General features: G+C 71.6%; 105 protein-coding genes and 3 tRNA genes. 46 read left to right on the forward strand and 62 right to left on the reverse strand.

What is annotated here, in order from left to right; all coding sequences use genetic code 11:
• Positions 1–655: 655 nt before the first annotated feature.
• The 4 genes from ACIQVZ_RS23535 to snpA (ACIQVZ_RS23550) all read right to left on the reverse strand — a co-directional run bounded on the left by ACIQVZ_RS23535 (position 656) and on the right by snpA (ACIQVZ_RS23550) (position 5,388).
• The gene (locus ACIQVZ_RS23535) at positions 656–2,731 is read right to left on the reverse strand and encodes a phosphocholine-specific phospholipase C (RefSeq protein ID WP_402452609.1); all 2,076 of its coding nucleotides are present in this window, start codon (positions 2,729–2,731) and stop codon (positions 656–658) included.
• A 223-nt stretch (positions 2,732–2,954) separates the two neighbouring features.
• Positions 2,955–3,614: a pentapeptide repeat-containing protein gene (locus tag ACIQVZ_RS23540; protein WP_402452610.1), complete on the reverse strand. Its 660-nt coding sequence runs from the start codon at positions 3,612–3,614 to the stop codon at positions 2,955–2,957.
• A gap of 167 nt (positions 3,615–3,781) precedes the next feature.
• Positions 3,782–4,405, reverse strand: coding sequence for a snapalysin (snpA, locus tag ACIQVZ_RS23545; protein WP_350882593.1), 624 nt, complete (start codon positions 4,403–4,405; stop codon positions 3,782–3,784).
• A gap of 341 nt (positions 4,406–4,746) precedes the next feature.
• Positions 4,747–5,388 (reverse strand): snapalysin, encoded by a 642-nt coding sequence (snpA, locus tag ACIQVZ_RS23550; RefSeq protein ID WP_402452611.1) that lies wholly within the window; start codon positions 5,386–5,388, stop codon positions 4,747–4,749.
• A 261-nt stretch (positions 5,389–5,649) separates the two neighbouring features.
• Here snpA (ACIQVZ_RS23550) and ACIQVZ_RS23555 point away from each other — a divergent pair, with 261 nt between their 5' ends.
• The gene (locus ACIQVZ_RS23555; protein ID WP_350882597.1) at positions 5,650–6,624 is read left to right on the forward strand and encodes a LysR family transcriptional regulator; all 975 of its coding nucleotides are present in this window, start codon (positions 5,650–5,652) and stop codon (positions 6,622–6,624) included.
• Between the two features lie 13 nt (positions 6,625–6,637).
• Here ACIQVZ_RS23555 and ACIQVZ_RS23560 read toward each other — a convergent pair whose 3' ends face one another.
• Positions 6,638–7,822: a low temperature requirement protein A gene (locus ACIQVZ_RS23560; RefSeq protein ID WP_402452612.1), complete on the reverse strand. Its 1,185-nt coding sequence runs from the start codon at positions 7,820–7,822 to the stop codon at positions 6,638–6,640.
• On the opposite strand from ACIQVZ_RS23560, the gene ACIQVZ_RS23565 reads away from it, so the two are divergent.
• From ACIQVZ_RS23565 to ACIQVZ_RS23590, 6 genes are all read left to right on the forward strand, one after another.
• Positions 7,725–9,413 (forward strand): recombinase family protein, encoded by a 1,689-nt coding sequence (locus ACIQVZ_RS23565; protein WP_402452614.1) that lies wholly within the window; start codon positions 7,725–7,727, stop codon positions 9,411–9,413. The two genes, ACIQVZ_RS23560 and ACIQVZ_RS23565, sit on opposite strands and share 98 nt — an antisense overlap.
• A 145-nt stretch (positions 9,414–9,558) precedes the next feature.
• Positions 9,559–9,741, forward strand: coding sequence for a hypothetical protein (locus tag ACIQVZ_RS23570; protein ID WP_402452615.1), 183 nt, complete (start codon positions 9,559–9,561; stop codon positions 9,739–9,741).
• 1,286 nt (positions 9,742–11,027) lie between these two features.
• Positions 11,028–11,183 carry a hypothetical protein gene (locus ACIQVZ_RS23575; protein ID WP_402452616.1) on the forward strand — a complete coding sequence of 52 codons (156 nt, stop codon included), beginning with the start codon at positions 11,028–11,030 and terminating at the stop codon, positions 11,181–11,183.
• Complete coding sequence (locus ACIQVZ_RS23580) at positions 11,183–11,716, forward strand: hypothetical protein (protein WP_402452617.1); 534 nt, start codon at positions 11,183–11,185, stop codon at positions 11,714–11,716. Before ACIQVZ_RS23575 ends, ACIQVZ_RS23580 begins: the two co-directional genes overlap by 1 nt.
• A 12-nt stretch (positions 11,717–11,728) precedes the next feature.
• On the forward strand, positions 11,729–12,664 hold the full coding sequence (locus tag ACIQVZ_RS23585; protein ID WP_402452619.1) for a hypothetical protein: 936 nt from the start codon (positions 11,729–11,731) through the stop codon (positions 12,662–12,664).
• A gap of 575 nt (positions 12,665–13,239) precedes the next feature.
• Entirely contained in the window at positions 13,240–13,683 is a 444-nt protein-coding gene (locus ACIQVZ_RS23590) for a hypothetical protein (protein WP_402452620.1), read from the forward strand.
• Positions 13,684–13,930: 247 nt separating this feature from the next.
• Here ACIQVZ_RS23590 and ACIQVZ_RS23595 read toward each other — a convergent pair whose 3' ends face one another.
• The gene (locus tag ACIQVZ_RS23595; RefSeq protein WP_402452621.1) at positions 13,931–14,218 is read right to left on the reverse strand and encodes a hypothetical protein; all 288 of its coding nucleotides are present in this window, start codon (positions 14,216–14,218) and stop codon (positions 13,931–13,933) included.
• Positions 14,219–14,612: 394 nt separating this feature from the next.
• Between ACIQVZ_RS23595 and ACIQVZ_RS23600 the strand changes: the two genes are divergently transcribed.
• The 5 genes from ACIQVZ_RS23600 (at position 14,613) to hemC (ending at position 17,906) form a co-directional block, all read left to right on the forward strand.
• Complete coding sequence (locus ACIQVZ_RS23600) at positions 14,613–15,839, forward strand: helix-turn-helix domain-containing protein (protein ID WP_402452623.1); 1,227 nt, start codon at positions 14,613–14,615, stop codon at positions 15,837–15,839.
• 101 nt (positions 15,840–15,940) lie between these two features.
• Positions 15,941–16,171 carry a hypothetical protein gene (locus tag ACIQVZ_RS23605; RefSeq protein ID WP_402452625.1) on the forward strand — a complete coding sequence of 77 codons (231 nt, stop codon included), beginning with the start codon at positions 15,941–15,943 and terminating at the stop codon, positions 16,169–16,171.
• A complete protein-coding gene (locus ACIQVZ_RS23610; protein WP_402452627.1) occupies positions 16,161–16,388 on the forward strand; it encodes a hypothetical protein in 228 nt (75 codons plus the stop codon). Before ACIQVZ_RS23605 ends, ACIQVZ_RS23610 begins: the two co-directional genes overlap by 11 nt.
• Positions 16,389–16,491: 103 nt before the next feature.
• Positions 16,492–16,932 carry an NUDIX domain-containing protein gene (locus ACIQVZ_RS23615; protein ID WP_402452628.1) on the forward strand — a complete coding sequence of 147 codons (441 nt, stop codon included), beginning with the start codon at positions 16,492–16,494 and terminating at the stop codon, positions 16,930–16,932.
• On the forward strand, positions 16,932–17,906 hold the full coding sequence (gene hemC / locus ACIQVZ_RS23620) for a hydroxymethylbilane synthase (RefSeq protein WP_402452629.1): 975 nt from the start codon (positions 16,932–16,934) through the stop codon (positions 17,904–17,906). The genes ACIQVZ_RS23615 and hemC overlap by 1 nt, the downstream gene beginning before the upstream one ends.
• Positions 17,907–18,016: 110 nt before the next feature.
• On the opposite strand, the gene ACIQVZ_RS23625 is transcribed toward hemC, so the two are convergent.
• Both ACIQVZ_RS23625 and ACIQVZ_RS23630 read right to left on the reverse strand, forming a co-directional pair.
• A complete protein-coding gene (locus ACIQVZ_RS23625) occupies positions 18,017–18,265 on the reverse strand; it encodes a low temperature requirement protein A (RefSeq protein WP_402452630.1) in 249 nt (82 codons plus the stop codon).
• A gap of 452 nt (positions 18,266–18,717) precedes the next feature.
• On the reverse strand, positions 18,718–20,421 hold the full coding sequence (locus tag ACIQVZ_RS23630; RefSeq protein ID WP_402452631.1) for an ABC transporter family substrate-binding protein: 1,704 nt from the start codon (positions 20,419–20,421) through the stop codon (positions 18,718–18,720).
• A gap of 345 nt (positions 20,422–20,766) precedes the next feature.
• Here ACIQVZ_RS23630 and ACIQVZ_RS23635 point away from each other — a divergent pair, with 345 nt between their 5' ends.
• The 4 genes from ACIQVZ_RS23635 to ACIQVZ_RS23650 all read left to right on the forward strand — a co-directional run bounded on the left by ACIQVZ_RS23635 (position 20,767) and on the right by ACIQVZ_RS23650 (position 24,971).
• On the forward strand, positions 20,767–21,747 hold the full coding sequence (locus tag ACIQVZ_RS23635; protein ID WP_350882603.1) for an ABC transporter permease: 981 nt from the start codon (positions 20,767–20,769) through the stop codon (positions 21,745–21,747).
• A 16-nt stretch (positions 21,748–21,763) separates the two neighbouring features.
• Positions 21,764–22,693: an ABC transporter permease gene (locus ACIQVZ_RS23640; RefSeq protein ID WP_350882605.1), complete on the forward strand. Its 930-nt coding sequence runs from the start codon at positions 21,764–21,766 to the stop codon at positions 22,691–22,693.
• The gene (locus tag ACIQVZ_RS23645; protein ID WP_402452633.1) at positions 22,690–24,771 is read left to right on the forward strand and encodes a dipeptide ABC transporter ATP-binding protein; all 2,082 of its coding nucleotides are present in this window, start codon (positions 22,690–22,692) and stop codon (positions 24,769–24,771) included. The genes ACIQVZ_RS23640 and ACIQVZ_RS23645 overlap by 4 nt, the downstream gene beginning before the upstream one ends.
• A gap of 126 nt (positions 24,772–24,897) precedes the next feature.
• Positions 24,898–24,971: transfer RNA gene (locus ACIQVZ_RS23650), tRNA-Lys, on the forward strand.
• Between the two features lie 123 nt (positions 24,972–25,094).
• Here ACIQVZ_RS23650 and ACIQVZ_RS23655 read toward each other — a convergent pair.
• A complete protein-coding gene (locus tag ACIQVZ_RS23655) occupies positions 25,095–25,976 on the reverse strand; it encodes an alpha/beta fold hydrolase (RefSeq protein WP_402452635.1) in 882 nt (293 codons plus the stop codon).
• A complete protein-coding gene (locus ACIQVZ_RS23660; RefSeq protein WP_402452701.1) occupies positions 25,973–26,710 on the reverse strand; it encodes a DUF998 domain-containing protein in 738 nt (245 codons plus the stop codon). The genes ACIQVZ_RS23655 and ACIQVZ_RS23660 overlap by 4 nt, the downstream gene beginning before the upstream one ends.
• Positions 26,711–26,912: 202 nt before the next feature.
• Here ACIQVZ_RS23660 and ACIQVZ_RS23665 point away from each other — a divergent pair.
• The 3 genes from ACIQVZ_RS23665 to ACIQVZ_RS23675 all read left to right on the forward strand — a co-directional run bounded on the left by ACIQVZ_RS23665 (position 26,913) and on the right by ACIQVZ_RS23675 (position 30,872).
• Positions 26,913–26,986, forward strand: a tRNA-Lys gene (locus ACIQVZ_RS23665).
• 223 nt (positions 26,987–27,209) lie between these two features.
• On the forward strand, positions 27,210–29,639 hold the full coding sequence (locus tag ACIQVZ_RS23670) for a transglycosylase domain-containing protein (protein ID WP_402452636.1): 2,430 nt from the start codon (positions 27,210–27,212) through the stop codon (positions 29,637–29,639).
• 156 nt (positions 29,640–29,795) lie between these two features.
• Complete coding sequence (locus tag ACIQVZ_RS23675) at positions 29,796–30,872, forward strand: EamA family transporter (RefSeq protein ID WP_402452637.1); 1,077 nt, start codon at positions 29,796–29,798, stop codon at positions 30,870–30,872.
• Here the strand turns inward: ACIQVZ_RS23675 and lepB are convergent.
• Entirely contained in the window at positions 30,835–31,644 is an 810-nt protein-coding gene (lepB, locus tag ACIQVZ_RS23680) for a signal peptidase I (protein WP_350882615.1), read from the reverse strand. The genes ACIQVZ_RS23675 and lepB overlap by 38 nt on opposite strands.
• Positions 31,645–31,799: 155 nt before the next feature.
• Entirely contained in the window at positions 31,800–32,135 is a 336-nt protein-coding gene (locus ACIQVZ_RS23685; RefSeq protein ID WP_350882617.1) for a chorismate mutase, read from the reverse strand.
• A gap of 273 nt (positions 32,136–32,408) precedes the next feature.
• Here ACIQVZ_RS23685 and ACIQVZ_RS23690 point away from each other — a divergent pair, with 273 nt between their 5' ends.
• Both ACIQVZ_RS23690 and ACIQVZ_RS23695 read left to right on the forward strand, forming a co-directional pair.
• Entirely contained in the window at positions 32,409–32,834 is a 426-nt protein-coding gene (locus ACIQVZ_RS23690) for an OsmC family protein (RefSeq protein ID WP_063351385.1), read from the forward strand.
• A 646-nt stretch (positions 32,835–33,480) separates the two neighbouring features.
• Positions 33,481–35,439: a putative bifunctional diguanylate cyclase/phosphodiesterase gene (locus tag ACIQVZ_RS23695; protein ID WP_402452703.1), complete on the forward strand. Its 1,959-nt coding sequence runs from the start codon at positions 33,481–33,483 to the stop codon at positions 35,437–35,439.
• A gap of 55 nt (positions 35,440–35,494) precedes the next feature.
• Here ACIQVZ_RS23695 and ACIQVZ_RS23700 read toward each other — a convergent pair whose 3' ends face one another.
• Complete coding sequence (locus ACIQVZ_RS23700) at positions 35,495–36,586, reverse strand: LLM class flavin-dependent oxidoreductase (protein WP_350882621.1); 1,092 nt, start codon at positions 36,584–36,586, stop codon at positions 35,495–35,497.
• A 579-nt stretch (positions 36,587–37,165) separates the two neighbouring features.
• Between ACIQVZ_RS23700 and ACIQVZ_RS23705 the strand changes: the two genes are divergently transcribed.
• Both ACIQVZ_RS23705 and ACIQVZ_RS23710 read left to right on the forward strand, forming a co-directional pair.
• A complete protein-coding gene (locus ACIQVZ_RS23705) occupies positions 37,166–37,753 on the forward strand; it encodes a VTT domain-containing protein (protein ID WP_350882667.1) in 588 nt (195 codons plus the stop codon).
• Positions 37,754–38,130: 377 nt separating this feature from the next.
• The gene (locus ACIQVZ_RS23710) at positions 38,131–39,411 is read left to right on the forward strand and encodes a hypothetical protein (RefSeq protein WP_402452640.1); all 1,281 of its coding nucleotides are present in this window, start codon (positions 38,131–38,133) and stop codon (positions 39,409–39,411) included.
• A 104-nt stretch (positions 39,412–39,515) separates the two neighbouring features.
• Here the strand turns inward: ACIQVZ_RS23710 and ACIQVZ_RS23715 are convergent, their stop codons facing one another.
• The 6 genes from ACIQVZ_RS23715 to ACIQVZ_RS23740 all read right to left on the reverse strand — a co-directional run bounded on the left by ACIQVZ_RS23715 (position 39,516) and on the right by ACIQVZ_RS23740 (position 45,567).
• On the reverse strand, positions 39,516–40,421 hold the full coding sequence (locus tag ACIQVZ_RS23715; protein ID WP_402452641.1) for an alpha/beta fold hydrolase: 906 nt from the start codon (positions 40,419–40,421) through the stop codon (positions 39,516–39,518).
• Positions 40,418–41,503, reverse strand: coding sequence for a branched-chain amino acid ABC transporter permease (locus ACIQVZ_RS23720; protein ID WP_350882627.1), 1,086 nt, complete (start codon positions 41,501–41,503; stop codon positions 40,418–40,420). Before ACIQVZ_RS23720 ends, ACIQVZ_RS23715 begins: the two co-directional genes overlap by 4 nt.
• Before the next feature lie 251 nt (positions 41,504–41,754).
• Positions 41,755–42,621 carry a branched-chain amino acid ABC transporter permease gene (locus ACIQVZ_RS23725; protein WP_402452643.1) on the reverse strand — a complete coding sequence of 289 codons (867 nt, stop codon included), beginning with the start codon at positions 42,619–42,621 and terminating at the stop codon, positions 41,755–41,757.
• The gene (locus ACIQVZ_RS23730) at positions 42,621–43,427 is read right to left on the reverse strand and encodes an ABC transporter ATP-binding protein (RefSeq protein ID WP_402452645.1); all 807 of its coding nucleotides are present in this window, start codon (positions 43,425–43,427) and stop codon (positions 42,621–42,623) included. The genes ACIQVZ_RS23725 and ACIQVZ_RS23730 overlap by 1 nt, the downstream gene beginning before the upstream one ends.
• A 47-nt stretch (positions 43,428–43,474) precedes the next feature.
• Positions 43,475–44,287: an ABC transporter ATP-binding protein gene (locus tag ACIQVZ_RS23735; RefSeq protein ID WP_402452647.1), complete on the reverse strand. Its 813-nt coding sequence runs from the start codon at positions 44,285–44,287 to the stop codon at positions 43,475–43,477.
• A 5-nt stretch (positions 44,288–44,292) separates the two neighbouring features.
• Positions 44,293–45,567 carry a substrate-binding domain-containing protein gene (locus ACIQVZ_RS23740; RefSeq protein WP_402452648.1) on the reverse strand — a complete coding sequence of 425 codons (1,275 nt, stop codon included), beginning with the start codon at positions 45,565–45,567 and terminating at the stop codon, positions 44,293–44,295.
• Between the two features lie 358 nt (positions 45,568–45,925).
• On the opposite strand from ACIQVZ_RS23740, the gene ACIQVZ_RS23745 reads away from it, so the two are divergent.
• The 4 genes from ACIQVZ_RS23745 (at position 45,926) to ACIQVZ_RS23760 (ending at position 52,114) form a co-directional block, all read left to right on the forward strand.
• The gene (locus tag ACIQVZ_RS23745; protein WP_350882637.1) at positions 45,926–46,687 is read left to right on the forward strand and encodes a CoA transferase subunit A; all 762 of its coding nucleotides are present in this window, start codon (positions 45,926–45,928) and stop codon (positions 46,685–46,687) included.
• Positions 46,688–46,691: 4 nt separating this feature from the next.
• Positions 46,692–47,375, forward strand: a complete 684-nt coding sequence (locus ACIQVZ_RS23750; RefSeq protein WP_402452650.1) for a 3-oxoacid CoA-transferase subunit B — start codon at positions 46,692–46,694, stop codon at positions 47,373–47,375.
• Between the two features lie 645 nt (positions 47,376–48,020).
• Positions 48,021–50,102 carry a cellulose synthase catalytic subunit gene (locus tag ACIQVZ_RS23755; protein WP_350882641.1) on the forward strand — a complete coding sequence of 694 codons (2,082 nt, stop codon included), beginning with the start codon at positions 48,021–48,023 and terminating at the stop codon, positions 50,100–50,102.
• 80 nt (positions 50,103–50,182) lie between these two features.
• Positions 50,183–52,114 (forward strand): galactose oxidase-like domain-containing protein, encoded by a 1,932-nt coding sequence (locus tag ACIQVZ_RS23760; RefSeq protein ID WP_402452652.1) that lies wholly within the window; start codon positions 50,183–50,185, stop codon positions 52,112–52,114.
• Positions 52,115–52,203: 89 nt separating this feature from the next.
• Here ACIQVZ_RS23760 and ACIQVZ_RS23765 read toward each other — a convergent pair whose 3' ends face one another.
• The 3 genes from ACIQVZ_RS23765 to ACIQVZ_RS23775 all read right to left on the reverse strand — a co-directional run bounded on the left by ACIQVZ_RS23765 (position 52,204) and on the right by ACIQVZ_RS23775 (position 55,198).
• On the reverse strand, positions 52,204–53,271 hold the full coding sequence (locus ACIQVZ_RS23765; protein ID WP_402452653.1) for a glycoside hydrolase family 6 protein: 1,068 nt from the start codon (positions 53,269–53,271) through the stop codon (positions 52,204–52,206).
• Between the two features lie 195 nt (positions 53,272–53,466).
• The gene (locus ACIQVZ_RS23770; RefSeq protein WP_350882645.1) at positions 53,467–54,195 is read right to left on the reverse strand and encodes a uracil-DNA glycosylase; all 729 of its coding nucleotides are present in this window, start codon (positions 54,193–54,195) and stop codon (positions 53,467–53,469) included.
• Positions 54,196–54,418: 223 nt separating this feature from the next.
• Complete coding sequence (locus tag ACIQVZ_RS23775) at positions 54,419–55,198, reverse strand: HAD-IIA family hydrolase (RefSeq protein ID WP_063349252.1); 780 nt, start codon at positions 55,196–55,198, stop codon at positions 54,419–54,421.
• Positions 55,199–55,392: 194 nt separating this feature from the next.
• Here ACIQVZ_RS23775 and ACIQVZ_RS23780 point away from each other — a divergent pair, with 194 nt between their 5' ends.
• Positions 55,393–56,481, forward strand: a complete 1,089-nt coding sequence (locus tag ACIQVZ_RS23780) for a Gfo/Idh/MocA family oxidoreductase (RefSeq protein WP_402452654.1) — start codon at positions 55,393–55,395, stop codon at positions 56,479–56,481.
• A gap of 117 nt (positions 56,482–56,598) precedes the next feature.
• On the opposite strand, the gene ACIQVZ_RS23785 is transcribed toward ACIQVZ_RS23780, so the two are convergent.
• Both ACIQVZ_RS23785 and ACIQVZ_RS23790 read right to left on the reverse strand, forming a co-directional pair.
• The gene (locus tag ACIQVZ_RS23785; RefSeq protein ID WP_350882649.1) at positions 56,599–57,021 is read right to left on the reverse strand and encodes a type II toxin-antitoxin system VapC family toxin; all 423 of its coding nucleotides are present in this window, start codon (positions 57,019–57,021) and stop codon (positions 56,599–56,601) included.
• Positions 57,014–57,298 carry a type II toxin-antitoxin system Phd/YefM family antitoxin gene (locus ACIQVZ_RS23790; RefSeq protein WP_063349249.1) on the reverse strand — a complete coding sequence of 95 codons (285 nt, stop codon included), beginning with the start codon at positions 57,296–57,298 and terminating at the stop codon, positions 57,014–57,016. Before ACIQVZ_RS23790 ends, ACIQVZ_RS23785 begins: the two co-directional genes overlap by 8 nt.
• 287 nt (positions 57,299–57,585) lie before the next feature.
• Here ACIQVZ_RS23790 and ACIQVZ_RS23795 point away from each other — a divergent pair, with 287 nt between their 5' ends.
• Both ACIQVZ_RS23795 and ACIQVZ_RS23800 read left to right on the forward strand, forming a co-directional pair.
• The gene (locus tag ACIQVZ_RS23795) at positions 57,586–57,879 is read left to right on the forward strand and encodes a DUF6412 domain-containing protein (RefSeq protein ID WP_063349248.1); all 294 of its coding nucleotides are present in this window, start codon (positions 57,586–57,588) and stop codon (positions 57,877–57,879) included.
• An 81-nt stretch (positions 57,880–57,960) separates the two neighbouring features.
• Positions 57,961–58,653: a YidC/Oxa1 family membrane protein insertase gene (locus tag ACIQVZ_RS23800; protein WP_350882653.1), complete on the forward strand. Its 693-nt coding sequence runs from the start codon at positions 57,961–57,963 to the stop codon at positions 58,651–58,653.
• A 42-nt stretch (positions 58,654–58,695) separates the two neighbouring features.
• Here the strand turns inward: ACIQVZ_RS23800 and ACIQVZ_RS23805 are convergent, their stop codons facing one another.
• Both ACIQVZ_RS23805 and ACIQVZ_RS23810 read right to left on the reverse strand, forming a co-directional pair.
• Positions 58,696–59,382: an HAD family hydrolase gene (locus tag ACIQVZ_RS23805; RefSeq protein WP_350882655.1), complete on the reverse strand. Its 687-nt coding sequence runs from the start codon at positions 59,380–59,382 to the stop codon at positions 58,696–58,698.
• Positions 59,383–59,411: 29 nt separating this feature from the next.
• Positions 59,412–59,987 (reverse strand): NUDIX hydrolase, encoded by a 576-nt coding sequence (locus tag ACIQVZ_RS23810; protein ID WP_402452655.1) that lies wholly within the window; start codon positions 59,985–59,987, stop codon positions 59,412–59,414.
• A gap of 254 nt (positions 59,988–60,241) precedes the next feature.
• Between ACIQVZ_RS23810 and ACIQVZ_RS23815 the strand changes: the two genes are divergently transcribed.
• Positions 60,242–61,009: a CDP-alcohol phosphatidyltransferase family protein gene (locus ACIQVZ_RS23815; RefSeq protein WP_350882659.1), complete on the forward strand. Its 768-nt coding sequence runs from the start codon at positions 60,242–60,244 to the stop codon at positions 61,007–61,009.
• Positions 61,010–61,389: 380 nt separating this feature from the next.
• Here ACIQVZ_RS23815 and ACIQVZ_RS23820 read toward each other — a convergent pair whose 3' ends face one another.
• From ACIQVZ_RS23820 to ACIQVZ_RS23845, 6 genes are all read right to left on the reverse strand, one after another.
• Positions 61,390–62,217 carry a putative adhesin gene (locus tag ACIQVZ_RS23820; RefSeq protein ID WP_402452656.1) on the reverse strand — a complete coding sequence of 276 codons (828 nt, stop codon included), beginning with the start codon at positions 62,215–62,217 and terminating at the stop codon, positions 61,390–61,392.
• Between the two features lie 144 nt (positions 62,218–62,361).
• Complete coding sequence (locus tag ACIQVZ_RS23825) at positions 62,362–63,513, reverse strand: PQQ-binding-like beta-propeller repeat protein (protein WP_402452657.1); 1,152 nt, start codon at positions 63,511–63,513, stop codon at positions 62,362–62,364.
• Between the two features lie 235 nt (positions 63,514–63,748).
• Positions 63,749–64,879 (reverse strand): methyltransferase domain-containing protein, encoded by a 1,131-nt coding sequence (locus tag ACIQVZ_RS23830; RefSeq protein ID WP_402452658.1) that lies wholly within the window; start codon positions 64,877–64,879, stop codon positions 63,749–63,751.
• Positions 64,880–65,133: 254 nt separating this feature from the next.
• Entirely contained in the window at positions 65,134–65,976 is an 843-nt protein-coding gene (locus tag ACIQVZ_RS23835) for a helix-turn-helix domain-containing protein (RefSeq protein ID WP_402452659.1), read from the reverse strand.
• 178 nt (positions 65,977–66,154) lie between these two features.
• Positions 66,155–66,412 (reverse strand): hypothetical protein, encoded by a 258-nt coding sequence (locus tag ACIQVZ_RS23840; protein WP_402452660.1) that lies wholly within the window; start codon positions 66,410–66,412, stop codon positions 66,155–66,157.
• A complete protein-coding gene (locus ACIQVZ_RS23845; protein WP_402452661.1) occupies positions 66,409–66,771 on the reverse strand; it encodes an ATP-binding protein in 363 nt (120 codons plus the stop codon). The genes ACIQVZ_RS23840 and ACIQVZ_RS23845 overlap by 4 nt, the downstream gene beginning before the upstream one ends.
• Before the next feature lie 167 nt (positions 66,772–66,938).
• Between ACIQVZ_RS23845 and ACIQVZ_RS23850 the strand changes: the two genes are divergently transcribed.
• The 3 genes from ACIQVZ_RS23850 to ACIQVZ_RS23860 all read left to right on the forward strand — a co-directional run bounded on the left by ACIQVZ_RS23850 (position 66,939) and on the right by ACIQVZ_RS23860 (position 68,640).
• Entirely contained in the window at positions 66,939–67,799 is an 861-nt protein-coding gene (locus ACIQVZ_RS23850) for a helix-turn-helix domain-containing protein (protein WP_402452662.1), read from the forward strand.
• An 8-nt stretch (positions 67,800–67,807) separates the two neighbouring features.
• Positions 67,808–67,984, forward strand: coding sequence for a DUF397 domain-containing protein (locus tag ACIQVZ_RS23855; protein WP_402452663.1), 177 nt, complete (start codon positions 67,808–67,810; stop codon positions 67,982–67,984).
• A gap of 251 nt (positions 67,985–68,235) precedes the next feature.
• On the forward strand, positions 68,236–68,640 hold the full coding sequence (locus tag ACIQVZ_RS23860; protein WP_402452664.1) for a hypothetical protein: 405 nt from the start codon (positions 68,236–68,238) through the stop codon (positions 68,638–68,640).
• Between the two features lie 43 nt (positions 68,641–68,683).
• Here the strand turns inward: ACIQVZ_RS23860 and ACIQVZ_RS23865 are convergent, their stop codons facing one another.
• From ACIQVZ_RS23865 to ACIQVZ_RS23920, 12 genes are all read right to left on the reverse strand, one after another.
• Entirely contained in the window at positions 68,684–69,283 is a 600-nt protein-coding gene (locus ACIQVZ_RS23865) for a hypothetical protein (RefSeq protein WP_402452666.1), read from the reverse strand.
• Between the two features lie 157 nt (positions 69,284–69,440).
• On the reverse strand, positions 69,441–70,211 hold the full coding sequence (locus ACIQVZ_RS23870; protein ID WP_402452668.1) for an ABC transporter permease: 771 nt from the start codon (positions 70,209–70,211) through the stop codon (positions 69,441–69,443).
• Positions 70,208–71,134: an ATP-binding cassette domain-containing protein gene (locus tag ACIQVZ_RS23875; protein WP_400331541.1), complete on the reverse strand. Its 927-nt coding sequence runs from the start codon at positions 71,132–71,134 to the stop codon at positions 70,208–70,210. Before ACIQVZ_RS23875 ends, ACIQVZ_RS23870 begins: the two co-directional genes overlap by 4 nt.
• Positions 71,134–71,970, reverse strand: a complete 837-nt coding sequence (locus ACIQVZ_RS23880) for a DUF4097 family beta strand repeat-containing protein (RefSeq protein ID WP_402452670.1) — start codon at positions 71,968–71,970, stop codon at positions 71,134–71,136. The genes ACIQVZ_RS23875 and ACIQVZ_RS23880 overlap by 1 nt, the downstream gene beginning before the upstream one ends.
• Before the next feature lie 123 nt (positions 71,971–72,093).
• Positions 72,094–72,672 (reverse strand): YlcI/YnfO family protein, encoded by a 579-nt coding sequence (locus ACIQVZ_RS23885; protein ID WP_402452672.1) that lies wholly within the window; start codon positions 72,670–72,672, stop codon positions 72,094–72,096.
• Positions 72,673–72,830: 158 nt separating this feature from the next.
• Positions 72,831–73,898, reverse strand: a complete 1,068-nt coding sequence (locus ACIQVZ_RS23890; protein ID WP_402452674.1) for an adenosine deaminase — start codon at positions 73,896–73,898, stop codon at positions 72,831–72,833.
• Between the two features lie 64 nt (positions 73,899–73,962).
• Positions 73,963–75,258, reverse strand: coding sequence for a DUF445 domain-containing protein (locus tag ACIQVZ_RS23895; protein WP_350881227.1), 1,296 nt, complete (start codon positions 75,256–75,258; stop codon positions 73,963–73,965).
• A 212-nt stretch (positions 75,259–75,470) separates the two neighbouring features.
• Positions 75,471–76,766 carry a nucleotide sugar dehydrogenase gene (locus ACIQVZ_RS23900; protein WP_363583767.1) on the reverse strand — a complete coding sequence of 432 codons (1,296 nt, stop codon included), beginning with the start codon at positions 76,764–76,766 and terminating at the stop codon, positions 75,471–75,473.
• Positions 76,767–76,892: 126 nt separating this feature from the next.
• Positions 76,893–78,125, reverse strand: a complete 1,233-nt coding sequence (locus ACIQVZ_RS23905; protein WP_402452675.1) for a glycosyltransferase family 2 protein — start codon at positions 78,123–78,125, stop codon at positions 76,893–76,895.
• A 129-nt stretch (positions 78,126–78,254) separates the two neighbouring features.
• Entirely contained in the window at positions 78,255–79,214 is a 960-nt protein-coding gene (locus tag ACIQVZ_RS23910; protein ID WP_350881223.1) for an ATP-binding cassette domain-containing protein, read from the reverse strand.
• Positions 79,215–79,240: 26 nt separating this feature from the next.
• Positions 79,241–80,068, reverse strand: a complete 828-nt coding sequence (locus ACIQVZ_RS23915) for an ABC transporter permease (protein ID WP_402452677.1) — start codon at positions 80,066–80,068, stop codon at positions 79,241–79,243.
• On the reverse strand, positions 80,061–80,930 hold the full coding sequence (locus ACIQVZ_RS23920) for an ABC-2 family transporter protein (protein ID WP_350881219.1): 870 nt from the start codon (positions 80,928–80,930) through the stop codon (positions 80,061–80,063). The genes ACIQVZ_RS23915 and ACIQVZ_RS23920 overlap by 8 nt, the downstream gene beginning before the upstream one ends.
• Before the next feature lie 271 nt (positions 80,931–81,201).
• On the opposite strand from ACIQVZ_RS23920, the gene ACIQVZ_RS23925 reads away from it, so the two are divergent.
• Positions 81,202–83,568, forward strand: coding sequence for a transglycosylase domain-containing protein (locus ACIQVZ_RS23925; RefSeq protein WP_350881217.1), 2,367 nt, complete (start codon positions 81,202–81,204; stop codon positions 83,566–83,568).
• A gap of 60 nt (positions 83,569–83,628) precedes the next feature.
• On the opposite strand, the gene ACIQVZ_RS23930 is transcribed toward ACIQVZ_RS23925, so the two are convergent.
• From ACIQVZ_RS23930 to ACIQVZ_RS23940, 3 genes are all read right to left on the reverse strand, one after another.
• Entirely contained in the window at positions 83,629–84,807 is a 1,179-nt protein-coding gene (locus tag ACIQVZ_RS23930) for a winged helix DNA-binding domain-containing protein (protein ID WP_402452678.1), read from the reverse strand.
• Positions 84,808–84,903: 96 nt separating this feature from the next.
• Positions 84,904–85,206 carry a co-chaperone GroES gene (locus tag ACIQVZ_RS23935; RefSeq protein ID WP_079136310.1) on the reverse strand — a complete coding sequence of 101 codons (303 nt, stop codon included), beginning with the start codon at positions 85,204–85,206 and terminating at the stop codon, positions 84,904–84,906.
• Positions 85,207–85,506: 300 nt separating this feature from the next.
• On the reverse strand, positions 85,507–85,848 hold the full coding sequence (locus tag ACIQVZ_RS23940) for a DUF3618 domain-containing protein (protein ID WP_350881213.1): 342 nt from the start codon (positions 85,846–85,848) through the stop codon (positions 85,507–85,509).
• A 146-nt stretch (positions 85,849–85,994) separates the two neighbouring features.
• On the opposite strand from ACIQVZ_RS23940, the gene bcp reads away from it, so the two are divergent.
• Positions 85,995–86,471 carry a thioredoxin-dependent thiol peroxidase gene (gene bcp, locus ACIQVZ_RS23945; protein WP_063349225.1) on the forward strand — a complete coding sequence of 159 codons (477 nt, stop codon included), beginning with the start codon at positions 85,995–85,997 and terminating at the stop codon, positions 86,469–86,471.
• A 133-nt stretch (positions 86,472–86,604) separates the two neighbouring features.
• Here bcp and ACIQVZ_RS23950 read toward each other — a convergent pair whose 3' ends face one another.
• The gene (locus tag ACIQVZ_RS23950; RefSeq protein ID WP_402452679.1) at positions 86,605–89,184 is read right to left on the reverse strand and encodes a chitinase C-terminal domain-containing protein; all 2,580 of its coding nucleotides are present in this window, start codon (positions 89,182–89,184) and stop codon (positions 86,605–86,607) included.
• Positions 89,185–89,353: 169 nt separating this feature from the next.
• Here ACIQVZ_RS23950 and ACIQVZ_RS23955 point away from each other — a divergent pair, with 169 nt between their 5' ends.
• Together ACIQVZ_RS23955 and ACIQVZ_RS23960 are read left to right on the forward strand one after the other, a co-directional pair.
• Entirely contained in the window at positions 89,354–90,181 is an 828-nt protein-coding gene (locus ACIQVZ_RS23955; protein ID WP_402452681.1) for an HNH endonuclease, read from the forward strand.
• Positions 90,182–90,246: 65 nt separating this feature from the next.
• Positions 90,247–90,331: transfer RNA gene (locus tag ACIQVZ_RS23960), tRNA-Leu, on the forward strand.
• Between the two features lie 62 nt (positions 90,332–90,393).
• Here the strand turns inward: ACIQVZ_RS23960 and rdgB are convergent.
• From rdgB to ACIQVZ_RS23980, 4 genes are all read right to left on the reverse strand, one after another.
• Positions 90,394–90,999, reverse strand: a complete 606-nt coding sequence (gene rdgB / locus ACIQVZ_RS23965) for an RdgB/HAM1 family non-canonical purine NTP pyrophosphatase (RefSeq protein ID WP_350881208.1) — start codon at positions 90,997–90,999, stop codon at positions 90,394–90,396.
• A 31-nt stretch (positions 91,000–91,030) separates the two neighbouring features.
• Complete coding sequence (locus ACIQVZ_RS23970; RefSeq protein ID WP_063349222.1) at positions 91,031–91,420, reverse strand: hypothetical protein; 390 nt, start codon at positions 91,418–91,420, stop codon at positions 91,031–91,033.
• Between the two features lie 172 nt (positions 91,421–91,592).
• Positions 91,593–92,318: a ribonuclease PH gene (rph, locus tag ACIQVZ_RS23975; protein WP_350881205.1), complete on the reverse strand. Its 726-nt coding sequence runs from the start codon at positions 92,316–92,318 to the stop codon at positions 91,593–91,595.
• Between the two features lie 105 nt (positions 92,319–92,423).
• Positions 92,424–92,657, reverse strand: a complete 234-nt coding sequence (locus tag ACIQVZ_RS23980) for a glucose PTS transporter subunit EIIB (RefSeq protein ID WP_063349220.1) — start codon at positions 92,655–92,657, stop codon at positions 92,424–92,426.
• Positions 92,658–93,056: 399 nt separating this feature from the next.
• Here ACIQVZ_RS23980 and ACIQVZ_RS23985 point away from each other — a divergent pair, with 399 nt between their 5' ends.
• From ACIQVZ_RS23985 to ACIQVZ_RS24000, 4 genes are all read left to right on the forward strand, one after another.
• Positions 93,057–94,358, forward strand: coding sequence for a PTS transporter subunit EIIC (locus tag ACIQVZ_RS23985; protein WP_402452684.1), 1,302 nt, complete (start codon positions 93,057–93,059; stop codon positions 94,356–94,358).
• 817 nt (positions 94,359–95,175) lie between these two features.
• Entirely contained in the window at positions 95,176–96,447 is a 1,272-nt protein-coding gene (locus tag ACIQVZ_RS23990) for a PTS transporter subunit EIIC (protein ID WP_402452685.1), read from the forward strand.
• Positions 96,448–96,853: 406 nt separating this feature from the next.
• Entirely contained in the window at positions 96,854–97,924 is a 1,071-nt protein-coding gene (locus ACIQVZ_RS23995) for an LLM class flavin-dependent oxidoreductase (protein WP_402452687.1), read from the forward strand.
• A complete protein-coding gene (locus ACIQVZ_RS24000) occupies positions 97,921–99,207 on the forward strand; it encodes an LLM class flavin-dependent oxidoreductase (protein WP_402452688.1) in 1,287 nt (428 codons plus the stop codon). The genes ACIQVZ_RS23995 and ACIQVZ_RS24000 overlap by 4 nt, the downstream gene beginning before the upstream one ends.
• Before the next feature lie 33 nt (positions 99,208–99,240).
• On the opposite strand, the gene ACIQVZ_RS24005 is transcribed toward ACIQVZ_RS24000, so the two are convergent.
• Both ACIQVZ_RS24005 and ACIQVZ_RS24010 read right to left on the reverse strand, forming a co-directional pair.
• Positions 99,241–99,987 (reverse strand): MBL fold metallo-hydrolase, encoded by a 747-nt coding sequence (locus tag ACIQVZ_RS24005; protein WP_350881195.1) that lies wholly within the window; start codon positions 99,985–99,987, stop codon positions 99,241–99,243.
• 199 nt (positions 99,988–100,186) lie between these two features.
• On the reverse strand, positions 100,187–100,378 hold the full coding sequence (locus tag ACIQVZ_RS24010; protein ID WP_350881193.1) for a MarR family transcriptional regulator: 192 nt from the start codon (positions 100,376–100,378) through the stop codon (positions 100,187–100,189).
• Positions 100,379–100,564: 186 nt separating this feature from the next.
• Between ACIQVZ_RS24010 and ACIQVZ_RS24015 the strand changes: the two genes are divergently transcribed.
• Positions 100,565–101,035 (forward strand): type II toxin-antitoxin system PemK/MazF family toxin, encoded by a 471-nt coding sequence (locus tag ACIQVZ_RS24015; protein WP_350881191.1) that lies wholly within the window; start codon positions 100,565–100,567, stop codon positions 101,033–101,035.
• A gap of 43 nt (positions 101,036–101,078) precedes the next feature.
• Here ACIQVZ_RS24015 and ACIQVZ_RS24020 read toward each other — a convergent pair whose 3' ends face one another.
• From ACIQVZ_RS24020 to clpS, 7 genes are all read right to left on the reverse strand, one after another.
• Positions 101,079–102,047: a cysteine synthase gene (locus ACIQVZ_RS24020; RefSeq protein ID WP_350881189.1), complete on the reverse strand. Its 969-nt coding sequence runs from the start codon at positions 102,045–102,047 to the stop codon at positions 101,079–101,081.
• An 80-nt stretch (positions 102,048–102,127) separates the two neighbouring features.
• The gene (locus ACIQVZ_RS24025; protein ID WP_196952340.1) at positions 102,128–102,406 is read right to left on the reverse strand and encodes a MoaD/ThiS family protein; all 279 of its coding nucleotides are present in this window, start codon (positions 102,404–102,406) and stop codon (positions 102,128–102,130) included.
• A 115-nt stretch (positions 102,407–102,521) separates the two neighbouring features.
• Positions 102,522–102,641 (reverse strand): putative leader peptide, encoded by a 120-nt coding sequence (locus tag ACIQVZ_RS24030; RefSeq protein ID WP_347878546.1) that lies wholly within the window; start codon positions 102,639–102,641, stop codon positions 102,522–102,524.
• A 139-nt stretch (positions 102,642–102,780) separates the two neighbouring features.
• On the reverse strand, positions 102,781–103,212 hold the full coding sequence (locus ACIQVZ_RS24035; RefSeq protein WP_350881187.1) for a M67 family metallopeptidase: 432 nt from the start codon (positions 103,210–103,212) through the stop codon (positions 102,781–102,783).
• Positions 103,213–103,312: 100 nt separating this feature from the next.
• Positions 103,313–104,755, reverse strand: coding sequence for an amino acid permease (locus tag ACIQVZ_RS24040; RefSeq protein ID WP_402452690.1), 1,443 nt, complete (start codon positions 104,753–104,755; stop codon positions 103,313–103,315).
• Positions 104,756–104,942: 187 nt separating this feature from the next.
• Entirely contained in the window at positions 104,943–105,515 is a 573-nt protein-coding gene (locus ACIQVZ_RS24045) for a DUF2017 domain-containing protein (protein ID WP_350881183.1), read from the reverse strand.
• Between the two features lie 123 nt (positions 105,516–105,638).
• Positions 105,639–105,932, reverse strand: a complete 294-nt coding sequence (clpS, locus tag ACIQVZ_RS24050) for an ATP-dependent Clp protease adapter ClpS (RefSeq protein ID WP_063351371.1) — start codon at positions 105,930–105,932, stop codon at positions 105,639–105,641.
• 141 nt (positions 105,933–106,073) lie between these two features.
• On the opposite strand from clpS, the gene ACIQVZ_RS24055 reads away from it, so the two are divergent.
• Both ACIQVZ_RS24055 and ACIQVZ_RS24060 read left to right on the forward strand, forming a co-directional pair.
• Positions 106,074–107,390 (forward strand): nicotinate phosphoribosyltransferase, encoded by a 1,317-nt coding sequence (locus ACIQVZ_RS24055; protein WP_350881180.1) that lies wholly within the window; start codon positions 106,074–106,076, stop codon positions 107,388–107,390.
• Between the two features lie 297 nt (positions 107,391–107,687).
• Positions 107,688–108,278, forward strand: coding sequence for an isochorismatase family protein (locus ACIQVZ_RS24060; RefSeq protein WP_350881178.1), 591 nt, complete (start codon positions 107,688–107,690; stop codon positions 108,276–108,278).
• Positions 108,279–108,365: 87 nt separating this feature from the next.
• Here the strand turns inward: ACIQVZ_RS24060 and ACIQVZ_RS24065 are convergent, their stop codons facing one another.
• Positions 108,366–109,373, reverse strand: a complete 1,008-nt coding sequence (locus ACIQVZ_RS24065; protein ID WP_402452691.1) for a hypothetical protein — start codon at positions 109,371–109,373, stop codon at positions 108,366–108,368.
• 256 nt (positions 109,374–109,629) lie between these two features.
• On the opposite strand from ACIQVZ_RS24065, the gene ACIQVZ_RS24070 reads away from it, so the two are divergent.
• On the forward strand, positions 109,630–110,223 hold the full coding sequence (locus tag ACIQVZ_RS24070; RefSeq protein ID WP_402452692.1) for a hypothetical protein: 594 nt from the start codon (positions 109,630–109,632) through the stop codon (positions 110,221–110,223).
• The last annotated feature ends 269 nt before the right edge of the window (positions 110,224–110,492 follow it).

Raw genomic sequence — 110,492 nt, forward strand, 5'->3', positions numbered from 1 at the left:
GCGGATCCGGCGGCGGCGTCCAGGGCGTCCCGGGGTGCCCATCACCGCCGTCCCCGCCACCGCCACCGCCGTGCTCTCCACCGTCATGTGCAACCGACTCCATCACCGGCTCCTCTCCAAGGAATGGCTGCCGCGCCACGAGCACCAGGACCGGGGATGTTCCGGCCCCCCGTCCACGACTCGGCATCGACGACGTCATTTACCGTTCCGTCTGCCAGACGAGCCCGTCAAGGGCGTGCGGAAGCACATGCCCGCTCCCGGTGTCGGCCGTTGTTCCGGGATTCACCAATCGCCTTCCACCACCTGGTGGTTGGATGCACTCTTTCCACGGACGACGCTCACTTCTGCAGCCGTCTCCACCCCGTGACGGGCTTGCTGTGAGAGTACTTTCCTGTACGAGTACCTGGCCGGCTCACGTGGGTGACTCTCACCGAGATCCCCGGGTACGTGCCGTACGGGGCTCTTCGAGCCGGTACGGAAGTACCTGAACAACGCGCTCAAGGGTGGACGGACCTCAATGGAGTGGCGCTGCGGGCTGTTACCCACACAAGATGCACGAGGCGGATCGGAATACCATTCCCCACCGAGCCGGTGTTCGATCAGAAGCAGTTGGAGGCCCCGCCACCCAGGAGAGCGGGTAGCGGGGCCTGGAGCATCAGCCGGTGACGCTGGGGGTGCCCGTCTCCAGGTGGCCGGTGAAGCGCTGGGACCAGCCGGCGTCCGCGTCCACCGTCACCGTGAAGTCGTACCAGCCGTTGTTGTAGGCCACGGCGTTGAAGAAATCGGTGACGTTGCCGCCGGCGGGGACCTGGTAGGTCCAGGGGCCGTCCGTGCGGTAGTTGTTGGAGGCGATGGTGAAGGTCATCGGCGTCGCACCGGAGTTGGCGAGCTTGAAGTAGACCGCCGGCTTGCCCGTCCCCGGTTCGACCGCGTACGAGGCGGTGACGGCCGCGTTCTTGCCGGCCTTGGTGGCGTCGCCCTTGAAGCGGCGCAGGAAGCGGTTGGGGCCGACGACGGTGAGGTCGTAGGGGCCGCCGCCGAAGTTGGTGCCGCAGTTGAAGAAGTCGCTGGTGGTGCCGCCCGGGTCGACGGTGTACTGCCAGGGGCCGCCGCTGCGGTAGGCGTTGGCGTAGGCGGCGAAGTGGGCGGACTTCGCCGCTGCCGCGCCGCCGTTGTCCATCGCGATCCAGACCTTCATCACGCCGCCGGAGCCGAACTCCAGGTGGTCCAGGTTGGCGTTCGGCTGGTACGGCAGGGCGCGGGCCGGCCGGGTGCCGGTCTCCTGGATCGGGAGCTGGTTGTTGACCGGGGCCGGGTTGGGCAGCGGGCCGCACGCCGACAGGCCGATGGTCTGCGAGGTGTCGGGCAGCCCGGGCAGGCCGTAGACGGGGTTGGCGAAGTCGAACGCGCTGGTCAGGTCGCCGCAGACGCGGCGGCGCCAGTCGCTGATGTTCCGGCATTGCGCGGGCGTGCCGAGGGCGGCGGTCCAGGTCTCCAGGAAGCGCAGCACGGAGGTGTGGTCGAAGGTCTCGGAGTTGACCCAGCCGCCGCGGGTCCAGGGTGAGACGGCGATCATGGGGACGCGGAAGCCGAGGCCGATATTGGTGCCGTTGTAGAACTCGCCCGGGGTGCCGGCGGGGGCGGCCGGCGGCGGGACGTGGTCGAAGAAGCCGTCGTTCTCGTCGTAGTTGATGAACAGGACGGACGAGTTGAAGACGTTCGGGTCGGCGTTCAGCGCGTCGATCACCAGGTGGACGAAGTGCGCGCCGTCGGCCGGGGTGGCGTACGGGTGTTCGGAGGAGGCCTGGTCGGGGACGATCCAGGAGACCTGCGGGAGGGTGCCGTTCAGCACGTCGGCCTTGATCGCGGCGGCGATGTCGTCCGGGGTCCTGCCGGTGGCCTTGGGCACCGAGCCCATGCCCTTGACGGCCAGCGGGCTGCCGGCCGGGGCACCGGAGAACTGGGTGAAGTACGCGAGGGCGTTGTCGCCGTAGTTGTCGGCGGCGTTCTGGTAGACCTTCCAACTGACGCCGGCGCTCTCCAGCGCCTCCGCGTAGGTCTGCCAGCGCAGGCCCTTCTCGTCGCCGCCGTCGTACGCGGGGCCGCCGGCGCTGCCGGCCGGGTCGATCTGGCCGGACCAGTGGTAGGTGCGGTTGGGGCCGGTCGCGCTGAGCACGGAGCAGTGGTAGGCGTCGCAGATGGTCCAGTTCTCGGCCAGCGCGTAGTGGAACGGGATGTCCTGGCGGGTGAGGAAGCCGAGGGTGCGGACGTTGCCCTTGGCGGCGACCCAGGAGTCCATCTTGCCGCTGTTCCAGGCCTTGTGCTGATCGCTCCAACCGTGGCTGAGGTCGCCATTGCACTGGGCGAGGCGCTCGGGGTCGGCGCCGCCGGCCGGCTTGGTCTGGCTGAACTGCCACGGGTACTGGCGGCCGAGCAGGCCGTTGGGCTGGTTGAAGACGCTGTAGCCGCCGGCTATCTGGATGGCGCTGCGGTCGGCGAAGCCGCGCACGCCGCGCAGTGTGCCGAAGTAGTGGTCGAAGCTGCGGTTCTCCTGCATCAGGATCACCACGTGCTGCACGTCGTTGATGGTGCCGGTCTGCCGGAGCGTGGCGGTGGAGGCCACCGCGGGCGCGCCGGGGGCGGCCCCTGCGGCGCTGGTGCCGGCCACGGCGAGTCCCGCCGCGGCGGCACCGGACAGCGTGACGAACTTCCTACGACTCAGCTCGGCCATCAGCCCGGCCCGTCCCTTCGTTGGCGATCTGGCGATCTGGCGATCTTGCGATGTTGTGTACACAAGTCGGGGCTCATCGATCGCGCAGCATCTTCCACCCCGGCCGGAGGCGCCCACCAGATGCGCGCGGCAGGGTTGGCGGACTGTTCGTCCGGGTGTCACCGAGCGACGCCGGGCTGAACGGGCGGCGGAAACGCCGGGGAGGGACGGGGCGGGCGGCTGGTCAGCGGTCCTTGACCTCGATTCCCAGCGCGTGGGCGAACTGCGGTGCCAGTTCCAGCAGTTGGGTGGAGCTGATGACCGCGCCGCGCAGCCCCTGGTGGCCGTCCGCGAGTCCGAGCCGGGCGGCCCCGCGCAGATCGGTCTTCTTCAGGGTGGCACCGCGCAGCCGGACCTCCTCCAGCGTGGAGCCGGGGAAGGACACCTCGGTCAGCTTGGCCTCGCCGAAGTCCACGTCGCGCAGCAGGCAGTCCTCGAACACGACGTCCCGCAGCACGGCCGCCCGCAGGTTGACCGCCTCCAGCTTGCAGCCGCGGAACACCACCCGGCGCAGCGCCGAGCCGTACCCGGCGACCCCGGCCAGCACGCCGCCGACGAAGGCGCTGTCCTGCCACTCGGTGTCGCTCAGGTCGCAGGCCACCCAGCGGCCGGCCTGCACCCAGACCTCGTTGAACCGGGCCTGGCGCAGCTTGACCCCGCTGAGCGCGACCCCGGTGAAGGCGCACTCCAGGAACGCCGCCCCGGCCGCCGACTCGTCGGTGTGCTCGCCGCCGTCGAAGTGCGTGGTGTCGTACCGCTCGTCGCTGCGCAGCCGCCCGGCGTGGGGGCGGAGCAGGTCCGCGTACGGCAGGTCGGTGAGCTGGTCGGGGGCAGAACGCGGCATGGCGGCGGCACCTCACGGTCGGGGACGAACGGGTCTCGCCCGCATGCTCGCACGCGGCACCGACAACACCCGGGACGACCACCCGCCGAGGGGCGACGGCCACCAGACGACGGCGCCCCGGCCCGGCCGCTGCGGACTGCGGCCGGACCGGGACGCCTGCCGGACGATCAGCCGCGCGCCCAGAGGGAGTTGACGCGGCTGCGCTCGGTGCTGTTCGGGTACGGGTTGGTGCAGGAGGTGCCCGGGCCGCCGCCGGACATCAGCTCGCTGCACGGACCGGAGTAGTGGTCCGGCAGGCCGAGCACGTGCCCGGTCTCGTGCGCGGTCACCCGGACCGAGTTGTACTGCCGGTTCTGCTGGTAGTCGAGGAAGACGTAGCCGCGCCCGTGGCCGTCGGTGCTGGCGTAGGAGCCGCGGCTGTCGTTGCCCTCGTAGTACGAGAAGTCGCCGCCCGAGCCGGCCCGCAGCTGGACGTTGCTGACCGAGCTGTTCCAGATCTGCGCGGCGTTGGCTATCTGGGTGCGGAAGGTCGGTGCCGAGCTGGCGTCGTAGGTGACGACGACGGTCGCCAGGTTCGGGCTGGCGGCCTGCTTGGCCTTGGCGGAGGCCATCACGGCCTGGAAGAACGCCTGGTTGTTCGCGGCCTCGGCGGCCGAACCGGCGTACGTCGAGGCGGTGTAGCCCTGGACGGCCGGGCCGGGGGTGGCCGCGGACGCGGCGGTGGCGGGCAGCACGGCGAGACCGGCCGCGAGGGCCAGGCCGAGGGTCGCGGACAGCACGGATCGCTTCATGTGGGGGCTCCGATTCCGGTGGTGCCGTGGCCGGTTGGGGGCCGGCCCTGGGGGACACCTGGTCAGCGGGTGATGTCCCCAGAGCTTCGGGCAGCCCGGCGGGCGGGCGGATGATGTCAACCCGCGATAGCTTCGATCAATACCCCTTGCCGTAAAGGGATTTGAGATGTCTTTAACCGGCCTTGACTCATGCGTGCCCCTGGCATTCCGCTCCACCGGCGGTTAGGCTCCCGATCGGGGAAGCAACCGAGCGGCGGGCCACCCGATTCCGGCCGGGCGGCCCGCCGCACCCGAAGGGCACCGGCAACTTCCTTGGCGACGCGACGAGTTCGCGGGATTGCCTAGTTCACGGACTCGACGCCGTTCGACCAGAGGCTGTCGACCTGGCCGCGCTCGTTGCTGTCGGGGTAGGGGTTGGTGCAGGACGGGCCGGGGCCGCCGCCGGACATCAGCTCGCTGCACGGCCCGGAGTAGTTGTCGGGCAGGCCGAGCACGTGGCCGGTCTCGTGCGCGGTGACGCGCAGCGAGCTGTACTGCTGGTTCTGCTGGTAGTCGAGGAAGACGTAGCCGTGGCCGTGGCCGTCGGTGCTGGCGTAGGAGCCGCGGCTGTCGTTGCCCTCGTAGTACGAGAAGTCGCCGGTGCCGCTGCTCGCCTGGAGCCGGACGTTGCTGACCGAGCTGTTCCAGATCTGCGCGGCCTGGGATATCTGACTGGTGAAGGAGGGCGCACTGGCGGTGTCGTAGGTGACGGTGACGGTCTGCAGCCACGGGTCGGCGGCCTGCTTGGCCTTGGCGGAGGCCATCACGGCGTGGAAGAACGCCTGGTTGTTCGCGGCCTCGGCGGCCGAACCGGCGTACGTCGAGGCGGTGTAGCCCTGGACGGCCGGGCCGGGGGTGGCCGCGGACGCGGCGGTGGCGGGCAGCACGGCGAGACCGGCCGCGAGGGCCAGGCCGAGGGTCGCGGACAGCACGGATCGCTTCATGTGGGGGGCTCCGGATTCGCGGTACGCCGAATCGCCGGGGCCGGTGGGGGCCGGACACGGCTGCGGCGACGGTGGGGGCGCCCCGGTGGGGCCGGGGCGGATTCGCTGCCCCTGAGCTTCGACCCGACCGGGCCTGCGGCGGATGATGTCAACCGGCGATAGCACCGCCGCATAGCGGCGGGGCCCGCCACGTGCCCTCCTGCCGCGTTTTGTTCTGTCATGTCCTTGGCGATATAGCCGGGTGGCGTCTATGCTCCGGGCGTGGAGCTCGACGTGAGACACCTCCGGGTGGTGTGCGCTATCGCCGACACCGGCAGCCTCCGCAAGGCCGCGCTCCAGCTCGGCATGACCCAGCCCTCCCTCACCACCCAGCTGCACCGCATCGAACGGGCCATCGGCGGCACCCTGTTCACCCGCGAGCAGACCGGCAGCCGACCCACCGCGCTCGGCCACTCGGTGCTGTCCCGGGCCCGGCCGGTGATCACCGAGATGGCCGCGCTGGTGGCCGCCGCCCGCCAGGAGGCCCGCGACGCGGCCGGCCCCGGGCGGCAGCGCCGGCTGCGGATCGGCAGCGTCGGCAGCCGGGCCGTCGCCGCCTGGCTGCGCCGGGTGCACGAACGGCTCCCGGACACCGACACCACCATCCACGTCGACGTCTCGGCCAGCGCCCTGCTGCGGATGGTCGCCGCCGACCAGCTGGACGTGGCCTTCGTCTACGAGAGCGAGGGCTTCCCGCTACGGGTGCCGCCGGACGCCGAGCACCGGGTGCTGATGTCCCGTGAGCCGCAGTTCGTCGCGCTCGCCGCCGGACACCCGGCCGCCGCCCGCCCGGTCGTCCACCTGACCGACCTCGCCGAGGACACCTGGATGGTCGACCCGACCGCCGACCACGAGTACGCGGCGATGCGCCGGGTGTTCAGCGATGCCGGGCTCAACCCCCGGGTGGTCCAGGTGCGGGACAACGCCACCGCCGCCGAACTGGTCGCCTCCGGCGAGGCCGTCCGCCCCTGCCAGCCGACCTCCGCCCCCGGGCCCGGCACGGTGGTGCGCCCCGTGCACGGGGACCCGCTGGCCGTCCGACTGCTGCTCACCTGGCGCCCGCGCGCGCTCAGCCAGCCCGCACTGGACGCGCTGTACGGCGAACTGCGCGCCGCCTACCTGGACCTGGCCAAGGTCAACCCGGCCTACCTGGCCTGGCTGGCCCGGCACGAGCCGATCCTGCTGGACTGCGCCTGAGCATCGGCGCCCGTCAGCCCTCCCGGCTGTGCAGCAGCACGCCCACCGCCACGGTCAGCGCGCAGACCAGGCCCGCCGCCAACACACCGGAGCCGCCGAGCGCGGTGCAGGCCAGCACCAGCACCGCCGCCGTCGGGGCCAGCGCCTGCGCCAGGCCGGTCTTGGTGTGCCGGGAGTGCAGCAGCCAGACCGTGAGCAGGTAGAGCACGGTGGGCACGGTGACCGTCGCGGTGGCGGCCGTCGCGGAGATCTCCGCCTGGTGCACGGCCGACTCCACCGCCACCTCCAGCCCGGTGCCGACCGCGGCGGCCGCGCCGAACACCAGGTAGTGGCCGTACCCCCAGGCGAAGGCCTGCCGGTTGGAGCGCAGGTGCTCGTGGACCGGCCGGGCGAAGTAGATCCACCAGGCCGCGAAGCAGATCAGCAGGCCGCCGACCGCCACCGGCAGCAGCCGGCCCAGCTCCTCGTGCTCGTCCACCGCCGACTGCACCGCGACCGTCGCGGCCGCCACCGTCTCGCCGAGCACGATCAGAGTGAACAGCCCGTACCGTTCGGCGATGTGGTGCGGGTGCCAGGAGGTCTGCATCCGCAGTTCGGCGACCACCGGCACGGCCAGCTCGCACAGCACCCCGAGCGGGATTGCCACCGGCCGGACGGCGTCCGGCAGCAGCACCACCACCACCCAGCCCACCTGGCAGAGCGCGATCCCGACCGCGTACCGCACGGCGACCCGGCGCGCCTCGCCCTGCTCGCTGGCCGCCGCGCGCAGCCACTGGGTGACCATCGCCAGGCGCATCACCACGTACCCGGTGATCGCCAGCGTCAGGTCCTGGGTGGCGAACAGCCGTGGCACCCCGGCCGCGAGGACCAGCACCCCGGCGATCTGCACCAGCGTGGTGACCCGGTACGGCACGTCGTCGCAGTCGTAGGCGGAGGCGAACCAGGTGAAGTTCATCCAGGCCCACCCGTGAGCCAACGGAGCAACACCGCTCTGACCTGCGGTTCTTAACCCACGCGCTCGAAGACCCCGTAGGGGTCCCGGCGGGAGGGTGACAGCACCGCAAGCCGAGGGCGGTTCGACTTCGGCGAACGGATGACAGATGGAACGGGAAGACCTCCCCGCGCTGCGTGCCCTCGGGTTCAAGGACGACGAGCTCAAGGAACTCGGACTGTGGGAGCCGGTCACCGGTGACCCCACCTCGCTGGCAGAGATGTACCTCCGGCGGTCCAAGAAGAAGGACACGTTGGCCGCGCTGCGAGCCATGGTCCGACAGATGTGCGCGCAGGCGGAGCGCGACCGGATCAAGATCCGCCACGTCTGGTTTGAACAGAAGTCGGCAAGCAAGGCGTACGTCCGGCGCGAGGAGTTCGAGAAGTCCACAGCGGCAATCGCGGCCGGTCTCTCCAAGACCCTCTACGTGTTCAAGACCTCTCGCCTTTCCCGTCGGGGAATGGGTCAGGTTGGCCTCTTGCTCGACACCTTCGAGGAGCGACAGGCACGCATATTTGTCGTCGCCGAGCACCTGGACTCGCGCACCTCCCGAATGATCCTCGCGTTCCTCAGCGAGCAGGCCCGAGACCAGGCAAAGGACATTGCCGAGTTTACGAAGCTCGGCATCGACGCCCACAAAGCCGAGGGCCGTTGGCCGGGCGGAGTCACCCCGTACGGGCTCGAATGCCCGAAGGGAACGGGAAAGCTGCGACACCTTGCCAGCGAGTATCCGACAGCACGCCGGATCGCTGAATGCCTGCTTGCCGCCATGGTCCCGGCAAAGATCGCGGACATGCTGAACAAGGAAGGGAAGCGGACCCGCAAGGGTGCCATGTGGCGGGCGCAGACGATCATCCACCTGGCCAAGTCGGTCAGCTGGGCAGGTCTCATTCCAAACCGTGAGCGCGCCACGGACGAGAACGGAAACCCGATCGACAAGTACTTCCGCAGCATCGAGCCGCTAATGGACGCAAAGGGTGTCCCGATTTCCGGCGGCGAAGGTGTCGTCACTTATGACGAGTTCCTGAAGATCAACGCGCTGATCTCTGGCCGTTCGCGTGCTGCGTCGGGTTCTTCGATCGGAAACAAGCGGCGGGGAGTCCGCCAGCCGGTCACGATCATGACGGGACTGTTCAAGTGCCCTCACTGCGGTGGTCCCCTCGGAAACGGCGGGCGGAACTACAACTGCCGCAACCGGGCCGTCATGGGTGAGGCAGCTTGCACGGGAGCGGCGACGACACGGCCGCGCGTGGACGACGCAATGGCCCAACTCTGGACGGGGCACATTCTCCAGCTTGCCCCCGACTCGGAAACCATTCAGAACATCGCTCGCCGCTGGCTCAGCTACCAGGACCCCGGAAAGGAAGCACGCAAGCGCCAGGTGTCCGCTGTTCTGGAAAGCGCCGTCGGCCGGGAAATGAAGCTCCAAAAGGAGTTCTTTGTCCTCCAGAAGATGAGCGAAGAACAGTTCGAGAGTCTGCGGGAACAGGTCGCGGCGCAAATCGCCGAACTCAAGGCCGAGTTGGCGCAACTGAGCAAGGAAGCCGACCTGTCTCCTCTGATGGACCCCGAGGCCCTGACCGCGATTTGGAACAGCGAAGGAATGGAGGGGCGGCGCGCACTCCTGAAAGCGGCCGTCAAGTCGGTGACCATCACCCCCGCCAAGCACAAGGGCGACCGGACACCGATCCTTGACCGGCTAGTGGTCACGTGGCGGGACGAGAAGGACCCGGCCGCGCTGGCAGCGATCGACAAGGCCATGGACTTGGTTGAGCGGACACGCCAGACGGCCGCGTAAGGCGCCCTGAGAGGCCCGGTGAGGGGATTTCCCCGCCGGGCCTTTCTCATGCCCTCAGACGGCCTCGCAGGGCTTCGCTGCTCCCCGCACTTAACCAGCACACCTAGTGAAGGACGAACCACCGAGGAGAGAACGGAGAGACGCGATGCCAGTCACAAAAACTCTGGACTTTGAGACTTTCGCCAAGCGCATGGATGCGTGGGCCAGCGAGAGGGACACCAAGCGCGGTCGCCTGGTTCGCGCGTTCCGAAAGAACCTCGGTGATCGCCACGATTACCAGGCCGCCCGGCTCGCGCTGCTCATCAAGGAAGCCGAGACCGCTTGGTAGAAATCCCGAGATCAATCCCCCGCCTCTTGCTGGGCGGGGTTTTTTCTTGACTTACTTTCGCGGACATGTGCGGACTAAGTCGGCACTTCCGCGAACTCCACCCGAGAATCCGAAAGGAAAGCAAGATGACTGACCAGACTTTCGATGGAGTAGTGCGGACTAGCGCGGGAGATACGCGAACTAGCTCGGGGCTTTCGTGGAACCATCCGGCCAGGAAGTCGAGTTACGAGGACATATGCAGTGCGATTCGGCGGATCGAGGCCATTACCTGGGAGACACTAGGACCTGGCCACCCCAAGGCCGAGGAGATCCACACCGCAGCACGGGAAGCCCTGAAAGTCGCGGATGCCGCCCTGTTCCCGGCCAACCGTTGCGCCGCCGCTGAATGCCTAGAGACCGTGCCGCATAAGGAAATGGGCCGCCCGGCGCTCTACTGCTCCACCCGCTGCAAGGACCGCGCCGCCTACGCGAGGAAGCGACAGCGGAAGGGCTGAGCCGGCGCCTCTATTTCTTTGTTTTCTGAAAACATGACGGGCACCTCCCGCCTCGCCGACGACCACGAGGCCCGCACCCGATTTATGGCCGTTCCGCATTTCGAATCTTCCGCGCCGACACAGCGGAGAGGGGTTCGACACTCGCCTTACCCCCTCTGACCAGGGACTAGGTGTTGAGTGTTGATTCTGACATCAAAAGTAGAGAGTACATAGGGTTTCCTAGGGGCTGGCCAAAACAGAGTTCGGAATCGGCACTCGACACCAAGTCCCACCCCACCCCGCTGTACCGCCTGCGAGCGAATGGATGCGCCAGCGCACTGAGGGGCCCTCTGACGGCCGCTGAGCGGCGATCCGATATCAGGGCGCCACCGAGGCCGAGATAGGCGCTCACAGGGCCGCACGGAGCCTTGCCGCCGCCATCGAACCGAACAGCGCAACGAGCGCTGCGCTCTTAACCAACACACCTCGTAAGGGGTACAGGCGGTTTCCGCCTCAGTGGGATTCGGTTAGCTGAGTTCCCCGGCGGTTTCGCAAAGTCCGCTGGGGTCCTCGCTTCCTATCCCTCGCTCGCGCGGCACCGCGAGCCATCCTCGAATCTTTGGCGATTCCCGCGTGACGCGGAGCATTCGCCGAAGCCAGAAATGAACCGTTTTCGTCAGAACTCGTACGGTCGCATTGCTGGCTTGGCCCTACTGGCCACTTGATCTGTGCCGAAGATCAGGTGTCCGGTAGGGCCTTTTTTCGTATCTGGCCTAGGAAAATTCCTAGGCCCCGCCCCGCTGAGAGGAAACCATGCCTACCTTCGAGGACATCGCCCACGCTTCCGCCGTAACCGGCCTGCCCGCCAATCTGGTCGCCTTGCTGGCCGGTGAGACGCGAGACGCACTGACCGAGAGCGCCCGCGCGGTTGCCGCCGAACTGGGATTCACGCCGAAGGATGCGCGTTAATGTCGTCCCGCGAGAATGACAACGGACTGAGCCCAACGGTGGCCCTCGGGTTCGTGAAGGGCGCTCTTAACAACGGTCTGACCCCCGATCGTAGGCACCTGGAAATTGCGCTCGGTCCGGTCGCTGCTGCCGAGTTCGCGACGCTCATTAAGCGCAAGCAGGAGGCGGAAGCCAGGGAAATGGCTCGTCGCATCGCCCGCAGGAATGGCGAGACACAGAACCGCGTGCCCATCGCTGGCGCTGATATCGACCTAGAGAAGGCGATCAGCGAGGCAGTAGCCGAGCTAAAGGCGGATGCGCCTAAGCCGTCCAGCACCCCGACGCCGGCCGATCCCGCCCAGAATTCGGCAGAGCCTGAATCCGTCGACCCCCGGGCCATCCTCGCCGAGTGGGAGGCAAACCGCCGAAAGGGAAAGGGCGGTAAGCATCCCGGCTACGTGCTCGGCCCCATGAAGACCGACGGCTCGCAGCCGATTTACCGCCGTGACGAAGTTCCCTCCGCCGAACAGGCGTTTACCGAAGCTCACCGATAGGAGACCGCACCCATGAGCAATGAGCTACGCGAAATCGACAACTCGCTAAGCCTCTCCGTCGAGCGCGCGAGTATTGCAGAGCGCGAGGCCCAGACCAAGCAGCACGACCGCTTTGGTGTGCCGCTGGCGTTTATCTCCGTTCTGGAGAACACCAGGGGATATGCATTCACCGACCCGTACCCGGTCCACGAGCTACCGCTATCCCTTGCGCCTGCTGTCGTGAAGAAGGCTGCTGCCGCAGCCCGTAAGGCTCAGGACGACCTAGAGGCGGCGGACGATAAGGCGGAGCGGCTATTTGCCGAGTATCAGGCCGTCCCCGCTCAGGTCCAGCGAGAGATCACCGCCGCTGTCGAACGGGGCACCGAACCGCCGAGTCTTTCCGCGACCGTGGACGAGCGACAGGAGAAGCTAGCCGGTCCTCTCCGCGACGTTATTGCCCTGCGAAACGCCCTACACTCCAGGGCGATTAAGACTGCCAGCGCCGCCGAGAATGCACGCGCGAAGCACCGCGATGATTGGCGGGACCTTGTGGCCGCGCACGTGGCCGCTGAAATGCCAAAGGCCCGTAAGCGTCTAGAGGATGTAGTTACCAACCTTGCCGCTGCGCTGAATTCGGCAAATGACCTGTCCAGCAATGCCGAGGCGTGCCGCAAGGTGGACGCGCAGTGGCTCAAGGAACGGCTACTTGCCACTGAATGCGACATCAACGGTCGAAAGGTAGTGAGTTCCGATATCGCCACGCCGGACGTCTACGAGCGCGACCGCGAAACTGTGAAGCACCGCGCGTCTAACCAGTTCGCCAATACCACTGTTTCGGTCGATGTGGTCGCCGAGGCGGAGAAGCGAATTGGTTGGCTCGGTTCCTACAGCGACGGCGGGGAATTCCCTGATTCCCTCTTCGTTCCGCTGGCAAGCCATTCGCCGGTAGAGCGCCGGGACGACTACTAGGCACGGGGGCACTTTTCGAATACCCCCGCCTAATCAGCGGGCGCCGGGGCATAAACACGGGGCGGGTACCTCGTGGGGCTCCGGCATCCGCTCCCCCGCAGGAGTCTCCGTCATGAACACTGATGATCCGTGCCGTCGGCCCGATTGCCGCCGAGACCGCGCACCTCGATATCCCAACCGCGCAGGGGATAAGCAGCGCCACCCGCACTGTTCCCGAACGTGCCGCGCCTGGGATATCGCTGCTCGCGCCGTTTTGGGAACTCCTGCGCCCGCTGGACGAGACGCTAACACCGACGCTCGCGAACTGGTGCGGTTGTCGCTCGTGCTGAATGATTCAAAGCGCATGAATCGTGCTGACTTCAACTCGCTTAGCGAAATCCTGAATGCTTATCACGTGAATTTGCAGTGGAACTGTCAGCGTCGAAAAGGTTCAGTGGTCGCGCGGGGTGGCGTCGTCGCTACAGGGGGTGGGGATAGGCCCAAGGTCAAAATCTCCGGCCCCCGGGGGCCAATAGCAGCCTTGCCCGTGTGCAACCTTTCTCGCAACTCTCATTTTTCAGATTCGAGGTTTTTCTATGGCTGAGCGCATTGCTGTGCCTCTGCCGATTGTCGGAGGCGTCGGCCACCTATCTCCTGGCCACCGCTGGCTAGCTGAGATCACCCGCATTTGGCGCTTGGATGATGCGGAATGGCGTGTCGCCGAACACATCGCGCAAGCCGAGGACGAGCTAGCAGCGCTTCTAGAGGCCGCCGAGAATGCACCGCCTACTGTGCGCGGATCTATGGGTCAGCCGGTCGCTAACCCGCTGTACGCCGAGATTCGCGCGCATCGTAAGAGCATCGCTGACCTCAAAAAGCAGCTCGATTTGCCATCGGAATTGGATGAGGCCATGCGGATTGCGAAACTGGAAGCTGCCCAGAATCCTCGCCGGCCCGGTAGGCCGAGCCGTTCCGATGTTCGCTACACAGTCAACGACCAGATCCGTGCCGCACGTCTGGCGGACGGACAGCCCGTGTGATCCTGCCGCTATCTTGACCGCACTGGCTACAGCGCCAAGGCAGACGCATGACCTAGGACCGCCCCCGATGGCCTACCCGGCTATCGGGGGCTTTTGCGTACCTTCGAATGGAAGGCGTGAACCACCGCCGGCGGATGGGCCACGGGTGGCATCTGGCCAGTGATCCCAAGGGCTTTCGGCCCCCTTGGATTCCTAGGCCGAAGAGTCGAGAACGGCCCGCATCACCCGCACCCGTTCCGCTATTCGCTCACCACTCACCCCGGCCGTTAAACCAGCCGGTGAGATATGCGGCGGCCATTTCTAGCGAAGGGATCGGCCAACCCGGATCCTCCCCAGGGCCCGGCTGGACGAAGTAGGACGGTTCCTCGCCGCGCTTTGCCGGAATGGCAATAATCCACATCTTGTGGTCCCTATCCGGAAGGCCATCGGGATAGTCCGGGAAGAACCATCCGCAGAGTTCTCCGGTCTCCCTTTGGTCGGACCACTCGAACCGGAAACCCTGCGCGTATTCGGTGTCACCAAGCCTGCGTGCCACGCTGCCTCATTCTCTGATCATCAATCGTCACGTCGTGCGATCTAGGATCTTCCTAGATACTGACCCCGATAGCCGACCAATCATGGTCTGACCGTCTGGCTTTTCTTGCGTTTCGAGCCGCCTTGCTTTCCTACGCCGCAGAGCCGAGAACGGCCCGCACCTCGGGTACGCCAGCGTACTCAGCCGTCCTGCTGTCTGATCGTCATGGCGAGCAGCGAGGCCAACGGGCCGGGTGGGCCGCTTCCCCGCGCTAGGCAGGGCGGGGGCCTTTCGTCGTCTGGTGAGCCTGTCCGCGACGTTGCTGCCTTGCGCCGACAGGGAATTGAACTCCTGTCGAGAGTGCGCCGCTGGGCGTACGCTGGCCCGACAAGGCGCGTGTCTCGGGAGACCCCACATGACAGAGCTACCCGCAGAACTGACGACCGGCGAACGAATCCGCATCCTGCGGGAGCGCCGGGGAATGACCCGTCCCGTGGTCGCTGGTCTGGTCGGGCGGTCGTCCGACTGGCTCAAGAAGATCGAGAACAACGAACGCCCGATCCGTGGCGTCGGCATGCTGATCAAGCTTGCCCAGGTTCTTCACGTCGATGACGTGTCGATCCTCACCGGCACCGAGATCAGCATCCCGGCCACCGGCACGGGCAAGGTGAGCCACATCTCCGTGCCCAAGATCCGGGCCGTCATGCACTCCGTGAGCTTCCAGCCGGTTCCGGGTGTGGTGACGCCCCCGGATGTTCTCAAGGGCCTTGTGGAGCAAGCTTGGCGGCTGTGGCACACCTCTGCCCACCAGCGGACCGAAGTGGGCGCGATCCTGCCAGACCTGCTTCGGGACGCTCACGCATCGGTCCGTGTACACCAAGGCGCCGAGAAGCGGCGGGCCTACTCCGCGCTGGCAGACCTCTACCGACTCGTCCAACGGATGCTCGCGCACATTTCCGAACCGGAGCTGTACTGGCTTGCCCTGGACCGCGCGCGCGACGCATCGGAGAACGCCGACGATCCCGTGTCCCTGGCGCTCGGTGCCTGGACCGTCAGCATCGGGCAGCGCGCTGCCGGGTTCGTGGACGAGGCTGTTCGGACCGCCGAGCTAGGCATGGACGTGGTCCGTCCGATGCTGGACGCCGGCGGCCCCGAAGTGCTCGCCGCATACGGGCAGTTGAACCTGCAAGCTGCATGTACCCATGGGCTCGACGGCGTGTCCGGACCCGCTGAGCGTTTCCTCGCCGAGGCCGAGCACACCGCCCGGAAGCTCCCCACCGGCTACTGGCACCCTCAGAGCGCCTTCGCCATGTCGAACGTGGACGTTCACGCCGTGTCGATCGGCGTAGGGCTGCAACGGCCTGGAGAAGCACTCATCCGCGCCGAGACCATCGACCCGGCGTCCGTGCCGTCTCTCGAACGGCGCTCGCGCCTGCTGCTGGACATCGCGTATGGCTACCACCAGCGCAAGGAGATGGCAGCTGCCGTTCACTACCTGGGAGAGGCCGTGGCCGTCACACCGGAGGGGATCCGGTACGTGCCGGGAGCGCGGAGCCTGGCAGCGGCGATGGAGCGTACGGCAGTGGGCCCGCTCAAGGCTTCGGCGGTCGCGCTGGCCGAGTCAATCGGAGTCGCCGCGTAGATCGTTTAGGTAGGGGGACAGTTTGTCCCCGTTGCAACATGCGGGTGCCCGTACCGTCTCCCGGACGTGACGGGCATTCAGCATGTGGAGGGCCAGCAACTATGGCGGACGAGGGTGACCGGCAGGCGGTGACCAGGGGCAAGGCCCGCCAGTCCCAGCGCCCGCCCCGCAAGCGCGCCAGCAAGGCCCTGGTGGACGCCTGCCGTGCCGACTTCCAGCAGGCCAGGGCCGACGAAGCCAAGCGTCTCCCGGACCCCTTTAAGTACGCACCGCTGATGTGGGAGTACCACGAGCGCAACGACACGGACCCGGTGATTCGCAATGGCGGATGACCCCCGGGAAGACCTCCAGGCTGCCGTGGAAGGCCCCGCACCGGTGAACCTGTTCGAGTGGGCGAAGGCGCGTCGGCGGCCCCGTGAGCGCCCCGCCGGACCCCGGCCGGTCCTGACCCCCGAGGAGCACGCCGAAGTGCCCCTGACGCCCGAGGAGCGGCAGCGCCGGGCTGTGCTGCTGGCCCGGGTGCGCGAAGCCAACCACCCGAGGGGCTGACGCGCCCTACAGACCCCCGTCCCGGCCGCCTGGGGAAGGTTCGGCCGGGACGGGTCCATCCCAGAGGGGAACCGTTGTGCCGACACCCGCCCCGGGCCATCCGGTGACGACCTACGTCCTGTGCACCGACCCTGCGTCCCGGTTGCTGGTCGTCCAGGCCACCGGGCACGGAACTTGGCATCTTCCCGGGGGAGTTGTGGAAGCGGGCGAATCGCCGCTTGACGCTGCCCTGCGGGAGGTCCGCGAGGAACTGGGGCTTGCCATCGATCTCCGGGACGACGACCTGTTCGCCGTGGAGTGGGCGCAGGCTCGTCGCTCTGGCGCTCGTGATCGGCTGGTGTTCCTGTGGGCCGGGCCGATACTCAGCACGGCCGACACCGACCGGATCTCGTTGCAAGCACGGGAGTTGTGCGCCTGGCGGTGGGCGACCGCTGAGGAGGCGAAGGAACTGCTTCACCCCGCCGTCGCTGCACGAATCAGGGCGCCTCTCCAGCTACCCGGGCCCGTTACATATCGAGAGACCCGACATGAAAGGACCACCTGATGGTGAACGTCGACTTCCCGGACCGACTCCTCCGAATCGGCACACGTAGTTCCCCGCTGGCGCTTGCCCAGACGGACATGGTGATTGCCGCCCTGAAGGAGCACGAGCCGGCGCTTCAGACCGAAGTGGTACCGGTGACCACCGAAGCCGACCTGTGGCAGGGCGACTTGGCCCAGCTCGGCGGTAAGGGGCTTTACACGAAGCAGATCGACACCATGTTGCAGCGCGGGGACGTCGACATGGCCGTGCACTGCGTCAAGGACGTGCCGGGGGATGTGCCGCTCCCGGTCGGACTCGTCTTCGCCGCGTACATGGAGCGGCCGGACGTGCGGGACGTTCTACTGTTCCCGGAAGGCTCTGAGTACACGTCGCTGGCCGACCTGCCGTCCGGTGCGAACATCCTGTCGTCCGCTGTTCGCCGCAAGGCCCAGGTTCTCCGTGCCCGCCCGGATCTCAAGGTGGTACGGGTGCGCGGCGCGGTCGGCAGTCGGCTCGAAAAGCTGGACGGGAAGAGGAAGCTCGACGGCGTGAAGCCGGACGGAATGATCCTGGCCGTCGCTGGTCTGGCCCGTCTCGGGATCGACCGTCCCGGCTATGTGCTCGGCATGGACGAGATGCTTCCCGCCGTAGGCGCGGGTGTGCTCGGCCTGGAATGCCGACAGGACGATCACTCGGTGGCCGCGCTGCTGGAGAAGGTCAACCACCCGAAGACGCAGAAAGAGGTGACCGCTGAACGCGTGCTGCTGCACAACCTGCGCGGGCACTGCAACAGCCCGATCGCCGGGTACTGCACGACGGAGGCGGACGGGCAGCTCGTGCTGCGCGGCATGGTGTTCGACCGCGAGGGCAGCAAGTTCGCCAACGCGATGATGTGGGACGAACACCAGGGAGACCCGGCCGTCCTCGGCGCACGCGTCGCCGCCGAACTCCTCCGGCAGGGAGCCCGTTCGATCATCGCGGGCATCCCCCACTGAGGCACCCAGAACCGGCCCCGCTCGTCTGCCCCCCTCGCGGCAGATGGGCGGGGCCTTCTGCGTTCATCTGATCTGGTCAACGCCCCGCGATAAGGTGTTGTTGCGTTGGTTCACGCCCACCAGATCGCGAAGAAGGCGATCGAGTAGCCGCGCAGACCGTCGCCGTAGTGCCCGGCCGCCAGGGAGTGGGCGAGTTCGCGCCCGGCCTGGCCGACGGCGACCACGAAGCAGAGGTCGAAGAAGAGTTCCAGCGGGGTGGCGACCCGGTGCGGCTCGTCCCGCTCGCGCGGGACCATCCGGCGCACCGGGGGCGGGTCGACGGGGCGCGGGTGGGGGTCGGCGGCGGATTCGCTGGCCATCGGCGCTGCTCCGGGGTCGGGAGGGCTGGCTGTCCCGCGCATCCTGGCAGTGGTCCGGGCCCCGCGCACGCACCGCCGCGACGGGCGCAGCGGTTCGCGATCCCGGGATCGATTGCGCCTTTCGTCCCCTTTTTTCCTTGCCGTCAGCCGTAGTTGACGCCCCGGTGCGCGAACCGGGTGACAGCGCGGCGGGTTTCCGGGCGCGCCCCGCGCGCTGCGCCGCGGCCGGCCGGACGGCCCCGCTAGATTCGTCCCCGGTTGGAAGCGAGCGCGGGCCTTGCGGGGCCCCACGACACGGGCGGCCTGCGGGCAACGCGGAAGGTCAAGGCCGGTGGCAGGAGAGCGGGGGCGGCGGAGCCGACCTTCCCGTGTCCGTACCACCGGCCTCGTGATCACCGCGCTGCTCGCCAGCGCCTGCCGCCCGGTCGCTCTCGCCGCGTGCGCGGCGGGGGCTACTTCTCCCAGCCGACCTTGGCGTAGTCCTCCCCGGCCAGGCCGAAGGCGCCGTAGTTGGCGAGGCCCTTGCGCGTCGCCACCACGGTCGGCCGCTGGTAGAGCTCGACGGTGTGGCCGAGCTCCCAGATCTTCGCGTCGGCCTGGTTGTAGAGCTTCGCGGCCTCCACCGGGTCGACCGTCCCGGCCGCCTTCTTGAGCAGGTCGTCGACCTCCGGGCTGCCGATCCGCGAGGGGTTGTTGAAGGTGTTGTCCCCCACCGGCAGGCGGAAGTTGCCCAGGCTCTTGGAGAGCGGGAACGAGTCGGTGTTGCGCCAGCTCGCGATCTCGAACTTGCCCGGGTTCACGTACTTGGTGAAGAAGTCGTTGGCGGGCACCTTGTCCAGGCTCACCTTGACCCCGGCCTGCAGCCACATCGCGGCGGCGGCGGTGGCCAGGTCGATCTGGGCCTGCGGGGTGGACTCGTTGACCGTCCAGTGCAGTTGCAGCGACTGGCCGTCCTTGGTGCGCGGCTGGCCGGCGCCCGTCTCCTTCCAACCGGCGTCGTCCAGCAGCTTCTTGGCGGCGGGCACGTCGAACTTCGCCCACTCGCCCGAGTTGTCCTGGTAACCGGTCTGGTTGGGCATGAAGATGTGGTTGCCGAGCGGCTTGAACTCCACCGGCACGCCGTTGTTGGCGATCTTGATCAGCGCGGACCGGTCGAGCGCCTTGCCGAGCGCCTGGCGGACCTTCTGGTCGGCCAGCGCCCCGCCGGAGCCGAAGGAGATGTGCACCTCGTCCCACGGGCTGGCGGCCCGGATCGCGGTGTCCTTGGCATCCTTGAGCTGCCCGTACGCGGCGGCGGTGCCGGCCGTGGCGAGGTCGATCTCGTTGTTGAGGTACGACTGGGTGGTCGCGGACTGGGTCATCACCCGGAAGGTGATCTTGTCCGCCTTGGCCTTGGTGCCCCACCAGGCCGGGTCCGGGACGAGCGTGAGGGTCTGCGCGGTCTTGTCCGCCACGCCGATCTTCAGCGCGCCCGCGGTGATCGGGATCTTCTCCACCCAGCCCTTGTTGAAGTCGTCCGGGGTGGCGATGCCGGCCGCCGGGATCAGCGGGCGGAACAGGTTCTGCCAGTCCGCGTACGGCTCGGAGAAGGTGACCTTCACCTCGCTCGGGTCGGCCCCCTGCTCGACGGCGGAGATCTGCTCGTAGCCGGACGGGTCGGCGATGTTGTACGCCGGGTCCTTGCCGTTGCTGGCCTGCCAGTCGGCCTTGAAGTCCAGGTAGCTGAGCGGCTTGCCGTCCGACCACTTGGCCTTGGGGTTGAGCTTGTAGGTGATCACCTCGGGCGAGGTCGAGGTGACCTTGGCGTCCAGCAGGTAGTCGGTGTCGGGCTGGAAGGTGCCGGAGGCGTCCGTGTTGAAGAGCGACGGTTCCAGGGCGCGCATGATCGAGACCGCGTCGCCGTAGGTACCGTCCACCTGGAACGGGTTCCACTGGGTGATCCACTGGTACAGCGGGAACCGCACCTCGCCGCCGTCCTTGACCTGGTCCAGCGGTCTGGCGTTGATGTCCTGGGAGTCCTGCCGGGGCGGCTCGCTCTTCGCCACCTTGTCGGCCGAACCGCCCCCGCCCGAGGTGCACGCGGTGACCGCCAGCGCGACGGCGACGGCGAGGGCCGTCGCCCGGCCGAGGCGGCGGGCCGTGGTGGAAGCGTCCATGGAATCCCCCTGGTGTGGTCTTCGAAACGGGCGGTAACGGGCAGTTGTGCCGCGCGAGGTGTGGCGGGGCTTGAGCGTGGGCAGCCAAGTCGGCACCGGGCCAGCAGAACGTAACAGCCGATCAGTTCCGTCACCAGGGGGAGGACCGCACACCTGATCCAGAAGTCATCCGCGGCAACACTGCCGCAACACCCCGGCCGCGCACCGCTGCCAGACTCTGACCTGCGCTTTCCCCGTACCGCCTCGTCCTCCTGCCGTCCGAAGGCCTGAACGGGCCCCGACCGAAGGCCACCACCCGATGCCCACCAGACGCGTCGGCCCCTCCCCCACCCCGGGCGGCCGTTGATGCTCCGTTACCTGGCGAAGCGCCTGAGCTACTACGCGGTGCTGCTGATCGCCGCCGTCTTCCTGGCGTACGCGATCTCCGCGACCGCCCTCCAGCCGCGCACCTACTTCGACGCCAAGGTGCCCCGCCCGGCCGCCGAGTCGGTCGAGCGCCAGCTCACCGCGCTCAACCTGAACGACCGCACCCCGGTCGTCGAACGCTTCGGCCACTGGGCCGACGGGCTGCTCCACGGCGACCTCGGCCGGACCATCCACGACACCCCGGTCACCGACGACTTCGGCCGCCGGGTCTGGGTCTCGCTGCGGCTGCTGCTGCTCGGCAGCCTGCTCGGCATCGTCCTCGGCATCGCCGCCGGGGCCTGGAGCGCCGTCCGCCAGTACCGGATCTCCGACCGGCTGCTCACCGTGCTCTCCTTCGTCCTGCTCTCCACCCCGGTCTTCCTGGTCGCGCTGTTCCTCAAGAACGGCGCCATCGCCGCCAAGGACGCGGCCGGCCACGACGTCATCCCGTTCACCGGCTACGAGACCCCCGGACTGACCGGCGGCCTCGGCGCCCACCTCGCCGACTGGGCGCTGCACCTGCTGCTGCCCACCATCTCGCTCGCGCTCGGCGGCCTCGCCACCTACAGCCGCTACCAGCGCGGCACCATGCTCGACGTGCTCGGCTCCGACTACCTGCGCACCGCCGAGGCCAAGGGGCTCACCCGCCGCCGGGCGCTGGTCAAGCACGGGCTGCGGACCGCGGTGATCCCGATGTCGACCATGTTCGCCTACAGCTTCCTGGGCATCTTCACCGGCGCGATCTTCACCGAGACGATCTTCGGCTGGCACGGCATGGGCGAGTGGCTGATCCAGTCGATCAACGAACAGGACGTCAACTCGGTCGTCGCCGTCAACCTGTTCACCGCCGTCGTCGTCCTCGCCTCCGGCTTCCTCGCCGACACCCTGCACGCCGCCCTCGATCCGCGCGTGCGGTCCTGACCGGAGGTGAACTGACGTGACCACCGTCGCCGTGGAACCGGCCGCCCCGGCCGCCGCCCCCCGCACCACCGGCCGGGCCCGGCTCGTCCTCGCCCGGCTGCTGGCCGCCCGCGGGGCCGTCGCCGGAGCCGTGATCGTCCTGCTGCTGTTCGCGCTCGCCTTCGGCGGGCCGTACCTCACGCCCTGGGACTACGCCGCCCCCGACTTCGGCGCGCTGCACCAACCGCCGTCCGCCGAACACTGGTTCGGCACCAACGGGATCGGCCAGGACGTCTTCGCGCAGACCGTCCGCGGCCTGCAGAAGTCGCTGGTCATCGGCCTGCTGGTAGCCCTGTTCTCCACCGTGCTGGCCTCCCTGGTCGGCGCCTGCGCCGGCTACTTCGGCGGCTGGGCCGACCGCGCGCTGATGTTCGCGGTGGACCTGCTGCTGGTCTTCCCCAGCTTCCTGATCATCACCATCGTCTCGCCCCGGCTGAAGAGCGCCGGCTGGATCGCCTTCGTGCTGCTGCTCGCCCTGTTCAACTGGATGATCACCGCCCGGGTGGTCCGCTCGATGACCATCTCGCTGCGCGAGCGCGAATTCGTCCGCGCCGCACGGTTCATGGGAGTGCGGCCGCTGCGGATCATCACCCGCCACATCCTGCCGAACGTCGCCTCCTTCCTCATCATCGACGCCACCATCGCGGTCGGCGGCGCCGTGATGAGCGAGACCGCGCTCTCCTACTTCGGCTTCGGCGTCAAACCGCCGGACGTCTCGCTCGGCACCCTGCTCGCCGCCGGGACCAGCGAAGCCCCGGTGTTCCCCTGGCTGTTCTACTTCGCCGCCGGACTGCTGGTGCTCTTCGTCCTCGCCGTCAACCTGATCGGCGACGGGCTGCGCGACGCCCTCGACCCCACCGCCGGGGGCGCGCCCCGCCGCCGCTCCGCCCGGAGGAAGAAGCCGTGACCACCACCGTCGACACCCCGCTGCTCGCCGTCAGCGACCTGCGGGTGGACTTCGCCGGGCCGCACGGCCCCGTCCCCGCCGTCCGCGGGGTGGACCTCACCCTGCGGCGCGGCGAGACCCTCGGCATCGTCGGCGAGTCCGGCTCCGGCAAGTCCGTCACCGCGCTGTCCGTGCTCGGACTGCTGCCGAGGACGGCCGGCGTCCAGGGCTCGGTGCGACTGGACGGGCGGGAACTGGTCGGGCTGCCCGGCAAGGAACTCGCCGCGATCCGCGGCCGCCGGATCGCCATGGTCTTCCAGGACCCGCTGTCCGCCTTCACCCCGGTCTACCGGATCGGCGACCAGATCGCCGAGGCCGTCCGCATCCACCAGCGGGTCGACCGGGCCGCCGCCCGCCGCCGGGCCGCCGAACTCCTCGACCTGGTGGGCATCCCGGCCCCCGAACGGGCCCTGGACAGCTTCCCGCACGAGTTCTCCGGCGGCATGCGCCAGCGCGCGATGATCGCCATGGCGATCGCCAACGACCCTGACATCCTGCTCGCCGACGAACCGACCACCGCGCTGGACGTCACCATCCAGGCCCAGGTGCTGGACGTGCTGCGCACCGCGCAGCGGGAGACCGGCGCCGCCCTCGTCCTGGTCAGCCACGACCTCGGGGTGATCGCCGGGATGGCCGACCGGGTCGCGGTGATGTACGCGGGGCGGGTGGTCGAGACCGCCGGAGTGGACGAGCTGTTCGCGGCCCCGCGCCACCCGTACACGCTCGGCCTGATCGGCGCGGTGCCCCGGCTGGACGGGCTCGGCGGCCCGCTCGTCCCGATCCCCGGCGCACCCGCCCCGATGGCCGACCTGCCGCCGGGCTGCCCGTTCGCCGCCCGCTGCCCGCTGGCGGAGGAGCGCTGCTCGGCGGCGGAGCCGGAACTGGCCGGGGGCGACGGTCACCTGGCGGCCTGCGTCCGGTCGGCGGAGCTGGCCGAGCGGCGGCCCGCACCGGCCGACGTCTACCCGGTGCCGGCGCTTCCCGCCCCGTCGGCCGCTCCGGGGGCGCGGGGGGAGCTGGGGGACCGGAGCTCGCGGGCGCCGGTGCTGGCGGTGAGCGGCCTTGGCAAAACGTTTCCGCTCCTCAAGGGCACGGTGTTCAAGCGCCGGGTCGGCGAGGTCTACGCCGTGGACGGCGTCGACCTGGACCTCCGGGAGGGCGAAACCCTCGGCCTGGTCGGGGAGTCCGGCTCCGGCAAGTCCACCACGCTGTTCGAACTGCTGAACCTCACCGCCCCCGAGACCGGCCGGATCGAACTGCTCGGCCACGACACCGCCGAACTCTCCCGCGCCGAGGCCCACCGGCTGCGCTCCCGACTGCAGATCGTCTTCCAGGACCCGATGGCCAGCCTCGACCCGCGGATGCCGATCGGCGACATCATCGCCGAACCACTGCGCGCCCAGCACGCCGCCCGCGAGGAGATCGCCCGCCGGGTGCCCGAACTGCTGCACCAGGTCGGCCTCGACCCGGACCACGCCGCCCGCTACCCGCACCAGTTCTCCGGCGGGCAGCGCCAGCGCGTCTCCATCGCCCGGGCCCTGGCCGTCCGGCCGAAACTGCTGGTCCTGGACGAACCGGTCTCCGCCCTGGACGTCTCCATCCAGGCCGGGGTGCTCAACCTGCTGCAAACCCTCAAGGCCGAACTCGGCCTCTCCTACCTGTTCGTCTCGCACGACCTCTCGGTGATCCGGCACCTCGCCGACCGGGTCAGCGTCATGTACCTCGGGCGGACGGTCGAACAGGGCGAGGTCTCCGCCGTCTTCGACCGCCCCCGGCACCCGTACACCCGCGCCCTGCTCTCCGCCGTCCCGCTGCCCGACCCCGCCGCCGAGCGCGCCCGCGACCGCATCCTGCTCGCCGGCGACCCGCCCTCCCCCACCGAGCGCCGCACCGGCTGCTCCTTCCGCACCCGCTGCCCGGTGTACGCCCGCCTCGCCGACCCGGACGCCCGCACGCGGTGCGAACAGGAACGGCCGGCGCTCCTCGGCGACACCCCGGCACAGGACCACCAGGCGGCCTGCCACTACCCGGAGTCGTAGCCGGCCGCCCGCGATCGCCGTCTGCGATCACTACGGGCGGTCACCACGGGTGATCACTGCGGGTGACCACTCGAAAGCGATTCGGCGGATCGACCGGGTGCCGTGTAAAGTTCTCCGAGTCAGCAGGCGCCGCTAGCTCAGTTGGTTAGAGCAGCTGACTCTTAATCAGCGGGTCCGGGGTTCGAGTCCCTGGCGGCGCACATGGCAAGGTCTCAGGCCGCTCACTTCGGTGGGCGGCCTGAGGCGTTTCAGCGGGCGTTTCAGCGGGCTTCGCAGCGGGTGTCCGGCCTCAGGAGGTGCCCGGCCGGGGCGGGTGTCCGGCCTCAGCCGGTGTCCAGGACGGCGGAGGCCACCGCGTCCGGGCGGTCGAACATCACCAGGTGCCCGGCCGGGGCGGTGGTCCGGTAGTCGGCCCCGAGCAGCGCCGCGAGCTCCCGCTGGCCGGCCAGCCACTCCTCGGTACGGCGGCTGCGGCAGCCGTCGTCGGCGGCGAGCACGGTGACCGGCAGGCCCTCGGGCAGCGGCCGGGTGCGCCGCAGCCCGTCCACCTCGGCGGCCAGGTCGAGGTAGCGCGCGTTCTCCCGCAACAGGGCTCGCAGGGCCCGGCCGGTGCGGTAGCAGTGCCGCACCAACGGCGCCGGGGCGAGGTCCTCGCGGCAGACCGTGGACAGCCGGGCCGTCAGCCGGCGGGCGGCCGGACCGAGCAGGTACGGCACGGCGACGGCGGTGGCGGCGCCCGCGAGCGCCCGGGCCGCCAGGTCGCGCGCGCCGGGCGCCGGGTACGGCCGGGCCGCCGGTTCGACGCTGCCGTCCACCAGGACCAGCCCGGCGGCCCGGTCGGGGTGCAGCCGGGCGAAGGCCTCGACGTGGAAGCCGGCCAGCGAGTGGCCGACGACGGTGCAGGCCCCGCGCAGCCCGAGGCCGTCCAGCACCGCGCGGATCCGCTCGGCCTCGCCGGCGGCCGTCGGGGCGGGCCGCCCGGTGGCGGGCTCGGGGGCGCTGAGCCCGTAGCCGGGCCGGTCGAAGCGGACCACGGTGCGGTAGGGCGTGAGGAAGGGGACGACCAGGTCCCAGTCGAACCAGCTGCTGCCGAGGCCCCCGGTGAGCAGGCAGACCGGGCCGCTGCCCTCGGTGCGGACGTGCAGCGGGACGCCGTCCACGCGCAGGAAGCGCGCCCGGGTGCGGGGGTCGTCGGGTGCGGTCATGCCGGCTCCCGGCCCGGGGGCCGCCCGGCCGGCCGGGCCCCCCGGTGCGGCGGAGAAGCGTCGGACCAGGTGGATTCGTCGGACGGCACCCCCGCGGGGAGGGCCAGGCTCAGTGCCAGGACAGCCAGCCAGAGCGCCACCAGCAGCACCTGGAGCCGCTGGCCGGCCCCGAGCGCCCAGGTGCCGCGCCCGGCCTCGAAGGCGGCGATCGCGGCCAGGCTCCAGCCGGTGGCCAGCAGTTCGGCGCCGAGCAGCCAGGGCCCGATCCGGCGCACCGGCGGCCACCAGCCGTAGCGGCGGGCGGCGACGGTGAGCGCGGCCAGCCCGGTGAGCGCACCGAGCATGGCGAGGCTGCTGGTGACGGCGTGCGCGGTGTGGGTGGCGGGGACGAGCCCGGAGGTCTCACGGGCGGCGCACATCTCGTCGCTGGTGGGGGCGCAGCTGAGCGGCAGCCGGGAGTCGGCGGCGGTCGCCGCACCGAACAGGGCGAGGGCGGACCAGCCGACCACCGCCCACCCGCGCCGGGCACCGCGCGGCCCGGCCTGCCCGCCGGCGAGGGCGGTGACGGCGGCGGCGAGCACGCAGAGCCCGGCGACCAGGTCGGTGGCCCGGAACAGGCCGCCCAGCGGCTGGTCCTCGGCCGCGAGTTCGCTGATGTACGCCTGCACCGGGTCGAGTCCGGTGCTCAGCACGACCTCCAGCACCCACGCGGTGTACGCCGTGGCGCTCAGCATCAGCAGCGCGGCGACCGCCTTCCGCGCGTTCGGGTGTCCGGGCTTGGGGCTGGGCACCGTTCCACCCTAACCGGCGGCGAACTGCACCCCAACCGGGCGGAAACGGACACCTCGGCGGCGGGTCGGTTCCCGCGCGGCCGCGGGCGGTTCCGGGCGGTTCGAGGCACCCGCCGGGACCGTGTATTGTTTTCCAGGTCAGCAAGCGCCGCTAGCTCAGTTGGTTAGAGCAGCTGACTCTTAATCAGCGGGTCCGGGGTTCGAGTCCCTGGCGGCGCACAGACATTTGGGGAGCCTCTCGCAGCAGCGAGGGGCTCCTCAATTTTTTGGCCCTCGACGTCCGTTTTGCGTGTGATGTCGGTCTCGATTGCCGTTCCGGTGGAGCCAATCGGCCCGCCCCGCTCGTCCAGGGCAGTAAACCGGAATCGGGACAAAGGTCCCTAACCGCCGATGTCCCCGTCCGTGCAGGCTGACCCGGTCCGCCCGCAGGAAAGGCCGCGCCTTGTCCGAGAACGCCCAGAGCGGCCGTCGCACGCCGTCGACAGGCCTCCGACCGGTCAAACGCTTCAAGCGCGCCGCCCCCGTGACCGGCGGCAGGAAGCCCCGCCGCCCGAAGCGCACCGGCTGGCGCCGGCTGATCCCCACCTGGCGGATGAGCCTGCTCGGCCTCGCCGCGGCCCTGCTGCTCGGTGTCGGCCTGTTCGTGCTCGGGGTCACGCTGGTGAAGGTCCCCGACGCGCACGCCGCCGCGACCGCGCAGAGCAACACCTGGCTCTACGCCGACGGCTCCGTGATCACCCGCACCGGCCAGACCAACCGGCAGAACGTCAGCCTGGACAAGGTCTCCCCCGCCGCCCAGCACGCCGCACTGGCCGCCGAGGACCGCAACTTCTACCACGAGGGCGCCGTCAACGTGCAGGGCCTGCTCCGGGCCGCGGTCAACACCGCCAAGGGCGCGGGCACCCAGGGCGGCTCCACGATCACCCAGCAGTACGTGAAGAACACGTACCTGAACCAGAAGCAGTCGGTCACCCGCAAGGTGAAGGAACTCTTCATAGCCATCAAGGTGGACGCCACCGAGAGCAAGGACGACGTCCTCTCCGGCTACCTGAACACCTCCTACTACGGCCGCGGCGCCTACGGCATCCAGGCCGCCGCCCACGCGTACTTCGGCGTCGACGCCTCCGCGCTCACCCCCGCCCAGGGCGCCTACCTGGCCACCCTGCTGAACGCCCCGAGCGCCTACGACGTGGCCACCGCGACCCCGGCCGGCAAGCAGAACGCCGTCAACCGCTGGAACTACGTGCTGGACGGCATGGTCAAGGAGGGCTGGCTCTCCGCCGAGGAACGGTCCGCCACCACCTTCCCGGACGTCAAGGACCCGCAGCCCAACCCGGGCCTGTCCGGCCAGACCGGCTACCTGGTGAACGAGGCCACCCAGTACCTCACCTCGAACCAGGTCATCAGCGAGACCGAGCTGGCCAAGGGCGGCTACACGATCAAGCTGAGCATCGACCCGGCCCGCCAGCAGGCCCTCCAGGACTCCGTCCAGGCGCAGCTGCGCGACACCCTGAACCCGGAGAAGCGGAAGAAGGACGCGGCCGCCCAGGCCGGCGCCGTCTCCGTGGACCCGAAGACCGGCGCGGTCGTCGCCCTCTACGGCGGCGTCGACTACGTCAAGCACTACGTCGACAACGCGACCCGGCGGGACTACCAGGCCGGCTCGACCTTCAAGGCGATCGCCCTGGCGGCCGCGTTCGAGAACAACGCCAAGACCCAGGACGGCCGGACCGTCACCCCGCGCACCGTCTACGACGGCACCAGCGGCCGCAAGGTCCGCGGCGGCAAGGGCACTCCGTACGCGCCGCCGAACGAGGGCGACCGGAGCTACGGCCAGATCTCCCTCCAGCAGGCCACCGACTGGTCGGTCAACTCGGCGTTCGCCCAGCTGGCCCAGGACACCGGGCTCCAGAAGGTCAAGGACACCGGCATCGCGCTGGGCCTGCCCGGCAGCACCCCGGGCCTCGACCCGGTGCCGTCCATCCCGCTCGGCGCGGCCACCCCGAGCGTGCTCGACATGGCCGGCGTGTACGCGGCGCTGGACAACGGCGGCAAGCAGATCACCCCGTGGCTGGTGCAGTCCGTGGACCGCGAGGGCGAGGCCGTCCCGCTGCCCGCGCACAAGACCACGCAGGCGATCAGCACGGACACCGCGAACCAGGTCACCTCGATGCTCCAGGGTGTGGTGACCGACCCGGGCGGCACCGGCTGGCGGGCCAAGGCACTGGGCCGCCCGGTGGCCGGCAAGACCGGCACCACCGACGACCAGAAGTCGGTCTGGTTCGTCGGCTACACCCCCGAGCTGGTCACCTCGGTGGCCCTGTTCGGCCAGGACCCGGGCAGCGGGGCCCAGGTCAGCCTGAGCGGCGTCGGCGGGATCGACGGCGCGGCGGGCGGCCAGTTCCCGGCGCAGATCTGGACCAGCTACATGAAGGCGGCGCTCAAGGGCGTGCCGGTCAGCGACTTCCAGACCCCGGCCGACGGCGGCGACTCCTCCGGCGCCGCCGATCTGCCGACGGCCCCGTCCTCGCCGAGCAGCACCCCGTCGACCGGGACCGGCTCGAACGGCGCCTCGACCGCCCCCGCGGCGCCGACCACCCCGCCGAGCGACGGCGCCGGCCCCGGGGCCGGCTCGGGCCCGACCACGCCGACCGGCGGCTCGAACTCCGGCGGCGGCGGTGTGACCAGCCCGCCGACCGCGCCCCCGGCCACCCAGCAGCCGACCACCCCGCCGCCGACGCGGCCCACCGGGCGGCCCACCGGAAGGCCGACCTCCTCCACCGGCCCGACCACGGCGCCGACCACGCAGCCGACCACCCAGCCCACGGGCGGGTCGGACACGCTCACCGGGGCGGGGGCGAACGCCGGGTAGCGGCGGCGGGGGCGCCCGGGCGAAGCGAGGGGGCGCCCGGGCGGCGCGGGGTCGTGCGCGGCCCGGGTGAGTGCGCCGCTGCGCACAGTTCCGTGCAGGACCAAATGACGGAATGGCACCTTACTGAACGCCCGGTATGACTGTCACAATGCGTCGGTGCACAGATCAACGGCCTCGCCCACCCTCCCCACGGGCAGAACCCTCGGCCTCAGCCTCGCGCTGGTCTCCGCGTTCGCCTTCGGCGGCTCCGGCACCGCCGCGAAACCGCTGATCGAGGCCGGCCTCTCACCGCTGCACGTGGTGTGGCTCCGGGTCACCGGCGCCGCCGTGGCCCTGCTCCCCATCGCCTACCGCCACCGGGACGCCGTCCTGCGCCGCCCCGGCCTGCTGATCGGGTTCGGCCTGCTCGCCGTGGCCGGCGTCCAGGCCTGTTACTTCGCGGCGATCTCCCGCATCCCGGTCGGCGTCGCCCTGCTCATCGAGTACCTCGGACCGCCACTGCTCATCGGCTACGTCAAGCTCGTCCAGCGCAAGCCGATCAGCCGGGGCGCCGCGATCGGCGCCGGCGTCGCGGTCGCCGGGCTGGCCTGCGTGGTGGAGGTCTGGAACGGCCTGAGCTTCGACGCGCTGGGCGTGCTCTTCGCCCTCGGCGCGGCCTGCTGCCAGGTCGGCTACTTCGTGCTCGCCGACGCCGGACGCCGGGGCGAGCGCCCGGTCGACCCGCTGGCGGTCAGCGCGTTCGGACTGCTGATCGGCGCCGTCCTGCTCACCGTCTTCACCCGGCCCTGGCAGGCCGACTGGAGCACGCTCGGCGGATCCGTGGTGATGAACGGGCACACCCTGCCCGCGCTGCTCCCGGCCGCCTGGATGATCCTGATCGCGACCGTGCTCGCCTACCTGACCGGCGTGATCGCCGTCGGGCACCTCTCGCCCCCGGTCGCCGGGGTGGTGGCCAACCTGGAGGCGGTCGTCGCCACCGTGCTGGCCTGGGTGCTGCTCGGCGAGCACCTCGGTTTGCCGCAGATCGCGGGCGGCCTGCTCGTGCTGACCGGCGCCTTCGCGGCGCAGACCGGCAAGCCGGCGGCCGTGGAGGCCGCGGACGCCCGGGGTGCTCGGGATCCTCGGAACGCTCCGGACACCCGGGACGCCCCGGATGCTCCGGGCACTCCGGAGCGGGTCGCCGCCGAACGGCAGGTCAGCGGCCGACCCAGCCGAACCAGTCGAGGTGATTGAGCGGCCACACCACGGCCGATACCGGCCCGACCACGTTGTCCACCGGCACGGCCCCGCCCCCCGGACCGCGCTGGTGGTAGCGGGAGTCCGCCGAGTCGCTCCGGTGGTCGCCCTCGACCCAGACGTGGCCCGAGGGCACCGTCACCGGCCCGAAGTCCAGGCCCGCGCAGGAGTCGTCACCGGGGTGCAGGTACGGCTCGTCGACCTTCTTCCCGTCGACGGTCAGCGTGGTGCCCGTGCACTGCACGGTCTGGCCGCCGGTCGCGATGACCCGCTTGACCAGGTAGTTGTCGTCCTTCGGCGGCACCAGGCCGACGAAGCTCAGCACCGAGCTGACCGTGTTGGTGAACGGGTTCGAGTCGACGGGCTGCGGCGGGAGCCAGCCACCCGGATCCTTGAACACCACCGGCTGCCCGGGTTCCGGCTTCCAGCCGGTCAGCGGCGCCAGCTTGTTCACGCCCACCCGGTCACCGATCCGCAGCGTGTTCTCCATCGAGCCGGACGGGATGGTGAACACCTGGAACAGGCAGGTCTTGATCAGCAGCGCGACCACCAGGCCCACCGCCGCCATCGCCGGGATCTCGATCCACCAGGGCCGGGGCCTGCGCCCGGTCCGCCGGGCCTTGCGCCCGCGCGAACCGCGCGCACGGCGGCGGGCCTCGGCGCGGCCTCCGGGCGCGTCAGGGGCGTCGGAAGCACCGGGGCCGCGTCCGGCGGCGGGGGCCGGACCGGACCCGGCATCGCTCGGCGTTTCGGGCAGGTTCACCGCCATCGTCGCTGCTCCACCTCTCCGGCTGGGGGAACCTGCACGCTACGCCAACCCCGGAGCCTCACGAAATCCGGCGTTTAGCCGCCCCCGACAAGTCCGGACCGGGCGACGCCGGGGCCGTCCTCGACGGCTCACCACCGGCCCCCTCAGAGGTGCTCTCAAGCGCGGGCGATGGCCTCGTGGTGCCGGATGACCTCGGCGATGATGAAAGTCAGGAACTTCTCGGCGAAGACCGGGTCCAGCTTGGCCCCGGCGGCCAGCTCCCGCAGCCGCTTGATCTGGTCGCGCTCACGCGCCGGATCGGCCGGCGGCAGCTTGTGCTCGGCCTTGAGCCGGCCGACCCGCTGGGTCGCCTTGAAGCGCTCGGCCAGCATGTGGACCACCGCGGCATCGATGTTGTCGATGCTCTCGCGCAGGCTGGTCAGCTCCGCCCGCACGGCGGCGTCGACCCCGTCGGTCGGGCCTGCGTCGGGGGTCGTGGGGTGGTCCGTCATCGGGGCGGCTCCCGGTGTCTGAAATGGGCACCCGGCCGTACGGCGGCCGGGCTCGGGCCCGGGCAAATCTAACAGGGCCCCCGTGGTGGAGCCTCACCTTTTGGCGGATCCGTCCACAATCCGGACATTGCCCGCCCCGCCCCGCCCGGCGCCCCGCGCCTCGCCGATCCGGGCCCGTGCCGCCCCGGGCCGAACCAGGGCCGCCCCGTAGGCTGGTGCGCGCATGACCGGAAGTGACGACTCAGCAGTCCCTCAGTAATGGAGGTACCGATCGTGGCAACCACCCGCACCGCCCGCACCGCTTGGGAAGGCAACCTGCTCGACGGCAAGGGGCAGGTGACCTTCGCCTCGTCCGGGATCGGCGAGTACCCCGTCTCCTGGCCGGCCCGGGCCGAACAGCCCAACGGCAAGACCAGCCCGGAGGAGCTGATCGCCGCCGCTCACTCCGCGTGCTTCTCGATGGCCCTCTCGCACGGCCTGACCGGCGCCGGCACCCCGCCCGTCAAGCTGGACACCCAGGCCGACGTCACCTTCCAGCCCGGCACCGGCATCACCGGCATCCACCTGACCGTCACCGGCGAGGTGCCCGGACTGGACGAGGCCGACTTCACCAAGGCCGCCGAGGACGCCAAGGCCAACTGCCCGGTCAGCAAGGCGCTCACCGGCACCACCATCACCCTCACCGCCAAGCTGGCCTGACGCCCCGACGGGTCCCGACGGATCCCGGTGGATCCCAGCGCGCTCCGGCCGCTCCGGGCGCGCGGTCGGCGCCCGGGGGCGCGATCTCGGCGCACGCGCCCCTGGCGCACATCATGTGATGTGCACCGGGGGCGTCTGCACGTACCGCCGCACATGATCACAAAGCGGGCGAATCACCCTGGCGGCGGTCACCGCGCGTTGCCGCCGCGGCCTATGATCGGCCGCAGCGCCCTGTTCTTCACGCGGGTCTCCGCGCGACAGCGCCCCACGGCGGGCGCCCCGCACCGGACCGACTCCGAGGACCTCGACAGAGTGCGGAGCCGGCCGCCGGAGTCCCGATTGGCCGGCCGGACCAGCATCCAGCGTCAGCAGCGGACGGGAGCATGCCGTGCCGGGCCAGAACGAGGGGGCCGACGCACACCACCCGGGCGTGCGGCACGAGGAAACACCGCACCACCGACACCTCACAACACCCCTCCTGGGCCCGAACATCGGCACCGTCGGTCCGGCCAGTCCGGTTGGTTCGGCCAGTCCGGTCGGTCCGATCGGCGTCGCCGGTTCCGTCACGGCCGTCGGTGCTGCCGCGACCGGCGGCCGGGCCGTCGGCACGGCGGGTGCGACGAGAACCGTGCTGGACGACCCCGGGATGCTGCTCTGCCCCACCTGCTCGGCACCGCTGACCGACGGCCCCCACCGGAGCGCCGTCGACGGCCCCGGCCAGGAGAACGGCGGGAACGACCGGCTGCTGGCCGCGCTGCGGGCCAGCGAATCCCGATTCCGGGCCGCCTTCTGCGACGCGGTCATCGGGATGGCCCTGATCGACCCGGAGGACCGGATCATCGAGGTCAACCCCGCCTTCGCCGCCCTGATCGGACGCGGCGTCGGCGAACTGGTCCGCACCCACCTGCACGAGATCATCGATCCGGAGGGCATGCCACACCGGCTCTTCCCCGAACTCGTCCACGGCGGGCGGGAGCGGTTCCGCGTGGAGAAGCAGCTCAAGCACCGCGAGGGCCGCACCGTCTGGAGCAAGGTCACGGTCTCGCTGATCCGGGACGGCGCCGGCCAGCCGCTCTACACCCTCGCGCTGGTGGAGGACATCACCGAGCAGCGCCGCCTCGGTGACCGTCTGGAGTACCAGGCCCTGCACGACCCGCTCACCCGGCTGCCCAACCGGACGTCCTTCTTCGAACGGCTCGACGCCGCCTGCGTCACGGCCACCGGGGCCACCGGAACTGCCGAACCCGCCGAGGCTCCCGACACCGCCGGCACTACTGGCGCCACCGACACCACCGACACCAGCGACACCGTCCTCGCAGCGGCGGACGGGCGCCGGGTCGGCGTCTGCTACCTGGACCTCGACGGCTTCGCGGCGATCAACGAGACGCTCGGCCACCACATCGGCGACCAGTTGCTGATCGCCGTCGCCGCCCGGCTGCGCGGCGGGTTCTCCGGGCACGACGCCCACCTGGTGGCCCGGATGGGCGGTGACGAGTTCGCCGTCCTGGTCACCGACAGCCGGGGCAGCGACCAACTGACCGACCTGGCCGCCCGAATCCTCCAGGAACTGGAACACCCCTTCGACGTCGCCGGACACCGGCTGGTCATCACGGCCAGCGTCGGCGTCGTCGAACGGTCCGTGCACGAGACCACCCCCACCGACCTGGTCAAGGACGCCGACGCCACGCTCTACTGGTCCAAGGCCGACGGCCGCGCCCGCTGGACCCTCTACGACCCGGACCGCGGCGCCCACCAGCTGACCCGCCAGCTCCTCGCCACCGCACTGCGGCCCGCCCTGGAGCGCGGCGAGTTCACCATCGAGTACCAGCCGCTGGTCGGCCTGGCCGACGGAGCCGTCCACGGCGCGGAGGCCCTCGTCCGCTGGCGCCACCCCCGCTACGGGACGCTCTCGCCGGACCGCTTCATCCCGCTCGCCGAGGAGACCGGCGCGATCGTGCCCCTCGGCACCTGGGTACTGGAGGAGTCCTGCCGTCAGGCCCGGCAGTGGCTCACCGAGTTCCCCGAGACCGAGACCTTCGTGAGCGTCAATCTGGCCGCCCGCCAGATCTGGGACTCGGACGTGGTCGCCGACGTCGCCCGCGCCCTCGAACGCACCGGACTGCCGGCCCGGCTGCTCCAGCTGGAGATCACCGAGAGCGCCCTGCTCGGCCCCGGCGGACGGCCGTTGCAGGCGCTCCAGGCGCTCGCGGACATGGGCGTGCGGATCGCGATCGACGACTTCGGCACCGGCTACTCCAACCTGGCCTACCTCTCCCGGCTGCCGGTGCACGTCCTGAAGCTCGACGGCACCTTCATCGAGGGGTTCCGCGACCCGGCCCCGGCGACGAACCCTTCGGAGCTCCCCGAGCTCGGCTCCCGCCGCAGCGACGCCGACGAGCAGATCGTGGGCGCGATGGTGCAGCTGGCCCACACCCTCGGCCTGACCGTCACCGCCGAGGGCATCGAGAGCGCCGCGCAGGCCGAACGGCTACGACTGACCGGCTGCGACACCGCCCAGGGCTGGTACTTCGCCCGGCCGGGGGAGGCCGAGCTCGTCGCCGCCATACTCCGCGAGGGCCGCCCCGGCCCGGACACCAGCCGGTAACCCGGGACCGGTCCGGCCTCCCGCGTCCAGACCTCCCGTGCTCGGGCCTCGGCCGTCAGACTTCCGCCGTCAGGCCGTACGCCTCGGCGATCAGGCCGTAGGAGCGGAGCCGGGCCTCGTGGCCGTGGATGTGCGAGGTGACCATCAGCTCGTCCACGCCCGTCCGCTTGCGCAGGGCCTCCAGCCCGTCCGCGACCTCGCCCGGGGCGCCGAGCACCACGTTGTCGAGCCAGCTGTCGATGAACTCCGCCTCGGCCGGGCTGTACGGGTAGGCCTCGGCCTCCTCCGGGGTGGGGATCGGGCCGGGGTTGCCGCGCCGCAGCCGGAGCATGCCGAGGGCCGCGGAGCGGGCGAGGCGACGGGCCGCGCCCTCGTCCTCGGCGGCGACCGCGCTCACACCGATCAGCGCGTAGGGCTCGGCGAGCACCGCGGAGGGCCGGAAGGACTCCCGGTAGAGGTCGAGCGCCGGGATGGTGTTGACGCTGCTGAAGTGGTGGGCGAAGGCGAACGGCAGGCCGAGGCGGCCGGCCAGCTGGGCGCTGAAGCCGGAGGACCCGAGCAGCCAGACCGGCGGGCGCCCGTCGCCCTGGGGAACGGCGGTCAGCTGGGCGTAGGGGTGGCCGGAGGGGAAGTCGCCGTCGAGGAAGTGGGTCAGCTCGGCGAGCTGCTGCGGGAAGTCGTCGGCGCCCTCGGCACGACCGCGGCGCAGCGCCCGAGCGGTGGCCGGGTCGGTGCCGGGGGCGCGGCCGAGCCCCAGGTCGATCCGGCCCGGGTGCAGGGCCTCCAGCAGGCCGAACTGCTCGGCGATGGCCAGCGGGGCGTGGTTGGGGAGCATCACCCCGCCCGAGCCCAGCCGCAGGGTCGTGGTGTTGGCGCCGAGGTGGGCGAGCAGGACGGCCGGGGTGGAGCTGGCCACTCCCGGCATGCCGTGGTGCTCGGCCACCCAGAAGCGGTGGTAGCCCCACTGCTCGGCGTTGCGGGCCAGCGTGGTGGTCGCGGCCAGGGCCTCGGCGGGCGTGTAACCGACGCCCACGGTGGCCAGGTCGAGGATGGAGAGCGGGGCGGGCGCCGTGCCGCGGGCCGTGCCCCGGATCGCCGCGCCGGTCCGCGGTTCGGTCGGGTGCTCCTGCTGGTCCTCGGTGGTCATGCCGTCCGCCCTTCTGGCTTTCGTGAGCCGGCCCTGGTGGGCGACCGCGGGTCTCGGGTGGCCCGGCGGTCGCTGCTGCCGACCGGGGTCAACCACCGCGCCGGGCCGGCTGTTCCCGCATCCGGCCACGTTCCGGCCTGCACGCCGGCCTCGCTCGGGCTCTGCTCGGCGCCGGCGGGCACGGCCCGGTACGGTGCCGCCGACCGACCATTCGGATGACGGAGAGCCAGCACGCGGACACGCCTGGCGACTTCACGCCAGCGCCGGAAGTCGCCAGGCGGAGGGCTCGCGGCCGGCGGTCGGCGTCCGGCAGGCTGGTCGACAGGACCGGATCGCCCAAACAGGATCCGCGCTCCGCCAGCAAGATCGTCGGGCTGGACCAGCGCCGATCGATCCCCGCGCGCCCCCGGAGCGGCACCCCGCTCCGGGGGCGCGCGCCTTTGCGCAGGTCGGGGCCGGGGCCTGTGACCCATGGCATACCGGGGTGCTTCATGGCATGAAAAGTCGAGGCGCTAGCGTTGACCTCAGCAGCCACCTGCTCCCCCGGGCGGCGTGGAGGGAGTACAGGCCTTGAACTTCGTGGCGGCGATCGGATCCTCGTGGATCTGCGCCCTGGCGCTCTTCGCCGTGCTCGGAGACGCCCTCCTCCCCTTCATCCCCAGCGGGACACTGGTCATCCTGGCGGTGCTCAAGACGGCGCGGATCGACGGCGCCCCGGTGCTGCTCGGCCTGGGCGTGGCAGTGGCCTCGTTCCTCGGCGACCTCCTCCTCCTGCACCTCGCCCGGCGCGGCGCCCCGCTGCTCCAGCGCCGGCTCGCCCAGCGCCCGGAACTGGCGGCCAGCGTGACCAGGGTCCAACAGGCCCTGGTCGAACGCCCCCACGGGGCGGCCGCGGCCATGGTGGTGGTCGCCCGGTTCGTCCCGGCCGGGCGGACCGTCCTGGACGTGGCCATCGGCCACTCCCCCGCACACCCGCACCGCTTCCTGCACTGGTCGGCACTGGCGGCGCTGGTCTGGGCCGCCTACATCGTGACGCTGGGCTGGCTGAACAGCCACTGGTTCGACACCGCCTGGCTGAGCCTCGCGGTGTCCTGCACCGCCGCCACCATCGTCAGCACCGCGATCGCGCGAATAGTGCGCCGCAACCGGCGACTCGCCGCGCTCTGACCGCTGCACCTCGGCCTGCACCTCCGGCCCCGGGCACCCCGGCCACCCCTCGCCGCACCCCCACCATGGGCGCGATCTGCCCGGACGGGCGACGAGCCGTACCGAGCGATGACGAACTCTGACCCACCCCGCCGGACCGGCGGTACCGTACTCCCCTGGCGGCGCGAGGAGCGAAGCGTCACAGGACGGCAACAGACGACGAATCCTTGCAGCCCAGGCCGGCCCTGCTGACGTGTTGACTCTCGTAGAGGGTCGACGGCCTTGGTGGCCGCTGCGGCCACATGGCATGCTAACGGCGGAAAATTCATCAATTGCCCGATTTGACCGGTGCGGCCCCGGGCCGCCCTCACCACCGGCATCGGCACCCAGGGGAGACCATGACCAGCATCTCGCGCAGGACGGTGCTCAGTGCGACCGCTGCGACCGCGGCCCTCGGCGCGGTCGCGGCCTGTTCCAGCAGCGGATCCGGTTCGAGCCAGAACTCCTCCTCCCCCACGACCGGCGACAGCCCCGGCACCACCCCGGCGGGCACGACCGACCCGACCAAGACGGGGGTGCCCAAGGGCACTCCGATCGGCGACGGCTCCAACGCCGACACCGGCCCGCAGCCGAACCAGCCGAAGCCCGAGAAGCTCAAGCCCGGTGAGCGGCCGCCGCAGTTCGTGGTGTTCTCCTGGGACGGCGCGGGTGGCACCGACGACGGCCAGTTCCCCCGCTTCCTCAAGCTGGCGGAGCAGTACAAGGCCACGATGACCTTCTTCCTCTCCGGGATCTACGCCCTGCCCAAGGGCAAGGCCGACCTGTACCACCCGCCGAAGCACTCGGTTGGCGCCTCCGACATCCCGTACCTGTCGGACGGCGCGGTCAAGAGCACGCTCAAGCTCGTCAGCCAGGCGTGGCTGGCCGGGCACGAGATCGGCACCCACTTCAACGGGCACTTCTGCTCCAGCCGCCCGGACAAGAACGGGGTCAACATGTGGACCCCGGAGGACTGGCAGAGCGAGATCGACCAGGCGATCGGCTTCGTGACCCAGTGGCGGACCAACACGGGCTTCACCGACGTCGACCCGCTGCCCTTCGACTACAAGAAGGAGCTCATCGGCGGCCGCACCCCCTGTCTGGAAGGTCAGAAGGCGCTCCTGCCGACCGTCGCGAAGTTGGGCTGGAAGTACGACGCCAGTTCCTCCGGCGGCCTGCAGATATGGCCGCAGAAGGTGCAGGACGGCAAGGTCTGGGACTTCCCGCTGCAGTCCATCCCGTTCCCCGGGCACACCTTCCAGGTGCTGTCGATGGACTACAACATCCTGGCCAACCAGTCCGCGGGCAGCACCAAGGGTGACCCGTCCAAGTACAACGACTGGCGCACCCAGGCCAAGGACTCCTACCTGGCCGGCTTCGACCGCGCCTACAACAGCAACCGTGCGCCGTTCTTCATCGGCAACCACTTCGAGCAGTGGAACGGCGGCATCTACATGGACGCCGTCGAGGAGACCCTCAAGACCATCGCGGGCAAGCCGGACGTCCGGCTGGTCTCGTTCAGGCAGCTGGTCGAGTGGCTGGAGGTGCAGGACCAGTCCACCCTGCGCAAGCTGCGCACGCTCAACGTCGGCCAGGCGCCGAGCGGCGGTTGGGAGACCTTCCTCGGCGCCGCGGGCTGAGACGGGCCGACCGAACAGGGGCGGACCGAGCAGGGCAGAAGGAGACAGGTGCGGCCGGCGGGGTGGACGGACCCCACCGGCCGCCGTCGTCGGGGCCGGGCCAGCTACCCCCCGGCGGTGACGTCCGCGAGCAGGCCGCGAACGATGCGCTCGGCCCCCGGCTCTCCCCAGAGGATCGAGTAGTGGTTGGTGTCCGGCACCAGCGAGGCCGGCACCCGCTCCTGGTCCAGCCCGGCCAGTCCGATCCGCTGGTGGTCGTAGAGGCCCTGGGGCTCGTCGAGCAGACCGCGCTCGGCCCAGAGCAGTTCGGCCGGGCAGGGCAGCCGGTGCACGGCGGTGGCCGCGTCCCGGTCCAGCAGGACCTGGGCGCCGTCGGCCTGAACGGCTTCCAGCACGCAGGAGGAGCGCAGTTCGGGCTCGACGCCGACCAGGTCCCGCTGGGTGTAGGCGTCGATCTCCGCCGACCAGGCCGTCCCGAAGGCCGGGTGCCGCTGCCAGAACTCCCGGTAGGCGTCCCGGTCCGGGAAGGTCATCGACAGCCGGGCCAGCGCGGGGCCGAGCACCGCGGCCAGCGCGTCCTCCTCGCGGATGCCCTCCGGCAGCGGGAAAGTCAGCGCGCCGTCCACCAGCAGCACCCGGCGGACGAGTTCCGGGTATCGGACGGCGGCCAGGGCGGTGACCCAGGCGCCCATCGAGTGGCCGACCACGGTGGTCGGGCCCGTGCCGAGAGCCGCGATCAATACGGCCACGTCGTCGGCGTGCCGGGCCAGCCCGTACGGCCCGGCGACCGCACGGCTCCCGCCGCGCCCCCGCAGGTCGGGCGCGAGCAGGGTGACCCGCCCGGCGAGTTGGCGGGCGACCTCGTACCAGGCGAGGCCGTTGGCGGTGATGCCGTGCACCGCCACGACCGTCGGGGCGCCCGGCTCGGCGGCGGGCCAGCGCAGGACCGCCAGCTCCCCTCCGGGCACGGCGACGGTCAACTCCTCGGGCTTCAGGGGCGACTGGCTCACGCGGGGGTACCTCCGGTGGGACGGGCGGTCCGAGCGGCGGCCGGAGTGCGGACCGCACGGGCGGATCGGGCGGCGCGGATGCGGGCAGGCAGTCTAGCCAGGCCACCGGGCAGCAGGTAGACCACCGCGACGAACAGGGAGCCCAGCAGGAACAGGGGTTGGGAGAGCGGCACCCGCAGGACCGCGGGCAGGTCCGCGATCGTCGTCGAGTTGGCGAGGTCGCCGAGCCGGTGGCTGGCCCAGGTGTAGAGGACACCGCCGAGCAGCGGACCCCAGCGTGTCCCCGAGCCTCCGAGCACGACCATCACCAGCAGGGCGAGCGTGGCGTCGGAGCCGGCGGCCTGCGGGGTGGCGCCGCCGGTCAGCAGCAGGTAGACCACTCCGCCCAGCCCGGCGAGACCGCCGGCGAGGACGAAGGCGACCAACTTGTAGCCGTAGGGCCGCAGTCCGAGCACCTCCACCCGGCGCTCGTTCTCCTTGATCCCCTCCCAGACCCGGCCGGCCGGCGAGTTGACGGCCCAGTGGACCACGGCGACCGTCAGCACCAGGTAGCCGACGGCGATCCAGTAGAGGTTGGCGGTGTTCTCGATCCCGAGCAGGCCGGGGGGCAGCAGGTCGGCCGGGGCGGAGCGGCCCTCCTCACCGCCGGTGACGCCACCGGGGTTGCGCTGGACGAGGATCGAGCCGGCCTGGGCGAAGGCGAGGGTGACCATGGAGAAGCCGATGCCGGTGACGCGGAGGCTGACCGAGCCGAGCAGCAGGGCCAGCGCGACGGTGCAGGCGACGCCGAAGACCGCCGCGGCGGCGAACGGCAGTCGCAGTTCCAGCATGCCGAGGTCGGTGGCGTAGAGGCCGGTCGCGAAGTAGAGAGCGTGGCCGAAGGAGAGCAGTCCGGTACGGCCGAGCAGGAGGTCGTAGCCGGAGGCGAGGGCCCCGTAGAGCAGGCACAGGGCGAGCAGTTGCAGGCTTCCGGGGCTGCCGAGCGGGCCGTCGAGCAGTCCCGGGACGGGAAGCGCACTATATGGGGCGACAAGGAGCGTGATCAGCAGGGCGATCGGCCACCAGCGTAGCGCTCTGTGCACCGGTGTCCAGCGATTAGTGACTGAGTCACCTGTTCGAGAGATGGCGCCGAGGTCGGTCGTGTGTTCACAATGGGTCCCGGCAAGGCTGGTGTCAGTCCCCCTTGCCACAGTGACGGTGTTGGCGGAGCCGGTGTCAGTCCCCTCTGCCAGCATGGCGGTCATGGCAGGGCTGGTGTCAGTCCCCCCTGCCATGGTGGCGGCGCTGCGGTCGGCCGCGGGGCCACCGGTGCTCGTGATCGGAGTTTCGGCGCTCACGCGAGCCTCCCGGTGAGTCCACGGGGTCGGACGAGAAGCAGGACGGCGAGCAGGACGACGACCGAGAGGTCGCCGAGCCCGGCGCCGGTGTAGTAGTTGGCGAACTGCTGGACGAGACCAACGCCCACGGAGGCGACGGCGGCCCCGGTGACGGAGCCCATGCCGCCCATCACCACGACGACGAAGGCGAAGATGAGCAGCCCGGTCCCCTGGCCGGGATTGACCGAACCGAAGTAGAGGCCACCGAGGGCACCGCCGAGCGCGGCGGCCGCCCCGCCGATGGCGAAGACGAGGGTGAACGCCTTCCGGACGTCGATGCCGAGCGCAGTGACCATCGCCCGGTCCTCGACCCCGGCCCGGACGATCAGCCCGTAGCGGGTACGGGCGAGGAACAACCGAAGAGCGAGCAGCAGCAGCGCGGCCGCGGCCACGAGCACGAAGCGGTTGACCGGGACGGTCGCACCGAGCACGTGCCAGGTGCCGGAGAGCACGGCGGGCTGGGGGAAGGGGCGGGCGTCCGCGCCCCAGATCCCCATCAGGAGGGCGGGCACGGCGAGCCCGACCCCGACGGTGGCGAGGATCTGATCGCGCGGCCGGCTGTAGAGCGGGCGGATCAGGAAGAGCTCCAGCAGGACGGCGGCGGCCGTTCCGACCAGGGTGCCGAACGGCACCGCGAGCCAGAAGGAGAGGCCGGCCTCGGTGCCGGCCCACCAGGTGGCATAGGCGCCGATGGAGAGCAGGGCGCCGTGCGCGAAGTTGAGCACGTCCATCAGACCGAAGATCAACGACAGGCCGGAGGCGACCAGGAAGTACAGCGCACCAAGACCGAGTCCGGTACAGGAGAGGAGGACGACGGTGTCCATCAGGGCTTCACCTCCGCGGTGACGACAGGGGTGGCCGGAGAAGCGGCGGGCCGGGGTCCGCCGGCGAGCGGGTGACGGGAGCCGACGCCGAGCAGGCGGCGGGCGGCCTCCTCGTCGGCCAACAGCTCGGCGGTGTCACCCCGGTGAGCGGTACGGCCGTCGGCCAGGACGGCGCAGGTGCCGGCCAGCCGTCGGACGAGGGCGAGGTTCTGCTCGACCAGGAGAACGGGCACGGCCTCGGCCGCTCGCGCCAGCACCTCGGCCACCTCGGCGACGATCTTCGGAGCCAGGCCCTTGGTGGGCTCGTCGGCGATGATCAACCGGTTGCGGTTGAGCAGCGTCCGGCCTATCGCCACCATCTGCTGCTGGCCGCCGGAGAGCGTCCCGGCCAACTGGCCGGCCCGCTGCTTGAGTTCGGGAAAGAGCTCGTGGACGAGTGGATAGTTCGGCTCGCCCGTCTCACCCTCGCCCCGGACGGCACGCTCTGCAAGGCGGAGGTTCTCGGCGACCGTCAGGCCGGCGAAGATCCCTCGGTCCTCGGGCGCGTAGCCGATGCCATGACGGACTACCAGGTGTGTGGGAAGGGAGGCCAGTTCGGCACCGGAGAAGCGGACGCTTCCGGTGCGCGGCACCAGGCCCATCACGGCCTTGACCGTGGTGGTCTTGCCGGCGCCGTTGCGGCCGAGGAGCGCGGTGACCCCGGCGGGGGCCACATCGAGGTCGACACCGTGCAGGATGTGCAGCCCGCCGATGACCACCCGCAGATCGCGAACGGAGAGGAGAGGGGCGACAGGAGACGTAGGCACGGCCGCAGAGGCAGAGGCAGAAACGGGCGAGGGGAGCGGAGAGGAGGTCACAGCGCCTCGCCCAGGTAGGCCTGTTGCACGGTCGGGTCGGCCATCACGGCCTCGGGGGTGTCCAGCGCGAGCAGCGTGCCGTGGTGCATCACCGCGAGGCGGTCGGCCAGCCCGAGCAGGACGTCCATGTGGTGCTCGACCATCAGGACGGTCCGGCCCAGGTCTCGGTGCACGGACCGGATCAGCTCGGTGAGGGCCGGTACCTCCTCCGCGCTGACCCCGGCCATCGGCTCGTCCAGCAGGATCAGACGCGGATCGGAGACGAGGAGGACGGCCAGTTCCAGTTTGCGCTTCTCGCCGTGCGAGAGCGCGCCCGCCAAGGTGTCCGCGCGGTGGCTGAGTTCGGTGCGGTGGAGGGTCTCGGCCAGCTGCTCCTGGTACCGGTCGGCACGGCGCCAGAGCCGGTACGAGGCGCGCGGTCCCGCCGCTGCCTGGGCTGCCAGTCGGACGTGGTCGGCGACCGTCATCCCCGGCCAGAGGGAGGAGGTCTGGAAGGTGCGGCCGAGACCGCGGCGCGCCCGGGCGTGCACAGCCTCGGCGGTGACGTCCGCACCGTCGAGGTGGAGACTGCCGTGGCTCGCCGGGTAGATGCCGGAGATCAGGTTGAAAAGGGACGTCTTGCCGGCGCCGTTGGGGCCGATGAAGGCGATGAACTCGCCTTCGCCGACCGAGAAGGAGACGTCCTCGACGATCGGCACCCCGCGGACGGACCAGCCGAGTCCGTCCAGCCGCAGCACCGGGGCGGGCGAGGCCGTGGCCGAGGCCGGGAAAGCGGCCGGGGAAGGAGTGGGGGCGGTGGAAGCGGGCATCGGGATCAGCCCGCCATCGGGGTGACCGGGGGCGCCACCTCGTCCGCGGTCAGGGCCTTCTCCACCGAGGGCTTGGCGGCGGCCCCGGTGCCGGTCAGCCGAGCCTGGAACATCGGCTGGAGCAGGGCGTGGTCCTCGGCGCGCACCGTGGTGCGCCCCTTCACGCCGTCGAAGCTCCAGCCCTCCAGCGCCTTGACCAGGGCCGACGTGTCATCGGCGGAACCGTGGTTGGCCTCGACGGCGTGCACGATCATCTGGGCGGCGGTGAAGCCGTCGGGCGTGAAGATGTCGGTCTTCCCGCCGGACGCGGTGACGGCCTCGTCCATGGCCTTCTCCACCGGAGTGCCGGCGGCTCCGCCGAAGTAGTGGTTCAGGAAGGAGATCTTCTCGGCCGCCGGACCGAACAGCGGGTAGGAGGCGGCCAGGTCCAGGCCGGTGACGACCTTGGTGTCGGCGAACACGTCCTGCTGGTTGAGCGCCGTCCACAGGGCCGAGGAGGAGTCGCCGGCCCAGGCGACGAACAGCAGGTCGGGCTTGGCGGTCTTGGCCTGGGTGGCGAACGGGGTGAGGTCGGTGGCGCTCGGCGGGGCGAGCACCTGGTCGACCGTCGCGCCCTGGGCGCCGAGCACGGCCTTGACGGCAGCCACGTTGGCCTGCCCGAAGGCGTTGTCCTGAGCGAGCACGGTGACCTTCTTGCCCTTGGCGTCACCGATGAACGAGGCCGCGGTACGGATGTCCTGGAAGGACTGGCGGCCGGAACGGAAGGTGTACTTGTTCAAGCCGGTGACCTTGTCGGCGGCGGCCGGGCCGCTGATGAAGAGCACCTTGTTCTGGGCGGCGATCGGGCCGACCTGGAGGGCGACGCCCGAGGCGGTGGAGCCGGCCAGGACCTTGTAGCCCTTGCCGATCAGGTCCTTGGCGGCGGACACCGCCTTGGCCGGGTCGCCCGCGTCGTCCTGCTCCTCGAAATCGACCTTGTGTCCGTCGACCGCGCCGGTGCCCTTGGTCGCGTAGCTCAGCCCCGCCTTGAAGCCCTCCAGGTACTGCTTGCCGTAGGCGGCCAGCGGTCCGGTCTTGGAGTACACCAGGCCGACCTTGACCGGGCTCTTCGCGCCACCGCCGCCCGCCGAGGCCGTCCCGGCGGTGCCGGCCTTGGCGCAGCCCGCGGCGAGCAGGACGCACGCCGCGACGGCGGCGAGCTTCCGGGCCGGACCGCCGGTCAGGGTCTCGCCCGGGCGGGCGCCGGAGGCGGGCCGAGTGGGGGCTGTCGAGCTGCGCATGGTGACCGACTCCTGAGGGTGCGGCGGGGTGGATGCCGGAACCGTAGGTGTGCGGTGGGACTGGCGACATGTGCCCGGGCGACGCATCGGCCCACCGTGATGTGGCTCCGGCCGACATACCACCCGGGCGGCGCCGTCACCCGGACGTCCGGGTGTGGCCGGCCGACACGGGCTCGTACCCACCCATGGCGGGAGCCGCCATGGCTGCGGCGGCCCGCGTCCGGTGACGGTGGAGGGGCTCGGCAGCCGTCCGGCGGCGGCCGCCGGGTCTTCCCGCCGAACCCTCCCGCCGGGTCTTCCCGCCGGGCCCGGCCCGGGCGTGCCCTCTCCCGTATCCCACTCCTCACGAGGTGATCCCTTGGACAAGGTCCTGGACTCCCCCGCCGACGCGGTCGGGGACATCCCCGACGGCGCGGTGCTGGCCGTCGGCGGCTTCGGCCTCTGCGGCATCCCGAGCACCCTGATCGGCGCCCTGGCGGACACCGGCACCACCGGACTCCAGGTGGTCTCGAACAACTGCGGGGTGGACGACTGGGGGCTCGGCCTGCTGCTGCGGGCGGGCCGGATCGCCCGGATGACGTCCTCGTACGTAGGCGAGAACAAGGAGTTCGCCCGGCAGTACCTCTCCGGCGAGCTGGAGGTGGAGCTCACCCCGCAGGGCACGCTGGCCGAGCGGCTGCGGGCCGGCGGCGCCGGCGTCCCCGCGTTCTACACCCCGGCCGGGGTCGGCACCCAGGTCGAGGAGGGAGGGCTGCCCTGGCGCTACGCGGCGGACGGCTCGGTGGCGCTGGCCTCACCGGCCAAGGAGGTCCGGGAGTTCGGCGGCCGCCGGTACCTACTGGAGGAGGCCATCACGGCGGACTTCGCGCTGGTCCGGGCCGAGGTGGCGGACCGGCACGGTAACTGCGTGTTCCACGCCGCCGCCCGCAACTTCAATCCGCTCTGCGCGACGGCGGGCCGGATCACCCTGGTCGAGGCGGACCGGATCGTCGAGGCGGGCGAGCTCGCCCCGGACGCCGTGCACCTGCCCGGCGTGTACGTGGACCGGGTGGTGGCCGCCGATCCCGCGGACCGCCGCATCGAGCGCCGGACCGTCCGCCCCACACTCCAGGAGGCCTGAACCGATGTCCACCCCGACCAGCACCCGCCCCCCCGCGCCCACCTCGCGGCCCGGCCTCGACCCGCGCAACGCCCTGGCCGCCCGGGCCGCCCGCGAACTGCGCGACGGCCAGTACGTGAACCTGGGCATCGGCCTGCCCACCCTGATCCCCAATCATCTCCCGCCGGGCGTCGAGGTGGTGCTGCACTCGGAGAACGGCATCCTGGGCGTCGGCCCGTACCCGGTCGAGGGCGCGGAGCACGCCGATCTGATCAACGCCGGGAAGGAGACGGTGACGGTCGCCCCCGGCGCCTCGTACTTCGACTCGGCCTTCTCCTTCGGCATGATCCGGGCCGGCCGGATCGACGTCTCGGTGCTCGGCGCCATGCAGGTCTCGGCGGCCGGCGACCTCGCCAACTGGATGATCCCCGGCAAGATGGTCAAGGGCATGGGCGGCGCGATGGACCTCGTGCACGGGGCCCGCCGACTGATCGTGGTCATGGAGCACACCGCCCGGGACGGCTCCCCGAAGATCGTCGAGGAGCTCTCACTTCCCGCCACCGGCAGGGGAGTTGTCAACCGGATCGTGACCGATCTGGCCGTGATCGACGTGACGCCGGACGGACTGCGGGTGGTGGAGACGGCCCCTGGCGCGGGGTTCGCGGACGTCCAGGCCGCGACGGGCGCCGCCCTCCTTCCACCGCTCTGACCGGACCGGACTGGGCTGGACCGGGCTGGACCGGGCTGGACCGGGCTGGACCGGGCTGGACCGGACGCACCGAACCCGCCCCGCAGCAGCGGCCGGGCCTCCCGTCGGGGAGGTCCGGCCGTTCGCGTTGCCCCCGCGGCGCCGCTACCGCCACCTCGCCCGCCGAATTCGCCGCATTAGCACCACCGCGGTGCGGATTGGCCGGGAACCGCAGGATCTTCATGCTTGCGCGGTGATCATTTCCCGGACAGCTTGCGATCACGGTTGCCCTCCGGGAGAGTTGGGGGCGCTGTGGATCCCGCGTGTCCGGAGGGGAAGCCGGGAGCGCACCGGGATCCGCATTCGAAGTCCCCGCAGGCGCGCAATGAATTCCGCTCGCAAACGCCCACCGGCACAAGCGGACGCATGACGCGAATGACAGCCCGAAAACCGCTTGGAAACAACGGCGGTCCACCGGGTGGTGTTTCACGGGGGAGGCTTTCGAGGCACGAGGCAAGGCGAAGCAAGGCTCCGGGGGGAGCGGACCAGCCCCGCCGAACGCGGCCGGCCAGGCGCACCGCGGGACGGCGGATCGCATACCCCCGGTCTGAACACGCACCAACGGGCCCGCCGCCACGGCCGGGCCCCGGCCGGGGGGAGCAGACGATGACCATGCCGTTCGCGCGACAGAAGGACGCCGGGACGGCCGGCGGGCGAGGCGCCGGACGGCGGCTCGACGACGACCTGGCCACCGTTGCCGCACCCGAAGCCCCGTACGACTACGGTCACTTCAGTCGGCTGGCAGGCCCGGCACACGACCCGGACGAGGAGGACGACCTCGGCGGCGGCGTCTACCGGCCCGAGCCCGCCCACCACCACGGAGCCGCGCCCACACCGTGGCACGCGCACGAGGCCGCCCAAGAGTCCGACCCCACCGCCCCCTACCGCGTCCAGTACCGCAGCCTGCTGCGCCGCGAGCCGCACCGGATCCGCGCCGCCCTGCTGATGGTGGCGGCCCCCCTGGTGGAGGTGGTGCTGCTGGTCTGGCTGCTGCTGCCGGAGCACTGGCCGGAGCGCCCCGGCGAGACGCACACCCTGGTGCTGCTGGGCGACAAGGTGATGATCGGGATCGTCGCCGTGGTCGAGGTGTTCCGGCTGGTCAACGTCGTGTCCAACACCCACGCCACGCTCGTCGCCCGCGATCCGATACCGGTGACGCCGGAGTCCGGCACCCGGGTCGCGTTCGTCACCGCCTGCGTGCCGGGCAAGGAGCCGGCGGAGATGGTGCGGGCCACGCTGGTCGCGGCGCGCGCCGTCCGGCACGACGGCCCGTACGACGTCTGGCTGCTGGACGAGGGAAACGATCCTGCGATGCAGGCGCTCTGCACCGAGCTGGGCGTCCGCCACTTCAGCCGCTTCGGCCGCCCGTACTGGAACCAGCCCAAGGGCCGGTTCCGCACCGGCACCAAGCACGGCAACTACAACGCCTGGTTGCAGGCGCACGGCGACGACTACGACTTCTGGGTCTCGGTGGACACCGACCACGCCCCGCTGCCGGACTTCTGCGAGCGGATGCTCGGCTACTTCCGTGACCCCGACGTGGCATTCGTGGTCGGGCCCCAGGTGTACGGGAACTACCGCAGCTCGGGATCGGCCGTCACCAAATTCTCCGAGAGCCAGCAGTACCTCTTCCACGCACTCATCCAGCGCGCCGGAAACCGTTACGGCGCGCCCATGTTCGTCGGCACCAACAACGCCGTCAGAATCCGTGCACTCCAGTCGATCGGCGGGTTGTACGACTCCATCACGGAGGACATGGCGACCGGCCTGGAGTTCCACCGGAGCCGGAACGCCGAGACCGGTGAACGCTGGAAATCCGTGTACACCCCGGACGTGCTCGCGGTCGGCGAGGGCCCGTCCTCCTGGACCGACTTCTTCTCCCAGCAGCTGCGCTGGAGCCGCGGCACCTACGAGACCCTGCTCACCCAGTACTGGCGGGTGCTCTGGCGGCTGTCGCCCGGGCGGCTGCTCAACTACTCGCTGATGGTGGGCTTCTACCCGATGGCGGCGCTCACCTGGCTGCTCGGCGGTCTGTCCAGCGTGCTCTACCTGGTGTTCGGCGCCTCGGGGGTCCATGTGTCCTCCGAGATCTGGATGATGCTGTACAGCGACGCCGCCGCGCTCCAACTGCTGCTCTACACCTGGAACCGCAAGCACAACGTCAGCCCGCACGAGCCGGCCGGCTCCTCCGGGGTCGCGGGCATGCTGATGTCCGCGCTCTGCGGCCCGGTCTACGCGGCCTCGCTCGTGCAGGCGCTGTTTCGGCGGCGCAGCCGCTTCGTGGTGACGCCGAAGGGCCGTTCGGCCAGCGCGGACCGGGTGAGCACGTTCCGCTTCCACCTGTTCTGGACGCTGGTGTTCGGCGGCGCGATAGCGGCTTCCTTCTTCACCGGCTACGACCACGTCGCGATGCGCACCTGGGCCTGGATCGCCCTGGTCCTGACCGTGCTGCCGATCCTGGTGCTGGCCGGCGACGCCGTCCGCCGCCGACGCGCCCGGCCCACGGCCACGCTCACCGTCACCGGCGGTCCGGCGGCGACCCCGAGGGTCGTCCTGGAGAAGCGCCGTCCCCGGCACGCCCGCGACCCCCGGCGCGGTGCGACCGCACCGGTCGCACCGATCACACCGGCCGCGCCGCCGGGCGCCCCCGCAGTGCCCGACCGGGCGGAGCGCACCACCACCCGCTGAAGCCGCCCCGCCAGCACCCCCGAACCGCCAGCACCCCCGAACCTCACGAGCTCCCGAACCTCACGAGGGGACCAACCACCGTGAAGATCCACAAGACCGGCCGGACCAAGCGCTTCGCCCTCGGCAGCACCGTCGCGCTGACCGTCGCCGGGATGAACGCGCCCGCCGTCCTCGGCTTCGCCAGCCAGCAGTACCACCAGTACGTGATCAACCGCCCCGATTACAAGGCGGAGTACGGCCACTGGCAGACCCTCACGCTCCCCGCCGAGTTCCGGGTCAACGCCGTCCACGCCACGCTGCTGCGCACCGGCAAGGTCCTCATCGTGGCCGGCTCCGGCAACGACGAGAAGCGCTTCGACGCGGGCAGCTTCCGCAGCCTGCTCTGGGACCCGGCCGCGAACACCTACAAGCTGATACCCACCCCGGCCGACATGTTCTGCGGCGGCCACGCCTCGCTGCCGGACGGCCGCGTCCTGGTGGCCGGCGGCACCCAGCGGTACGAGAAGCTGGCGGGCGTGGTGAAGAGGGCGGCCGGCGTCATGCGGGTGCGCAACGAGAGCCCCGAGCGCGCCAGGACGTTCCCCAAGGGCACCGTCTTCGTCGGCCCGAACGGGCGGGAGTACGCCTCCACCGTGCCGGTGACCGTCCCGGCCGCGGTGAAGACCGGCGCCGGCAAGCAGACCGTCGTCACCGCCGGCGAGCAGCACGTGTTCGTCGAGGCGGTCGGCGAGGGCGCCGACTACGTCACCGACGCCCCCGCCCAGTACCGGATCAAGGGCCTGGCAGGGGCCGACGCCCGCAACCTGTACGGGCAGGGCACGAAGCTGACCCTGGACAAACAGGAGTACCAGGGCATCCGCTCCGCGTTCGAGTTCAACCCGGACACCGAGCTGTACGAGCAGGTCACCGACATGGCGTACGCCCGCTGGTACCCGACGCTCACCGGGCTGGGCGACGGGCGGGTGGTCACCGTCTCGGGCCTGGACGACACCGGGGAGATCCTCAACGGCAACGACAACGAGATCTACGACCCGAAGAACAAGACCTGGTCCAAGGGCCCGGACCGCTATTTCCCGACCTACCCGTCGATCTTCCTGACCGCCTCCGGCAAGCTCTTCTACTCGGGCTCCAACGGCGGCTACGGCCCGGCCGACAAGGGCCGCGACCCCGGGGTGTGGGACCTGTCGAACGACGGCTTCCAGCCCGTCCCCGGCCTGCGCGACCCCGCCCTCACCGAGACCTCGTCCTCGGTGCTGCTGCCGCCCGCGCAGGCCCAGAAGGTGATGGTGCTCGGCGGCGGGGGCGTCGGCGAGTCGCCGCTGTCCACCGCCCGCACCGACATCGTCGACCTCTCCGCCGCCAAGCCCGCCTTCACCCCGGGCCCGGACCTGCCGGCCGGCGGCACCCGCTACCTGAACAGCGTGATCCTCCCGGACGACACCGTGTTCACCACCGGCGGCTCCAGCGGCTACCGGGGCCGGGGCGCCAGCGACCTGCTCAAGGCGCAGGTGTACCACCCGGACACCAACAGCTTCAGCACCGCCGCCGAGCCCGCCGTCGGCCGCAACTACCACTCCGAGGCGCTGCTGCTGCCGGACGGCCGGGTGGCCGTACTCGGTTCCAACCCGCTGTTCGCGGACAAGGCCGAGACCACGCCGGGCGGCTTCGAGCAGCGCATCGAGATCTACACCCCGCCGTACCTGTTCCACGGCGACCGCCCGCAGGTGGCCGCCGCACCGGGGGCCGCGAAGCTCGGCACCACCGTGCGGATCGGCACCGCCCGGCCGGACGCGGTCGCCACCGCCAAGCTGATCCGGCCGAGTTCGGTCACCCACGTGACCGATGTCGAACAGCGGTCGGTGGCCCTGGACATCAGCGGTCGCACGGCCGACGGGGTCTCGCTCACGCTCCCCGCCAACCCGAACCTGCTGCCGCCCGGCTGGTACATGCTGTTCCTGACCGACGCCGCCGGCACCCCGTCGGTCGCGCGCTGGATCCAGGTGACCGGCTGAACGACACCGGGTGCGTCACGGCCTGGCGCGTACCCGCACTGGCGCGTACCCGCACTGGCGCGCACCCGCACTGGTGTGGGCCAGCCCTCTCAGCGGGCGGCCTGCGCCAGGCCGAGCGCGTACGGCAGCCAGAACTCGCCCGCCCGGGGCTCGCCGCGCCCGCACTCGCCGTCCGACTCCCCCGGGTTCTTGATCCACAGGTAGGCGTCGACCCCGTCCCGGCCGGTGTCGGCGGTCGGCCGCTCGCCGAGCGCGCGGCCGGGCGGGTTGCACCAGGCGTCGCCGCCCAGCGGGCCGTTGCCGTTGCGGCTGGTGTCGATGACGAAGTGCTTCCCACCCAGGGCGGCGGAGAGCTGGCCGCCGTAGGCCGTGTTGCGGCCGGTGTCGTAGAAGTTGGCGACGTTCACCGCGAAGCCGTCCGCCGCCGCGATCCCCGACTTGCGCAGCGCGGTGGAGAGTTCGGCCGGGTCCTGCGACCAGCCGGGGTTGCCCGCGTCCAGGTAGACCCGCACCTGCGGACGCTTCTTCAGCTCCTGCACGGCGAAGGCCAGCAGGCCGTACCGCTCGGCGGCCAGGTCGCCCTTGATCCCGCAGCTGTCCAGGGTGTGCGCGACGGCGTCCGGCTCCAGCACCACCCAGGCCTTGCGGTCGCCGAGGGCCTCCGCGACACCGCTGATCCAGGCCCGGTAGGAGGCGGCGTCGGCGGCGCCGCCGGCCGAGTACAGGCCACAGTCGCGGTGCGGGATGTTGTAGGCGACGAAGACCGCCGTCCGGTCCGCCTCGGCGGCCCGGCGGCTGACCTGTTCGGCGATCTCCTTGGCGCCCTGCTCGCCCAGCCACTGCGAGGAGGGCTGGGCGGCGATCCGCAGCAGCGTGTCGGCCTCCGCCGGCCGGCCCTGGCCGCGCAGGGCGGTCACCTGCCGGGCGGCGTTGGTCTGGTCGGAGACGTAGAAGGCCTGGCCGGGGAGCTGAGCGAGGCTCGCGGGGCCGGCGCCCGGGTTCGCGGCGGAGGCGGTCGGGTTCGCGGCGGGGGCAGTCGGCGCAGCTGTCGGCCCGCCGGGTGATCCCTTGGCCGATCCGGCGGTCGAACCGCTACAGCCCGCGGCCCCCGCCAACAGCACGACCAGGGCCGCCCCCACGGCCCGTCGGATTGCCACTACCCGTCCCACCCGGCGCACGTACCGCCCCTCCCCCAGAGCCGGTCCGGCGACCGGTCGGCACCAGCTAAGCACACCGGCCACCGGGCACCCACGACGGGCGGTGAACGCCGGGTGGCCGTGAGCGGGCGGACGGGCGACCCCGCCCGCCCGGGCCACCCCTCACCCAACCCCCGGGCGCCCGGCCCCAGATGCTCAGCCCTGCTTCAGGTTGGGCACCTGCCAGTCGATCGGCTCGCCGCCGAAGCCGTCCAGCGCCGTGTCGATCTGCGAGAACGGGCGGCTGCCGAAGAACAGCTTGGCCGACAGCGGCGACGGGTGCGCGCCCTGCACGACCACGTGCTTGGACGTGTCGATCAGCGGCAGCTTCTTCTTCGCGTAGTTGCCCCACAGCACGAAGACCACCGGCTCCTCGCGCTCGCTCACCGCCTTGATCACGGCGTCGGTGAACTTCTCCCAGCCCTTCGCCTTGTGCGAGTTGGCCTCGTGCGCGCGCACCGTGAGCACCGCGTTGAGCAGCAGGACGCCCTGCTCGGCCCAGTGCATCAGGTAGCCGTTGTCCGGGGCGGGGATGCCGAGGTCGGCGTCCAGCTCCTTGAAGATGTTGCGCAGCGAGGGCGGCGTCCTGGTGCCGGGCAGCACCGAGAAGCTCATGCCGTGGGCCTGGCCGTCGTCGTGGTACGGGTCCTGCCCGAGGACCAGCACCCGGACCTTCTCGTACGGCGTGGCCTCCAGCGCGGCGAACTCCTGGCCGCTCGGCGGGAACACCTGGTGCTGCGCACGCTCGGCCGCCACGAAGGCCGCCAGCTCGGCGAAGTACGGCTTCTCCGTCTCGGCGCCCAGCACCGGGCGCCAGGACTCGGGCAGCTCCAGCCCGTCGCCCTCGCCGGCCTCCACCACGCCCGCCTCGACCGTGTCCGTCACGACATCTACCTCCCACACCGCGGCTGTTGTGCCGCACGCCCTCTTTCACCCCGAACGCTACACAGCCCCACCGACAACTCACTCCGCCGAAGCCGCAGTAGCCGCCGAAGCCACAGAAGCCGCAGAAGACAGCGCGGACCCAACAGACCACGGGGCCGACGGTACGAAGCGGGCCCCGCTCCGGCGACCGGCCGGAACGGGGCCCACGACAGCACCGCAGAGGCTAGACCAGCTCGACCAGGTCCGCGATCGACTTGACCACCCGGGTCGGCCGGTACGGGAAGCGTTCGACGTCGGCGGCGGCGGTCAGGCCGGTGAGCACCAGGATGGTCTCCATGCCGGCCTCCATGCCCGCGACGATGTCGGTGTCCATCCGGTCGCCGATCATCACGGCGGTCTCGGAGTGGGCCCCGGCGGTGTTCAGCGCCTCGCGCATCATCAGCGGGTTGGGCTTGCCGACGAAGTACGGCTCGACGCCGGTCGCCTTGGTGATCAGGGCCGCGACCGAGCCGGTGGCCGGCAGCACGCCCTCGGGGGACGGGCCGGTCTCGTCGGGGTTGGTGCAGATGAACCGGGCGCCCTGGTTGATCAGGCGGATCGCCTTGGTGAGCGCCTCGAAGCTGTAGGTGCGGGTCTCGCCGAGGACGACGTAGTCCGGGTTGTTGTCGGTCAGCACGTACCCGGCCTGGTACAGCGCGGTGGTGAGCCCCGCCTCGCCGATCACGTAGGCGGTGCCGCCCGGGCGCTGGCCCTTGAGGAACTTGGCGGTGGCCAGGGCGGAGGTCCAGATGCACTCCTCCGGCACCTCCAGGCCCATCCCGGCCAGGCGGGCGCTGAGGTCGCGCGGGGTGTAGATGGAGTTGTTGGTGAGGACCAGGAACGGCTTGCCGGACTCCCGCAGCCTGCGCAGGAACTCCTTCGCGCCGGGAATGGGCGTGCCCTCGTGGATGAGGACGCCGTCCATGTCGGTCAGCCAGGACTCGATGGGCTTGCGGTCTGCCACGTGCGTGTCTCCCGAAGTGTTGCAACGTCTGTCGAAGGCCCTGACGCGGCACAGCCTAATCCGCACGCCTGCCCGACGACAGCGCGTTCCGTCCCCCGGGACCGGCACCACCGCCCCGCCATCCCCCCCCCCCCCCCCGGCCCCGCCCCTTGCGAAACCGGGAGCAACCGGGCGCCTCGTGATTGAGTGGGCGCATGAGCGCCTCGACCCCCTCGCCCTCCCCGGACCGCCCGTTCCGCGTCGGCCTGATCGGCTACGGCCTAGCCGGCTCCGCCTTCCACGCCCCGCTCATCGCCACCACGCCGGGGCTGCGGCTGGACGCCGTGGTCACCGCCAACCCCGAGCGCCGCGAGCAGCTGCGCCGCGAACACCCCGGCGCCCGCGCCGTCGACACCCCCGAGCAGCTGCTCGCCGACCCGGACGCGCTCGACCTCGTCGTCGTCGCCTCGCCCAACCGCACCCACGCGCCGCTCGCCCGCGCCGCCCTGCGCGCCGGGCTGGCCACCGTCGTCGACAAGCCGCTGGCCGGCACCGCCGCCGAGGCGCTGGAGCTGTGCCAGCTCGCCGAGGCCCAAAGCATCCTGCTCTCCGTGTTCCAGAACCGGCGCTGGGACGGCGACTTCCTGACCGCCGCCCGGCTGGTCCGGGGCGGCGCGCTCGGCCGGGTGCACCGTTTCGAGTCCCGCTTCGAGCGGTTCCGCCCGAAGCCCAAGCCCGGCTGGCGCGAGCTCGCCGACCCGGCGGAGGTCGGCGGCACGCTGTACGACCTGGGCAGCCACCTGGTGGACCAGGCGCTGACGCTGTTCGGCCCGGTGGAGACGGTGTACGCGGAGGTCGACGTGCGCCGGGACGGCGCGGTCGTCGACGACGACGCCTTCCTCGCCCTCACCCACGCCTCCGGCACCCGCTCGCACCTGTGGACCAGCGCCATCACCCCGCTGATCGGCCCCCGGCTGCGGGTGCTCGGCGACGCCGCCGGGTACGTCAAGCCCGGCATGGACCCGCAGGAGGCGGAGCTGCGGGCCGGGCACCGACCGGACGGCGCCCGCCCGTGGGGTGCCGACCAGCCCTCGCAGTACGGCACGCTCGGCACCGACGAGTCCTCGATCGCGCTGCCCACCGAACCGGGCGACTACCCCGCCTTCTACGCGGGCATCGCCGCCGCCCTGGCCTCCCCGGGCACCCCGCCCCCGGTCGACCCGCGCGACGCGGTGGCCACCCTGGCCGTCCTGGAGGCCGCCCGGGCCTCCGCCGCCACGGGCACCGCGGTCCGCCTGGGCTGAGCGGCCGCCGGGCCTGCCGCCCCCTCAATTCCACTTCTAAGCTGCTTAGATGATCAGCCAGAGGGCGCGGCAGGCCACCAGTGCGAGAAGTGCGAGGAGAACCGCGAGCGGCGGCCCTCACACCCCGATGATCTCCACCGCCGAGCCCAGGCCCCGGAAGTCCGCGACGTTGCGGGTGTACAGCGGCAGTCCGTGGGCCGAGGCCACGGCCGCGATCATCAGGTCGATCCGGCGCGGGCGCGGCTGCCGCCCGGCGGCGATGGTGAGGGTCACCAGCGTGCCGTAGCGCGCGGCCGCCGCCGCGTCGAAGGGCAGCGGGTCGAAGTCGGCCATCGCCGCGCCCAGCACCTCCAGCCGGGCGGCCCGGCTGACCGCGTCACGGGCCATCGACACGCCCTGTTGCAGCTCCGCGAAGGTGATCGCGGTCAGCTCCGGCACGGCCGGCAGGTTCGCCGGGGAGAGCAGGGCCAGATCGATGTAGACACAGGTGTCGAGCACCCCGGCCGGCCGCCGCCGGGCTGCCCGCCTGCGCTCAGCCACGCCGCCGCTCGAACGGGTCGTCGCCCTCGTCGCCCACCAGCTCCTCCGGCCCGAAGTACTCCTCGGCCTCCTTGCGCATCTGCTGGTAGTCCACCCGCGGCAGCTTCACGTGCCGCGCCACCAGCTCCTCCGCCGTGAGCCGCCGCCGTCCGGACACCGGTCGCAGCTCCGCGACCTCGACCCCGTTCCTGGTGATGTGGAAGGTCTCCCCGGCCTCCACCGCGTCCATCACCGCGGCGGAGTTGTTCCGGAACTCCCGCTGGGTAATCGTCTTCACCCCTCCACGGTAGCCCCGTGTAGCACCTGCGGCTACGCCCCTGCACCACCTCACGAAGTGCCTCGGCGCGGCGGGTACGCTACGGGGAATTCCGCGCCCGGGCGGGAACTCGGCGGGCTCGGGCGGGAACTCGGCGGGCTCGGCGATCGTCCTGAACGTCTGAAGTCCGGCCCCGAGTCCGTGGGGCCCGAAATCCGTGGTGCCGAAGCCCGAGGGCCGTGAAACCCAAGGCCTGCGAAGTCCGTGCAGCCCGAGTCCGTCACGCCGAAGGAAAGGAGGAGCAGCGCATGACCGTCGTCGCGATGCTGCTCGGCCTGCTCCGGGTGCTGACCGGGGAGCTGGTGACCGAGGGCGGGACGGTCGCGTCGGTGGCGGCGGTCGCCGCCGTGGCGCTGCTGGCCGGTGCGGTCGCGGGCACGCTGGCGGGAGCGCGGCTGCTGGGCGCGCGGGCGCCCACGGCGGTGCGCAGCGGGGTGTTGCGGCGGCGCGCGTTCCGTACGGCCTTCCTCCCGCAGCGCGATCCCGATGCCCGGGGCAGGCGACGCCCGAGGGCACCGGGTGCGGCCCCGGCGGCCGCGTAGCTTCGTCGTCTTCCGCCGTTCCACGCGGCCGTCCTCCGTCGACCACTCGTTTTCCGAGACCTCCGGAGGGCTCGCTCCACCATGTCCGTTCTCGCTGTTCTCGACCCGGCCGTCGCCGTCGCCCATGCCGCCGTCGCCGCGCTGGCCCAGGTACTGCCGACCGCGCTGGCGATCGTCCTGTTCACCGTCGCCGTCCGGCTGGCGTTGCATCCCTTCGCGCGCGCGGCGGCGCGGGGGGAGAAGTCGCGGGCGCGGCTGGCGCCGAAGGTCGCCGAGGTGAACCGGCGGTTCAAGGACCGCCCGGAGAAGCTGCGGGAGGCACTCGCCGAGCTGTACCGGGAGGAGCGGGCCTCGCCGTTCGCGGGGTGCCTGCCGATGCTGGTGCAGATTCCGTTCTTCTCGGTGATGTACCGCCTGTTCACCACCCCGAACGGCCTGCTGGACCACACCCTGTTCGGCGTGCCGCTCGGCCTGCACGTCGGGAGCGCGCACGGCGCCGGGCAGTCGGCGGTGTTCGGCCTGCTGTACGCCGGGCTGGCGGCGGTCGGGTACGTCAACTTCCGCCGGGCCAGGCGGGCGGCGGCCGCGCAGCCGACCCCTCAGCCGGGGGCGGGGCTGCTGCCTTACCTGTCCTTCGGGTCGGTGCTGTTCGCGATGCTGGTGCCGGTGGCCGCGGCGCTCCACCTGGTGACGACGAGCACGTGGACGGCCGCGGAGCGGGCCTGGCTGCACCGGGGCGGCACACCGGCGCCGGCGCCGGCGCTCGCGCTGTGAGCCTCGCGCTGTGAGCACCGCCGCCGGTCCCGCCGGTCTGCGTCAGAAGTGCCGCAGCAGTTCGGGGAAGGCCGCCAGTTGCAGGGTCGCCTCGTCGGGGCCGAGATCCTGGTGCTCCAGGACCCAGGTGTGCTGGTGCGGGATGAAGACCGTGCGCAGGCCGGCCCGGCGGGCCGGGGCGATGTCGGACTTGGGCGAGTTGCCGATCATCCAGGTCCGGTCGGGGTCGAGGCCGAGCTCGGCGCCGAGCCGCAGGTAGGTGTCCGCCGACTTCTCGGCCACGATGTGGACGCCGCGGAAGTGGTGGTCGATCGTGGAGGCCGTCACCTTGCGCTGCTGCTCGTCGAGGTCGCCCTTGGTGAGCAGCAGCAGGTGGTGGCGTCCGGCGAGGTCGGCGAGGGTGTCGGCGACGCCGGGGATCAGCTCGATCTCGCGGCTGCCGAGCGGAGTGAGGAGGCCGTCGATCCGGGCCTCCTCGGCCGGGGTGGGGGTGCGGTCGCCGTTCAACCGCCGCAGGCAGTCGGCGAGGCTCTGCCGGAACACGGCGGCGCCGTAGCCGAGGGCGGCGGAGTTGGCGGCTTCGATCTCGTCGAGGACGGCCCTGGCGCGGTCGCGGTCGGCCGGGGTGGCGACCCAGTCCAGGAAGCCGTCGATGACGCGCTCGAAGAGGACGTTGTTCTCCCAGAGCGTGTCGTCGGCGTCGAAGATGAGGGTCTGGTCGGTGTGCATCCGGGTGTGCTCCAGCGGGGTTCGGAAGGTCAGGCAGGGGCGTCGAGCAGGCGGCCGGCCCGGTCGAGCGTCTCGCGGAGGTTCTCCTCGGTGGTCCGCTGCCGGGCCTCGGCGATGGTGAGCCACTCCAGCGGGGCGGCGGGGTTCTCCGGCCGCGCCCGCTCCGGGGTGCCGGTGGCCAGCAGGAAACGCAGGTCGGCGTGTTCGTGGGCCGGTTCGACGGGCGAGGCCGGGACGGGCACGACGGCGAGGTGGACGAGGGCGGCGTCGGGCCACGGGGTGAGGTCGGTGAGCCCGGTCTCCTCCAGGCCTTCGCGCAGCGCGATGTCCAGCGGCAGGATCTCCCCCGGATCGCCGTGGCCGCCGACCTGGAGCCAGGCCCGCTGGCGGACGTGCCAGCGCAGGAGGACGCGCCTGGTCGGCGGGTGGACGATCAGCGCGGAGGCGGTGAAGTGCAGCGGCGTCCCGCGGTCCCAGGCGTCGGCGGCCCCGGTGAGGTGGCGGACGCGCTCGTGGTCGGCGGTCTCCGTCGGGCCCTGCGGCCGGTGGTCGGCCAGCAGTTCGGCCAGGCCCGGGCTGTCTGCCGCGCCGCCTGCGGTCACCATGATCAGCACTCCTCGTTGCGCTCCGGACCACGTCAACCGGCTTGCGGGGGCGGGTGATCGGGGCCGGGGCTTCCGGTTCCGACGAACCCGCGAAGCCTAGCCCCGGGGCCCTCCGGCGGCCCACCGGTTTTCCTTCCGGGGCCGCCCGGCGGGCAGCTCTCCGCCTCCGGACGGCGACGAGGGGCCGGTCGGGGCGGCGCCCTGGAGGCCGTAGCCTGTGGTGATCGTTTCGGGACAGGTGGAGGGATGTCGTCATGGTGGCTGCTCCGGCGCTCGCGGACTTGCGCGAGGTGTGCCAGCCGCAGGCCAAGCTGCAGAGCCGCAACGGTGAGCACTGGGCGGGACGGCTGTACATGCGCCGCATCTCGCTGCGCACGACCCGGCAGTTGGTGCGGACCTCGGTGTCGCCGAACACCCTCACCTGGGTGATGGTGGTCTGCGGGGTCGGTGGCGGGGCGGCCCTGCTGATCCCCGGTCTGACCGGCGCCGTACTGGCGGCGGTGCTGTTCCAGCTGTTCCTGCTCTTCGACTGCGTCGACGGCGAAGTGGCGCGCTGGAAGCGCCAGTTCAGCATGGCCGGGGTCTACGTGGACCGGCTCGGCGCCTATCTGGCGGACGCTGCGCTGATGATCGGCGCGGGCGTGCGGGCGGCGCGGGGCGGGTCGGAGCTGTGGGTGTCGGTGGGCTTGGCGGCCGCGCTGGGCGTGGTGCTGCTCAAGGCCTCGACGGACCTGGTGGACGTGGCCCGGGCCCGCAGCGGGCAGGCCCCGGCGGACGAGGAGTCCACCCAGCCGCGCTCGCAGGGCATCGCGACCGCGCGCCGGCTCGCCTCGGTGTTCAAGATCCACCGGGTGACGAACGGCATCGAGGCCTCCCTGGTGCTGCTGGCGGCGGCCGTGGTGGACGCGGTGCTCGGCAACCTGGACGCGACGCGGGCGGCGGTCGCGGGGATCGCGGTGATCACCTGGGGCATGGTGGTGGCGCACCTGGCGTCGATCCTGTCCTCCTCGCGCCTGCGCTGACGGGCTGCGCCGCCGCGCGCGGGCGGCGGCTGCTCGGCCGCCTGATGGCCGGGAACCTCACCGTCACCGGCTTCAGCCACCGCGCCCTGGCCGCCGCCGCCGCCGAACGGGTCGGCCGCGCCATCCGCACGGTCCTCGACCTGCTCGCCGCCGGTGACCTCACCCTGCCGGTGACCTCACCCTGCCGGTCACCGAAGTCCCCGGCCTGGCCGCCGTCCCCGCCGCGCTCGACGCCATGGCGGAGGGGCGGAGGGGCGGACCACCGGCAAGAACGTGGTGCGCGGGGCCGGTTGAGCCCTGCTCGGGGCGGTGCCACTTGCGCAGGAAGTCGGGCGGGCCGACTTCCTGCGCGGAGCGCGGAGCGTTGGAGGCCGGGCGGGTCAGGGGTTGTAGAGACCGCCGGCCTCGCCGGGGTCGCCGACGTAGTTGTGGTTCTGAGGACGGCCCTGGTTCCGCGTCCCGGGCCTGTTGGTCTCGACGAAGCGGCAGGCCGCGAAGTGCACGTCGCCCATGCCGGGCCGCAGGATGTCGCTCAGCAGCACGTCGCCGTCGAAGACGATCGAGCGGCCCGCGAGTTGGGGGTCGGTCAGCGTGGCGACGTTGATGACGGTTGCGGCCGGCGTCCCCGGGTCGAGTTCGACGTCGTACCCGCCGCCCACCGGGCTGGCGATCGCCGGGTTTCCCCGGATGGTGAGGCCGCTGGGGTAGGAGATGGTGTAGTTCTGCAGGCTCCGCCCGCCCACCACCGTGCGCGCGGCGCCACGGTCCTGCCCCTGTTCCACGCTGCCACCCCGGTTGGCGCCGTTCTCCACCTGCCCGCCCAGGTCGTCGGGGAGGACCATCCCGTGCTGCGTGTAGAAGTGCACCCGCGTCCCCGCGGGCACCCGGAAGGTGCCGTTCGCGGCCTCCCAGGCGCCGTGACCGCTGAGCACGAGACCGTCCGTACGCGCGGGCGCGGTGTTGTCGGCCTCCCAGTCGTCGTCCGGGTTCTGGTGGTTGATCATGGGCCGGTTCTGGTCGGCCGCGCGCTGGATCCCGGTCGCGCGAAGCATCTGCACGACGGCCGCGTTGCCGTGGCTGCTCTGGAGGCCGAGCAGCGACTGGGCGGCGGCCTGCGCCCGGTTCGGGTTCCTGGTCGCCGACTCCGAAGTGCGGGCCGGCGTGCGGGCCTTGCCGGCGGCACCCTTGGTCCTGTCGTGGGCGTGCATCGTCCCCCTCGCGACTCGAAAGCTCACTCTCCTGGATATCGGTGACGTCGGCGTGGGCGCCAGGTCCGTACGGGCAGTGCCCGCTGCCTGAAGGCGCACCGCGCGGTGCCCCGGGCGGCGCGGCACCGGGGCCTCGCACGGAGGTCAGGCCGCGGGTATGCCCGCCGCGTAGAGGCCGGCCCGGCTGCCGCGGTAGGCGACGCCGCCGAAGGCCGTCAGCGAGAGGCCGGTGTACTCGGTGCCGAACTCGGCCGGATCGTCCTGCCACTGAAGCCGGCCGGTGGCGAGGTCGAGGGTGTGCAGCCGACCGTCGTTCAGCGCCACGTAGACCCGGCCGTCGGCGACGGCCATGGTGCTCATGCCCCGGCCCAGGCCGTCCGGCACCGAGGAGGTCCACCGGCTGCGGCCCGTACTCGCCTCGACGGCGATGACCCGGTCGTTGTCGAGGAGGCAGAGCGTCCCGTCGGCGACCGGGGCGGGATGGACACCGGGGTGGCCGAGATCGTCACGCTGCCAGAGCACTCGGCCGGTCGCCGCGTCCAGGGCGGAGACAGTCGAGGCGGAGGCGGCCGAAGCGGCGCCGGTCGAGGCGGAGGCGGTCGGGGCGGCGCCGGTCGAGGCGGAGGCGGCGGAAGTGGACAGGTAGAGGACGCCCTCGTGGACCACGGGCCGGTCGACGAGCGTGCCGACTGCGGGCTGCTCCCAGCGTCGCTCACAGGTCTTCGCGTCGAGGGCGGAGATCCCGCCCGCAGGGGCGGCAAGGTACACGGTGCCGCCCGCGACCGCCGGCCCGCAGGCGGCCTCCAGCGGGCCGGCCCACCGGGCCTCGCCGGTGGCCGCGTCGTAGGAGTGGACGCGGCCGTCGCAGATCACGAACACGTCCCCGCCGACGGTGGGGCCGTCCGTCCATCCGGACAGATAGCCCCCCGGCGCCGGCACGGTCCACCGGACGGCTCCGGACGCGGCGTCCAGGGCGTGGACGTGGGAGTCGGTGGTCACGCAGACCAGTCCGTCACCTGCGGCGATCGGCCAGCCGAAGCTGCTGTCGGCGGGGTTGCGCGAGGCGACCTCGGCACTCCAACGCGGGGCGCCGGTCCGCAGGTCGAGGGCCCTGACCGTGCCGTCGAAGTCCGCGACGTAGAGGTCGGACTGCGGGGCGGCCGACAGGGCGACCCGGCTGCCGGTGCCGGTCCTGCTCCAGACGCGGTGGCCGGTGTCGGCGTCCCGCCGCGCCCACCAGCCGATGCCCCCGACGGTGACGGCGGCCGCCGCCACACCGGCGACGCCCAGCAACATGCGCCTGCGGCTGACGTGGGGGCGGACAGGATCGGTCTGCGATTCGTTCGAGGTCACACCGAAGGTGACCGTCTGCGCCTGCCGCCGGTTGCACCGCGAGGGCGAGCTTCACAGAAGGCGCCGAAAAGGGCGGCCAGGACGCGGCCGGGATTCTGAAGGTTGTGCGCAGGAAGTCGGACCGGCCGACTTCCTGCGCAAGGGGCTCAGGCCGGGCGGCCGACGGTTCGCGGCCGGGTCATCCGATCAGGTTGCCGGGCTCGTCGAGCCACACGTGCTGTTCGCCGGTCGGCGTCATCGTCACGCCGAAGCGGGTGAGGTCCGGTTCGCCGTCGGCGAGCCATCCCCGGCGGGCGCGGACGATCTCGTCCCACAGGCGGCGGGGCCCGGCCTGCCGGACCGCGTCGGCGGCGCCCCAGTCGTGGTGGCGGACGGACGCCCAGGAGCCGGCGCCGTCGGAGAGTCGCATCCGATAGGTGCCGCCGGGGTCCGTGTCGTCCCAGGTGTGGTGATATCGGACGCCGGGCACCCGGAGGCCGATGGCGAACGCCACGTCCACGTTCTCCAGCGCCAGCTCCGGGTCGATCGGCGACGAGCCCCGGAGGATCGGCCGGTCGGTCGGTTCGGCCACCGGGTGGGGGCGCTGGCTGCGGACCCACATGAAGCTGGCGTTGTCCACGAACTTGCCCCGGGAGGGCTCCCCCGGATCGCCGACCACCAGGCGCAGGAGTCCGGCGTTGGCGTAGGGCGTGCCCCAGGGGGTGACGATCACGCCGCCGGGGCGGGTCTGTTCGAGCCAGGCGCGCGGCAGTCGGCGAACCGCCGCCGTGGAATGGATGCGATCGTAAGGTGCCCGGAGGGGCCGGCCTTCGAGGCCGTCGCCGGTCGAGCAACTGGGGTGGAAGCCTGCTGCGGTGAGTCGTCGGACCGCTGCGGCGGCGACCGCTCGATCGACCTCGACGGTGGTCACGTGGGCGTCGCCGAGCCTGGCGGAGAGGAGCGCGCTCGTCCATCCGGTGCCGGTGCCGATGTCGAGCACGGTGTTCCCGTCGACCACGTCCAGGTGCCGGAGCATTCTCGCGACGAGGGAGGGCATGGAGGCCGAGGAGGTGGCGATGCCCGGCCCGGTATCGAGGCCGTCATCGATCTGGGTGACCACCACCTCGTCGGCGTTCACCAGCGCCCACCAGGTGTCCGGGTGGTCGGCCCGGGTGATCCGGCCGTAGCCGGTCGGGCTGTCGTCGTCCGGGGCCCAGACGGAGTCCGGGACGAAGGAAGAGCGCGGGGCACGCTCGAACGCGCCCCGCCACCCCTCGCCCAGCGCCCCCGCCGATTCCATCCGGGTCAGCAACTGTGCGTATTCATCCATCAGTTGGTGCTCACTTCTTCGACGGCTTCACGGGCTTGGTCCACTGGCCGTCGGACTCCTTCGGGGACTGCTTCTTGTCCCCGTCCTCGCCACCCTTGCCGTCTCCGTGCTCGCCCATTCCGGTTCCTCTCGATCGACGCCGGCCATTCAGGTGCCGGCAAGGTCCTGTCCAGCACGCTAGAAGCCCAACCGAGCTGGCGTTAGCCGCATTTCTCCGGTTTTCTCCCGCGCGCGGCGAGGCTTCCGCAGGTTTCTCAGGCGACTGCCAGAGTCGAGCGCGCACGGGCGATCAGCCGATGCGCTGCGGGGCCGTACACCGCAGCATCGTGCAGCCTTCCCCAGACCTTCCGGTACAGCGCGATGTCGACGGGTTCATCGAGCCGCAGCTCGGCGTTCCACGTCTCGACGATCGTGAGCCTGTCGTCGTAGATCCAGAAGCCGTGCTTGGGAATGACTGCCACCGGAGCCCCGAGCGGAACGATCCCCACCTCAACCGTGTCGAGCCCCAGCAGGCCACCCAGTCGGTCGAGTTGAGCAGCCAGGACGTCGGGCGGACAGATCTGCACGTACAGTGCGGCCTCGGACATGATGAAGCGGAAGCGCTTCCCTCGCTGGTAGAGGGACTCCTGACGCTTCAACCGGGCACATACTCCTTCCTCGATGTCACGTGGCCCGTCATCCAGATCGGTTGCGTGAGTCAGGACGTGGCGGGCGTATTCGGCGATCTGGAAAATGTCCGGGATGATGGCAGGTTCGTAGCCGGTGGTCACCGCCGTCTCCCGGCCGTGCCTGACTCCGGCTTCCTCGCGCACCCGGTGCCCGCCGGCCAACACCCGCTTCCATCCCCGATAGCGGGACTCCAGGCCTTGCAGCCCGCCTTTCAACTCGGCAGCGGCCTCGGGGCATCCCAGCGCTTCGGCCCACGCCTGAAGATCCGCGGGAGTGGCCGTCTGCCTGCCGTTCTCCAGCTTCGAAATCTTCGACGCCGGCCAGCCCAGTCGTCCGGCGAGGTCGCGGCCGCTCACGCCCGCCTCGGTGCGCAACTCCCGTAGCCGCACACCGAGCGACAGCCGGGCCTGCTGAAAATCGGTACTCACCACCCGGAGGCTACCTGCCGACCGAACTCGCACGTCGGAACCGCGAAGTGCCTTGTGGCATCGCAGGCTTGGAATGAGGCAAGCACTGCGTAGGCGGCCGTGCGGCCGTGGAGGTGGCGGGCGCGGGTTTCGCAGAGGGCGCCGAGGAGGGAGGCCAGGAGGTTGAAGGTCAGGAGGCCTAGCATCGGCGGCGGTCCCGCTCGCGCTTGTACTCGCGGAGGAGGGCGAGGAGGTTGATGAGGGTGCTCGCCGGGATATTGCCGAGGGAGATCAGGACGCGGCCGTTGAGGTTGGTCTCGCCGGGCTGGGCGGACGGCCAGGTGAGTCCGAACTCACTCCCCTCAGTGCGGAGTTCGACGATGAGTTGAGTGACCTGGCGGGCCGTTAGGTGACGCAGCGCCGGATCGGCCGGGTGGATGGGCTGGTGGGCACTCACGCGACACCGTCCAACTCGAACCAAACGATTTTGCCCAGCTTCAGGGGGTCGACGCCCCAGCGGTGGGTGAGGCCGGCGACCAGCTGGAGGCCCCGGCCGGACTCGGCGAGCAGGCAGGGCGTTCGCTGCTCGGGGAGGGTGGAAGAGCGGTCCGCGACGGTGACGCGGAGAGTATTCGAGAGGAAGTGGATGAGGACGACGGGGGAGGTCGTCTCGCCGTGACGCCAGGCGTTGACGATCAGTTCGACGAGAGCGAGCTCGGCGTCCGCGATGGAGGAGGGCGACCAGCCGACGCGGGTCATGCCGTCGCGGAGGGTGTCGCGAGCGAGGGTGAGGGAGGGGGAGTTGAGGTTACGCACGATGTCTCCCAGTGACGGAGATGGGTGCTCTTCAGTGCCCGAGCGGCACTACCGACAATCCGCTCGGTGAGCGGTGCATCACAGACTGTAGGGCACGCGATAGCAAATTTGCTAGTGAGGCCAGGAAGATATGCCTATCTGCTCGCTGGACTCGTCACACACCCACGATGGATGCTGGAAAGATGCCACCTACCCCAACCGCACGCCGCAAGCGCGTCGGCATCGAGCTACGAAAGATGCGAGAGGCCGCCGGGCGCACGGCTGGAGACGCTGCCGCCGTTCTCGGGCTGGACCGGAGCAAGGTCACACTGATCGAGCAGGGCGCCTACCCGGTCAGCGCTGAACGGGTGCTTGCGCTCGCCGCCGAGTACGAGGAGGCCGACTCTGCGTACGTCGACGCCGTCGCCGAGATGGCCGCCGACCGCACCAAGGGGTGGTGGGAGGAGCACAGAGGGCTCGTCCCAGCAGGGATTCTTGAGATCTCCGAAGTTGAACACTATTCCAGCGCGTTGGTGACGTATCAGATCTGCCATGCGCCCGGGCTCCTGCAGACCGAGGAGACAGCTCGCGCGATCTTCCGAGAGGTCTATCCTCCGCTGCGGCCACTGAACATCGAAGCGCGAGTCGAGAACCGGATGCGACGAGCAGAGCTCCTGACACGCGGCGATCCGCTGGAATACGAAGCAATCGTGCACGAGGCCGCGCTGCGCATGGAGTTCGGAGGAACAGCCGTCGCCAGAGAGCAGCTGAAGCAGTTGCTCGTACTCTCGGAGGCCCCCAACGTGACGCTGCGCGTATTGGAGTTCAGGGCCGGCGGATTCAAGGGTGCGGGCCACGCCGCGCTGTATGCGAGCGGGCCGGTACCCCGCCTCGATACGGTCCAGCTTGACTCCGTAGGATCGCCAGCGTTCCTGACCGAGATGAACCAACTGGAGAACTACCGGAACATCATCGGGGCGATGCGTGATCGCGCGCTCGATCCATCGGACTCCCGTGACGTGATCTCCAGCATCATGAACAGCCTGTGAGGGATCCCGTGGAATGGCGAAAGCCCAGTGCCTGCGGCGACGGCAATAACTGCCCAGAGGTCGCCATCACCTCCGACGCCGTCTACGTCCGCAGCACTCTTCTACCCGACGCCATCGCCCAACTCACCCCCACCGAATGGCGCGACCTCCTCTCCGCCATCCGCGCCGGAGAGTTCGACGTCTGATCCACCGCAACGGGCGGGCCGTTCGTCGAACGGCCCGCCCTGGCCGTCCCCCTTGAGCCTCTTCCGCCCCCACTGACCCAGCAGTCCGACAATCACAAGACGGCCTGATCCCGCCGTTCCCCAACCACCCCCGTACGAACATCGGTTTGCCGCCGAGGAGGGCCGGGGTAGTGCCGAGGAGTTCGCACTCCCACGGACTCCAAGTCCGGTGCGGGCACCGACATTTAGACATTGCGAAGGGATCGATATCCATGAACAGGACCCTCCGGAACGCCCTCGTGGCAGTCGCCGCCGCCGGCGCCCTCGGCGCCGCCGCTGCCGCTCCCGCCATGGCCGCAGGCACCGTGCAGGCCCAGCCGACGGCCCGGGTGCAGGCGCAGCTCAGCAACCCGAAGACGGTCAAGGCCGACGACTTCAACAAGGCCCGCGACATCCTGATCAAGGCGGGCAGCAAGACCGCCGAGAAGACCCACCCGTCCCACGGCGTCAAGGACGTCCCCGTCTCCTACGGCACGAGCCTGCTCGCCGAGGCCCGCGACGAGTTCCGTGCGACGGACAAGAACCTGCCCGAGAAGGACAAGCAGTCCGGCATGTCGCACGCCCACTACAAGGCCGTCCACGACGCGGCCAAGAAGATGGGCATCGACACCTGGTAAACCCCGCCCGGGCCCTCGCGCGGCCTCCCCGCCGCGCGAGGGCCTACCCGAGTGCCGCCCGCTGCCTGCTCGGCCGTCCGTCCGAGTCCACGGTGAACACCGCGGCCTCCGTCACCCCGGTCACCGTGATCCGGTCCGGTCCGGACCACTCGACCGTGCTGAACTCGCCGCTCTGACTGTCCCATTCGCCCAGGTCCCAGTGGCGGGCGGACCAGCCGCTGCCGGTCAGCAGCTCCAGGCGGTAGACCGGGTCGATCGAGAAGGCGACGTTCGTCACGGTCAACACGCGGTCCGGATGGTCCGGGTGGACCTTCCGGCCGACCAGCTGCCCGTTGCCGACGTCGGTCAGGGACGACATGGCGGCCATGAACGCGATCGGAAGCCCGAGGAAGACGAGCACCACCAGGGCGGCCGCGCCACCGATCTGCGACCACCGGGTGCGGAACTCGAACTCGACCACCAGCGAGACCACGGTCAGCACGACCGCGGCCCCGACCAGCAGCACCGGATGGTTGAGCCAGCGCTCGACCTCCACCAGCCCACCTGACTCCGAGGCCTGATAGCCCGGCAGGTACGCCAGGAGCGCCGCCAGCGCCACGCCTCTGAGCCACCAGGCGATTCGCCTGCGCCGCGCCGCCGCCATGTTTGTCTCCCCCCAGGCGATCCTTTGCCCGGACTTTACTACCGGGCGCCCCCGGCCTCCACGGCAGGGACCGGACCGGGCACAACCCCGCGGCCAGCGCGACGGCCCGGGCGACGATGGCTTCGTCGCCCGGGCCCCGCTACCGGCCGCACCCCCGTCACCGCCGGTAGAAGACGCTCCTCGACCAGAAGTAGCCGATCAGCGTCAGCCCGGTGCACCACGCCAGCGCGCTCCAGGCACTGTTGCCGATCGGGGTGCCCATCAGCAGCCCCCGCAGGGTCTCGATGATCGGCGTGAACGGCTGGTACTCGGCGAACCACCGCAGGGCGGTCGGCATCGAGTCGGGCGGGACGATCGCGCTGCCGATGAAGGGCAGGAACTGTATCGGCATCGGCAGGTTGCTGGCGCTCTCCACCGTCTTGGCGACCAGCCCGATGCCCGCCGATATCCAGGTCAGCGCGACAGTGACGAACAGCACCAGTCCGACGGCCGCCAGCCATTCCACCAGCCCGGCGTTGGGCCGGAAGCCCATCGCGAGCGCCGCGCCGACCACCAGGACCAGGCCGAGCATGGTCTGTATCACGCTGCCGACCACGTGCCCGGCCAGGAAGGCCGAGCGTGAGATCGCCATCGTGCGGAAGCGGTTGACGATGCCTTCCGTCATGTCGACGCAGACCCCGATCGCCGTGACCAGCGACCCCGAGGCGGCCGCCATCAGCAGGATGCCGGGCGTCACGTAGTCGATGTAGCTGCCGCCGCCGATGCCCGCGCCGAGCGCGCCGCCGTAGGCGTAGTTGAACAGCAGCAGCATCATCACCGGCATGATCACGACCGCGAAGGTCAGCGACGGGTACCTCAGCGCGTGCTTGAGGTTGCGCCGCAGCATGGTCAGCGAGTCACTGACCGCGTAGCTCACCGAAGCGCTCATCGGGCGCCCTCCCCGGTCAGAGTGAGGAACACGTCGTCCAGATCGGCCGTCTCCACGACCAGCGACTCGGCCTGGACCGAGGCGTTGTCGAGCGCGTCCAGCACCGCCTTCACGGTGACCACGGAGTTGTCCCCCGGGATGTCCAGTCGCAGCGCCTCGGTGTCGACCGCGGCGTAGTCGAACAGCCCGGCGGCAGCACCCAGTTGGGCGGCATCCGCGAACTGGAGCCGGATCCGCCCACCGGGGACGATCCGCTTCAGCTCGTCCGCCGTGCCCTCGGCGACGATCCGCCCGCCGTCCAGGACGGCGATCCGGTCGGCGAGTTCGTCGGCCTCCTCCAGGTACTGGGTGGTGAGGAAGATCGTCACCCCGTGGTCGGCGACCAGCCCCCGGATGATCTCCCACATCGTCCGCCGGCTGCGCGGGTCCAGCCCGGTGGTCGGCTCGTCGAGGAAGATCACCTGCGGATCGCCGACCAGCGTCATCGCCAGGTCGAGCTTGCGCCGCATGCCGCCGGAGAAGGTGACGACCGGCTTGCGCGCGGCCTCCGTGAGGTCGAACCGCCGCAGCAGATCCTCGGCCCGCCTCCGCCCCTCCCGACGGGGGAGGTGGTTGAGGTCCGCCATCAGCAGCAGGTTCTCCTCGGCGGTGAGCAGGTTGTCCACCGCCGAGAACTGGCCGGTGACACCGATCGCCGCCCGCACCCCGGAGGCCTGCTCGACCACGTCGTGCCCGGCCACCCGGGCCACCCCGCCGTCGGCCGGGATCAGGGTGGAGAGGATCTGCACGGTGGTGGTCTTGCCGGCGCCGTTCGGCCCGAGCAGGGCGAACACGCTGCCCGCCGGGATCTCCAGGTCGATGCCGTTCAGCACGGCCTTGTCGCCGTAGGACTTGGTCAGTCCGACTGCCGAGATCGCCGCCATCACGCCCTCCGGATCACGACGTCGCCGAGCTGGGTGCGGCCGCGGACCTCGACGGTCTCCCGGGCGTCGCCCGGGCCCTGCGCCGCGCCGAGGGCGTTGCGCACGGTGCCGACCTTGCTGTGCACGTCGAGCCAGGCCGCCGTGCCCTCCGCGATGCCGACCTCCAAGTCCCCCAGGGAGGTCTGCATGGTGACCTGGCCGCGCACCACCCGGCCGATCCGGATCGGGCCGTGCGCCGTCTTGGCGTCCACCCCCGCGTGGGCGGTGCCGACCTCGATCCGGCCGAAGGAGGAGCTCGCCTTGAGCGCCCCGTGGACCTCGCGGACCTCCGTGTCGCCGTTGCTGTTCTTGACCGTCAGCGCGCCCCCGACCGTGCCGACCGCGACCCGGCCGAGCCCGGAGACCTCCGCGTCCCCGTCGACCGAGTCGACCCGGACCTCCCCGTGGTCGGTCTTGAGCCGCGCGCTCGCGGCCTGCTCGACCTGGATCCGGCCGAGCGAGGTCTTCAGCCGGCAGTCGCCGAGCGGGCCCTCGGCGACGAAGGTGGCCATCGGGGCGTCGGCGTTGATCTCCGAGCCCGCCGGCAGCTCGATCAGGATGTCGATCGAGCCGATCCGGCCGAACGGCGAGCGCTTCTTCGGGCCCTTGAGGGTGAACCGGCCGCCGGCGTAGTCGACCTGGGTCTGCTGGGCGGCCTTGACGTCGGCCTCCTCGGCGGGGTTGGCGGGCTTGACCTCGACCACGGTGTCGGTGCGCTTGCTCGCGCTGATCCGCACCGAGCCGATCTCGAATTCGAGGGTGACCGAGATCGGTCCGTCGGTCTCGTACGTAGGCATGGCTGTCCCGTCCTCTTGACTCTGATGGGTGTTCCCGCTGGTCGGAGCGGGGGTGACGTCGTTGCGGATGGAGCGCGGATGGAGCGGATGGAGCGGGTCCAACAGGCGGAGCGGGCGGAAGCGTCAGTGGACCCAGCCGGTGAAGCCCTGGCCGCCGCCGCGGCGCGGGCGAGCCGTCGGCTGGGGGCCCTGCGGCGCGGCCGGGCGGGCGGGCGGCTCGCCGGCCTCCAGCGCGCCGGCGACGGCCCGGACCAGCCAGGCGTTGAGGGAGAGGCCCTCCTGCCCGGCGGCCTCCTCGGCCCGGGCCTTGAGGTGGGCGGGCAGGCGCAGGTTGATCCGGGCCGTGCCCGTCTCGTCCGACTCCGGCACCACGGGCGGCGCCACTGGCGCCACCGATGCCACCATCGGCGCCATCGGTGGCGCCACGGGCGGCACATCACCGTGGAAGGTGTCGGCGCCGGGCGGTACGGTGACCACGAACTCGGGATCGAGCCCGCGCAACCGTACGTCCACCGAGCCGGGGGCGAGCTCGCGGGTCACTTCGCCCATCGCGGCCGAGAGCGCGTTGAGCAGGGTGAGCCGCACGGCGGAATCCAGCGGCAGCGTCAGCCGCTCGGCCAGCGCGCGGGCTTCGTCCCCGCCCGTGCCCGCGGCCACCGCGAGCTCGTTCCGAAGGTTTTCGACGTACGGCGTGAGGTCCATGGCCTCAGCATGGCACAGCGATGGTGCCATGTCGAGCCATTAGTGGTGCCACTTTGGCGCCACCTCCGAGTGGGCACAGAGAACCGCCCCGCCGACAGCTGCCGACGGGGCGGTTCAGGGGCACTTCGCGGGGCGTCCACCAGGGCGGACGCCGGGGATCAGGCCTTCCAGCCCGCCAGGTAGGCGTCGATCTCGCCGGCCAGCCGCGCCTTGCCCGCCACGTCCAGGAAGGACGCCTCGACCGCGTTGCGCGCCAGTGCCGCCACCCCGGACTCGTCCAGGCCCAGCAGCCGCGCCGCGACGGCGTACTCGGTGTTGAGGTCGGTGCCGAACATCGGCGGGTCGTCGCTGTTGATCGTGACCAGCAGCCCGGCGTCCACCATCCGCTTGATCGGGTGCTCCTCGATCCGCTCCACCGCCCGGGTGGCGATGTTGGAGGTCGGGCAGACCTCCAGCGGGATCCGGTGCTCGCCCAGGTGGTCCAGCAGCGCCGGGTCCTTCACCGACTGCGTGCCGTGCCCGATGCGCTCGGCGCCGAGCACCCGGATGGCGTCCCAGACCGTCTCCGGCCCGGTGGTCTCGCCCGCGTGCGGGACACTGCGCAGGCCGGCCGCCCGCGCCCGGTCGAAGTAGGGCTTGAACTGCGGGCGCGGCACGCCGATCTCCGGGCCGCCGAGGCCGAAGCTGACCAGGCCCTCGGGGGCCAGGTCGACGGCGAGCCGGGCGGTCTCCTCGGCGGCCTCCAGGCCGGCCTCGCCGGGGATGTCGAAGCACCAGCGCAGGACGACCCCGAGCTCCTTCTCGGCGCGCAGCCGGGCGTCCTCGATCGCCTCCATGAAGGCGACGTCCGGGATGCCCCGCTTGACCGAGGAGTACGGGGTGATGGTCAGTTCGGCGTACCGGATGTTCTGGCGCGCCATATCCTCGGCCACGCCGTAGGTGAGCGCGCGGACGTCCTCGGCGTCGCGGATCAGGTCCACGACGCTCAGGTAGACGTCGACGAAGTGCGCGAAGTCGGTGAAGGTGAAGTACTCGGCGAGCGCCGCCGGGTCGGTCGGCACCTTCGACCGACCGCGGTGGCGGGCCGCCAGCTCGGCGACGACGCGCGGCGAGGCCGAGCCCACGTGGTGGACGTGCAGCTCCGCCTTGGGCATCCCGGCGATGAACGCCTCGATGCCCCCCTGGCCACTGGGGTTTCCGATCCGACTTCCGTCCGGCTGGACCACGGTGGTTCCCTACTTCCTCTACGCGCGTACCGACAGGTGCTGGCAAGGATAGGCCGCCCCGGGGTCAGCCTCCGAGGGCGGTCGCCACGGTGTGGATGAGCAGCCCGGCCATGGCGCCGACGACGGTGCCGTTGATCCGGATGAACTGCAGGTCGCGGCCCACGTTGGCCTCGATCTTGCGGGAGGCGTCGTCGGCGTCCCAGCCCGCCACCGTCTCGGAGATCAGCGAGGTGATCTCGGCGCGGTAGGTGTCGACCAGGTACTGGGCGGCGCCCTGGAGCCAGCCGTCCACCTTGGCCTGGAGCTTGGCGTCGGTGGCCAGGCGCGCGCCGAAGCTGCTCACGCCCTCACGGATGCGCCGGCGCAGTTCGCTGTCCTCGTCCTCGGCCGCGTTCACCACCAGGGTGCGGACGGCCGCCCAGGTGGAGGCGATCAGGTCCTGCACCTCGGGCCGGGCCAGCAGTTCCACCTTGGCCCGCTCCACCCGGGCGATGGTCTCCGGGTCGGTCTGCAGTTCGGTCGCGAAGTCGGCGAGGAAGTTGTCGATGGCGCCGCGGGCCGGGTGGTCCGGGTCGTCCCGGATGTCGGTGACGAACCGCATCAGCTCCTTGTAGACCCGCTCGCCGACCTGGTGGTCGAGGAACTTGGGCGTCCAGCCCGGGGTCTTCTGGGTGACCCGCTGGACCACCTCCTCGTGGTTGGCGGTCAGCCAGCCGTGCGCCCGGACGGCCACCAGGTCGACCACGCCGTGGTGCCCGCCGTCCGCGACCACCTTGCCCAGCATCCGGCCCATCGGCTCGGCCACCGAGGTGGCCGCCGCCCGCCTGGTCACCGCCTCGGCGACGACCGCCTGCACGTCGTCGTCCCGGAGCACCTCGAGCACCCCGCGCAGCGCCGCCGAGGCCTCCTTGGTGACCCGCTCGGCGCTGCCCGGCGCGGCCAGCCACTCCCCCAGCCGCCGGGCGATGCCCAGCGACGCGAGGCGCCCGCGCACCACGTGGCCGGAGAGGAAGTTGTCGCCGACGAAGTCGCCGAGCGAGCGTCCGAAGGCGTCCTTCTTGGTCGGGATGATCGCGGTGTGCGGGATCGGCAGGCCGAGCGGGCGGCGGAACAGCGCCGTCACCGCGAACCAGTCGGCCAGCGCGCCGACCATGCCCGCCTCGGCGGCCGCCGCCACGTACCCGGCCCAGGCGCCGGCGCCGGCCGCCTTGGCCCAGGTGGCGAGGGCGAAGACCAGGCTCGCGAAGGCCAGCAGGCCGGTCGCGATGGTCTTCATCCGGCGGACGCCATGTCTCTTCTGCTCGTCGGCGGCGGTGAACCGGACCCCGGGGCCCGTACCGCTGAAGGCTTCGTCACTCACCCCGCCAGTCTGCCCGCTGCCCGGCGCGGGCGAGGGCGCGCCCCGCGATCACGCGCCTAGTCACGCGCCCGGGCACGCCTCGCGCGCCGCCGCGCGCACGCCCCGTACCCACCCCGTCACGCCGTGTGCGGTCCACCGTGCCCGCCGACGCGGCGCCCCGCACGCCCGTCGGAGCCCGAAACCGCACCCCCCTCAGGCCCCGACCAGCACGATCACGCCCCGCCCAGCACGATCCGCCGCACCCCCTCGACCGCCCACGCCGCCGGATCCGTGCACCGCCGCCCGTCCAGCAGCACCCGCACCCCCGGCAGGTCCTCCGGCGCCAGCTCCCGGTACTCCGGGTGGTCCGCCTGGAGCACCGCCGCCACCACCGGCTCCCCGTCGTACGGGGGCAGCCCGAGCGCCGCCAGTTCCCCGCCCCGGTACAGCGGATCGCTGACGTACGGCCGCGCCCCCGCCGCCCGCACCGCCTCGACCAGCGGGAACACCCCGGAGTACGCCGTCTCCTTGACCCCGCCCCGGTACGCCGCCCCGAGCACCAGCACGCCCTGCCCGGCGATCCCGCCCGCCAGCGCGCCGTCCAGCACCCCGACCGCGTACCCGGGCATCTCCAGGTTGGCCTCCCGGGCGGCCCGCACGACCGTCGCGCCCGGGTCGTTCCACAGGTACAGCCGCGGGTACACCGGGATGCAGTGCCCGCCGACCGCGATGCCGGGCCGGTGCAGGTGGCTGTACGGCTGCGAGTTGCACGCGTCGGCGATCTCCGCGAAGTCCACCCCGACCCGGTCGGCGTACCGGGCGAACTGGTTGGCCAGCGCGATGTTGACGTCCCGGTAGGTGGTCTCGGCGAGCTTGGCGAACTCCGCCGCCTCCACCGAGGCCAGCTCCCAGACGCCGTTGGGCCGGGGCAGGTCGGGGCGCGGGTCGAAGTCCAGCGCGGCCCGGTAGAACTCGGCGCCGCGCCGGGTCGAGGCCGCGTCCACGCCGCCGACCAGCTTGGGGTAGCGGCGCAGGTCGGCGAAGACCCGCCCGGTGCGGACCCGCTCCGGGCTGAACACCAGCGCGAAGTCCGCCCCGGCGGCCAGCCCGGAGCCGGCCGCCAGCCGGGGCGCCCAGCGGCCCCGGGTGACGCCGACCGGCAGGGTGGTCTCGTAGCTGACCAGGGTGCCCCGGCGCAGCCCGGCGGCAACGGCGTCGGTGGCCGCGTCGAGCAGGCCGAAGTCCGGGGTGCCGTCGGCGGCGGTGACCAGCGGGACGACCAGCACCACGGCCTCGGCGGCGGCGACGGCGGCCGTGGTGTCGGTGGTGGCCCGCAGCCGCCCCTCGGCGACCACCTGCTTCAGCGCCTCGTCCAAACCCGCCTCCCGGGGGAACGGCGGCACGCCTTGGTTGACGCTGCGGACGACCCCAGGGGCGATGTCCGCCCCCGTCACCCGGTGCCCCTTCAGTGCGAACTGCACGGCCAGCGGCAGGCCCAGCTTGCCCAGCCCGACCACGCAGACGTCCATCGCCCGGCTCATCCCCGCACCCCGTTCATGCCCGCACCCCGTTCATCCCCGCACCCCGTTCATCCTCGTGTCGCCTTTCCTCCGGGGCCCCCAGCCTCCGGCGGCCCCGGCCTCCGGGGCCCCCGCTCACCCCCGGCCCCCGTTCACCGTGTTGGCGAGCCGGCGCCACACCGGGTAGCGCCGCAACCCCCGCCGCAGCTGGGCCGGCACGGCTCCGCGCCACACCTGCTGGGCCAGGTTGAGCGGCGGGACCTCCACCGGCAGCCGCACCGGCTCCTCGCCCAGCAGGAACAGCTCGTCCGGCAGGCCCAGCCGGGCGTCCCGGAACGCCGGGTAGCCCGCGTAGTGCCGCCGCCCGTCGACGACCACCGGCGGGTCGCCGTGCGCGGCCTCGTACCGGATCAGGTCCCGCAGCGCCTCCGGCCTTACGGCGGCGGCGAGTTCGAGCCGCAGCCGCTCGGCGACGGGCAGCCGCGGGTAGACCGCGCGGGCGTCGAAGCGCTCGACCAGCCGGCCGACCTCGACGCACACCTGCTCCTGGACGGCGTCATCGAGCAGCAGGAAGTCGTCCTGGAGCAGCCGCGGCACGTCCCAGGCGAAGCTGCGGGCCCGGATCGCGTCCAACTCCCCGCCGGGCGCGGCCAGATCGGCGGCGACCTGCTGCAATGCGGCGATCCCGCGCAGCCGGTCGAGCACCCCGGCCCGCTGGGTGACGTTGCCCAAGTCCTCGCGCAGCACCAGGAAGTAGCAGTCGTAGTCGGCGAGGACGGACACCCGGCCCGCCCGCAGGCAGGCCTCCAGGGTGAACGGCTGGTCCGAGAAGACCTTCAACTCCTCGTCGCGGCACAGCCCGTAGCGCCGGACGAGGTCCATCCGGAACAGCTTGGTGTCGGACAGCGCCCAGGCCAGCGCCGAGTCGGTGAAACCGACGGACTCGGCGTTGGCGTGGAAGATCCCCTGCGGCACCAGCCGCCCGTTCACCCCGACCTGCTTGGGCACCAGCACGTCCGAACCCCAGGCGTCGGCCGCCGTGACCAGCCGCTCCAGCGCCTCGGCGCCGAGCCAGTCGTCCGCGCCGAGGAAGAGCACGTAGCGGCCGCGGGCCAGCGCCAGGCCCCGGTTGGTGGGGGCCGCCGGGCCGCCCGAGTTGGCCTGGTGCACCACCCGGAACAGCCCGGGGTGGCGGGCGGCGTAGTCGTCCAGGACGGCCTCGCCGCCGTCCGTGGAGCCGTCGTCGACGACCACCACCTCCAACCGCCCGGGCGCCAGGGTCTGCCCGACCAGCGAGTCCAGGCAGGCGGTGAGGTAGGGCATGGTGTTGTAGACCGCGACCACCACGGTCACATCGGGTCCGGTCATCGAGAAGCGCTGCCCTCCGGTGTGCTGTTCGCCGAGCGATGCAACGTCAACTCGGCTGCCCGCCGGGGAGTCACGTGCCCTCCCCGGACGGGTGACAGCGGCCGAACACGCGTTCAGCGTTCGGGAGGCTCAACCGATCGCCACCTCCGTGTACATCCGCGCGATCACGTCCTCGATCGCCGGCTCGCGCACCGACAGGTCCACCAGCGGATAGCGCGCGGCCACCGCCGCCACGATCGGCGCGGCGCTCTGCTGCGCCGGGAAGGCCAGCCACTGCCGAGGCCCCTCGACCTTCACCACCCGGGCGCCCGCCACCTCGATCGCGGGCCGGGCCTCGGCCAGGTCGACCACCAGGGTGCGCTCGCTGCGCCCGGTGGCGTGCAGGCCGTCCAGCCCGCCGTCGTAGACGACCCGGCCGTGGTCGATCACCATCACCCGGCCGCAGAGCTGCTCGATGTCGGTCAGGTCGTGCGTGGTGAGCAGCACGGTGGTGCCCCGGTCCCGGTTGACCTCGCGCAGGAACTCGCGCACCTTCCCCTTGCTGACCACGTCCAGGCCGATGGTCGGCTCGTCCAGATAGAGCACCTGCGGGTCGTGCAGCAGCGCCGCCGCGAGGTCGCCGCGCATCCGCTGGCCGAGCGAGAGCTGGCGGACGGGGGTGTCCAGCAGCCCTTCCAGGTCGAGCAGTTCGACGCAGCGGCCGAGGTTCTCGCGATATCGGCGGTCGGGGATGCGGTAGATCCGGCGGGCGAGTTCGAAGGAGTCGCGGAGCGGGAGGTCCCACCAGAGCGTGGTGCGCTGGCCGAAGACGACGCCGATCCGGCGGGCCAGCGCGACGCGCTCGCGGGCCGGGTCCACTCCGGCGACCCGCAACCGCCCGCCGCTGGGCACGAGGATGCCGGTGAGCATCTTGATGGTGGTCGACTTGCCGGCGCCGTTGGGGCCGATGTAGCCGACGCACTCGCCGGCCTCGACGGTGAAGCTCAGCCCGTCCACCGCGCGCACCTCGCGCTTGACCCGGCTGAAGCGGCCGGTACGGACCCGCACGGTGAAGGTGCGGCGGACGTCCTCGAGTTCGATCAGTGCCATGGGGGTTCCTTGCGTAGGAGGGGGGTTCAGCTGCCGGTGCCGCGGTAGGCGCGCAGCCCGGCCCGCCAGGCGAGCCCGGCGGCGGCGACGCAGAGCGCGGCGGCGAGCGGGGAGGCGTACTGGAAGGCGGTGGGCAGGCCGAGCGGGTCGGGCCGGCCGAGGACGCGCAGGGCGGGCAGCCAGTTGACGAAGGCCAGCGGGACGCCGAAGACCACGCCGGCCACCAGTTCCTTGGCGAAGATGGTCGGCGGGTAGTGCAGCAGGGTCGCGCCGCCGTAGGTGAAGGAGTTCTGGATCTCCTTGGACTCGCCCCACCAGAACTGCACGGTCGCGCCGCCGACGTAGATCGCGCCGAAGATGACGCTGCCGCAGACCAGCAGGGCGGGCACCAGCAGCACGCGGTCCCAGGTCCAGTGGACGTCCAGGGCGGCCAGTGACCAGGCGAGCACCGCCAAGCCCTGGATCGGGCGGCCGAGCCGGCGCAGCGAGAAGCGTTCGGCGCACAGTTGGGCGAGCGCGGGCGCGGGCCGGATCAGCATGGTGTCCAGCGATCCGTTGACGATCCGCACGCCGAGGCCCTCGACCGAGCCGACCAGCAGGTTGGCCACCCCGAGGGCGAAGGTCGCGGTGCCGTAGAGGAAGGCGATCTCCGGCAGGCGCCAACCGCCCAGCTGGTCGGTGTGCCGGAACATCAGCACCAGGACGACGAAGTCCAGCGAGTGCGTGGCCAGGCTGGCCACCAGGTTCAGGGCGAAGGAAGCCCGGTAGGCCATCATCGAGCGCATCCACATCCGGGCGCACAGCCACCAGGAGCGGACCGCCCAGGCGGTGCGGGGCACGATCGGCTCAGCCACCCTGCACCACCACCCTGCGGGTCGCCAGCCACTGGGCGCCCCGGCCCGCGGCGAGCAGGGCGACGGCCCAGGCGAGCTGGAAGCCGAGCGCGCCGAGCAGGCCGGCGCCGGTGGAGCGCTCCAGGAAGACGTCGGTCGGCACCTTCACCAGCGCCGCCCAGGGCAGCACCGCGGCGAGGTCGCCGAGCAGGCCGGGGAAGAGCGCGATCGGCAGCAGCATCCCGGAGAAGAACATCGAGACCACCAGCATCACCGAGCGCACCCCGTCCGAGTCGTGCAGCCAGAAGCCGGTGATCGAGACCAGGAAGCGCAGCCCGAAGCTGACCACCAGCGCGAGCAGCACCGAGAGCAGGAAGACCGCCCAGGTCAGCGGCTGCTCGGGCATCCGGGTGCGGAACACCAGGGCGCCGACCAGCAGCGGCACGGTGCCGCGGACCAGCAGTTGGAAGGCGGCCCGGCCGAGGTCGGTGGCCAGCCACCAGCCCTGGAAGTCGACCGGGCGGTAGAGGTCGACGGCGATGTCCCCGCTGCGGAAGCGGTCCTGGAGGTCGTCCTGGAAGCCGCCGCCCCACACCGCGACGGTGACCAGCAGGGACTGGCTGACCCAGATGTAGGTGACGGCCTGGCTCTGGTCGTAGCCGCCGAGGCCGGGGCGGGCCTGCCAGAGGGCGAGGAAGGAGGAGGCCAGGATGATGCCGAAGACGGTGTTGGTGAAGGTGCCGGCCACGGTGGCGGCCCGGTAGGTGGAGTAGCGACGGAAGGCGCCGCGGGCGACGGCCGCGTAGAGCCCGAGGGCGGGGAGCGGTCCGGTGGGATCAGGAGGGCGTGCGGTCCGCGTCTCCGGGGGCGCGAGATTCAGCATATTGTCTCCTTGTCGACAAATACGGGCAGATGAATGCCCGCCGACGTCCGCGCACACCCCAGCGGCTCCGACCGGCCGCACCCGGGGGTACCGGGCCGACCGCGCGGAGCTGACGGAACTGGGTGCGCTATGCGAGTGCGCCACGTGCGGCGCTACCTGGTCTGCACCTTTCACCGTAGCGCCGGGGACCAGCCGCCGCACCCGATTTCCCCGAGCACGCCAACCCCCCGACCACCCCCTGATCGGCCATCAAATAGCACATAATCGCGGCATGACCTTGAGCACCCGACGCCAGGCCAAACGAGCCGCCCGCCGCGCGGCCCGCCGAGCCCTCCCCCGCTGGCGCCGGCTCCTGCCCACCTGGCGCATCACGCTCGGCGCCCTCACCACCGCGCTCCTGCTCACCGTCGGCGCCTTCGCCGTGCTCTACGTCATCGTCCCGGTGCCCGACCCCAACGCCCACGCCGTCGCCCAGAACAACATCTACCTCTACGCCGACGACACCACCGAGATCGCCCGCACCGGCGCCGTCAACCGCACCGACGTCACCATCGACCAGATCCCCCCGCAGACCCAGCACGCCGTCGTCTCCGCCGAGGACCGCACCTTCTACCGCAACCGCGGCATCGACCTCAAAGGCATGCTCCGGGCCGGCTGGAACACCCTCACCGGCAAGGGCACCCAAGGCGGCTCCACCATCACCCAGCAGTACGTCAAGAACTACTACCTGACGCAGGACAAGACCATCGAACGCAAGGGCCGCGAACTCTTCATCGCCCTCAAGGTCGACCAGCAGCGCGACAAGCCCGAGATCCTCGCCGGCTACCTCAACAGCAGCTACTTCGGCCGCGGCGCCTACGGCATCCAGAGCGCCGCCCACGCCTACTACGGCGTCGACGTCTCCGCCCTCACCCTCGCCCAGGGCGCCTACCTCGCCTCCCTCCTCCAGGCCCCCAGCAGCTACGACGTCAAGACCGCCACCCCCGCCAACCGCGAGAAGGCCATCGCCCGCTGGCACTACACCCTCGACGGCATGGTCCAACTCGGCTTCCTCACCGACGCCGAACGCACCGCCACCACCTTCCCCGAACCGATCGACCCCCAGCCCGCCACCGGCCTCTCCGGCCAGGCCGGCTACCTCGTCGGCGTCGCCGACGACTACCTCGTCTCGGCCGGCATCATCGACACCGCCACCCTCAAAGCCGGCGGCTGGCGCATCACCACCACCTTCGACAAACCCAAGCAGGACGCCTTCCACAAGGCCGTCCAGGACGAACTCACCGACGAACTCGACCCCCAGCACCGCCCCGCCACCGACACCGACGTCCGGGTCGCCGGCGCCTCCGTCGAGGCCGCCACCGGCCGCGTCGTCGCCGTCTACGGCGGCCCCGACTACGCCAAACAGCCCTACAACGACGCCCTGCGCCAGGACAACCAGATCGGCTCCACCTTCAAACCCGTCGACCTCGCCGCCGGCCTCATCGCCCAGCACACCCTCGACGGCCGGCCGATCACCCCCGACACCCGCTACGACGGCACCAGCGAACGCCCCGTCACCGGCGGCCCCACCCCCTACGCGCCGCCCAACGAGGACGACGTCGACTACGGCAACATCACCCTGCGCTACGCCATGGTGAAGTCCGTCAACTCCGTGTACGCGCAGGAGGGCGTCGACGCCGGCCTCGCCCGCGTCCGCGACACCGCCGTCAAACTCGGCATCCCCGACAGCGTCCGCGGCATGGACCCGGCCAACACCTCGATGACCCTCGGCACCGCCACCCCCAGCGCCCTCGACCTGGCCGGCGCCTACGCCACCCTCGCCAACCACGGCCAGGCGAACGCCCCGTGGTCCGTCCTCAAACTCGCACGCGTCCACACCGGCGGCGCCGTCGACGCCCCCAAGATGCCCGACCACACCCCCGTCGACGCCATCGACCGGCCCTACGCCGACACCGTCACCGACGTCCTGCGCGACGTCATCGGCCCCCGCGGCACCGGCGCCGCCGCCCTCGACCTCGGCCGCCCCGCCGCCGGCAAGACCGGCACCACCGACTCCAACCTCTCCGCCTGGTTCGCCGGCTACACCCCCGAACTCGCCACCACCGTCGGCCTGTTCCGCGAGAACCCGAAGACCCACGCCAAGGAACCACTGGCCGGCACCGCCGGACTCGCCCGGATCAACGGCGGCACCTTCCCCACCCGGATCTGGACCGCCTACATGAGCGCCGCCCTCGACGGCACCGCCACCCAGCAGTTCGACCTCCAGACCGGCCGCGACACCCCCGCCCCCGGCTTCAGCCCCAGCAGCAGCGCCACCACCACCCCCAGCCCCACCGCCACCACCCCCACCACCGGCGGCGGCAGCAGCGAAGAACCCCCCAGCAGCAGCACCCCCGTGCCCGACACCCCCACCCACGCCCCCAGCGCGCCCGCCCCGCAGCCCACCACCACCCAGGAACAGCCCAGCCCGCAGGCACCCCAGCCCACCGCCACCCAGGAGCAGTCCAGCCCCACCCCCCGACCCACCCAGACCCGGCCCACCCACCCGACCACGCCATCCAGCACCACCGGCGCCGCCACCAACCCGGCGACGAGCGCGACACCACCGGCCCAGCGGGCCACCCCGCCCGCCCAGTGAGCAACCCCCCGAGCGGTGAACCACCCCACCAGCCGGTGAACCACCCCGCCGACCGGTGGACTACCCCGCCACCAACTCCCGCTCCAACGGCGACCGGAACCGCGGCGTCACCCGCACCTCCCCCAACCAGCCAGCCAGGCGCGCCGCCTCCGCCGCGATCGCCGCCCCGGCCTCCGCCCCCACATCACCGAACAGCCGCCACACCACCTCGCCGTCCGGCCGCTGCGCCCAGCCGCCCACCACCCGGCCGCACCACCACACCGTCGGCCCGGCGTTGCCCGCCCGGTCGAACAGCGCCGGAACGTCCTCCGGCCGCAGGTACCAGTCCCGCCCCCGCCAGCCCATCACCGTCGGATCCAGCGCCGGCAGCAGCGCCGCCCACGGCTCCGGCTCCGCCACCGGCCCGGCGTCCCCCGGCAGCACCAGCGCCGCCGCCCCGCCCGCCAGCTGCACGTCCTCGGCGCCCACGTCCGCCAGCGCCCGGCGGGTGTCCCCCAGCGTCCAGCCCGTCCACCACTTCACGTCCTCGACGGTCGCCGGGCCGTACCCGGCCAGCCAGCGCCGCACCACCTCCGCCTTCGCCTCCCGCACCGGCGCCTCCGGCCACTGCGGCACCGGCGCCCACGGATAGACGTTGCTCAGCCACGACCCGCGCGGACGGCCCCGCCGCACGTGCCCGTCCGCGGCCAGCACCCGCAGCAGCCGGCTTCCCACGCTCTGCCGGCTCTCGTACGGCTTGCCCGCCGACATCAGCATCGTCTCGCGCAACTCCGGCACGTCGTCGCCGAGTTCCTTCGTCGTCGCCTCGCCGCGCCGGGCCACGGCGGCCAGCACCGCGCGCTCCGCCCCGGCCAGCCGCGCCTCGTCCCAGCCGTCCGCGTGGTCCCGCAGGTGCTTGAGCAGCGTCGCCCGCTCCCTCGCCGCGATCGCCCGCGCCGTCGACGAACTCACGTGCGGCGCGAAGCCCTCCGTCACCGCGAACAGCGTCCGCCGCATCGACAGCAGCTTCACCAGCGTGACGTCCTCGTACAGCGCCCGGTCCACCTCCGCCGCCGACGGCTCCACCAGCCGCGCGCACGCCGACAGGTACACCGTCGCCGGATCCGACGCGTGCAGCCCCACCAGCGCGTCCGCCACCTGCTCCACCCGCGCCACCCGCACCGACGGCGCCAGCAACTGCCGCCGCCCCACCCGGGCCCGCCGCTCACCCTCGCCGATCACCGGCACACGCCTCGTCATGCCCGGACCCTAGCGGCCGCCGCCGACAGGCCCGGACGCAAGGAGCCGGCCGGGGCAGCGCCCCGACCGGCTCACGCCACGTCCGTGCTCGGAGGTTCAGAGGTAGAGCCCGGTCGAGCCCTCCGTGTCGCCGAAGCGGGTCGCCGCCACCGCGTGCAGGTCGCGCTCGCGCAGCAGCACGTAGGTGGCGCCGCGGACCTCGACCTCCAGCTTGTCCTCCGGGTCGTAGAGCACCCGGTCACCCGGCTCCACCGAGCGGACGCTCTGGCCCACCGCGACGGCCTCCGCCCAGGTGCAGCGCTTGGACAGCTCCGCGGTCGCGGGGATCAGGATGCCGCCGGTCGAGCGGCGTTCGCCCTCGCTGCCCTCGATCCGCACCAGCACGCGGTCGTGCAGCATCCGGATCGGCAGCTTCTCGCCCAGCCGGTCGTGCCGCGCCGCCTCGTACTCGGGTGCGGCGGAGGAGGCCTGCGGGGTCGGTTCGTCGTTCGTACTCACGATCCCGAAGGTACCGCCCCCGGGCGCGCGGCGTGACGCTGGCCCGGCATGCGGGAAGCCGCGGCACCCGCGGGGCCGGGCACACCCCCAGGCCAGGGCACACTCCAGGTCAGGGCACACTCCAGGCCCGGGCACACCTCCCGGGCCCGGGCACACCGAAGGCCGGACGCCTCCCGCGCCCGGCCCTCACCCCGTGCCCGATCAGCCCTTGCGGCGCTTCCGGGCGGAAGCCACCAGCAGCAGCACGCCCACGCCGACCAGCGCGGCCGGGACGATCCGCTCCGTGCGCGGCTGCCCCTTCTCGTCCACGAACTGCGCCCGCACCTTCTCCACCACGCCGTTGGCGGCCACGTACGCCCGGCCGGCCTGCTCCTCGACGGCGGCCACGGCCTTCGCCTTCACCTGGGCGCCGATCGTGCTCGGGTGGACGCGCACGGCCAGCTCGTCCAGGGTGGCCGCCAGCTGGGTGCGGGTCCGGGAGATGTCCGCCTCGATCTGGGCGGTCGTCCGCGCCGACTTGTCCTTCGTGCTCGCCTCGCCCACTCGGGCCACCCCATTCACTTGCTGATGTTGTCCTGTGCGACTGACCCAGTCTGTCAGTTGCCGAGCAGGGCCGCGCGACCCCACCCACCATCGGAGGTAAGTTTGCCGTGCTATGACCGCCCGCCCCAGCAACAGGAGATTTACCCGTGAGTGAGCGTCTCCAGCCCGGCGACACCGCGCCCGCCTTCAGCCTGTCCGACGCCGACGGCAACCAGGTGTCCCTCGCCGACCACCTGGGCCGCAAGGTCATCGTCTACTTCTACCCGGCCGCGCTCACCCCCGGCTGCACCAAGCAGGCCTGCGACTTCACCGACAACCTGGAGGTCCTCGCCGGTGCCGGCTACGACGTCATCGGCGTCTCCCCGGACAAGCCGGAGAAGCTCGGCAAGTTCCGCGAGGCCGAGAACCTCAAGGTCACCCTGGTGTCCGACCCGGACCACCAGGTGCTGGAGGCCTACGGCGCCTACGGCGAGAAGCAGAACTACGGCCGCACCTACGTCGGCGTGATCCGCTCCACCGTGATCGTGGACGAGCAGGGCAAGGTCGAGCGCGCGCTGTACAACGTGAAGGCCACCGGGCACGTCGCCAAGCTGCTGCGCGACCTCAAGGTCGAGACGGCCTGACGCTCGACGGCCTGGCATCTGGGCATCCAGCTCGCCCGGCGCCTCGCTCGCCCGGCGCCTCGCTGAACGAAGCGGTGGCGGCACACCCCCCGACCGGGTGCACCGCCACCGCGTCTCTCACCTCAGGGCGCCGTCAGCAGGCCCCGAGGTCGCTCCAGACGCCCCACGAGCCGCTGGCCGCGGGGTCGTCGCCCTTGGTCCACCACTTGTTCTGGTAGTAGTGGCCCTTCCACGACACCTTGGTGGTGGCCGCGTAGGTGGTGCCCGCGTCCCAGCTCGGGGCGGCCGTGCAGGCCCCCGTCGTCGGGGTGGCGGTCGCGGTGGCCGTGGCGGTCGGCGAGGCCGTGGCGGTCGGCGAGGCCGTCGCCGTCGGGGAGGCGGTCGCGGTCGGCGAAGCGGTGGCGGTCGCGGTAGGCGTCGGGGTCGGGGTCGGCGTGCCGCCGTCCACTGTGCCCCGGGTCAGGTCGCCCTTGAGCCCGTACAGCGTGCCGTTCACGTTGACCGTCCAGTTCGACGGGGTCGAGACCGGCAGGTAGTAGACGAAGTCCAGGTCCACCGAGGCGCCCGGCGCCAGCGACTGCCAGCCCGGCAGCTTGACCGACACCCGGTTGTAGGTGCCCTTCAGGCCGCCCACGTTGCCCGGACCGGGGTTGTCCTGCCGGATGACCTGGAGGCCGAAGCCGGACTGGTCCTTGGCGTTGCCCGGAGCCGAGTTGCTGTAGTCGAACTGGAACTCGGTGCCGCCCGGCAGGGTCGTCGTCGAGTTGTTGACGATGTGGATCTTCGGGTTGATCGGGTAGTTCGAGTCACCCAGCGCGAAGTTGGTGAACGACACGTCGATCGGCAGGGTCTGCTGCGGCAGCGGGACCGTCGAGCGGGTCGCGCCGTACGGCGTGGCCGCCTTGAACTTGTCGTACATCAGCGAGGTCAGCGTCGAACCCGGCACGTACTCGCCCTTGCCGCCGTTGGCGCTCGCGTCCCACTTGTAGTCGCCCGCGAGCTCCCAGATCATCGCGCCGCCGGCGCCCTGGTTGACGATGTAGTCCGCCTTGGCACCCACCGACTGCTCGTCCTCGGTGGAGAGGAACACCTTCTTGGTGTCGTTCCACAGCCACGGCGCCACCAGGCTGCTGCTGTAGTTGCGGGCGTAGGTGCCCTGCAGCGCGGTGTCCTTCACGCCGTACTTGGCCAGGTAGTCGGGCAGGATGCCCTTCTCCAGGTTCTTCGCGTGCCACATCGGGTTCGACCCGGCCGGGGACTCCTTGCCCGCGTCGTCCTTGTCGTTCCAGATGTTGTCGATGCCGACCGCGCCGTCACCGCAGGAGGTCAGGCCGGAACCGACCGGGCAGGTGGTCGCCGCCGCGGTGCCCCACAGGCCGTTGGTGCCGCCCGTGACGTTCTTGAACCCCCGGGTGTAGTACGGCAGGCCGACGTTGATCCGGCCGCCCGGCATCGCACCGCGGAAGTAGTGGTACGACCAGTCCGTGTTCAGGTAGCCGATGCCCCCGTACTGGCCGGTGCCGTACACGTTGGCCGCCGCCAGCTCGCCGTCCTTGCCGTCGTCGAACAGCGAGGCGTTCGGACCGACGTACTTGTTCCAGGCGCCGTGCAGGTCGTACGACATGATGTTGACGTAGTCCAGGTACTGCGCCACCTGGAAGGTCTCCATGCCGCGCAGCAGGTAGCCGGACGACGGGGCCGCGACCGACAGCAGGTAGTGCCTGCCGTCGGCGGCGCCGGCCCGGTCCAGGTTCTCCCGCAGCGTCTTCATCAGCGCCGCGTAGCCCTTCGCCAGCGAGCCGCGCTTGGAGTTGGCGAGCTGCCAGTCCAGCGGGTTGCCGGCGTCCTTCATCGAGGTCGGGTACTCGTAGTCGACGTCGACGCCGTTGAAACCGTACTTGCGGATGAAGTCGACGGACGAGGCGGCGAAGGTGTCGATGCCGGCCTGGTTGACGCTGCCGTCCGGGTTGACGGTCATCGAGTAGAAGCCGCCGGAGTTGACGCGCTTGCCGTCGTCCCCGAAGTAGCCGCCGGTCTCGGTCCAACCGCCCACCGAGATCAGGGTCTTGACGTTCGGGTACTGCTTCTTGAACTTCGTCAGCAGATTGAAGTGGCCCTTGTAGGGCAGCGTCGGGTCCAACTCGGCCCCGGGCACGCCCGGGAAGGAGATCCCGGTGGCCTCGTTGGTCGGGCCGTCGGTGCCGACGGAGAGCTTGTTGTCACCGCCGACGTGGCCGAACGCGTAGTTGAGGTGGGTGACCTTGTCCCAGGGGATGTCGTTCACCAGGTAGGGCTGGTCGCCGTTCTTGCCGGTGCGCCAGCCGGTGAAGTAGCCGATGATGCGGCGCTGGTGGTCCGCGCCCATCTTCTCGCGGCCGCCGGTGTCGTAGACCGAGCAGTACGGGACGTCCACCCCGGCCGTCTGGTACAGGCCGTCGGGGCGACAGGCCCCGTTGTCGACGGTCGCGGACGCCTGCGAGGGCACCGCGCCCAGCGTCGACAGCAGCAGACCGGCCAGACCGGCCGCGGCCAGCGAGACCGCACCCGCCCGGGCAGCCGGGCTCTTGCGACGGAGTGCGGCGGTGGGACGCCGCTCCGCCGTGTTTCGGATCAACACTCGGTCCTCCGGGAGAGAGTGTCGGCGCGTGCCTGTGGGGGAGCACGCACGTGGGGGATTGCAATTGGCGCCGAAGCTATGTGGTCTGAACCACATAGGTCAATAGGTCTGTACCAATTGGTAATCAAACCCCCAACCCCGCCGGTCACCCCACCGACGACAACAAGTCACCCCCTGGCCGAAACCCCGTCACCCGTCACCAAATCCCCCATCGATCGTTCGCACACCGGGGGACGGGCGAACCACTGCCCGAAGGGGAACAACCATGCCGGTCAAGTACACCCGCGAACTGCTCGCGTCGCTCGCGGCCGAGTCCAGCAGCGTCAACGACATGATGCGAAAGCTCGGCGTGCCGACGGCGGGCGGCAAGCACAGCTACCTGAGCAGGCGGCTCCGGCACTACGGCATCGACACCTCGCACTTCACCCAGGAGGGTTGCCGCGCCTACAGGCGGCGCCAGTACTCAAAGGAGGTGCTGGCCGAGGTCGCCGCTGCCGCAACCACGCTCGACGAGATGCTGATCACACTCGACCGCGAACCCAACCGGTACAACCGCTCCTACCTGCGACGGAGGGCCAAGGCGTACGGCATCGACACGTCGCACTTCCCGTCTCCTGGAACCGTCTACACCCGGGAACTCCTCCAGGAGGCCGTCGTGGCCTCGCACAGCGTGGCCGGGGTCGTGCGCTACCTCGACCAGCGTCAGGCGGGTGGCACCCAGGCCCACATCGGGCGCCGCATCAAGGCACTCGGCATCGACACCTCGCACTTCACCGGGCAGGCCCACGGCCGCGGTAAGCATGCACCCACCAGAATCCCCGCCGAACAACTCCTCGTTCAGCACCCCTGGGGGGCCAAGCGACTCCCGGGCTCGCGGATCCGTAGCGCGCTGAACGAACTCGGCAGGCCGCAAGAGTGCGAGGGCTGCAGCACCGGCCCCGAGTGGCGCGGGCACCCGATGACGCTGGAGGTCGATCACGTCAACGGCGACTGGTCGGACAACCGGCCGGACAACCTGCGGCTGCTCTGTCCCAACTGCCACGCCATCACTCCGACCTACTGCAAACGGAAGTCGAGGAAGCGCACTGCCTAGCGGCTTGGCCGGAGGAAGGTGTCGGCCAATTCGCGGGCCCAGTAGCATGATGGTCAGCAGGACAGGCGGCCGTGGCGCAGAGGCGACGCAGACGGTTTAGGTCCGTTGGCCCGTGAGGGCTTGAGGGTTCGAATCCCTTCGGCCGCACCAGGATGACCTTCAAATCGAAGGGGCCCGACCGGAATGATTCCGATCGGGCCCCTTCGGTTTTCTCAGCCCAGGAGGTCCTTGACGACCGGGGCGAGGCCGCGGAAGGCCAGGCCGCGGTGGCTGATGGCGTTCTTCTCGGCGGGGGTGAGTTCGGCGCAGGTGCGGGTCTCGCCGAGGGGCTGGAGGATCGGGTCGTAGCCGAAGCCGCCGTCGCCGGAGGGGGCGGTGCGCAGGGTGCCGAGGAGGCGGCCCTCGACGACGCGCTCGGTGCCGTCGGGGAGGGCGAGGGCGGCGGCGCAGAAGAAGTGGGCGCCGCGGTGCGGGTCGGAGATGTCGGAGAGCTGGGCGAGCAGCAGGTCGAGGTTGGCGCGGTCGTCGCCGTGCTTGCCGGCCCAGCGGGCGGAGAAGATGCCGGGGGCGCCGTTCAGGACGTCGACGCAGAGGCCGGAGTCGTCCGCGACGGCGGGCAGGCCGGTGGCGCGGGCGAGGGCGTGGGCCTTGAGGAGCGCGTTCTCGGCGAAGGTGACGCCGGTCTCCGGGACGTCCGGGATCTCGGGGTAGGCGTCGGCACCGACGAGTTCGACGTCCAGGCCGGCCTCGCCGAGGATGGCGCGGAGTTCGGCGACCTTGTGCTGGTTACGGGTGGCGAGGATCAATCGGGTGGACATATCGCCCACCCTATCGGCAGCCGTCCCGACGTCAGCCGGTGCAGACCGAGGTGAGGTTGCCGGCCGCGTCGCCGAGCGGCTTGAGGTCGGGGACCTCCTTCTTGTCGACGGCCTGCTGGACCTTGTCGGCCTGCTTCTGCAGGTCGGCGACGGCCTTGGCGACGTCGGTGTTCTTGGAGTTCCTGCCGACCTGGTTGAGGTCGGTCCTGAGCTTCTCCAGCGCCTTCGCGGCGGCCGCCGAGTCGTTGCTCGCGTTGCCGTAGGCGCTGGTGACGTCGGCGAGGTCGCCGGTGATCCTGACCGCCGTGTTGCCGCAGTCGATCGCCTTCTGGGCTGCGGAGCAACTGACCATGCTGAGCGGGAGGATGGCGATCAGGCCGGCCACGGCGAGGGCGGCGGGGCGGGCGATGCTGGACGGCATCCGGTCCTCCTGTGGGGCGCGCGGGTTCCGTGGGACGGGACGCGCGCCGGGGGGTGCGCGGTTCCCGCAGCAGGGGTGCTGCGGGAACCGTACGGGCTTCGGGCCCGGCGTGTACAGCGGCCCGTACGGCTGCGGGTACATCCGGGTCCACGGCGCCGCGGGCCGAACCGGTTCAGGCCTCCAGGGCCTTGCGCTGGATCTCGTCGAGCTCGGCGCAGCCCAGGGTGCCGAGGTCGAGCAGGCGGTCGAGCAGGGCGCGGTCGAAGGGGGCTCCCTCGGCGGTGCCCTGGACCTCGACGAAGCGGCCGTCGGAGGTGCAGACGATGTTCATGTCGGTCTCGGCGCGGACGTCCTCCTCGTACTGGAGGTCGAGCATCGGGACGCCGTCGATGATGCCGACGCTGACGGCACTGACGCCGCCGGTGATGGGCTGGCCCTTGGCGCGCAGGAGCTTGCGGTCGCGGGCCCAGGCGACGGCGTCGGCGAGGGCGACGTAGGCGCCGGTGATGGCGGCGGTGCGGGTGCCGCCGTCGGCCTGGAGGACGTCGCAGTCGAGCACGATGGTGTTCTCGGCGAGGGCGCGGTGGTCGACGACGGCGCGCAGCGAGCGGCCGATGAGTCGGCTGATCTCGTGGGTGCGGCCGCCGATGCGGCCCTTGACGGCCTCGCGGTCGCCGCGGGTGTTGGTGGCGCGCGGGAGCATGGAGTACTCGGCGGTGACCCAGCCTTCGCCGCTGCCCTTGCGCCAGCGGGGGACGCCCTCGGTGACGCTGGCGGTGCACAGCACCTTGGTGTCGCCGTAGGAGATGAGGACGGATCCTTCGGCGTGCTTGCTCCAGCCCCGTTCGATGGTGATGGGGCGGAGCTGGTCGGGGGTGCGGCCGTCGATGCGTGACATAGGCACTGAGCGTAGTCGCTCGGAGTGGGTGTTCCGGGTGCGCCTCGGCCCGCCGTTCCCGGGTGGGGCGGCGGGCCGGGGGTGGGGTGAGCCGGGTGGCTCAGCTCACATCATGTCCTCGATGTCAGCGGCGATCGGGTCGGCGTCGGTGCCGATGACGACCTGGATGGCGGTGCCCATCTTGACGACGCCGTGGGCGCCGGCGGCCTTGAGGGCGGCCTCGTTGACCAGGGAGGCGTCCTTGACCTCGGTGCGAAGGCGGGTGATGCAGCCCTCGACCTCTTCGATGTTGTCGATGCCGCCCAGACCGGCGACGATCTTCTCAGCCTTGCTGGCCATCTGATTTCTCCCTCTGTCTCGGCCCGCCGGCCGCTCTGCCGGGTGCCGTCCTGCGCTGTGCTGGGGTGTCCGCCGACCGGTGGCCGGCGTGGTCGGTACCGGTGCTGACGCGGGTTCAGCCTCGGTCGCGCCGCCGGGCAGCGCGACCAGCATCACCTGCTCCGGTCCGATCTGCCACGTTAGTCCACTTTTGGCCCATTCCGGCGCGCACGGTCCCGACCGTCACCACAGGATGACGAGCAGCGGGCTCGTGCCCGGAGTGCGGCCTGCGTCCCAAAGTGGTCTACACCAATATATGTGTACTCCGATGAACGCAGAAAGGACCCCGGGTGTTCCGGATCCCCGCCCGGGGGTCCCGCCGGGGGCCACCGGCCGGCAACTGCTCTCGGAGGGCGAAGGATGAGTTCGGCAGGCGCCACGGCCCCGCAGCGCGTGTGGTGGCACACCTTCTACGGCGGCCTCCAGAAGATGGGCCGCTCCCTGCAGCTCCCGGTGGCGGTGCTCCCCGCGGCCGGCATCCTCAACCGGCTCGGCCAGCCCGACGTCTTCGGCAAGGACGGCCTCGGCTGGACCGACGTCGCCAAGGTCTTCGCCGCGGCCGGCGGCGCCCTGCTGGACTCCTCGTTCGGCCTGCCGATGCTGTTCTGCGTCGGTGTGGCGATCGGCATGGCAAAGAAGGCGGACGGTTCCACCGCGCTGGCCGCCGTGGTGGGCTTCCTCGTCTACTACAAGGTCCTGCACGCGTTCCCGGAGAACTGCGAGAACGGGACGGTCCTGGTCACCGACGCCTGGACCGGCCAGTGCGTGGACTACAGCTCGGCCAAGGCGGCGGCCGCGACGTACCAGAACCCGGGCGTCCTGGGCGGCATCCTGATCGGCCTGATGTCGGCCTGGCTCTGGGTCCGCTTCCACCGCACCAAGCTGGTCGACTGGCTGGGCTTCTTCAACGGCCGCCGCCTGGTGCCGATGATCACCGCGGTGGTGGGCCTGGCCACCGCCTGCGTCGCGCTCTGGGTCTGGCCGCCGATCGGCCGCGGGCTCAACGACTTCAGCCAGACCCTGGCCGACCTGGGCGCGGGCGGCGCCGGCATCTTCGGCCTGTTCAACCGCGCGCTGCTGCTGATCGGCATGCACCAGCTGCTGAACACATTCGTCTGGTTCCAGTTCGGCGAGTTCGTCAAGCCGGACGGCACCATCGCGCACGGCGACATCCCGCGCTTCCTGGCGGGCGACCCGACGGCCGGCCAGTTCCAGTCCGGATTCTTCCCGATCATGATGTTCGCGCTGCCCGCCGCCGCACTGGCGATCGCGCACGCGGCGAAACCGCACCGCCGCAAGGAGATCTACGGCCTGATGCTCTCGGTCGGCCTGACCTCCTTCGTGACGGGTGTCACCGAACCGCTCGAGTACTCCTTCGCCTACGTCGCCCCGGCCCTGTACGGCGTGCACGCGCTGCTGACCGGCGCCTCGATGGCCGTCACCTGGGGGCTCGGGGTGCACGACGGCTTCAGCTTCTCGGCCGGCCTGATCGACTACGTCATCAACTGGGGGCTGGCCACCAAGCCGTGGCTGATCATCCCGATCGGGCTCTGCTTCGCCGCCGTGTACTACGCGCTCTTCCGGTTCATCATCGTCAAATTCAATCTGAAAACACCCGGGCGGGAGGACGAGAGCGAGGTCGAGGACGTCACCAAGCTCTGAAACCGAGCGTCACCGGGCAGCACCCGCAATGGCCTCCGGACCCGACGGTCCGGAGGCCATCGGCATTTCCGGAAAGGACCGGATACCCGGGCGGTAAAACAATTCCGATATACGCCCCGGGGATTCCCCGGCGGGCCGTCCGCCGTGCCAGGCGGGGCCGGGGCGGCCCGCACCGCCCGGTCGCCGGGCCGCCGGCCGGGGGCGCCGCGGGGGTGGGGAAAGGCCGCCGCCGCCCGGCGCGGGCGGTGGCCGGCAATGGGCCGACGCCGTTTCCCCGTCGGCCCCGACCGTGCGCCGCGGGGGGTCGGAAAGCCGCGGATTGGCCGAAGCCGGACGGGGTGGGGCCCGGACTCGTCCCGACCGCCGGCCGTTCGTGATGTCCGACACCCCGGCGGGCCCCTTCCCCGCCGCCCGCCGCACCCGGCCCGGACCCCGGCGGCGGACACCCGAACCTCGGAGGCCGCCTCCGCCCGGACACCGCCGCGTCCGCCCGCGAACCCCGCCGACCCGGCCCCCGTCCGTGCACCGCCGGGCCCGCGGCGGACCCCTGACGAGGCCTCGGCGGGGCCTCCGGGCGGGGCCGGGTCTTTTTGTTGCGCAAATAGCCAAAATCCCAATCGCGGCCGGTAATCATGATCGTCGTTCCGCAACTAGGTTTCGATTTCATAGCGCTTCCCGGCAGGGGCGCTTTCCGGGGTTCCCCCCCTTCTCCACCCGTGCTACAAAACTGGTCTACACCACACGTGGTGTAGACCAGTTCGCGGTTCGGCCCCCTGTGCCCCTCCCCCGACCGCCATGCCGTTAGGAACCCACCCCAATGAGTCAGTCAGCGCAGGCACCGACGCCCGCCACGGCTCCGGCCACGCCAAGCCCCGTCAAGAAGTTCGGCCAGAACCTCCTCCAGGGCCTGCAGAAGATCGGCCGCAGCCTCCAGCTGCCGGTCGCCGTCCTCCCGGCCGCAGGCATCCTGCTCCGCCTCGGCCAGGACGACGTCTTCGGCAAGGACGGGCTCGGCTGGGGAAAGGTCGCCCAGGTCTTCGCCACCGCCGGTGACGCCGTGTTCAGCAACCTGCCGCTGCTGTTCTGCGTCGGTGTCGCCATCGGCTTCGCCAAGAAGGCCGACGGCTCGACCGCGCTGGCCGCCCTGGTCGGCTACCTGGTCTTCCACAACGTGCTGACCGTCTTCCCGGTGGACGGGAGCATCACCGCGGCGCTGCCGGAAGGAAAGCCCCAGAACCCCGGGGTCTTCGGCGGCATCGTGGTCGGCCTGCTCAGCGCCGTGATCTGGCAGAAGTACCACCGCAAGAAGCTCGTCGACTGGCTCGGCTTCTTCAACGGCCGCCGCCTCGTCCCGATCATCATGGCCTTCCTCGGCACCCTGCTCGGCGTCGTCATGGGCCTCATCTGGGGCCCGATCGGCACCGGCCTGACCCACGCCAGCGACTGGCTGACCGGCCTCGGCAGCGTCGGCGCCGGCGTCTACGGTGTCGCCAACCGCGCGCTGATCCCGGTCGGCATGCACCAGTTCCTGAACACCTTCTTCCAGCAGCAGGTCGGCAGCTTCACCGACCCCACCGGCCACACCTGGACCGGCGACATCCCGCGCTTCTTCCACGGTGACCCGACCGCCGGCCAGTTCATGTCCGGCTTCTTCCCGATCATGATGTTCGGCCTCCCCGCCGCCGCCATCGCGATCGCCCACGCCGCGCGCCCCGAGCGCCGCAAGGCCGTGCTCGGCATGATGATCTCCGTCGCACTGACCAGCTTCGTGACCGGTGTCACCGAGCCGATCGAGTTCTCCTTCATGTTCATCGCCCCGGTGCTCTACCTGATCCACGCGGTGCTCACCGGCCTCTCGATGGCCGTCACCTGGGGCCTGGGCGTGCACGACGGCTTCGGCTTCTCGGCCGGCCTGATCGACTACGGGCTCAACTGGAACCTGGCCACCAAGCCGTGGATGATCATCCCGATCGGCCTGGTCTTCGGTGCGCTGTACTACTTCCTCTTCCGCTTCGCGATCACCAAGTTCAACCTCAAGACCCCCGGTCGCGAGGACGACGACGAGATCGAGGACGTGACCAAGGCCTGAGGCCCCGCCCGTCCGCACTCCACGACCCCGCCCCGCCGCTGCTCCCCCAGCGGCGGGGCGGGGTCGTCGTGCGTCCCGCCCCGGCTCAGCGGGAACGGCGGTTGACGAACCGGCGGAGGCACTGGTCAACTGAAGCCGTGAACGCGTCCTGCCCGCTGGTGACCCGCAGCCACATCGACTTCGGTCGCGTGTGGTCCGCGGCGTGTCGCGGCTGAGCCGACCGTTCCCCCCGCCGCCCGGCTGACCTCCCGCCCGGCGCCGTTCCTCCCCTCCCGCCCGCACGGGCCCCGCCCGCCTCCGGGCCGTCACCGCGCACCCGCGCGCGGCCGTACGCACCCGCACGCACCCTGTGCGCGTTCGCCGGCGTCGCCCGCACGCGTCCGCACGAGGAAAGTCAGGCCTCAGCATGCCCCGCCAACTGCACCTCTCCGCCGCCCTGGACAGCCCCGGCCACGTCGACGCCGGGCACTACGCCGCCCTCGCCCGCCTCGCCGAGCGGGCCACCCTCGACTTCGTCACCCTCGACGACTCCTTCACCCCCGAACCGCGCCGCCCCGACGCCCTCGCCACCCTCGCCCGGATCGCCCCGCTGACCGAGCGGGTCGGGCTGGTGCCCACCGTCACCACCACCCACACCGAGCCGTTCCACACCTCGATCGCGGTCAACACCCTGGACTGGGTGAGCCGGGGCCGGGCCGGCTGGCTGGTCGGCGTCTCCGCCACCGAGGCCGAGGCCAGGGCCTTCGGCCGCCGCCCGACCGCCCCCGCGGACGCGCTCTGGACCGAGGCCGCCGACGCCGTCGAGGTCGCCGCCCGGCTCTGGGACAGCTGGGAGGACGACGCGGAGATCCGCGACACCGCCACCGGGCGGTTCATCGACCGCGACAAGCTGCACTACGTCGACTTCGAGGGCCCGCACTTCTCCGTCCGCGGACCGTCGATCACCCCGCGCCCACCGCAGGGCCGCCCGGTCGTCGCCGTCCCGGTGGCCGCCGTCGACCTCGCCCCGTACGCCTCCCCCGGCGGGCGCGCCCGGGTCGCGACGGCGATCCGGTACGCCGACGTCGTGCTGCTGGACGCCCCCGACCACGCCGCCCGGCTGGCCGCCGCAACCGAACTGCGGCTGCGTGCCGGCGAGCACCTGCGCATCCTCGCCCGCACCGACGCCGCCCTGCCCGACGACGCCGCGGCCGACCGCCTGCTCGCCGACCTCGCCGCGATCGGCACCGGCGTCGACGGCTTCCACCTCGTCCCCGCCGAACCCGAACGGGACCTGGCCGCCCTCGCCGAACGGGTCGTCCCGGTCCTGCGCGCCCAGGGGCTGTTCCGCGCCGGGTACGCCGCCGGCCACACCCTGCGCGACCACCTCGGCCTGGCCCGCCCGGCCAGCCGCTACGCCACCAGCGCCGCCACCAACACCGACGCCACCGCCACCGCCACCCCGTCCGCTGCCGCTCTCGCCGAGGTGACCCGATGACGGACCGCCCGCTCAAGCAGATCCACCTCGCCGCGCACTTCCCCGGCGTCAACAACACCACGGTGTGGAGCGACCCGGACTCCGGCAGCCACATCGAGTTCGACTCCTTCCGCCACCTCGCCGAGACCGCCGAACGCGGGAAGTTCGACTTCTTCTTCCTCGCCGAGGGCCTGCGGCTGCGCGAGAACAAGGGCCGCATCCACGACCTGGACGTGGTCGGCCGCCCCGAGTCGATCACCGTGCTGAACGCGCTGGCCGCCGTCACCACCCGCCTCGGGCTGGCCGGCACCGTCAACGCCACTTTCAACGAACCGTACGAACTGGCCCGCCGCTTCGCCTCGTTGGACCACCTCTCCGGCGGGCGCGCGGCCTGGAACGTGGTCACCTCCTCGGACGCCTTCACCGGGGAGAACTTCCGCCGCGGCGGCTACCTCGACCGCGCCGACCGCTACACCCGGGCCGCCGAATTCGTGCAGCTCGCCCGGGAGTTCTGGGACGGCGGCGCGGAGACCGTCCGGCACCGCGGCCCGCAGTTCGAGGTCGAGGGCCGGCTCTCGCTGCCCCGCCCGCCGCAGGGCCACCCGGTGGTCATCCAGGCCGGGGACTCCGACGAGGGCCGGGAGTTCGCCGCCGCGACCGCCGACGTCGTCTTCAGCCGGCACTCCACCCTCGCCGACGGCCAGGCCTTCCACACGGACGTCAAGCGCCGCCTCGCCGCGTACGGCCGCAAGCCGGACGAGCTGAAGATCATGCCCGGCGTCACCTTCGCCCTCGGCGACACCGACGCCGAGGCCGCCGAACTCGCCGCCGAGATCCGCCGGGCCCAGGTCGGTCCGCAGACCACGATCGCCTTCCTGGAACAGGTCTGGGGCATCGACCTGTCCGACCACGACCCGGACGGTCCGCTGCCCGCCGTCGACCCCGACCCGGACAGCGCCCTGGCCCAGGGCCGGGTCCGGATCGGCGACCCCCACGCCGTCGCCGCCCGCTGGCGGGAGCTGGCCGCCGAGAAGAAGCTCACCAGCCGCGAGCTGGTGATCGAGGTGACCGGCCGGCAGTCCTTCATCGGCTCCCCCGCGACGGTCGCCGAGCGGATCGACTTCTTCGTGCAGAACGACGCGGCCGACGGCTTCATCCTCGTCCCCCACCTGACCCCGGGCGGCCTGGACGCGTTCGTCGACCGCGTGGTGCCGCTGCTCCAGGAGCGCGGGGTGTTCCGCACCGACTACAGCGGGACGACCCTGCGCGACCACCTCGGCCTGCCGCTCCCCGGCCGGCGCTGAGACGGCCGACGCCGAGCCGACCGGCCCGCCCGTTCAGATCCGGTACACCGCACCCGCCCGGGCGACCTCGACGGGGCCCGGGTACGCGGCGGCGGCGTCGCGGCGGTTGTGCTCGGCGTCGGTCCACGGGGGGATGTGGGTGAGGACGAGCCGCCGGACGTGGGCGGCGGCGGCGTGCTCGCCGGCCTCCCGGCCGTTGAGGTGGACGGCCTGGTAGGTGTCCCGGCCGTCGATGTAGGCGGCCTCGCAGAGGAAGAGGTCGGCGTCCCGGGCGAGTTCGACGAGTTCGGCGCTCTCGCCGGTGTCGCCGGAGTAGACGAGCGCGCGGCCGTCGTGTTCGAGGCGGAAGGCGAAGGCGTCGACGGGGTGGTTGACCTGGGCGACCTCGATCCGGAACGGGCCGAGGTCGAAGGCCCCGGGGGTGAGGGTGTGGAAGTCGAAGACCTCCTTCATCCCCGGGTTCTCCGGCATGTCGTAGGCGCGGGCGAGCCGTTCGGCGGTGCCGGCCGGGCCGTAGACGGGCATCGGGTCGGGGCAGCCCTCGGCACGGTAGTTGCGGGCGACCCAGTAGGCGCACAGGTCGACGCAGTGGTCGGCGTGCAGGTGGCTGAGCAGGACGGCGTCGACCTCGTAGATGTCCACGTACTTCTGCAGGGCACCGAGGGCGCCGTTGCCGAGGTCGAGCACGACGCGGTAGCCGTCGGCCTCGACGAGGTAGCTGGAGCAGGGCGATTCGGCGGACGGGAAGCTCCCCGAGCACCCCACCACGGTCAGTTTCATCCGAGCCCCTCCGCCCCGACACGTCCTGGCTGCTGCTGGAAAACGGCAGGCCGGGCCGGTGGAACCGGCCGGTAGCACTGCTTCGCGTGTCGAGAGTAAGGGCGGAGCGGCACTTTGCCCCCGTCCCCGTGCCGGGCTGTGGCTGGAATCACCAGAACGCCGGGGCGGGGGCGGTGCCGTCCGTTCGGGTGCCGTCGGGTCAGCGGTGGCGGGGGCGGTTGCGGGCCCAGGCCCTGATCGTGTCGGGGTACCAGCGGGGGTGACCGCTGGCGTCGAGGACGTCCGGGGCGGGCAGCAGCCCGTGCCGCCGGTAGTTGCGGACGCTCTCGGCCTGCACGTTGATGTGGCGGGCGATCTCGGCGTAGGACCACAGCTCGGAGCTTCTCCCCATGAGGCACCTCCGGAGGGGCGGGACGGGCGTACGTGAGGCAGCCTGTCCGGGCGTTGGCGACTCTTCACCACAGAACGGGCACCGTGGTCATTCCGTGACGAACCGGGAGCGAGGTACGGACAAATGCCGGGCCGTCCGGGCACTCACAGTGGTGGGGGCCGCCATGGGCCCGGTACGGTTCGCGCCATGAACAGTTCGACCGGGGTCTGGGTGGTCCTGGCGGTGGTGGGCATCGCGCTGCTGGCCGCCGTCGTGGGGGCGCTGGTCCGGCGCACCCGCCCGGCGCCGCGACCGGCCGGTCCGACGGCTCCGCGCCCGCGCCCGGCCGCCAAGGGCCGTCCGGGGCCGCAGCCGCAGGAGATCTGGTGGGCGGAGGTCCCGTTCGAGGACGGCCCGGGGTCGAAGGACCGCCCGTGCCTGGTGCTGCGGGTGCACGGCCGCACCGCCACCGTCGCGAAGATCACCAGCAAGCACCACGCCGAACGCCCGGGCGTGCTGCCGCTGCCGCCCGCCTCGGTGGGCGACCGGCAGGGCCGCACCAGCTGGCTGGAGACCGACGAGCTACGCGAGGTGCCGCTGTCGGCCTTCCGCCGCCGGGCCGGCACGGTGGACCGGCAGGTCTGGTCCCGCGCGCAGCAGGCCCTGCAGCGCGGCTAGGGCCTCAGGTCTGAAGCCGGCCGTCCGGCACCGCCAGGGCTTCTCAGGCCCAGAGCTGCCCCTGCAGCGCCTCGACGGCCGCCTCGGTGGTCTCCGCGGTGTAGATGCCGGTGGACAGGTACTTCCAGCCGCCGTCGGCGACCACGAAGACGATGTCGGCCCGCTCCCCGGCCGCCGCGGCCTTGCGGCCGACGCCGATCGCGGCGTGCAGGATCGCGCCGGTCGAGACGCCCGCGAAGATGCCCTCCTGCTGGAGGAGTTCGCGGGTGCGGCGGACGGCGTCCGCGGAGCCGACCGAGAAGCGGGTGGTGAGCACCGCGGCGTCGTACAGCTCGGGGACGAAGCCCTCGTCGAGGTTGCGCAGCCCGTACACCAGGTCGTCGTAGCGGGGTTCGGCGGCGACGATCCGCACGCCGGGGACCTTCTCGCGCAGGTAGCGGCCGACGCCCATCAGGGTGCCGGTGGTGCCGAGGCCGGCCACGAAGTGGGTGACGGTCGGCAGGTCGGCGAGGATCTCGGGGCCGGTGGTGGCGTAGTGGGCGCCCGCGTTGTCGGGGTTGCCGTACTGGTAGAGCATGACCCAGTCCGGGTGCTCGGCGGCGATCTCCTTGGCGATCCGGACGGCGGTGTTGGAGCCGCCGGCGGCCGGCGAGGGGATGATCTCGGCGCCCCACATGCGGAGCAGTTCGCGCCGTTCCTCGCTGGTGTTCTCCGGCATCACGCAGACCATCCGGTAGCCCTTGAGCTTGGCGGCCATGGCGAGCGAGATGCCGGTGTTGCCGCTGGTGGGTTCCAGGATGGTGCAGCCGGGGGTGAGCCGGCCGTCGGCCTCGGCGCGCTCGATCATGTGCAGCGCCGGGCGGTCCTTGATCGAGCCGGTGGGGTTGCGGTCCTCCAGCTTGGCCCAGAGCGTCACCTGCCCGTCGGTGTTGCCGGGGACGGCGGCGGACAGCCGCGGCAGGCGGACCAGCGGGGTGTTGCCGACGGCTTCGAGCGGGCTGTCGTAACGCAAGGGAGGCCTCCGGCCACGGCGGTGGGGTGCGGAAGGGCGCCCTCGCCGCCCGCCGCGGGGCGGGCGGCGAGGGCGGGAGGTCAGCGGGCTCCGCCGGCCACGGCGGGCAGGATGGTGACGCTGTCGCCGTCGGCGAGGGCGGTGGAGATGCCCTCCAGGAAGCGGACGTCCTCGTCGTTCAGGTAGACGTTGACGAAGCGGCGCAGCTCGCCGCCCTCGACCAGGCGGGCGGCGATGCCCGGGTGGCGGGCGTCGAGGTCGGTGAAGAGTTCCCCGAGGTTGCTGCCGGTGCCCTCGACGGCCTTGGCGCCGTCGGTGTAGGTGCGGAGGATGGTCGGGATGCGGACCTCGATGGCCATGGGTGCGCTCCTGTGCGAGTCGTGAGGCGGGTGGGCCGCGGCGGGCGCGGCGGGGAGGGTGGTCCCGGGGCTCGGCGTCGCCGGCAGGCGGTGGGCCCGGGTGGGGCGGGGCGGCTCAGCGCGAGCGCGCGGGCGTGCCGGGACAGATCGCACTGGCGAGCCGGCACAGGTCGACGTGCAGGCGCGCCACGAGGCGGGTGCCCGGGGCCTGGTTGCTCACATCGACGGAACGCATGGGCTCATCGTATAGATTCCCCGGCCCGCTCCTCCATGCCCGTCTCGGGATCCGGATGTTCCCGTTTCTCGGGCTGAGACGACACGGGCCCGCCGACCGCTCGCGGGCGGTCGGCGGGCCGCGCCCAGGTGGGTGCTGGTCAGGCCGGGTGGGCCTCGACGACCTGGACGTCTTCCTCTGTGATCTCGCCGTCCACGATGCGGAACGAGCGGAACTGGAACGGGTCGTCCTCGCCGTTGCCGTCGGCGGTGGAGACCAGGACGTAGTGGGCGAACGGCTCGGAGGCGTAGCTCACGTCGGTGCGCGAGGGGTAGGCCTCGGTGGCGGTGTGCGAGTGGTAGACGATCACCGGCTCCTCGTCGCGGTCGTCCATCTCGCGGTAGAGCTTGAGCAGGTCGCCCGAGTCGAACTCGTAGAAGGTGGGCGAGCGGGCCGCGTTGAGCATCGGGATGAACCGCTCGGGCCGTCCGCTGCCGGCCGGTCCGGCGACCACGCCGCAGGCCTCGTCCGGGTGGTCGGCGCGGGCGTGGGCCACGATCCGGTCGCGGATCTCTCGGGTGATGGTCAGCATGCGGTCAGGATAGCCACGCCCCGGCGGGTGTCCGCCGGGGCGTCCGGAGCGCGGTCACCGGGTGTCCGCCACCTGGGCGCGGCGGCCCGGCCCAGGCGGTTCAGCCGCCGTCGCGCACGTGCAGGTGGTCGTGGGCGACGCCGTGGGCGGCCCGCGGGTTGCGGCGCTTGAGCACCTGGTAGCCGACCACCAGCAGGACGGCCCAGCCCGGGAAGACGTACAGCGAGATCCGGTTGACCGGGTCGAACGCGATCAGCACCACGACCAGGGCGAGGAAGGCGAGCGCGGTCCAGCTGATCCAGGGACCGCCGGGCGCCTTGAAGGTGGGCGGCGGCAAGTGGCCGGCCCGCCAGGCCTTGCGGTAGCGGATCTGGCAGATCAGGATCATCGCCCAGGTCCACAGGCCGCAGACGGTGGCGACGGAGGTGATGTACTCGAACGCCTTGGCCGGGACGAGGTAGTTGAGCACCACGCCGACGCCCATCAGCAGGCAGGAGAGGGTGATCGCGAAGGCCGGGGTGCGGTGGGAGTTGAGCTTGGTGAGCTGCCCCGGGGCCTGGCCGCGCAGGGCGAGGTCGCGCAGCATCCGACCGGTGGAGTACATGCCGGAGTTGCAGGAGGAGAGCGCGGCGGTGAGCACCACGAAGTTGATGATGCCGGCCGCGGCCGGGATGCCGATCTTGCCGAAGGCGGCCACGAACGGGCTGACGCCGGGCTGGAACTCGGTCCACGGCACGAGCGAGAGGATGATCACCAGCGCGCCGATGTAGAACAGCATGATGCGCCAGGGCAGGGTGTTGATGGCGCGCGGCAGGGTCTTCTCGGGGTTCTCGCTCTCCCCGGCGGTGACGCCGACGAGTTCGACGCCCAGGTAGGCGAACATGACGATCTGCAGCGTCATCACGGTGGCGCCGATGCCCTTGGGGAAGAAGCCGCCGTCCTGCCACAGGTGGGTGATCGACGCGGTGTCACCGGCCTTGCTGAAGCCGAGGGTGAGCACCCCGATGCCGATCAGGATCATGCCGATGATGGCGGTGACCTTGACCATCGAGAACCAGAACTCGATCTCGCCGAACAGCTTCACGGAGATCAGGTTGGCCGCGTAGAGGATCACCAGGAAGGTCAGCGCACTGGCCCACTGCGGGATGTCGGGCGCCCAGAACCTCACGTACACGGCGGCGGCGGTGGTCTCCGCCATGCCGGTCACCACCCAGAACAGCCAGTACGTCCAGCCGGTCACGTAGCCGGCGAAGGGGCCGAGGAACTCGCGTGCGTACTCGGCGAAGCTGCCGGAGACCGGGCGGTAGGTGAGGAGTTCGCCGAGGGCGCGCATGATCACGAAGATCGCCACGCCGGCGACGGCGTAGGAGAGGATCAGACTCGGGCCGGACCGGAAGATCGCGGTGCCCGCCCCGAGGAAGAGGCCGGTGCCGATGGCACCGCCGATCGCGATCATCTGGATCTGGCGGCTTCCCAGCCCCCGGTGATAACCCTCCTCGTCCGGTTTCGCGTCGACCACGTCGTCGTACAGCTGCTCGGCCATGGTGCACCGTCCTGGGTGGGTCTCGTGGGGTGGAGAAGTCGTACCACGCAGGGTTCGGATAGCGGTGTTCATCTGAGCGTTATTTGAGCATGACCTGCTAGGGTTTGCCCGATTTGAAGAGAAATGCCCCGGCCATCCGTCCACATATTGGACGAATCGACCGGGGCTTGCCCGGAAGCGGGCAGGATCAGTCCGCGATCGCCTCCAGGAGCGTCTCCTGGAGCGCCCCCAGCCAGACGTACGCCATCACCAGCGGCTTGCGGTCGTCCTCGTCCGGCAGCTCGTAGAGCTCCTCGTCGTCCTCGCTGACCTCCAGCTGGACGCCCAGGGTCAGCCGCAGGTCGTTGAGCGCGCCCAGCCAGCGCAGGCCGTCGGCGGGGTCCAGCTTGACCACCCCGCCCTCACCGCCGAGCCGGTCGAGCATCCGGACGACGTGCAGGGCGTCCTCGCGCTTGCGGGTCCGCAGGTCCACCTCGGTGTAGCGGCGGAACTCGCCCGAGGCGGCCCGGCTCTCCTGGTCCTCCGGCCCGGCCGGGTCGCCGTAGGCGTCCGGGAAGAGCCGGGCGAGCATCGGGTTGGCCGGCGCCTCGGTCGGGCCCTCGGCGAACAGCGCGGCCAGCGGATCGCCGCCGTCCCCGCCCGGGCCGGGCCCGATCAGCTGCAGGATCCCCACCTCCAGGGAGCGCAGGATGGAGGCCTCCACCTCGTCCAGCGCGATCGCCGCACTCCCGCCGCCGGCACTCTCGAACAACCCAGCCATGTCTATCGGTCAGCCCGTCTTCGTCGTCTCGGGTGGGGTACCGGCTCCGCGGCCGGTCGCGCCGCGGTCCGCACTGCGCCGGTCGCACTGCGGCCAGTCGTGCCGCGGTCAGTCGTGCCGCGGTCAGTCGTGCTGCAGCGTCGCCCAGAGGCCGTAGCCGTGCATCGCCTGGACGTCGCGTTCCATCTCCTCGCGGGAGCCGCTGGAGACCACCGTCCGACCCTTGGTGTGCACCTCCATCATCAGCTTCCTGGCCTTGTCCTTCGGGTAGCCGAAGTAGGCCTGGAAGACGTACTGGACGTAGCTCATCAGGTTCACCGGGTCGTTGTGCACGATGGTCACCCAGGGCGTGTCCGGCTCCACCACCGGTAGTCCTTCGACCTCCGGGCGCTCGATCTCCACGGGCGCGACACTCACCGCCGGGTCCTCCTCGCTGCGCAGTCCGTCCACGCCTCTTCAGCCCCATGCTGCCATCCGGGGGACCCCCGGGCGATTCCGGCCCGGCTCGCAGCACGAGAAATCGTCACTCTGACGCTAAGTGGTAGTAGCATCATCCGCATGGACGCCACTTCAGTGCGCGCGGCCGGTTCGACCGCGCTCCTCACCGACCGCTACGAGCTCACCATGCTGCAGGCCGCCCTGCGCAGCGGGGCCGCGCACCGCCGCTCCGTGTTCGAGGTGTTCACCCGTCGCCTGCCCAGCGGCCGCCGCTACGGCGTCATGGCCGGCACCGGCCGGGTGCTCGACGCCATCGAGGACTTCCGCTTCACCACCCCGCAGCTCGACTGGCTGGCCGGCCAGGACGTGGTCGACGACGAAACCCTGCGCTACCTCGCCGACTACCGCTTCGCCGGCGACATCCACGGCTACCCCGAGGGCGAGGTCTACTTCCCCGGCTCGCCGCTGCTCACCGTCGAGGGCAGCTTCGCCGAGGCGGTGATCCTGGAGACGGTGATCCTCTCGATCCTCAACCACGACTCCGCGATCGCGGCCGCCGCCTCCCGGATGACCGCCTCCGCCGGCGGCCGCCCGGTGATCGAGATGGGCGCCCGGCGCGCCCACGAGCAGGCCGCCGTCGCCGCCGCCCGGGCCGCGTACGTGGCCGGCTTCGCCGCCACCTCCGACCTGGAGGCCGGCTTCACCCACGGCATCCCGACCACCGGCACCGCCGCCCACGCCTTCACCCTCGTCCACGACAGCGAGCGGGACGCCTTCCGCGCGCAGATCGCCTCCATGGGCAAGGGCACCACGCTGCTGGTCGACACCTTCGACCTGCGCGAGGCCGTCCGCACCGCCGTCGAGGTGGCCGGCCCCGAACTGGGCGCCGTCCGGATCGACTCCGGCGACCTCACCCTGCTGGCCCACCGGGTCCGCCGCCAGTTGGACGACCTCGGCGCCACGAAGACCCGGATCATCGTCACCTCCGACCTCGACGAGTACGCCATCGCCGCGCTCGCCGCCGCCCCGGTGGACGGCTACGGCGTCGGCACCAGCCTGGTCACCGGCAGCGGCCACCCGACCTGCGCGATGGTCTACAAGCTGGTCGCCCGCGCCGAGAGCACGGACGGGCCGCTGGTGCCGGTGGCCAAGCGCGCGGCCGGCGGCAAGACCAGCATCGGCGGCCGCAAGTGGGCCGCCCGCCGACCCGACGCCGACGGCGTCGCCGAGGCCGAGGTGGTCGGCACCGGAGCGGTCCCCGCCGACCTGGAGCCGCACCTGATGCAGGTACCGCTGGTACGGGCCGGCCGGGCCGTCGGCCGCGAACCGCTCACCGCCGCGCGCGACCGGCACATCCGGGCCCGGGCCGCACTGCCGCTGTCGGCCACCCAGCTCTCCAAGGGCGACCCGGTGCTGCCGACCGAGCTCGTGCTCTGACCCCGCCCCGGCCGACCGGCGCGGACCGGGCCCCGGCCCGGGGCCGTCCGCCGGTCCGCCGGTCCGCCGCGGTTCACCGGTCCGCCGGTTCGCGGGGCCGCCGCGGTCCGCCGGTTCGCGCCGGCCCGGGGTCCGCCCCAGGCCTTCCGCCCCCGCACGCCACTCCCTAGAGTCAGCCGTAGAGTTCCCCCGGAGCTTCCCGAGAACCCCCGAGCCCCGCCGCGGGCCGAGTACTCCCGAGGGCTCCCCCCACCAGGGCGCCGCCACGGCCGCCCCCCACATCCGAGGATGCGAGCCATGCACCGGGCACTGATCGTCGTCGACGTGCAGAACGACTTCTGCGAGGGCGGCAGTCTGGCCGTCGCCGGCGGCGCCGAGGTGGCCGCCGCCATCACCGACCTGATCGCCGAGTCCTCCCCCGGCTACCAGCACATCCTCGCCACCCGCGACCACCACATCGACCCGGGCGACCACTTCTCCACCGAGCCCGACTACGTCACCAGCTGGCCGGTGCACTGCGTGGCCGGCACCGAGGGCGTGGGTTTCCACCCCAACTTCGCCCCGTCCGTCATCTCCGGCGCGGTCGAGGCGGTCTTCGACAAGGGCGCCTACTCGGCGGCGTACAGCGGTTTCGAGGGGCTGGACGAGAACAACCGCGGCCTGGTGGAGTGGCTGCGCGAACGGCAGGTCGACGAGATCGACGTGGTCGGCATCGCCACCGACCACTGCGTCCGGGCCACCGCCCTGGACGCCGCCCGGGCCGGCTTCACCACCCGCGTCCTGCTCGACCTCACCGCCGGGGTCGCGCCGGCGACCACCACCGCCGCGCTCGCCGAACTGCGGGCCGCCGGGGTCGAGTTGGTGGGATCCCCGATGGTTCGGGCGTAGCCCCGGCTCCGGCTCGGGTGCAGTCCCGGCTCCGGGTGCGGCTCGGGTGCAGTCCCGGCTCCGGGTTCGGGCGGATCCGGCCCGGAGCTAACCGACCATCAACTCCACCACGTCCGAACCGCCCACCCGGTGGGCCTCGCGCAGTTCGGCGCCGACCGCGTCCCGGTCGGCCGCGAGCCGGGCGCCGGAGACGTACACCACCCGGATCCCCAGGTACTCCATCCGGTGCTGGCCGCCGCGCACCCAGGCGGCCTCGCCCTCGCTGACGCAGCGCAGGTCCGAGTCCACCTCCACGGCGACGCCCTGCTCCGGCCAGTAGAGGTCCGGGACGGCGATGTACGTGCCGCCGCGCATCCGCAGCTCGGGGCCGACCAGCGGGACGGGCAGCAGACACTCGTCCACCAGTTCGCCGACCCGCTCCAGGACGAAGTCCCGCTCACCGGCCAGCAGTTCGTCCAGGGCGGCGCGCACCCGGGGCTCTCCGGTCAGCCCGGAATCGGTCAGCTCGGTCGCCAACTCCCGCACGGTGCACGGGCCGTCGGGCCGCGAGACGGCCTCGCGCAGCACCTCCCGGACCGGCACCGGGGTGCCACCCTCCTCCGCGGTCCACTCGCACAGCGCGTCCGCGACCGCCCGGGCGACCGGGGCGCAGGCCAGGCCGTGCACCGAGCGTGCCACCAACTCCCGTTCGGTGCGCCGGATCCGCACCTCCCCGGCGTCCTTCAACCGGCGCTGGCGGGGCACCAGGACGTCCACCCCGATCACCGCCGGCAGCCGGGGCACGGCGGCGAAGCCGTACAGCGCGAGCGCGGCCGCACCGGTGATCACCGCACCCTCGCGGCGGCCCTCCTCGCGACCGTTCTGCGCCGCGTACAGCAGCGCGGCCCACATCCGCTGCTCCGGGGTCGGCCCGTCGGACTGCAGCAGGTACACCCGGGGCAGCAGCCGCCGCCAGGGCCCGCCGCGACGGCAGTGCTCGGTGATGACCCGGGCCGGCACGCCCCGGGCGCGCAACTGGCTCGCGGTGACGACGTTCTGTTGACGCTTCGCCAGCTCCTCCAGGGACGGCGGCGGCGTGGGAATCCGGTAGCTCATGCGGACACCATCCCCAACCGCTCCGACCCGCCACCGGCCACCTGACGCACTGTTACCCAACCGTCGCGAAACCGGGATCAGCTCGCACTAAAGTCCCCATACCCTCACTCAATCGGAGTAATTGACGGTCGTCAGGTTGTCATATCTGATCGAAATCGATCGCCCACCAGGCCGCCTGACCCAGAGTGACCAAAGGCATACGCCGGGAGACCCATCAGGCGTCAAACCCGCCCCGGGAATTGCCTAGGCTTGCGTCATGTCACGTGACGAGACCGCCGGCCTCCGCGCGGCCCAGCTCCGCCTTGGCCGTCTGCCCGGATACGTCCGCCGCCCGGACCCGGCCCGCCGCAGCGGCGAACAGGGCCATACGTACAAGAAGGGCTGGGAGGTCCGCTTCACCGCCCGCAGCGAGGCCGAGATAGCCGAGATCCGCGACCTCGTGGTCGCCGCCGGGTTCGCCCCGGCCAGACCCTTCTTCAAAGGCCACCAGCTCATCCAGCCGGTCTACGGCATGGCCGCCGTCCAGGCCTACCTGGCCGCGAGACAGGCGGCCGAGGAACACGCCGCCCGCACCGCGCTCGGCCGCCGCCGACGAACCGCCGGCGGACACCCCGCCACCGGACACCCCACCGGCGCCGCGCACCCCGCCACCGCCGGGCACACCACCGGCGCCGCACACCGGTGCGAACGCGAGGAAGCCGCCGGCGGGGCCGCTGCGGCCGCGGCCGCAGCCGCCGGCGCCGCCCAACTCGCCCGGCGGCGGGCCATCGAGTCCTTCCCCGCCCAGGTCGAACGGAGCAGCGCCGTCGACGACCGCCTCTCCCCGACGGAGGCCCGACCGCAGTCCTGACGGCAGACCACCCCACCCGCGCCTCGGCCCCCGGGCCGGACGGCCCCAGGCCGCCGAGGCGTGGGCGACGTTAACGGTGGCGGCCAGCAGGCGCGGGACCGCCCGGATCAGCGCCTGCTCCGCCCCCTCGGCCGCCCGGTGCGCCGCCGCCACGGCGAGCGCACCGCCCACCCGCCACCCCTGCCGCCACGCCACCACGCCCGCCTCGCACCCACCGCCCGCACCCGGGCTGCACGCCCCCGGTGGAGACATGCACGGCCAGGCCCACT

This window comes from Kitasatospora sp. NPDC098663 (assembly GCF_044760075.1).
GTDB lineage: Bacteria > Actinomycetota > Actinomycetes > Streptomycetales > Streptomycetaceae > Kitasatospora.

Bases quoted from the DNA above. Each gene is read 5' to 3' on its own strand.
- ACIQVZ_RS23535 (WP_402452609.1), bottom strand. From the start codon at position 2,731: ATGGCCGAGCTGAGTCGTAGGAAGTTCGTCACGCTGTCCGGTGCCGCC.
- ACIQVZ_RS23540 (WP_402452610.1), bottom strand. From the start codon at position 3,614: ATGCCGCGTTCTGCCCCCGACCAGCTCACCGACCTGCCGTACGCGGAC.
- snpA (WP_350882593.1), bottom strand. From the start codon at position 4,405: ATGAAGCGATCCGTGCTGTCCGCGACCCTCGGCCTGGCCCTCGCGGCC.
- snpA (WP_402452611.1), bottom strand. From the start codon at position 5,388: ATGAAGCGATCCGTGCTGTCCGCGACCCTCGGCCTGGCCCTCGCGGCC.
- ACIQVZ_RS23565 (WP_402452614.1), top strand. From the start codon at position 7,725: ATGGAACGGGAAGACCTCCCCGCGCTGCGTGCCCTCGGGTTCAAGGAC.
- ACIQVZ_RS23570 (WP_402452615.1), top strand. From the start codon at position 9,559: ATGCCAGTCACAAAAACTCTGGACTTTGAGACTTTCGCCAAGCGCATG.
- ACIQVZ_RS23575 (WP_402452616.1), top strand. From the start codon at position 11,028: ATGCCTACCTTCGAGGACATCGCCCACGCTTCCGCCGTAACCGGCCTG.
- ACIQVZ_RS23580 (WP_402452617.1), top strand. From the start codon at position 11,183: ATGTCGTCCCGCGAGAATGACAACGGACTGAGCCCAACGGTGGCCCTC.
- ACIQVZ_RS23585 (WP_402452619.1), top strand. From the start codon at position 11,729: ATGAGCAATGAGCTACGCGAAATCGACAACTCGCTAAGCCTCTCCGTC.
- ACIQVZ_RS23590 (WP_402452620.1), top strand. From the start codon at position 13,240: ATGGCTGAGCGCATTGCTGTGCCTCTGCCGATTGTCGGAGGCGTCGGC.
- ACIQVZ_RS23600 (WP_402452623.1), top strand. From the start codon at position 14,613: ATGACAGAGCTACCCGCAGAACTGACGACCGGCGAACGAATCCGCATC.
- ACIQVZ_RS23605 (WP_402452625.1), top strand. From the start codon at position 15,941: ATGGCGGACGAGGGTGACCGGCAGGCGGTGACCAGGGGCAAGGCCCGC.
- ACIQVZ_RS23610 (WP_402452627.1), top strand. From the start codon at position 16,161: ATGGCGGATGACCCCCGGGAAGACCTCCAGGCTGCCGTGGAAGGCCCC.
- hemC (WP_402452629.1), top strand. From the start codon at position 16,932: ATGGTGAACGTCGACTTCCCGGACCGACTCCTCCGAATCGGCACACGT.
- ACIQVZ_RS23625 (WP_402452630.1), bottom strand. From the start codon at position 18,265: ATGGCCAGCGAATCCGCCGCCGACCCCCACCCGCGCCCCGTCGACCCG.
- ACIQVZ_RS23630 (WP_402452631.1), bottom strand. From the start codon at position 20,421: ATGGACGCTTCCACCACGGCCCGCCGCCTCGGCCGGGCGACGGCCCTC.
- ACIQVZ_RS23635 (WP_350882603.1), top strand. From the start codon at position 20,767: ATGCTCCGTTACCTGGCGAAGCGCCTGAGCTACTACGCGGTGCTGCTG.
- ACIQVZ_RS23655 (WP_402452635.1), bottom strand. From the start codon at position 25,976: ATGACCGCACCCGACGACCCCCGCACCCGGGCGCGCTTCCTGCGCGTG.
- ACIQVZ_RS23660 (WP_402452701.1), bottom strand. From the start codon at position 26,710: ATGCTGAGCGCCACGGCGTACACCGCGTGGGTGCTGGAGGTCGTGCTG.
- lepB (WP_350882615.1), bottom strand. From the start codon at position 31,644: ATGGCGGTGAACCTGCCCGAAACGCCGAGCGATGCCGGGTCCGGTCCG.
- ACIQVZ_RS23685 (WP_350882617.1), bottom strand. From the start codon at position 32,135: ATGACGGACCACCCCACGACCCCCGACGCAGGCCCGACCGACGGGGTC.
- ACIQVZ_RS23695 (WP_402452703.1), top strand. From the start codon at position 33,481: ATGCTGCTCTGCCCCACCTGCTCGGCACCGCTGACCGACGGCCCCCAC.
- ACIQVZ_RS23700 (WP_350882621.1), bottom strand. From the start codon at position 36,586: ATGACCACCGAGGACCAGCAGGAGCACCCGACCGAACCGCGGACCGGC.
- ACIQVZ_RS23710 (WP_402452640.1), top strand. From the start codon at position 38,131: ATGACCAGCATCTCGCGCAGGACGGTGCTCAGTGCGACCGCTGCGACC.
- ACIQVZ_RS23725 (WP_402452643.1), bottom strand. From the start codon at position 42,621: ATGGACACCGTCGTCCTCCTCTCCTGTACCGGACTCGGTCTTGGTGCG.
- ACIQVZ_RS23735 (WP_402452647.1), bottom strand. From the start codon at position 44,287: ATGCCCGCTTCCACCGCCCCCACTCCTTCCCCGGCCGCTTTCCCGGCC.
- ACIQVZ_RS23740 (WP_402452648.1), bottom strand. From the start codon at position 45,567: ATGCGCAGCTCGACAGCCCCCACTCGGCCCGCCTCCGGCGCCCGCCCG.
- ACIQVZ_RS23750 (WP_402452650.1), top strand. From the start codon at position 46,692: ATGTCCACCCCGACCAGCACCCGCCCCCCCGCGCCCACCTCGCGGCCC.
- ACIQVZ_RS23755 (WP_350882641.1), top strand. From the start codon at position 48,021: ATGACCATGCCGTTCGCGCGACAGAAGGACGCCGGGACGGCCGGCGGG.
- ACIQVZ_RS23780 (WP_402452654.1), top strand. From the start codon at position 55,393: ATGAGCGCCTCGACCCCCTCGCCCTCCCCGGACCGCCCGTTCCGCGTC.
- ACIQVZ_RS23795 (WP_063349248.1), top strand. From the start codon at position 57,586: ATGACCGTCGTCGCGATGCTGCTCGGCCTGCTCCGGGTGCTGACCGGG.
- ACIQVZ_RS23800 (WP_350882653.1), top strand. From the start codon at position 57,961: ATGTCCGTTCTCGCTGTTCTCGACCCGGCCGTCGCCGTCGCCCATGCC.
- ACIQVZ_RS23805 (WP_350882655.1), bottom strand. From the start codon at position 59,382: ATGCACACCGACCAGACCCTCATCTTCGACGCCGACGACACGCTCTGG.
- ACIQVZ_RS23810 (WP_402452655.1), bottom strand. From the start codon at position 59,987: ATGGTGACCGCAGGCGGCGCGGCAGACAGCCCGGGCCTGGCCGAACTG.
- ACIQVZ_RS23815 (WP_350882659.1), top strand. From the start codon at position 60,242: ATGGTGGCTGCTCCGGCGCTCGCGGACTTGCGCGAGGTGTGCCAGCCG.
- ACIQVZ_RS23820 (WP_402452656.1), bottom strand. From the start codon at position 62,217: ATGCACGCCCACGACAGGACCAAGGGTGCCGCCGGCAAGGCCCGCACG.
- ACIQVZ_RS23825 (WP_402452657.1), bottom strand. From the start codon at position 63,513: ATGTTGCTGGGCGTCGCCGGTGTGGCGGCGGCCGCCGTCACCGTCGGG.
- ACIQVZ_RS23830 (WP_402452658.1), bottom strand. From the start codon at position 64,879: ATGGATGAATACGCACAGTTGCTGACCCGGATGGAATCGGCGGGGGCG.
- ACIQVZ_RS23850 (WP_402452662.1), top strand. From the start codon at position 66,939: ATGGATGCTGGAAAGATGCCACCTACCCCAACCGCACGCCGCAAGCGC.
- ACIQVZ_RS23860 (WP_402452664.1), top strand. From the start codon at position 68,236: ATGAACAGGACCCTCCGGAACGCCCTCGTGGCAGTCGCCGCCGCCGGC.
- ACIQVZ_RS23865 (WP_402452666.1), bottom strand. From the start codon at position 69,283: ATGGCGGCGGCGCGGCGCAGGCGAATCGCCTGGTGGCTCAGAGGCGTG.
- ACIQVZ_RS23870 (WP_402452668.1), bottom strand. From the start codon at position 70,211: ATGAGCGCTTCGGTGAGCTACGCGGTCAGTGACTCGCTGACCATGCTG.
- ACIQVZ_RS23875 (WP_400331541.1), bottom strand. From the start codon at position 71,134: ATGGCGGCGATCTCGGCAGTCGGACTGACCAAGTCCTACGGCGACAAG.
- ACIQVZ_RS23880 (WP_402452670.1), bottom strand. From the start codon at position 71,970: ATGCCTACGTACGAGACCGACGGACCGATCTCGGTCACCCTCGAATTC.
- ACIQVZ_RS23885 (WP_402452672.1), bottom strand. From the start codon at position 72,672: ATGGACCTCACGCCGTACGTCGAAAACCTTCGGAACGAGCTCGCGGTG.
- ACIQVZ_RS23900 (WP_363583767.1), bottom strand. From the start codon at position 76,766: ATGGACGTCTGCGTGGTCGGGCTGGGCAAGCTGGGCCTGCCGCTGGCC.
- ACIQVZ_RS23905 (WP_402452675.1), bottom strand. From the start codon at position 78,125: ATGACCGGACCCGATGTGACCGTGGTGGTCGCGGTCTACAACACCATG.
- ACIQVZ_RS23910 (WP_350881223.1), bottom strand. From the start codon at position 79,214: ATGGCACTGATCGAACTCGAGGACGTCCGCCGCACCTTCACCGTGCGG.
- ACIQVZ_RS23920 (WP_350881219.1), bottom strand. From the start codon at position 80,930: ATGCTGAATCTCGCGCCCCCGGAGACGCGGACCGCACGCCCTCCTGAT.
- ACIQVZ_RS23925 (WP_350881217.1), top strand. From the start codon at position 81,202: ATGACCTTGAGCACCCGACGCCAGGCCAAACGAGCCGCCCGCCGCGCG.
- ACIQVZ_RS23930 (WP_402452678.1), bottom strand. From the start codon at position 84,807: ATGACGAGGCGTGTGCCGGTGATCGGCGAGGGTGAGCGGCGGGCCCGG.
- ACIQVZ_RS23935 (WP_079136310.1), bottom strand. From the start codon at position 85,206: ATGCTGCACGACCGCGTGCTGGTGCGGATCGAGGGCAGCGAGGGCGAA.
- ACIQVZ_RS23950 (WP_402452679.1), bottom strand. From the start codon at position 89,184: ATGTGGTTCAGACCACATAGCTTCGGCGCCAATTGCAATCCCCCACGT.
- ACIQVZ_RS23955 (WP_402452681.1), top strand. From the start codon at position 89,354: ATGCCGGTCAAGTACACCCGCGAACTGCTCGCGTCGCTCGCGGCCGAG.
- rdgB (WP_350881208.1), bottom strand. From the start codon at position 90,999: ATGTCCACCCGATTGATCCTCGCCACCCGTAACCAGCACAAGGTCGCC.
- ACIQVZ_RS23970 (WP_063349222.1), bottom strand. From the start codon at position 91,420: ATGCCGTCCAGCATCGCCCGCCCCGCCGCCCTCGCCGTGGCCGGCCTG.
- rph (WP_350881205.1), bottom strand. From the start codon at position 92,318: ATGTCACGCATCGACGGCCGCACCCCCGACCAGCTCCGCCCCATCACC.
- ACIQVZ_RS23980 (WP_063349220.1), bottom strand. From the start codon at position 92,657: ATGGCCAGCAAGGCTGAGAAGATCGTCGCCGGTCTGGGCGGCATCGAC.
- ACIQVZ_RS23985 (WP_402452684.1), top strand. From the start codon at position 93,057: ATGAGTTCGGCAGGCGCCACGGCCCCGCAGCGCGTGTGGTGGCACACC.
- ACIQVZ_RS23990 (WP_402452685.1), top strand. From the start codon at position 95,176: ATGAGTCAGTCAGCGCAGGCACCGACGCCCGCCACGGCTCCGGCCACG.
- ACIQVZ_RS23995 (WP_402452687.1), top strand. From the start codon at position 96,854: ATGCCCCGCCAACTGCACCTCTCCGCCGCCCTGGACAGCCCCGGCCAC.
- ACIQVZ_RS24000 (WP_402452688.1), top strand. From the start codon at position 97,921: ATGACGGACCGCCCGCTCAAGCAGATCCACCTCGCCGCGCACTTCCCC.
- ACIQVZ_RS24005 (WP_350881195.1), bottom strand. From the start codon at position 99,987: ATGAAACTGACCGTGGTGGGGTGCTCGGGGAGCTTCCCGTCCGCCGAA.
- ACIQVZ_RS24010 (WP_350881193.1), bottom strand. From the start codon at position 100,378: ATGGGGAGAAGCTCCGAGCTGTGGTCCTACGCCGAGATCGCCCGCCAC.
- ACIQVZ_RS24015 (WP_350881191.1), top strand. From the start codon at position 100,565: ATGAACAGTTCGACCGGGGTCTGGGTGGTCCTGGCGGTGGTGGGCATC.
- ACIQVZ_RS24025 (WP_196952340.1), bottom strand. From the start codon at position 102,406: ATGGCCATCGAGGTCCGCATCCCGACCATCCTCCGCACCTACACCGAC.
- ACIQVZ_RS24030 (WP_347878546.1), bottom strand. From the start codon at position 102,641: ATGCGTTCCGTCGATGTGAGCAACCAGGCCCCGGGCACCCGCCTCGTG.
- ACIQVZ_RS24035 (WP_350881187.1), bottom strand. From the start codon at position 103,212: ATGCTGACCATCACCCGAGAGATCCGCGACCGGATCGTGGCCCACGCC.
- ACIQVZ_RS24040 (WP_402452690.1), bottom strand. From the start codon at position 104,755: ATGGCCGAGCAGCTGTACGACGACGTGGTCGACGCGAAACCGGACGAG.
- ACIQVZ_RS24045 (WP_350881183.1), bottom strand. From the start codon at position 105,515: ATGGCTGGGTTGTTCGAGAGTGCCGGCGGCGGGAGTGCGGCGATCGCG.
- ACIQVZ_RS24055 (WP_350881180.1), top strand. From the start codon at position 106,074: ATGGACGCCACTTCAGTGCGCGCGGCCGGTTCGACCGCGCTCCTCACC.
- ACIQVZ_RS24060 (WP_350881178.1), top strand. From the start codon at position 107,688: ATGCACCGGGCACTGATCGTCGTCGACGTGCAGAACGACTTCTGCGAG.
- ACIQVZ_RS24065 (WP_402452691.1), bottom strand. From the start codon at position 109,373: ATGAGCTACCGGATTCCCACGCCGCCGCCGTCCCTGGAGGAGCTGGCG.
- ACIQVZ_RS24070 (WP_402452692.1), top strand. From the start codon at position 109,630: ATGTCACGTGACGAGACCGCCGGCCTCCGCGCGGCCCAGCTCCGCCTT.